We start from the raw sequence: 115343 nt of genomic DNA, 5'->3' as shown, positions 1-115343 counted from the left end.
GAGGCTTCCTTCTGCCGTACTTGTCACTTAACGGGCCAAAAAGTATCTGCCCCGCGGCCAGGCCGAGCATCGAAAACGTCAAACCGAGCTGTACCATAGACGCGCCAGCCGAAAAATAATCAGCCATCGCGGGCAAACTAGGCAAATACATATCCGTAACAAACGGACCGAATGCCGTCAGCATACCCAAAAATACAAATAAAAAAAGGCCGAATTGCGCCTTTTTACGGAGTTTCCCTGCCAGGTTTCTTTATTGCTTCCCATATTTATATTTTATCTTTTTCAAAAACAATCTCCAAAATAACGATAATACAAAACCGTCAATCAAAATGTTAATATATATGCCATGACCAATAATCTCTTTGATGCGCTCGGCCTTAAAAAAAGCGTAATAAAAGCCATAAGGAATTTGGGCTATTCCGCCCCTACCCCCGTACAGGCGGAATTTATTCCCGTCGTACTTCAAGGGCGGGACGCTTTGGCCTCGGCAAAGACGGGAAGCGGCAAAACAGCCGCTTATGCAATACCCGTATTAAATTTCCTTTTGGATTATGATTCCAAAACCGCCCTGTTCGTAGCGCCGACAAGAGAACTGGCCCAACAAATACAAAGCGTTTTCAGAAATTTGGCAAAAGACACCGACATAAACACCGCCCTCATCACGGGCGGCAAGAATATGCAGGGCCAGCTTAAGAAACTTAAAAGCAACCCTAGAGTAATAATCGGCACTCCGGGGCGCCTTAACGACCATCTTAAAAGGAAAAGCCTCAAACTGGACGATACCGCCATAGTCGTTTGGGACGAAACAGACAGAATGTTGGATTTGGGCTTCGCCGCACAAATTGAGGAGATTATATCTTTCCTCCCCAAACAAAAGCAAACTTTAATGCTCTCCGCCACCTTCCCGCCAAGAGTATTAAAATTAGCGGAGAAATATCTTAACAATCCGCAAAAAGTTATCATAGGGGAACTAAACAATCCCGCCGACAACGTAACTCAAAAGAACATAAAAATAGAGGGCAACGAGAAGTTAAAAAAACTTACTTCTCTTTTAAGAGAAGCTCAAGGGCAGATTTTGGTATTTGTCCAAACCCAGCGCGCCGCGGCCGAAATTACCCGATATCTAAAGAAAAACCTCTTCGACGCAGCCGCCTTGCACGGCGGCCTTAAGCAAAAGGACCGCGACGCCGCGGTAAAAGGCTTTAGGGATCAATCCTTTAAAATACTTATCGCTACGGACGTCGCCGCCAGAGGCCTGGATATTCCCGCTATTTCAACCGTAATCAATTATGAGCCCCCTCAAGTACCGGAAGAATATATACATCGCCTAGGCAGAACGGGGCGCTACGATAGAACGGGGCTTTGCCTAAACCTTATCGCGCGGGCGGATAGAGCTCAATGGAAACAGGTGCGCGCTTTCTTGGATAAAAAATATACCTCCCGGGAAAATGCCGAAACTTTGCCTGAAAAACCCGCAATAGAACCCCAACCCTCTTTAATCACGGAAAGTTCTTTTAAATCTCCGCAAGATACAAACCAAGCGGAAAAAACGGGGAAAAAGATAAAAACCGAAGCGGGCAAAAAACTTACCAACGCAGAGAAGAAAACATCCAACAAAGAAAACCAAAATAAAACACTTGCCTTAAATAAGAGCGAGAAAAAAGACCCCGCAGCGCAAATACGGGAAGAATACGTCTTCACGCCTTTTAAAAAAGTATATGTAGGAAAGCCCTCCAAAGAAAAACGCCCTCCACAAAAAGAAGCAAAAATAAACCCCCGTAGACCAAGAGGACGCAAGACAAGCAGGAAAAGATAAACCGATGCGCAGCGCAGGAAAAGAAATCCTCTTGTTGAAAAGTTTAACAATAATTTTTTAAAACTTCCGCCATTATCGCCTGACGGTACGAAAACTTAAAGTTAATCCCCCTAATTTGATATACTAAGGTATGCTTAATTTGATTTTTAGAGTGTTTATTGTGTTTACGGTTTTTATAGCGGGCGCTTTCGTGGGTAATATATATATGCCTCAGAAAACGTTGGAGCAGAGCTATATAGTAGCCTTGGACGAGCCTAAAACATCTTTTGACATAGACGACACCCCAGGCCTTCAAAACGCGCTGAACGCCTTAACGCAAATGAGCAATGCCTTGGAACAAACCGCAATGGACAAGGAAACTATATTCCGTCTTGAGGACGCTATAAAAAAACAGCTCTACGCAAAAACTTTCAAAGCGGCAAAAGCGGAATACGAAATTGAACTTTTGAAAGTACAAAAACATCCGGAAAATCATGACTCTTTCCTTAAAGCGAAGGATGTCTATTACTCCGTATCCGATATGATCGAACAGGCTTATCCGCCGCATCCCCAGCAGGAAATTCTCGTGTTGGATTCGCCCGCAACCGATCAGCTAAACATACAGATTTCAACCGCGGCCGCAAAAGGGGAAACCTTGCCTGCGTCCGCCAGCAGCGCTTTGGCTAAAGGCCAAACGCCCGATATTGAAGATAAAACAAAATAAGGAGGATTTATGGTTGTTGCAAAATTTGCCGGAAATAAAAAAATCAATGTGGAAGCCGAAGGCTTTACTATAAACGTCGATCTGCCTAAAAACAACGGCGGCGATGCTACGGCTCCCAATCCGTTCGTTTTGATGTTATCGTCTCTTTTGGCATGTTCGGCTTATCATTTGTTATTTTTTGTGGAGAAACTCGGCCTTAACAGAGAAGATTTCCATATGGAGCTGATACCGGAGCTTGACGCTAACGGCGATATGCAAAAAGCCTTGATAAAGATATTTGTACCGGACACCTTCCCCAAAGAGAGAGAAGCCTCTTTAATCGGCTCGGTATCGGCCTGCAAAGTAGGCAAACATTTAAAAGCCCAAAGAACTATTGAGATAGTAAGAAAATAGCTTTTTATTCGCCTTATCCGGCTATGTCTAAAAAGGCATAGCCGGATTTTGTTTTAATAAAATACTGCCCCAATTTCCTATATAATTATAGGCCTTTATACCCTTGTGCCATAAAAAAGGATTGATTATAATTTAAGTTGAGGGAGGCCGATTATGAAAAAAACATATTTCTTATCTTTATTGCCGTTAGTTTTTTCTTTGGCCTTGAATGCCGCCGATTTTAAGGAAAGTTTGGCCGACGCGCTTGCGCCTTCGGGCGACAAGTATCTGCTTTTTACGCAAGGTTTTATGCCTTCGTCGCAATTAAAAAAGGAACCCTCCTTTTGGGATGGTTTAATTTCCAGCTTCTCTTTCACAGATAAAGAAGAAAAACAAAAAGCCGTAGCACAATACATATACAATATGTATATAATAGACGCCGCCAAAGGTTTAAGCCTGCCTCAGCCTATGATTGACACATCCTATACCGGTGCGCTTGATCCCATATACCGTTCGGATTTCAAAAACGGCGCGGAAATAAAAAATTTCTATTACAAAAATCTGGCTGACATTAACGCTAAAATAGCTGTTTTCTTCTTTCAAAAAAGATTTTTAAACTACAATTCCAAAGACGCAAAAATATTAAAACAGCAGTCCGACTACATAAATATGCTCGTCAATACCTATAACAGAAATAAAGCCTTCTCCTATAATTACGGGCAAGCGGCGCTGAGCAGGCAGGAACTGACCTCGGCAAAAAAGTTTCTGTTAAAAAAATATATATCAGACAATAACAAAAACAACAAAGATTTGTCAGTAATATACGAGCATACCGACCCGGTAAAAATGCTCGATAACGCCACCAGGGTCGGGGGTTCGTACTCATCCGCAAAGAGTTACACTTATAGACCGCTCAGCCAAGAGTGTGCCGCTTGCTCGTATTCATTCTGCAAACATATTTGCAACGCAACGCAAAACAGATATTCCCTGTATAAATTGCTGAGAGTTTACGAAATTTATGCCAAGCCTTCAAACGGATTGTTGAAAAACTCAAAAGGAAAGACTGTGTTTTTCTCTCCGCAGGGCGAAAAATACCCCGCTTGGGATTATCATGCGGCGACATTATTGGTCTTTGAAGAGGAAAATGCCCTCAGCTTTACCGTTGTGGATACTCTTCTTAGCGAAGAACCCATTTCATACGAGAATTGGCTGGCCTTTTTCGACAAAAAGGAAACTTTCTTTACCATAACCCCTTTTATAAGAAGAGAAACGGTGGAAAAGACTTTTGTGCCTACGGATAAATTGCCATCTTCGTATAAACCGCACCCGGTACGAAAATAGTCAGTTAATCATTTTGAAAGCGGCAAAACCCGCGAAAACGGAAAGCAAACACAATCCCAAAGTCCCCGCTATATACATTAGGGCCTTTAATGTTTCGCCGTCTTTAAACAGAAGCAAAGCGTCCAGACTGAACGCCGAAAAAGTGGTGAATCCGCCCAAAAGGCCGGCTATCAGAAAATATTTCATCGGTTGTATATTCTTAAATTCAAACCCCGCCAAAAAACCTATGATAAGGCAGCCTATAATATTTACGGAAAAAGTGGCAAAAGCATTGTGCAGCCCCAGCCTTGATACAAAAACCGTCGATACGCCATAACGCAAAACCGCCCCCAAAAATCCGCCCGCGCCTACCGCCAATATATTTATCATTTCATCTTTCCTTCTTTAATATCGCCGTACAAAGCCCAAAATCCGCGCCCGTGCTGTTTTACATAGTATAAGGCCTCGTCTGCCCGTTTAATTAAATCGTTTTGATCGTCCGTGTCGTAGGGAAACACCGATATTCCTTGGCTTATCGAGAGTTTTATATCCGCGCCCCCGGTATATTTCGGGTTAAGCTCTATGGCGGAAACTTTTTCCGAAAGACGCTTGGCTATATTCTTGGCTTCTTCGCCCGTAGTTCTGGGCAGCATTATAACTATCTCGTCGCCGCCGTATCGGCACGGCAAATCCGTCTGCCTCAAACTGCTAGATATTACGCTGCTTACCGCTTTTAAAGCCTCATCGCCCAACAAATGGCCGTAAGTGTCGTTTATCGTTTTAAAATAATCTATGTCCATTATTATAAGCGAAAGCGTAAGATTAAAACGTTTGGAGCGGTATATCTCCTGCGCCAAGTTCTCGTTGAAAAAGCGTCTCAGAGCCAATTTTGTAAGTTCGTCGTAATTGGAAAGTTCCTGCACTTTCTCAAAAAGACGGGCATTGTCTATCGCCAAAGCTATCTGAGCGGAAAATTGCTTTAAACTTAAAATATCTTCCGTCGCTATCGGCATGCGCGAGAGCATATTATCAAACACCATCCACCCCAAATTCTTGCCCTGCAAAGTCAGGGGCAGAGTCAAAACTATATCGGAACTTCTTACCGCGGGGCAGATATTTGTCGTACCGTCGCTGCCTGAAGTAAAGTTTTTGGATAAAGCCTCGCTTATGTCAATTTGTTTAACCTCGCCAGACAAATCCGCGCTGTAAGCTTCCTGAAGTTGATTCGTTTTGGGGTCGACCAAATATAAGGAAGTCCTGTCGAAATAGAAGCTCTTTTGGATACTTTTTAAAATTTCTATTAAACTGTCGCTTAAGCGAATGGACGTCGCGAATACTTTTGCCAAATCGTTTAAGGCCTGCGCCCTTTGCAGCTGGGACGTATTGTAATGGTCAATCTCCGTCATATTTATCTTTGACGAGAGTTCCCGGCATAAAGCGATTAGAGATTCTATCTCGTTCTGCGTAAAAGGCTTGTTTTCCTTAAAACGCTCCACCCTTATTACGCCATACGCGCTTCTTGCTCTTTGGCCGCTGGCCAAAGCCTCAAAACTGCCCTGCGGGCTGCGCCATTGAACCAAGACGTATACCGCAGGATAATCCAAACTGGGCGACATCATATAACCGTCTTGCAGAAGTTTTATCACTTCGGGCGAATATCTGTCCACAAAGATGTCTTCCTGCAAGTCATAACATTTTCCTTTTTGGCACATCGTTCTTAAGGAAATGATAGATTTTTCTTCCTTCCAATCGAAGAATAATACCCTATCGGCGGACAAATAATCCGCCAAAACGGGCAAAGCGTGGCGCAAAAGCCTGTCTATATTGGTAAATCTGTCGGACAGGCCCTGATAAAAATTATATAAAAGCAAACTCCTTTTGTTCTGCATGGCTCTACTCGTTATAAAGATGAAGGATATTATTCACATCCTCGTCGCCTTTTTTTAATTCGCTTTTCAATATTTCCGGTGAATACTGATTCATCACTATCGCGCTGGCCGCCTTGGACATTATATTGCCCAAAACTTCCATTACCGTGCCGGAAGCTATGTGGTTTCGCATAGTGCGCGCACCCGCTATTATATGCGCGTAATTGCGTATACGCTGAGGCGAAGCCAGAAGAAAACTCTCAAAACTGCCCTCAAGCGCGGGGAATACCTCCGTCATGGAGGCATACTCTATCTGTTTTTCCGGCCTGGTCAGCCATTTTATCAGATCCAAAGCCGGCTGGATATTGACACTGCCCCTGACTATGCCTAAATTTACACCGCTCATATAATTTATATGCTCCGTGCCCGTTTTTGGTATTGGCAAAGTCCGCACTTTAAAATCCGTTTCCTTACCTTCAAACATCGTGATGCCTTGGCGCCTGGTAAGCATCATGCTGGATTTGCCGCACGATATAGCCCCGTTGGAACTGCGTTCCCTAAGTATAGGCATATATCCTTTTACCGCCAACTCTATAAAATCTTCAATACCCGCCAAAAATTGCGCCGTGCCCAAGCCCGACACTGAGCCGTCCTCATTATAAATATCGGCGCCGCGCCCCCATACACAAGGCAAGGCCGAACGGTAAGAAAGGGATCCGCGCCAATCGTTATTCTGCACGGGATAATAGTCTTCCTGCCCGCCAAAATACTCTTTAAGCCGCGCGCAAGCCTCCAAAAAGCCCGGCCACGTATTAAGAAGTTCCTCAGGTTTTGAAGTTATCAGTTTTAAATGGTCTTCCCTGTAATGAAGCGCCGTTATGTCCATCCACCACGGATAGGAATAAATGTCACCCGTATCTTTTTTATAGCAAAACGGTTTTAGCGGATCCAAACAATTGTCCACTCTGAGCAGTTTGTCCAATTCGGTAAGGTTTTGCAGTATATTGGCTTTGATAAGAAGATTTGTCCAATAATGCGGAAAAGCGATAATATCAGGGCAGCCGGCGCGGCCGATCTCGTGCTTCAAAGTGAACATCTTCGTCCACAAAGTACGCCTGTTTATTACCCTGATGTTTATGCTAAGGCCCGGATTATGTTTTTTAAAATCGGTTAAAAACTTCTCTATCATACGCTGGGTAAGCGTACTGTTGTCGGGCATCATCCAAAAGATCATTTCTTAGGCCAACTCCTCACAACCATATTGGGGTTTATTTTTATATTTCCCGTATCTTTGCCGTACTCAAGTTTCTTGGCCGCGCATAAAGCTATCATCGCGGCATTGTCGGAAGAAAGGCCTTTCATCACAAAGCGCGCCTTTATCCCTTGTTTTTCCGCCTCTTTAGTCAAAATCTCTCTAAGCAGGCCATTGGCCGCCACGCCGCCGCCTACCGCTATATTCTTTACTTTATAACGCTTGGCGGCATCTATGGCTTTCTTGACTAATGTTTCCGCCACCGCCTGCTCAAAAGAGGCACAAATATCGGGCACGCTTATATCTTTATGATCGCGCAAATAATAGCTTACCGCCGTCTTTATTCCGCTGAAGGAAAACTCGCATCCGCCGCCTATCATCGGGCGCGGAAACTTTACGGCGTTTCTATCGCCCTTTAAGGCTTGCTTTGACACTTCCGGCCCGCCGGGATATCCCAGCCCCAGCAACTTTGCGACTTTGTCGAAAGCCTCGCCCGCGGCATCGTCCCTGGTCTTGCCCAGAATTTTATATTCACCGTAATTCTTGACAAGCCACAATTCGCTGTGCCCTCCTGATACTATAAGGGAAATCAGCGGAAATTCAAGAGGAGCCAACTCCGGCCCGCCCGTAAACTCGCACGCCAAAAGATGTCCCTCCAGATGATTTACGCCTATTACAGGCTTTTCAAAAAGATTACCCAAAGTTTCCGCCGCGACGCGCCCAACCAAAAGCCCCCCCGGCAAACCGGGCCCGTTGGCAAAAGCTATGTAATCGGGCACGATATCGCCCAATGCCGCCTTGATTACGCTTGCTATTTTAGCGGCATGCGCGCGGCTTGCAAGTTCCGGCACTACGCCAGCATACTTCTTATGAATATCTATCTGCGTGTATATGACATTGCTTACAACTTCCCGCCCATTTTTAAGAAGAGCCGAAGAAGTTTCGTCGCAGGTACTTTCTATGCCAAGAATATAAGTGTCTTTCACCTTTTGTCCGCCTTATGCTATTTTTCGTTTTTCGACGCAGCGTTTAAGTTGGAGAAAATATCGCGCGCCTTTAATATTTCCACCGCTCTTTCCAATACCGGATCTTCCGCGTTTTCCTTTTCTGCTTTGACGGTCTTCTTTGATGGCGAATAGATTAAATTAGTTGTGTAGAAAGTCGCGGTGCGAGCCTTAGGCAAGTCAAAATCCACTACTATATCCGGCACTATTCCGCCCGTTTCGTCAGCGTTCTTGGCCTTAAAATTTTTATGTATCATACGGCCAAGCGGAGTATAATATTTGGCCACAGTTATTCTTAAGCCCGAGGTATCGGGAAGATTGATAACCTGCTGCACACTTCCCTTGCCGAAAGTGCGCGCCCCGATAAGCAAAGCCCTCTTATGATCCTGAAGCGCACCCGCTACAATCTCGCTGCCTGAAGCCGAAGCCTCATTTACCAGCAATACCATCGGGATATCGGGATATTTGGCCTGAGCATTGCTCTTATATTCTCTAAAGAACTCTTCTTTCCTGCCTTTGGTGTATACGATAAGTTTATTTTCACCGATAAAGAGTTTCGCCATATCTACGGCACTGTCCAAAAGACCTCCGGGGTTAAAGCGTAAATCGACTATCAGGGCTTTCATGCCCTCCTTTTGCAGCTTTTCCATCGCGTTTTCGAAGCCTTCTATCGTATGGCCCGAAAAATCTGTAACGTAAATATAGCCGATATCGCCGCCCAACATTTTGGAGAAAACCACTTCGGGCACGATTTTATCCCTCTTTAAGGTAAATTTCTTTTTAACGGTTTTACCGCTATTTTCGTCTTTGCGGTCAATCTCCACCTTAACTTTGGTGCCGACTTCCCCCCTTAACGCGGCAACCGCCTCGTTGTTTGTCATATCGGAAACGAGTTTGCCGTCTATTTTTATCACTTTGTCGCCAGGCTCCACGCCCGCTTTATACGCGGGACTCCCGGGTAACGGCGTAACTACCGTAAGCTCTCCCTCTTTGGACGAGTTCAGCCGCATACCCACACCTCCGAACTCTCCTTTCGTTTCCTCGCGCATGGCTTTCATATCTTCCACGCTGATGTATTCCGAAAATTCGTCCAACTGCGAAACCATACCGTAAAGAGCCCCAGTTACCAAATCTTTGGGTTGCTTTTCTTCCACATAGTTATCCTGTATCTTTCCCATGACTTCTACAAGTATTTTAAGTTGGTCCAACCCCGTATCTACGCCCGAATAGGCAAACGGAAACATCGTCCCCATAAAAAAAGCGGCTATCATAAAAATTACGTATATATTTATTTTCTTTTTCATAAGTTTTTCCTTTTTCATTTCTTTTCAAGCCAAAGTTCCGGATCCGAAGCAGAAGTGCCGGAGCGCACCTCAAAATACAAAGCGCTCTGCCCGCTGCCCATCGCCGAACCTTGAGTATCCGTCCCGCAAAGTCCTATTATTTGGCCCTTGTTTACCTGCTGGCCCAATCTGGCGCGGATCGCGCTTAAAAATCCGTATATCGTAAAGAACCCGCCGCCGTGATCCACTATCACCACATTGCCGTACGAGCGGAATTCGCCCGCGAATATCACGCTGCCTTCCGCCACGCTCACTATCGGCGTGCCTTTATTTGCGGCTATCTTTATGCCGTCGCGGAATATCCAGGTTTTTAGCTGGGCCTGATATTCCTTGCCGAACTTACTTATTATTTTACCACTTACCGGCCACGGAAGAGAATTGCGCCCGATGTTCAACGCCGCACCCGTCTGCTTTTGGCCGGCTCTCTTCTGTTCGGCTTTGCGCCGAGCCTCGGCCTCTTTAAGTATCTTCTGAAGCTGCGCCGCCGAGGCTTTTAACTCTTTCAAATCTTTACTTGCTTTTTCATACAAAGCGTGCGCCTGCTGCAAGTCCTCTTTCTTCTTATTGTAGTTGCCCTGTATCGCGGTTTTTTCTTCCTCCAGCTTATCGCGGCGCGCCAATAAATTTTCCTGTTTCTCTTTGTAGCCTTCTATCTCTTTTTGAGTATTTTCAATCTCGTCGGAAAGTTTCTGCATGAAAACCGCGTGCGTCTTTAAAGTGGAAGAAAGCGCCAAGGCGCGGGTAAGCTCGGAAGAATTATAATATTTCTCTCCGAGTATTCTTTCAATCGCATAATTGGAAAATTCTTGCTTCATTATATTCTGCCACAGCGGCAAATTGCTCTGCACCACTTCCCTATGCTGGCGCATTAAACTGCTTTTTGTCTGCATGCCTTCTATATCGTTGCTGATTTTTACGGCCAGCTGTTCGGTCTGTTTTTGCTTTTGGGTAAGCGCTTTGAGTTCTTTTGACAAAGCCGCTTCGCGGGCCTTATATTTTTTTAATTGCGCTTCCTTTTCCTTGGCTTGGCGCTCTATGGCGGCAAGCTCCTCCTTAGATGCCGCGTTTAAGGGCGCACCCATAAGCATAAACAAAGCAAAAAACGATATTAAAACTTTTTCCATTTAGCCAAAGTCCACCCAAGCATAAGAGTCAGCACCAAACAGCCCGCCTGACCCCAAATATCCCAAATAAAACCCTGCTCGCCCGCCAGTTTTAAAGGGGAGGCCAATATATAACTCAACGCCAAAGCCAAAGCATAGGCAAAAATCCCGCATATCACCCCGCCCATGCGCGTGGAAAGCGATGTTATTCTTATATAATAAGCCTCAACAAAAAAACAAAACGTCAAAAAGAAAAACGCGCTCAGCCCCAATACTATATTTATATATTTGACTATCCCGCCCAAATATATCGCCGCTTGGGCTTGGCTCTCTTTATAATAGGCTTGAGCGTCTTGCGCCATTGAAGAAAAATGCTCCGCTATCCACGCCTCCGGATTCATCATTACGGATTGGCTTGCCTTTATCTCAAAAAAAGCCGGCAGGAAATCCTCTTTGGGCAAAAAAACCTCAAAGCCGTTCTGCTCCGGCAATGCGCCGGGCAAAGCCAAAGCCTCTTTCGCGTTTAAATACCTGACTTCGCTTACGCCTTCAAGAGAGTTTAGCTTCTTCGTAAAATCTTCCGTCTCCGAAGAGCTGGCATTGTTAAGAACAACCGCTATTTTAAAATCGCTCATCAACATATCAAACGAATTATAAGCCTGGCTCCTCATAAACAATGCGCCCTGCGCCAAAAGCGCAAAAGCCAGCAATATAAACATTATCCTGCTTTGCCCAGTGAATACGGCTTTATTTTCCGTCATATAAAAATCCTTCTATTATCTTGTTTATCTCGGTATTGTGCAATACCCCGGGTTTCTCCGGCGCGCCCGATCCGTAAAAACTTACGAAAAGCGGGCTGCCCGTATGATTGCCCGTACTCCACACTACGCCCAATCTCTTGTTGACTTCTTTTAAACTATCCTCAAAATCGCCTTTATCCTCTATTACGTCTAAAGGCAGTTCATAACCCATATTCGCTTTAAGATAATCCTGTATAGCCTTCGGCGTTTGACGCTTTTCGCCCAAAGCCTCAAACTCAGCGCGCATATCGCGCTGCATTTTGGTTTGTTTGGCTATTATATCCAAATTGCTCTTGACCGAATAATCCTTCTTATCGTATAAGGGATAACCTTGTTCTTGCTTTAAATTCAATTCCTCTCCCTTAACTTTCCTGTATTGGAAGCCAAAGCCGCCCGTATCGTGGTCAGCAGTTACTATTACCATAGTATCGGGATTGTCGTCCGCCCATTGTTTTATGTAGCCCAAAGTTTCGTCCAATTCCAAAAGTTCGGCCAAAGCCGCGCCTTGGTCATTATCGTGCAGCATCCAGTCCAAAGCGCCCGCTTCCACCATAAGGAAGAACCCTTTTTCGTTTTTGGAAAGTATTTCTATCGCTTTTTCAGTCATTTCCTTAAGATTGGGGGCGTATTCCGCCGGATTTACGCTGTATTGTATCGCGCTGGCTCCAAATAAGCCTATTAGCTTTTTATTCTTTGCTTTTTTCAGGCCTTTCTTGTCAAATACCAAAGGATATCCGCTTGTTATCAGTTTCTGGAACAAACCGTTTTGTAACGCCGGTTCAAGATCTTTGCGGTATGGCACCTTTTTAAATATGCCGGAATATCTGTCGTCCTGCAAATCCTGATCGGAGATAAAATAGTTAAGCCCGCCGCCCAAGAGGACGTCCGCGCCGCTGTTAAGAAGAGAAAGCGAAATTTCCTCATATTTCCTGCGGCTGTCCGTACCCGCGGCATACGCCGCAGGCGTAGCGTCGCTTAAATAGACGTCGGTAACCAAGCCCGTCGCCATACCTAACTTCTGCGCCTTTTTCATCAGGCTTTCGCCGATTTGTCCGTCTGCGCCCATACCCAAATATTCCGGATACGTAAGCGTGCCTTTTGCCATATGCGTGCCCGCCGCGGCGGAATCGCTGACTATCGTTTCTTTAGTCGCGTTTAACACTATGCCCAGATTAGAGGCGGAAAACAGTTTCTCCATATTTGAGGTCCTGTCGGCATAAGGCGAGTTCTGCGCATAGCGCGCGTATTGCAATAAAAGCCCCATCGCCGCGGGCCCGCCGCCGTCGGCTACCACAAAAATTACGTTTTTCTTGCCCTGCGCGAAAGCGGGAGAAAACAAAAATAAAGCTATAAACAGAGAAAATATTTTCCGCATTTAAAATCTCCTCCTAAGTATCTCGTTAAAGCATTTCATATACTGCCTTGAGGAATTCTCCCAAGAGAAATCCTCCGCCATCGCGTTGACCAGCATTGCTTTCCATACTCTTTTCTTGCAGTATACGCTCAGTACGATATTTAAGGCGTTTATAAGACCGTTGACACTCATTTCGTTTATAAAGAAGCCGGTTTTAAGTTCCGCCGTCATATCGCCTTCATATCCTTTTACCGTATCGGCAAGGCCGCCTACCTTGGATACCACCGGCAAAGTCCCGTAACGCATGGAAATCATTTGGCTTAAACCGCAAGGCTCAAACCTTGAAGGCATCAAGAACATATCCCCGCCCGCATATATCTTATGCGCCAAAATTTCGTCTACCACAGCCCTAAAGGCGAAAGAGGACGGGTATCTGGCCGCGAGTTCGCCCAATATATGCTCCGCGTTGGGATCACCCTTGCCCTCTATTATAAATTGCATTTTCCCTTCCATAGCCCTTATCAAATCGGGCAAAAGGTCCACGCCTTTTTGATAAGCCAAACGGCTTACCATAACGCACAGCGGGATATCCGGGTTCTGCGGCAAGCCGCAAAGTTTTTGCAGCTCGGCTTTGCATAAGGCTTTGCCTTTTAAACTTTCGTCATCGTAACCCATCGGTATCATTGTATCCGTTTGCGGGTCCCACACTTCGCCGTCTATACCGTTGATTATGCCCAAAAAGTCCGCGCCTTTGTGCCTCAATACGCCTTCAAGCCCGAAACTGTTTTGTCCCCTCAAAAGTTCCTGCGCGTAAGTGGGGCTGACGGTGTTTACTTTATCGGCAAACACTATTCCCGTCTTTAGATAGCTTATCCCGCCCCAATACTCAAATTTGTCGGGCGTGAAATCAGGCTCGAAAAAGCCCGCCTTGACAAAACTGTCCCGCCCGAAATAACCCTGATACGCTATATTGTGTATCGTAAACATACAGCGCGTGCGGGTAAAGAAGGCGTCGGTTTTGTATACCGTCTTAAGATAAGCCGGCAAAAGGCCTGCCTGCCAGTCGTGCGCGTGGATTATATCGGGCCTGAAGCCTATAAATTTGCACGCCTCCAGCACCGCGCGCGAAAAGAACATAAACCTTTCGTCGTTATCGGCGTAATCGCCATGCTTGGTGAAATACAGTTCCGGCCTGTCGAAATATTTGTTCGACTCCACAAAAAACACCAAAGCGTTGCCCCATTTCAAATATGATATTTGCGCAGGCTCCAAACGCGAGCCGACCGGTATATAAAATACGCCCGGCACCGTCCTTAAAGAAGAGGCGTTCTTAATATTTCTGTAACGCGGCAAAAATAACAACACTTTGGTGCCTCTCGTTCTTGAAAAGTCCTGCGTCAGCGCGCCTACCACGTCGGCCAGTCCACCCGTTTTGCAAAAGGGAAACGCTTCGCTAGCGGCTAAAACTATATTCATAAATTTCTCCTCAAGTTTATACTTCTATTTTAATTCGTCAAATCCTTCTTTAAGCATATCTTCTTCAAGACCGCTTTCCTGCTTAAAACCCTCTTCTGGCAGAACGTCTTCTTCCTTCTCTTCCACGCCTTGCGAAGGCTGCCCAGATATCAAGCTGCCCGGTGCCGAGTCCGTTTGATCCTCCGATGCGATATCCAAATCCGTTTCGCTTTGCGCCGCATTTACGACGCTTTCGGCATTATCCGAAGAGCTATCCCCTCTCTCTTGCGCTTCGGCGTTTTGCTCTTGCGGATGCTCGGGCAAATTGTACTTAGGCTCGGTTATGTCTTGAGGCTCCGTATCCGCAAATCCCCCAAAACCTTGCACCGCGTCGGAACCTTCCGGCGTATTCCTGGTATAAATGTCTGCCTCCTCTTCAAGCGGGAGTATGGCCTCCTTGACTTGCGGCAAACTGGGGCCAAAAGGCAAATCGCTCTGTATTTCCCGCGGGCCTTTGCTTTCAAAAGTCTTAAGTTCGGGCAGCTGCGAAATATGGTTTAATCCAAATACTCTTAAAAATTCGTCCGTGGTGCCGTAGACCATCGGCTTGCCGGGCGCGTCCTTGCGCCCCACCACGCGCACCAGGCCGCGTTCCATAATCTTTTCCAACGGGCCGACGATGTCTACACCCCTTATAGCTTCTATCTCCGCTCTGGTAACGGGTTGTTTATAGGCGATTATGGCTAATGTTTCCAAGGCCGCGGGCGAAAGTTTGTCGGAGCTTTTCTCGTTAAATAAAGCACGCACCCACCGCCCGTATTCGGGTTTGGTCGACATCTGAAAGCCGCCCCCAAGCTCCACTATCTGTATAGCGCGTCCGCTTTGCGCGTATTCCTGCGCCAATGCATTTACTATGTCCTTAGTCAGCTGGATATTGTTTATCTGCGCCACTTGCGAAAGTTTCGCCGCGCTTAAAGGACGGTCCGTTATAAAAAGCAGATTTTCCACTATCCTTTTATAATCTTCCCTGCTGAAAACTTCCTCTTTGCCCTCTGCGGCAATATTGGCTTTCTCTTCCATTTGCTCTACCGCGCTCCTTGCTCAGGTTCTTTCTCGTCCGTCTGCATAAGTTTGTGATAATCTTCCCCGCGTTTCTCGGGGTTCATATAAAGGCGTATTTCCAGGCCTTCACCGTCTTGCCTGGCCAGTATCTTGCCTATTTTCAAAAGCTCCAAAACCGCCATAAAACACGTTATTACGCCGCGTTTCTTGGTTTCGCCCAAAAATATCTCGTCCACCAATATCCAGGGCTTTCGTTCAAGAAGATACAAGACTTTATCTATCTTCTTGTCTATCGGGAACTCCTCTATCTTCAATAAATCGGCGTGTTCCCGGCTTTCCAAATTCTCAAAAGCGCGCCGGACCGCCGCCAATAAATCGAAAAGCTGTACGTTTAACACTCTCTCGCCGCCGTCAAATACCGGAGTGCTTTTGTAAAAATTGTCTTTATACTTTTCGAAATTGCCCTGCAAATACGCCGCCGCCTGTTTGAACTTTTGATACTCCACTATCTTTTCTATAAGTTCTTTGGCGGGATCGGGCCCGTCTTCCTCCGAAGTCGGCACCTGCGAAGGCAAAAGCTGCCGCGCCTTTATCTGCATAAGCGTGCTGGCCATTACCAAAAATTCGCCGGCGAGCTCCAAATTAAGCTGTTTCATAATATCAAGATACTCAAGATACTGAGAGGTTATCTCCGATATGTTTATATCGTAAATATCCAGATTGTCTTTCTTGATAAGGTGTAAAAGAAGGTCCATAGGGCCTTCAAATACGTCCAAGTGTATCCTGATGCTTTCGTTTGTCATAACAGCTTCATCACTTTCTTGACTTCTTTTAAAGTCGCCTCCGCGCTCTCGCGCGCCTGCTGAGCGCCGCGCTCCAAAATTTTGTTTAACAAAGCCTTATCGCTTTCGTAGAAGGCTCTGCGTTTGTTAAATTCCGTTATTTCCTTCTCCATAAGTTCAAATAAATGTTTCTTGCACGCCACACAGCCCAAAGCGCCGGCCTTGCACTCCTCACATCGTTTCTGGTAGTCGGGATTGTAAATCTTATGGAAAGCGTATACCGTACAGCCTTCCGGATTGGCCGGGTCGTTGGCTCTTTGTTTGTTGGGATCGGTAAACATAGACATAACTTTCTTGCGTACCGCGGCGGGATCTTCGCCCAAATCTATCGTGTTGCCGTAGGATTTGGACATTTTCCGTCCGTCCAAACCCGGCACCTTCGGCACCGAAGTAAACAAGGGCTTGGGTTCAAACAGCGTATCGGTGGAATAAATATCGTTAAAACGCCTTGCTATGTCGCGTGCTATTTCCATATGCGCCGTCTGGTCCTGCCCTACGGGTACATACGCAGCCTTATGGATAAGTATATCCGTCGCCATAAGTACTGGATAGCCCAAAAATCCGAAAGAGGACATCTCCGAAAGTTCCGCCTCGCTGAGCATCGCCATTTTTTCCGCCGCCACTTTGTCTTCCTGCCCAGCATATTTCTTGCGGAAAAGCTCATTAAGCTGTTCCTTATAGGTAGGATTTCTTAAAAGCCAGCCCAGCGGAGTTATCATCCCCAAAAGCGTGGTCAGCTCGCTTACCTGCGGAACATGCGACTGAATGAATATCGCGCATTTCTCGGGATCTACGCCCGCCGCCAGCCAGTCTATTATCATCTGTTCGCTGTTGGCCGCCAAATCGTCGGTATTTTCCGCAGCCGTAGTCAAAGCGTGCAAATCCGCCACGAAAAAATAGCATTTGTATTTGTTTTGCAAATCCACAAAATTTCTTAAAGCACCGAAATAATTGCCCAAATGCAATCTGCCGGTGGGCCTCATCCCGGAAACTACAATCTTCTCTTTAGTATGATCCATAAGGAACTCCGATAAAACTTAATATTAAAGTTAAAGCCACATTGAAAATAGGCGTAATTACCTTACTGAATACGCCCGTAACTATCAAAACCGCCAATATGATAAAGCCGAAACGATCCCAATTTAAATAACGCGCCGCAGTTTGGGGCGACATAAAATACGATACTATTTTGCTGCCGTCCAAAGGCGGAATCGGTATCAAATTGAATATAGCCAGCACCATATTGATTATTACCGTATAAAGCAGCAGTTTAAGAGCTATCGCGGAAAAAGGCGCCGCCGCGGCCAGTAATTTAAACAGCAGTGCCGCCGCCAGCATCAGGGCGATATTCGTCATCGGGCCGGCCAAAGACACCAAGGCAATATCCTTCCGTCCCCCCCTAAGCCTGAAATAATTTACTGGCACCGGTTTGGCCCAGCCGAACATCGGCGCGTTTATCATAAACAGCGCCAAAGGCACTATTATAGTGCCCACCATATCTATATGTTTCAGTGGATTGAAATTAAGCCGCCCCAGCAAATAGGCGGTATCGTCGCCGCAGCGATAGGCGACGTAGCCATGCGCAAACTCGTGCGCTATTACGGAAAATATCAATACAGGTAAATATAAAATAAAGTCCATATAAGACCATTCTACTAATTTTGGAGCCGATATTGCCTATCATTCGCGTGAATGGTATATAAGAAACGGCCAAGCGTAAATATCCTGTACGACTTGAAGCGATTATTTAAGATTTTTCAGGAAAGAAACCGCCGCCCTTTTGTTTTTAATTTTGCCTCGGTATTGCGCTTTTGCCAGTTTTTTAAGCGCCGAGCCTATTTCCCCGCCCTTAAAGCCCAGGGCCAAAGCATCTTCGGCCTTGAGCAAAAGCGGTCTTAATTTAAATGGCTCTACGGCGGGTTTGTAAAGTTTGATTATTTTGACGGCTTTCGCACTTAGCGCTTTGGCCGGGGCCGCTTTAGCTTCCCGCCATTTAAGAACTTCAAAACAAAGAGCGGTTCCTTCCTTGGGAAGCAACAGTGAAGATACAAAATCCGCCCCCCTTTCGCCCTGCATAAGCGAAAGCAAGGCAATCTTTTCTTCAAAAGTACTAAGAGTATCAATTTTAGAGCCGTATTTTAAATTTCCGAACACAAAATCCAAAAGGCCGTATTTATCGGCCAACTTTAATGCTTTATAAGAGCATTTCTCCCTCAGTATTTTGACAAATTCGTTAACTATTCTCTGGCGGGATAATAAACTTGCCCGTTTTTCCCGCACCGCTTCTCTAAACAATCTTTCGGTATTTTTCCCCAAAGGCCAGCCGAAGCGCGCCGAAAACCTTACCGCGCGGAACAGGCGGGTGGGGTCATCTACAAAACTCTTATCGTGCAGGACTTCTATATAGCCTTTGGATATGGCCTCGCGGGAATTGAACAAATCGTATTCCTTAAGAAATTCGCCTGGCATTATGCTTAACGCCAAAGCGTTACAAGTAAAATCCCGGCGCATTAAATCGTCTTTCAACCCGCTGGGCCTAACCTTAGGCAAAGCGGCGGGCTTAGGGTAAAGCTCCGCGCGGCAGCGTACAAAATCCAGCTTAAGCCCGCAGGCCAAATTGACGCGCGCCGTGCCGAATGCCTTAAAACATTTCGCTTCCGCTCCGTACTTCTTTACACAGAAGTCTATAAGGGAGTGAGTGTCCCCCTCCACGCAAATATCTATGTCTTTGGTAGTTTTGCCTATAAACCTATCCCGCGCGAATCCGCCCACGGCCCAAGCCTTAACTTTTGCGCGTTCAGCTTCCAAGCCGATAGCCTTCAAGATAAGTTTATATTCCATTTTCATATTTTGGGCGGAAGCTCTTTGCCCTCCCGCAAATCCTTAAGCAGGGCCGCCAATAAAGTCAGAGCGGGGTTCTCAGCCAAGACCGCCTGGGCCGCTTCCTTGACGTTTTCGGCGTCGTATTTATCCCGCGCTACGGGAATATATAAGGGATATCCCTTCACCCTCGCGTGCGAAGGCGCCAATGCCGCCAGCTTAAAACCCTTTTGGGCAGAGAGCGCCGCGATAACTTCGCTTTGGCAGGCGCAGTGCTCATCATAATCCAATAGTGCTTTAAGCTCCTCCAAGCCGGCAAGGTAAAAAGGGCTGTAACTTATGTTCATTTCGGAAAGATTTTTGCGCAAAAACTCAAAATCCTTCTGCATTTTCTTTTTGACTTCGTCAAATTTATCTTTCTCCGCTTTAGGCGAGACGAAAACCAAAAGTTCTTTGGGTGGATCGAAGTAGACTATATCCCTGTCGTGGTAGAACATCTCCCCGCAGCTGGGGCAGGACACCAAATTAAGCTCCCCTCCGATCAGTGCTTCCTTAAGTTCGCCGTCTTTATCGCCGCGCACCAGCGTCCAATATTCCGCGTCGAACGCTTCGCATCCGTTGGGGCAGTTTACGCTGCCCTCGCCTTTGATAGATTTCATATACACCTTCCAGAGCGCAAAAATCAGATATGCCCCGTGCGGGACTTGAACCCACACCCTCGGTTCCGAAGACCGGTACTCTATCCAATTGAGCTAACGGGGCTTCGTCATATTTTACCATTTAAGAAAGTAAAATAAGCCGCCGTTTATTTTACCGCGCCAAATTTGCTAGAATTAGCTTATAAACTTTTCTAAAGAGGAGTATTTTTATGGGTGGACATTCACACTGGGCAGGTATCAAACACAAAAAGGCATTGGTAGACGCAAAAAAAGGCAAGGTCTTCACCAAGCTTATCCGCGAAATTACCATAGCCGCCAAAATCGGCGGAGCGGATTTGGGAAGCAATGCCAGGCTTAGAAAGGCCGTCGAAGACGCCAAAGCCGCAAATATGCCTGCAGATAACGTCAAAAGAGCTATTATGAAAGGTACGGGCCAGCTCCCGGGAACCGTATACGAAGAAATCACCTATGAAGGATATGGGCCGGGCTCGGTAGCCGTTATAGTGGAATGTACGACCGACAATAAAAATAGGACTTTCTCCGAAATAAGGAAAATCTTCTCCGATAAAGGCGGAAGCATCGGCACCAGCGGCTGCGTATCTTATATGTTCGCAAAAAAAGGCTTAATCTTGATAGGTAAAGAAGCCACAACGGAAGAAGAACTTATGAACATCGCCCTGGAAGCCGGCGCCGAAGACATTAAAACAGAAGCAGACGGTTTTGAAGTCATCACCGCGATGGAAGACTTGGACACCGTCAAAACCGCCCTTGAAGCCAAAGGCTTAAAATTGGAATCGGCCGAACTGACGATGATACCTTCCAACGAGGTTTCCATTACCGACTTGGAAACGGCTTCCAAAATCGAACGCATGATTGAAGCCCTGGACGATCACGACGATACCAAAAATGTTTATTCCAACTACAATATCGCCGATGATATCTTAGCCCAGCTTGACAAATAGAACATTGGGCATAGACCCCGGTTTGGACAGGACCGGCTGGGCCGTTGTGCAAGACAACGGAGCGGCCGGTCCCGCTTTAGTGGCCTGCGGGCTTATCCACACCGCGGCGGATACCCCTCTGCCCCAAAGGCTTTGCGAAATCTATGAAGAAATAAAAAAAGTGGCGCAAGAGTTCAAACCAGACCAAGCCGCCATGGAAGAAATGTTCTTCCTTAAAAGAGCTTTAACTATGTCGCATACCATACAGACCCGCGGCGTAATTATGCTGGCTCTTCATCAGGCGGGCTTAACCATTTCCGCCTATCCGCCAAAACGGGTTAAACTAACCATAAGCGGCAGCGGCTCCGCAGATAAAAAACAAATGCAGCGCATGGTCCAGCTGACGCTTAAATTGCAAAAACAGCTCTCGCCCGATGACGTCGCCGACGCCGCCGCCATAGCGCTGTGCCATATCAAATGCGCGCCCTTAATGGCGCAGATAGCGCAACAGCAAAAATTCCTGGAAAAAATAAAGCAGGCGAAGAAAGAACAGCTAAACGCTTTCAAAAAGAAACTCTCCAAATAATTTCCAAACCAGCCGCGCTTTTATAGGGTTTTGCGGATTTACCCGCTTTTAAAACCGAACATATAAAATAAACTTTAAATATATACCCCCGTGCCTTTTTAGCAAAGGCAAAATAAAGTAAAATGTAAATATGATAGCTTTCTTGAAAGGAGAAGTATTTGAAATAAGGGAAAATTCCGCGATAGTCTTGGCGGGCGGAGTGGGCTATGAAGTCAATATGCCGCAGGCATCGCTGAGCTCCTTGGAAGAAGGGCGGGAAGCTTCACTTTACATAACCGAATCGCTTTCACCTTACGACGGAACCAGCTTATACGGGTTTATAAGCAAAGACGATCAAACCCTGTTTCTCCTATTTAAAGAAAGCATACCCAATACCGGCCCCAAAAAGGCTTTGGAGTTTTTAAGCAAAGCCCTTAGAAGCCTGCCCGATTTCCACAGGGCGATAATAAATCAAGACGCCAAAATACTTACGGGCATATTCGGCTTTACGGCCAAAACGGCACAGAAAATAATAGACGCTTTGAAAGGCAAAATGGACACCCTTACCGTACAGGGCGAAACGAAAATTAAAACTTTGGATACGCCTTATATGTCGGAACTTTTGGCGGCCCTCAGCGCGCTGGGATACAGTATGGCGGAAGCCAGGCGCGCGATAGAAAAACTGCACAATGAGGGCGGGCTATCCAATAATATGGAAGAAAATATTAAATCGGCTTTGAGGATACTTCGCAAATGACGGCTCATAACGAATATTTAAATGTGGAAGCTAGCGTGGAGGAAAAGAACTCCTCGCTGGAGCACGCCCTCAGGCCCGCCACTTTGGCGGAATTTGTCGGACAGGATAAACTTAAAGAGAATTTGGAAATTTTTATATCCGCCGCCAAAGCCAGGGGCGAAGCGCTGGATCATTGCCTTTTCTATTCCCCGCCGGGTTTGGGCAAAACTACGCTGTCCAATATTTTGGCCAAGGAGATGGGCGTAAACATCAAAAGCACATCGGGCCCCGTTTTGGCGCGACCGGGAGATTTGGCCGCCATGCTCACCACCGAGCTTAATGAAGGCGACATACTTTTTATAGACGAAATACACCGCCTGAACCCCGCGGTGGAAGAAGCGCTCTACCCCGCCATGGAGGATTTTACTTTCTTTATAAATACGGGTAAAGGGGCGGGTTCTACCACGCTTAAACTGGCGGTTCCGAAGTTTACTTTGGTCGGCGCGACGACGCGTTCGGGCCTTTTGACCGGCCCGCTTAGAGACCGCTTCGGCATAGTGTTCAATCTGGGTTTTTACGAAATTAAAGAAATTACCGATATTTTGGAACGCTCGGCAAGACTGCTTAAAATAGACGCCGACAGGCCCGGCCTTACGGAAATAGCGCGCCGTTCGCGCGGTACGCCCCGTATAGCCAACCGCCTGCTTAGAAGGGCGCGCGACTTCGCGCAAGTTAAGGGCGATGGCGTCATTACCGAGGAAATTGCCGTTATGGCCATGGAAGCTTTGGACATAGACAAAGAAGGCTTGGACAGCGTAGACAAAAAAATACTCAGCGCCCTGATAGAGAAATTCGGCGGCGGGCCCGTAGGTATGGAAAACCTCGCCATAGCCGTATCGCAGGAAACCGATACCCTTACCGACGCCATTGAACCCTACCTGATAAAAGCGGGTTTTATTACCCGTACGCCCAGGGGGCGCGTCGCCACGCAAAAGGCATACGACCATTTAGGCCGCAAAAACCCCAACGGACTTTTTTGATGAAATATATATCGCGTTTTTTTATCTTGTTTGCATTTGCCGCTTTGCCGTTTCAAACTCTGTGCGCCAAAGAGGTAAAAATATTGATAGCGGAAAATAAGCCGTCCATATCGGTGGAGGCTTCTTCCTCTTTTAAAATAACGGATTTGTCGGGCGGCAAAAAATATTTGGTAAAAAAGGGCGGGAAGTTTACCGTATCGGGCGATAAAAAAGGCGTCAAGGCGGGCAGCGTCAAATCAGGCAAAGGCCTGCTTTTGGCTTTAACTTCCCCAAAAGAGAGTTTTACGCTCGGCGGCAATAAATACAACGGCAAATTGCTTATACAACCAGCGAAATCGGGCGTAAACATAATAGAACAAACCGATTTGGAAAATTATCTGCTCGGCGTTTTGCCCTACGAGATGAGCGCCTCCTGGCCGCTTGAAGCCCTAAAAGCGCAAGCCGTCGCCGCAAGAACTTATACCCTAAAAAGCATAGAGGATAAAAAAACGCAGGATTTCGACCTTTATTCCGACGTCCGAAGCCAAATGTATAAAGGTTCCGTAAAAGTATATGAAAGCGTAGAGAAAGCGGTAAATCAAACCAAAGGCGAAACGCTGACTTACAAAGGCAAACTTTTCTACACCTATTACCACGCCAACTGCGGCGGCCATACCGACCCTATCCCCTGGCTTAAAGACACGATAAAACCTCTAAGCGGCGCCAAATGCGGATACTGCAAAAACAGCAAAAGCGCGAATTGGCAGGCGACGATAAGTTTAAGCGCAATAAACAATTTCCTAAAACAAAACAAAATACCCGGCACCTTCAAGAGCGTATCCGTAGCCAAAAAGGAATCTTCAGGCAGAGCCAAAACTTTAACCATAAGGACGAGCAAAACCAAAAAAGAAGTAAACTGCAACAGCTTTAGGGTGGCGGTAGGCTCCACTAAAATGAAAAGCTGCTTTTTGACCAAAATCAAAGGCCGCACCTTTACCGGCAAAGGCTACGGCCACGGCGGCGGAATGTGCCAAGACGGCGCCAAAGGAATGGCGGAAGCCGGCAAAGATTACAAGGATATTTTGGACAGATATTATCCTTCTTCCAAAATAACAAGGATTTAATATGGCGTTTGAAAGATTCAAAAAGTTTAACGTAGACGACTTAATAGCGAAAAACCCCGCAGACCCGCGCGACTCCAGCAGATTGATGGTTTTAAACAGAAAAACGGGCGAGATAAAGCATCAAATCTTCAGGGATTTGCCGCAATTCATCAACGCGGGCGATACTATCGTCATAAACGATTCAAAAGTATTTCCCGCGAAACTCTTCGCGCATAAAGAGACGGGCGGCAAAATGGAAGTATTGCTGGTAAGACAGCTGCAAGACAAATATTCCTGGGCTGTTTTGTTAAGGCAATACAAACCGGGTACGAAATTAAACTTCGGCCATGATTTGCAGGGCGAGGTAATATCCAACACCGAAAACGGCGAGGCTGTAATAAAGTTCAATAAAGAAGACATTTTGCCCTATTGCCGCGAATACGGGCTTATGCCTCTGCCCCCTTATATAGAAAAGGCTCGCAAGCACGCGGGCATGCCCCTTTCGATAGGGAGCGACAAACAGCGTTACCAAACGGTATATGCGCATAATGAAGGCTCCATAGCCGCGCCGACGGCGGGCTTTCACTTTACGCCGCAGCTGCTTGATACTCTCAAACAAAAAGGCGTTAATATCGCTTATGTTACTTTACACGTAGGCTGGGGCACATTCAAACCGCTTCGCACCGAGCCCGAAGAACATACAATGCTGGCAGAATTCGCCGTAATGCCTAAAGAAACGGCCGATATAATCAATAAAACAAAACAGAACGGCGGCAGGCTCTTTTCCGTCGGAACGACCAGCACCCGCACGATTGAAAGCTTCGCCGACGATAAGGGTTTTGTAGCGCCCGGCGGCAAGTGGACGGATCTGTTCATCTATCAAGGCTATAAATTTAAAGCGGTTGACGCCTTGATAACCAATTTCCACTTCCCCGATTCCACGCCTTTATGTATGGTGTCGGCTTTCGCCACCGAGGATTTTATATATAAGGCTTACAGCCAGGCGGTGGAACTTAAATACCGTTTTTATTCTTTCGGAGATTCAATGCTGATATTATGAACGAACTTAAAGACATTAAAATAACATCACCATTTACCGTAGACGCGTGGGACGGCTCCTCAAAAGCCAGAACGGCGCGCCTTTATACCAAACACGGCCTGGTGCAAACGCCCGTATTTATGCCAGTGGCGACGCAGGCCTGCGTCAAAGCCTTGACGGAAGAAGACTTGCACCATGTAAAAGCGCAATGCATACTTTCAAACACCTATCACCTTTATTTAAGGCCCGGCACCGACCTGCTGGAAAAGATGGGCGGCCTGCATAAATTTATGCACTGGGATTCCAGTATACTCACCGATTCGGGCGGGTTTCAGGTACATAGCCTTTCGCATTTAAGGAAAATAACGGAAGAGGGCGTATGGTTCAAATCACACCACGACGGCAGCAAGCATTTCTTTTCGCCGGAAAACGTGATAGAGGCCGAAAGTAAAATCGGATCCGATATCTGGACTTGCCTTGACGTCCTTATCCCCGCCACCGCCAAAGAAAACGAAGCAAAAAAAGCGCTTGAAATTACCAAACGCTGGGCCAGGCGCGCGGCGGCCAAATATCACTCCATGGTGCCGCAGAATATAACAAGAAACGAAGACGGATCCTTTTCCGTCCCGCACTCTATTTTGTTTGGGATAATACAGGGCGCCATTTATCCACGCCTTAGGGAAGAAGCCGCCAAAGATATGGCAACTTTGCCGGTGCACGGCTTTTGCATAGGCGGGCTTTCCGTCGGCGAAACCAGGGAAGAAATGAACCTTGCCCTGCGCCATACCGTCCCGCATTTGCCCGACGGAAAACCGCGCTACCTTATGGGGCTTGGCACCCCGCAGGAAATTCTGGACTGCATAGAACAGGGCGTAGATATGTTTGACTGCGTCTGGCCGACCAGAGTAGCCAGAAACGGACAGGTAATGACCAGCGGCGGCAAGGTGAATATCAAAAATCTCGTCTACCGAACACAGGATAAACCGCTTGACGATAAATGCGATTGCTTCGTCTGCAAGAATTATTCCAGGGCTTATTTGTCGCATTTGTTTAGGGCCGGCGAACTTACCAGCCACAGACTGCTTTCCATTCACAATATACGCTTCCTTACCAGAATGATGGAACAGGTAAGATCTTCAATAAAAGAGGGTACCTTCCTCAAATTCAAAGCGGAAATGGAAGAAGCTTATAAATAAAATCAAGACATTTAAAAAGCCCCGATTTTATATCGGGGCTTTTTTATTAGGCAGATAAAATATCAAGTATAACTTTCCATATAGGTGTATAAGCCTTCTTTTTTGCAGCGCTTTAAAGCGGCGTCGTAAATACTTTCCGCCGCCTTGGCGTCGCCCAAAGCATAGATAAGCTGCGCCAAAGAGAACTCCGTAAGGAGCTGGCCGCGTATTTCGTCGGAAGAAGCAAAAAGTTCCTTAGCCTCTTTAAGTTCCGCCAGAGCCTCTTTAAGTTTATTTTTCCTTTTCAGCACGTCGGCCTTGCCCCATTTGACGAAACCCAAATCCACCGTATCGTTTATACTGGTGTATAAAGCGTCGGCGCGTTTATAGCGTTTTAAAGCCTCGTCATAACTGCCAAGCTGTCTAAGCCCATTGGCCATACCGCAGTTAGTGTAGGCTTTGCCGAATATGTCTTCGCTGTTTTTAAATATCGCTTCGGCCTTTTTATAATTATCCACGCAGCCTTTAATGTCGCCCGCTATCCTGCTGATACCCGCAAGCCCGCAATAGCCGTATGCCTCCGACATTTTATCCTTCGCGCGTTTGGCCAATTTTATCGCTAATTTAAAATATTCTATCCCCTCCTTAAACTGCCCTTTCAAACGGCATATTCCGCCCAAAGCCCAGTATATAAACGATATTCCGGCGGTGTCCTTTTCGCTTTCGTAATAGCTTAAAACTTCTTTTAATAACTGTACGGCTTCATCAAGGCGCCCAAGCGCTCTTAAAGACATTCCCATCTCCTGCAAAGCCGTCATAGCATAATCCAAAAACTGCTGTTTCTCGGCCATATCAAACGCCTGTGAGGCCACGTCATAAGCCGTCTGCGCTATGCCCAAAGTTCTGTAACATTTTGACATCGCCAAAGCTATATCCAGCTTGAATAAAAGGAATTCTTCCCCTTCTTCAGCGCCGGCTTTGGCTGGTATTTTATTGTAAGAATCGGCCTTTGAATACAATACTATCGCCTCTTCAAAATGGCCGAGCATACGCCGCGCTTCCGCCATTAAATAATAAATTTTCGCGTCGCGTCCTTTATAAGAAGCCAAATCTTCCAATACTTCCAAAGGCTTATTATCGTCTAAAAGATCCTCGTAGAAATTTGCGTCTCGCATAAAGCCCTCCGCTTTTTTATTTTTATATATTCTAACAAAAAAATAACTATCCCCTTTTAAGAGGATAGTTATCTTCTAAATCATTTTTGCCTAGCGTCTCATGCGCTGTTCCAAATACGCCTTCAAATCGTTGACGTCGTTGGAGTGGAACACTGCCTCTTGATACGTTATCTTGTTGGCCAGATACAAATCGCCAAGGCATTGGTTCATCGTCTGCATACCCTGCTGCTGGCTGGTCTGCATCACGTGGACAAGCTGCTCTATTTTCTTATCTCTTATCAAAGCCCTTACGGCAGGCGTCGCCAATAAAACTTCCGGCGCCAATATGCGGCCTTTTCCGTCGGCCGTCTGCAACAGTTGCTGAGAGATAATACCTTCCAACACAAAAGACAGCTGCGTCCTCGCCTGCTCCTGTTGATTCGGCGGGAACATATCCAATATGCGGTTTATCGTCTGCATAGCGTCACTAGTGTGCAAAGTGCCGAATACCAAGTGACCCGTTTCCGCCGCGTTTAAAGCCTGCTGCGTCGTTTCCAAATCGCGCATTTCGCCTATTAAAATGACGTCCGGATCCTGCCTTAACACATATCTTAACGCCGTGGCGAAATCTTTCGTATCCTGCCCTACTTCCCTCTGGTTCACGATACTTCTTTTATGCTCGTGAATAAATTCTATCGGGTCTTCCACCGTCATTATATGATAACCGTAATGTTCGTTTATAAAGTTTATAATGCTAGCTAAAGTCGTAGATTTTCCCGAACCGGTAGGCCCCGTCACCAATACCAAGCCTTTGGTCATATGCACCAAAGAATCTACCGCCGCGGGCAAACCCAACTGCCTGAAAGTTTTAAAGTCAAACGGAATAGCCCTTATCGCCACGCCCATGCTGCCGCGCTGTCTGTATAAATTGACCCTCATTCTGCCAAAATTCTTTAAGGAAATGGCAAAATCCAATTCGTTGGTGGATTCAAAACGGCCTTTTTGCTCCTCGCTCATTACCGCATATATCAAATTTTGTATCCGTTCCGAAGTTAGAACCTCATACGGAGTCTGAAACAACTTGCCGTCTATACGCAAAATGGGAGGAACCCCTACCGTCAAATGCAGATCCGACGCGTTCTTGCTCTTCATCAACTGAAATAATACGTCTAATGTTAACAAATCTTTACCGCTTCCGTTTCCCATAATTGCTCCTATAAATTTTATTTACCTACTAAATCTACCGCGGCATTGTTCATGCCGCCTATCTCTCCGTTGCTCGCATTCACAGAGAACATATATCTTATCGGCTCGGACCTAACTTTGGAAGCGAAAAATTCCACCACGTAAGTATTGCCATGCAGCAAATTGCTGCCCCATCTAGTTTGATAATCCGCGCCGTATATCTTACCAAATCGCTCATCTATCGTAGTACCGTCGGCAAGCCTATAATTCCGGACCAAATTCTCGCAATAGCGCGCCATGTCCTGCGTCGTGTCTTGCACACTGCCGTTGTTTTGCGTCAGATTGCCGTTCTTTATAGGAGCGGAGGCAAACGGAACTTCCGGCGAAGCCATACCCTCATCTATCCCCTGTATCACCGAGCGCGAAATTTGATCTTCCATATCCATAGCGCCCGCACTCGCCTGCTGAGTTTGCGCCCCTTTCGCGCTTGCGCCTTCTTTGCTCTGTTCCGAAGTGAACATCATCATCAAAGCCACTATCACCAAAACGACCATAAACATTACCATTATATATATCAGGTCGTTCCGTTTGTTCTTCGGCTCGCGCACCCTTCCGTCGCTTGAGCTTATTATCTTTCCGCTAGTAGTGGGGGCCGGCTTTACAAATTGGCTGTTTACCGAATCTTGGACCGATAATAAGCCGGTGTCAACCTCGTGATTTTCCTCAATAATGCCGTGGTTGGGAGAAGAATGCACGCCATACTCTTTTTCGTCGTCTATGGAAAGGATATCCCTTTTTTCGGAATCTTCAAAATAGTCCTCTTCCTCACGTTCTGCGCCGTCACCCTCATCTTCCGTTATCGTTGCGCGCGGCAAAACTTTATTTTTAAAAGACTGCTCGTCCTCCGGATCTATATGAACTACCGGCGCGGAAGAAGTAAAAGTTTCCAAAGAGTCGTCACTTTCTTCTCTTTCCGTTTCCGGCTCGTCCAGATCGTCGGCGTCTTCCTCATCTTTAATCGCGGCGGCTTTGGCTTGTTCTTCCCTTAATATCTTACGCCCGGGATTTTCGTTCGGGTTCGAGTTTTCCTCTTTAACAGAGGAAGCCCCCCCCTCCTCAGGCGCCACTACAACCGCTTCGCTATGAGAAGATTCTTCCTTAAAAATCTTATCCGGGGAAGATGACTCTTCCTTGGCCAAAGTTTCCTCTTCGTTGAAAACGACTTCCGCCTCTTCCCCCTTTATATCGTCGGAAGGTTCTTTTAAGGCCTGTTCTATATTCTCTTCCCTGTTGCCCAAAACGGCCGCGGCGGGTATTTCGTCAAGTAAATTATCGTCCATAGCCGCATTGAGGGGCGAGCGCGCGTGTATCGTTTCCTCCATAGAGGCCTCGCTCTCCGCAGGCAAATCATTAAGATTCACTCGTTCGGTATAGACATTATATTCGGTAGGGGCCTTTTCCTCGGGAAGAGGTGATTCCTCTTTCTCCTGTTCGGCATAAGCCTTAGGCAAATCTTCAATTATCGGCTTAGGCTCGAAGAGAGGCTCGCCCCCTTCAGGCAAAGCTTTCTCGCCTTCCGAAAATATCGGTTTGACTTCGGAAAGATTCTCCCCTTGGGGTAATTCATTTAAAGAATGCTCAGAGAAAGGGCGTTCTTCCGTTGATGTCTGAGAGGATTGCCCCAGAGGCGAGGAATCTTTAGAGGGAATATCTTCCTTTTCTTCGTTCGGCTCTTTTGGCGCAGGGGAACCCTCCGAAGGTTTTGCGTAATGAGAAGGATCCAAGAAATAACCGAAGTCCTGCATATACTGCTCGGCCGGTTTCCAAGCCTCGCTGTTTTCGCTTTCATGTTCCGGACAGACAAAAGTATCCGCCGAAAATTCCGCATCGTTTACTATTTCCCCCACCGGAAGCGGCCCCACTACGTCCGCCCCCTTCAGATACCAATATTTCATCCTTGCCCCTTTTCCTATATCTAGCAATATTGCAAAGCAGCCCTCATTCTCTTTAATACCATATCTTTACCCATATATTCAAGCATTTTGAATAATGTGGGGCCGTTGGTTCTGCCCGATACCGCCACTCTTACGGGGTGGAAAATCTGCCCCGCTTTCAAACCCGCTTCCTTTGCGGCTGCTCTGGCGGTTTGTTCCAACGTTTGCTCGGTGAAGTCCTGCAAGGCGCCGTATTTATCTATCATCAGTTCAAGCGCTTTCTTTGCGGTTTCCGTCTTGAAAACTTTATTTACGGCGGCTTCGTCGAATTTGACTTCATCGGTAAAGAAGAAACTTATCAGATCGGGTATTTCCCTCAAAGTTTTATATTTCTCCTGCTCCAACGCGACTATTTGCTCAAGCCGTTCTTCGTCTACGCCCTTGGCTATGCCGGCTTCCTCTATAAACGGTTTGGCCCTGTTTAAAAGCTCCTTGGAGCTAAGCTGCCTTATATAATCCCCGTTCATCCACATAAGTTTTACCGTATCAAATACGGCGGGGCTTTTTTGGCAGCCCTTAATATCAAATTTCTCTTCCAGTTCGCCGGGCGCGAAAAGCTGCTGCGAATCGGGCGTACTCCAGCCCAAAAGCGCCAAGTAGTTTATCATCGCCTCAGGCAAAAAGCCTTGGCGTTTGTATTCTATTACGCTGGTATCGCCGTGGCGTTTGGAAAGTTTCGTACCGTCGGGGCCGTGTATCATCGAGAGATGCGCAAAAATAGGTTCCTTCCACCCCAAAGCCCTATACATCTGTATTTGCGCCGGCGTATTGGAAATATGGTCATCGCCGCGGATAATATGAGTCATTTCCATAAGATGATCGTCTATCACACAGGCAAAGTTATAAGTCGGATATCCGCTGGTCTTTTGTATTACCAAGTCGTACAAATCCCTATTGGCAAAGCTAACTTCCCCGCGGATTAAATCGTTAAATACCGTTTCGCCTTCGCTCGGCATTTTGAAACGTATTACGTATTTGCGGCCCTGGGCCTCAAGCTCGGCCTGCTGTTCTTTGGTAAGATTGCGGCATTTGCCCGGATAACGGGGAGGCCTATGCTCCGCATGCGCTTTTTGGCGCATATCCTCAAGTTCCTCGGGCGTGCAATAGCATTTATATGCTTTACCTTCCGCCAAAAGCTGATCTATATATTTTTTGTATATCCCCATATCAGCGCGCTGCGCTTGATAATACGGCGGGAAATTTCCCTTGACGCTGCCGTCGGGCATCGGGCCTTCGTCCCAAGTCAAACCTGCCCACATCAAACCTTGATATATAGCGTCAACGGATTCTTGTGTTGATCTTTCTTCGTCGGTGTCCTCTATTCTTAAAATGAAAGTACCGCCTTCTTTTTTAGCAAAAAGATAGTTGAAAAGCGCCGTCCTTAATCCGCCGATATGAAGGTGCCCTGTCGGCGAGGGGGCAAATCTTACTCTTATAGTCATAATATAAAAACCTCTTGTCTATTCTATAAATATATTATACTTTTTATTTAGGAACTTTCTATCAATCCTCAAGGAGATTCTAGATGTCAGTAAGAATTATAGCGACTGGCGGTACTTTCGACAAAGAATATAATGAACTTACGGGCGAGCTGTTCTTTACCCGTACCCACCTTAAAGAAGTGCTTAAAATGGGGCGTTGCCGCCTGCCTGTGGCAATAACGCAGCTTATGCTTAAAGACAGTTTGTTTATGTCCGAAAAAGACAGAGCGGAAATAGCGAAAACCTGCAAAAACGCCAAAGAAAACAGTATCGTCATTACGCACGGTACCGATACCATGGAACAAACCGCCCGCTATTTGGGGGCAAAAGTAAAAAACAAAACCATAGTTCTTACCGGTGCAATGATCCCTTATAAATTCGGCACTTCCGACGGTATATTTAATTTGGCGACCGCCATGGCTTTTTCCCAGTCGCTGCCCAACGGGGTATATGTCGCGATGAACGGGAAATTGTTCTCCTTTGATAATGTCACAAAAAATAAAAAGAAAGGAATTTTCGTTTCCAAGGTGTAAATTTTATGTTTTTGATATTTTTGCTTATAACCGTACTCTTGATGAGCTATGTAAGTATAGCTTGGACTTGCCTTAACACCCCTTTTCTCTCTTTTAATCTTACGGCAAAAATAGCGCCCGCTTTACTGACGCTGTTTTTGCTTGCCGCGTTCATAATACCGCATCAGGTATATAATAATTTCTCATACGCATTACAGGTGGCTGGGCATATTCTTTTGGGACTTCTGTTCTTATATTTCCTAACGGTAATGGCGGCTATGGCACTGCAGCTGCTTTTCAAATTGACGGGGCACCCGCTCAAAATACCTTTGGGCGTATTTGTAATGATAATAGCTTTTATTATATCCGCAAAAGGCGCTTATAATGCTTTCAAGCAGCCTGCCATTGTTAATATTACCGTTAATACCGACGTGCCAGGCACAGACGGGATAAAAATAGTCCACTTATCCGATACTCATTTCGGCGGGACGGTAACCCCCTCCAGAGTGGCAAAGCTAACCAAACAGATAAACGAATTGGAGCCGGATTTTATTTTCTTCACGGGTGATATTTTTGAATATGCCGGAAGATATGCCCCTCTCTTTATAGAAAACGTCAAAAACATGCACGCCAAGTTAGGGAAATACGGGGTCCCCGGCAATCACGAATATTACAGCGGAGTTAACGCCAATATGGACATGTATAGAGCAGCGGGCATTATTCCGCTCCAAAATAAAACAGCTTATGTCGGCAAAATAAACATCGTGGGAGTAAACGACATTGTTACCTCTGGCATAAAACCACATTACTTTGAGCAAATTATAAGAAACGGCACCGTATTTAACAGCAACTATAATATTTTGCTCTCCCATACGCCTTTGTACTTGGAAGAAGCTGCAAACAATAAAATCGGTTTAATGCTTAGCGGACATACGCATAACGGCCAAATTTGGCCCTTTAAATATCTAACGGCTTTGAAGTTCCCATACATAAACGGCCTTTATACCAAGGACAAAACAAACCTGTACGTAAGTTCCGGCACATTTTATTGGGGCCCTCCTTTCAGGCTTGGCACCATTAACGAGCTGCCCGTGATAATCTTAAAAGAGGCCCAACAATGAAACGGCTGAGCTTGCTCTTGGCTTTGCTTTTTACACTTTCGGCTTATGCCAAAAATCCCGGCAATAATACCCCGCCGACGCAGAAGCCGAAAGCTATAAAAGTCCAATCCCAAAGCGAAGCGATAAAAGAGAATTTCCCGCCAAAGGCGGCAAACCCGGAAATTCCCAACGAACCGCAAACCCTATTTGATACTTTAACCATGCAGGAAAAACTGGCGCAGACAATTGTCATCGCCACGGATATAGACAATGCCGACAAATACAAAGACGCCATACAAAAAGGGCTTGTCGGCGGGGTGCTGATACAATGGGGCAATTATTCGCTGCCCCAAACAAAGAAACTCATTGATAAATTGCAAAGCTGGGCAAAAAAAAGCCCTCACAAAATACCGTTGTTGATTTCCATAGATTACGAAGGCGGAACGGTATACACCCCCGTAACTTTGGGCTTCCCCTATCTGCCTACCAATATGATGCTCGCCGCTTCGCAAAATACCGAAGATACAGCCACTTTATTTTATATAGTGGCAACCGAATTGAAAAACGTGGGTGTGCACATCAATTTCGCCCCTGTGGTAGACGTAAATATCAACCCCGCAAATCCGATTATAGGGGTGCGCTCGTTTGGCTCCGACACCAAAGTAGTGGGCGATATGGGCAGCGCGCTTATCGACGGGCTTCAAAAAGGCGGGATAATGGCGGTGGCAAAACATTTCCCCGGCCACGGCGAAACGGTAATAGATTCGCACCTGGATTTACCGCGCCTGAATATGACCAAGGAGGAGTTTTACACCACACACGTTCCTCCGTTTAAACAAGCGATAGACAACGGCGTTATGGGGATAATGACGGCACATATAGTTTACGACTTTATAGACCCACAAAATCCGGCAACTTTCTCCCCCAAAATCCTTAATGATTTGCTTAAGGACGAGCTGGGCTTTAAAGGCTTGGTAATATCTGACAGCTTAGATATGGCCGGCGCAACTAAGGGCAGCAGCCTTATAGAGGCGGCCACCAAAGCCTTAAACGCGGGCGTAGATATGATACTTACCAGTAAGAGAGATCCAAAACTTACGCATAAACAGCTTATGCAAAAAATCGGCGCTGAAATATCGGAGGATAGAATAAACGAAGCCGCCAAAAAGATTTTCGATCTAAAAGTCAAACTCGGCCTTTTTGACGAGGATGTCTACCACGGCGATGTCTTTGATACTATAAAAGCCTTTGATATTTATGCAGGCAAAATAGCGGAAGAAGCTGTAACCGTAGTCCGCTCGCAGCCGGGAGTATTGCCCTATACCAAAAATCTCACTGGGGAGGCCTCGCCCCAGCTTCAGCTTACGCAGGAAGCTACAAAATCAGTTGAAATCAAGAAAAAAGATAATCCCAAATTATGTTCCGTTTTCTTCTCGCCGTCCCGCTTTGCCGATCAGCTGCCGATAATAAACGCCCCGTTTTTAGAGAAGGGCTGGGAAGTGGAACATTATAACGCGCATCTGCGCCCCAAAGAAATTGACATCAGAAGGGCAAAAGAATGTATGAGCAACGCCGATTTGGTAATATTGGGCAGTCTCCAATGGGCCGATAAACCTATCCCCAGCCAAAAAAGAGCAATAGAACAACTGCTTAAAGAGGATAAAGATATTATTTTCCTGTCGCTTATGAGCCCTTACGACATAAAATTCTACCCGCAAGCCAAAAACGTAATAGCGATATACGGCGTAAACAAGTTAAGCGCACACGCCACGGCGGAAATTATCCTGGGCAACAAAGAGGCAAAAGGAAAACTGCCGATAAAACTGTAATAAACCAAACCTAATTGGGAAAATTATAAAAACCATTTGCCATAAAGCTAGTTTTTGTTTTCCTTATCTATCGCAGAAATCTTCAATACCGAGAAACAAACAGGCGGCATAACTTTAAGTTATGCCGCCTGTTCATTAAAGGAAAACTCTATTTATTTTTCTTTTTTGGCGTCCATTTTGGCTTTTATAAACTCATAAACCGCCGGCATTACGGAAATTATTATAATAGCCACTATCACGTAATGGAAATGATTTTGCACCAGCGGAGTCGCCGCAAAATAATATCCGCTTAAAGAAAACAAAAGCACCCATACAACCGCGCCGATTACGTTATAAACAGCAAAGTGCAAATACGTCATCTTGCCTATACCAGCCACGAACGGGGCGAATGTCCTTATAATCGGAATAAAGCGCGCCAAAATAATCGTCTTGCCGCCGTATTTCTCGTAGAAGTTATGCGCCGAAATCAAATGCTTCTTGTTAAGCCAAAAACCAGTATCTTTGCTGAATATCTTCGGCCCGATATATTTACCTATCTCAAAGTTCACACCGTCGCCCAATATCGCCGCGACAATCAAAATGATTATAGCGTAAGGCAACTCTATCACGGAACCTTCAACGCTCGCCAAAGCGCCAACCGCAAATATAAGCGAATCACCGGGCAAAAACGGTGTTACCACAAGGCCAGTCTCGCAAAATACCACAGCGAAAAGCAGTACGTAAAGCCATACCCCCATATATGCGGCCAAGGCGTTTAGATGTACGTCCAAATGAAGAAAAATATCTATTATCTGCCCTAACAGTTCCATCGTTTAAGCCTCTATCCTGGGGAACAGCGGCGGATATTTTTCTATTACGCCGGCTTTTAAGCGTCTTGCCATCTCTTCGGCCGTCTGCGGCATAAAAGGGCTTATCCATTTGCAGACATATCTTAAAGCGAAAACCAGCTCAAGCAATATGGCTTTAGCTTTTTCCGGCTCGCTCTTGGCTAAAGACCAAGGTTTTGTTTCATCGATATATTTGTTCATTCCGCCGATTATAAGCCAAGCGGTATCCAAGGCTTTGTCAAATTCCAGATTATTCATATGGACGTCATATTCCGTATCGGCGCTGGCGCATTTTTCAAGCATACTGCCGCTTACGGCGCAATCTTGCGGGATTTCTTTTAAATTCTTCGCCGCCATATTAAGTGTACGGGAAAGCAAATTGCCCAAATCGTTGGCAAGATCGGCGTTAAAACGTCTTTTGAAAGCCTCCATACTAAAATCGCCGTCCCCGCCAAAAGGCACTTCCCTGAATATGAAATATCTAAGCGGATCGACGCCGTATTTATCGGTAATGTCGCGCGGGTCTATAAAATTGCCCAAAGATTTGGACATCTTTTCCCCCTCCACCGTCCACCAGCCGTGCGCGAAGACTTTCTTGGGCAAAGGCAGCCCCAAAGCCATCAACACGGCAGGCCATATAACAGCGTGGAAGCGGAAAATTTCCTTCCCAATAAGATGCGTATCCGCGGGCCAATACTGTTCAAAATCACATTTATAATCGGCCAGTTCATTTATTCCCAAAACCTTGCCGTATCCTACGGCCGATATATAGTTGATTAAAGCGTCAAACCAAACATATATCGTGTGGGCTGGGTCGGACTTTACGGGTATGCCCCATTTGACTTTCGTTCTGGTAACGGATAAATCCCTAAGGCCGTTTTTGACGAAGTTCACTATTTCCGCCGCGCGGAAATGCGGGCTTAAGAAATCTTTGTTCTGCTCGTAAAATTTCAGTAAAGGCTCCTGATAGGCCGATAGTTTAAAGAAATAAGTTTCTTCCTCTATGAGCTGCGGCTCCTTTTTATGAATGGGGCATTTACCGTCGACAAGTTCGCTTTCGTCTATATAAGCCTCGCAGGAAAGGCAATATTTCCCGCTGTATTTGCCCTTATATATATCGCCTTTTTTAAGCAGAATTTCAAATATTTCCTGTACGGTAAGTTCGTGGCGTTTTTGCGTGGTGCGGATAAAATCGTCATAGCTTATGTTCAGCACTTTCCACAAATCAATAAATTTTTCTGCCATATTATCCACCCATTTCTGGGGGGTAATCCCGGCATTGTTGGCGGCTTTTTCAATATTGGCTCCGTGTTCGTCAGTACCCGTGAGGAAGTAAACATCTTCCCCTTTCGATTTTTTGTATCTGGCCAAAATATCGGCCGCCAAAGTGGTGTACGCGTGCCCGATATGCGGCGCCGAATTCAAATAGTATATGGGTGTTGTTACGTAAAACTTCTTTGTCATATAAAGACTCCTTAATATATAAAATCTTCAATCTTTAAGGCTTATGCCCAAATCAAGCGCGCTTATCAGAGCGGCCTCCGCCACCATTGATGGCGAAACGTTGCGCGCTATCGCTTTCTTATAGAATACCAATTTTGAAAGCAAATTTTTAAGTTCTTGGGCCTTATCTTCCCTTCCGCTCTTAATCCAGCTTTCGTGTGCCGAGACCGCAAGCATATCCAAAGCGAAGGAAACCTGCGCGCGGCTTTGCGCCAAAGTTCTGGGCAGATTTAACGCAAAAGCAGTGGGGAAAGCCGCGCCGCCGGGCAGGGCGGATATCTCGCCCAAAATCTCGGCCGCGCGAAAGGCGTTCGCGCCAGAGCCCTGCGCGTATTTTACAGCGCGCCGCGCAAGATTTTCTTCGACGAAATTATCCTTTAATATGTTTATCAGGACGTCTTCCACCAACGGGGAAAACGCTATCGCCTGGCAGCGCGATTTTATCGTATTCAACATAGCCTCTTTCTTTGAGGAAATCAATATCCACACCGTATTTTCCGGCGGTTCTTCTATAAATTTAAGCAAAGCGTTTGCCGCTTCCGTCTGCAGAGTTTCCGCACTGTCTATTATAAAAACCTTCCATCTGCCCGCAACCGCCTTCTGCTGGGAGGCAGCCGTAAGCGCGCGAACGGTATCCACTTTTATACTCTGCTGTTTTTCTGGCTCTTCCTTCTTCAGCATAGCCTGATAGGCGAAATCGGCAAAAATGACATCGGGGTGGGTTCCCGCCTCTATATGTTTACAGTTGGAACAGAGCGAACAGTTGTCGCCTTTGGCGGAGCAATCTTGGTCAAGGCAGTTAAGCGTTTTGGCAAATTCCAAAGCGGCGGTAGCCTTGCCCACGCCAGCAGGTCCGTAAAATATCATCGCGCCGGGTATCCGCTTGGAAGCTATAAAGCCTTTAAGTGTTTCAAGCGCTTTATCTTGGCCCGAAATTTTTCTAAAACTCATTAAGCGTCCTTGCTCCCTTCCAAAATGTTATGGCGCTTGATTTCCTTAAGGACTTCTTGTTCTATTTCCGCTATCGGCCTGTCGGCATTGATTATTACGGCGTTTTCCGTCTTGGCGGCAAGTTCTTTATAACCGCGGCGCATTTTATGGCGGAAGGCTTCGTCTTCCAGTTCTAGCCTGTCGGAGAACAAATATTCCCCCCGTTCGGTAAAGTATTTGTCCGACATTAAAAAAACCAAGGTCAAATCCGGTTTGACGCCGCGGGTGGCGATTTCGTTAAGTTTGTTTATTATATCCATATCTATCCCCCTGCCGTACCCCTGATACGCACAGGAAGACATCGTATACCTTTCGCAAATCACAACCTGCCCCGCTTCAAGCGCGGGAATAATCTTTTGTTCGGTGTGCTGCGCGCGGGAAGCTTCATACAAAAGAAGCTCGGCCATCGGGCTGACGGTATTGGTGGGATCGAGCAAAATCCTGCGGATCTCCTCGGAAACGCTGTCGCCGCCGGGCTCGCGCGTTATAACCACGTCCAAACCGCGCGCGCTTAGATATTTGTTAAGCATATTGGCCTGGGTGGATTTGCCGCATCTGTCCGGCCCTTCAAAAACTATAAATTTTCCCTTATATTTCATTTTATCCTCCGCAGGCTGTATTTCCTTAATTTTATCAATTTTGCACCCTTTTTGCCATTTTGCCCGCCTTACGCTACACACCGACGAAAAAGGAAAAAAGACCGCTTAATTATATATAATAAAGGAAATATCTTTTCGGAAGGGGTAATATGCCTTTACGTTTCAGCGCGGGCGCGCAAAAAGTGGTGCTTATCGCACAAGAAGAAGCAAAAAAATTTAATCACGATTATATAGGGACCGAGCATCTTTTGCTGGGCCTTGCCTATGCGGAGGGCGAATTTTCCGCCAAAATATTGGCGGCTATGGGGGCTACTCCCGCAAAAATAAGAATGGAGATAGAACAGCTTGTCGGAATAGGGGACAATCTGGTAATGCTCTCCGAAGCGCCGCTGACGCCAAGAGTCAAAAAAGTCTTGGAACACGCCTCGGAAGAGGCTCAAGCCGCCGGCAGCGAATTTATAAATACAGAACATATCCTCCTGGGAATAACCGCGGAGGAAGAAGGCGTAGCGGCAAAAATACTTTCCAATTTAGGCCTTAACGGGGAAGTAATAAAAGCCGTAGTATTCAAAGCCTTGAAAGAACACGGCGCTCAGCAGGGGAAAGGACAAAGCAACGGCCAGTTCCCGCAGAGCAAGACCGATTTCAGCCAAAAGAGCAAAACCCCAACGCTTGACGAACATTCCCGCGATTTGACCGAACTTGCCCTTCAAGGCAAGCTTGACCCGGTAATCGGCCGCGACGACGAAATAGAGCGCCTTACCCAAATACTCGCCAGAAGAACAAAAAACAATCCTGTTTTGATTGGCGAGCCCGGCGTGGGCAAAACGGCCATAGTAGAGGGTTTGGCCCAGCGTATGGCCAGCGGGGAAATATCCGATATTCTGCATAATAAAAGACTGGTAACCCTAGACTTGGGTTCTTTGGTCGCGGGTACCAAATACCGCGGCGAATTTGAACAGCGCCTTAAAGATATTATAGAGGAAGTGGAAAAAGCGGGCGATATTATACTCTTTATAGACGAGTTCCACACCATAGTCGGCGCTGGCGCGGCGGAAGGATCGATGGATGCTTCCAATATGCTAAAACCCGCTCTTGCCAGAGGGCAGCTGCAGGTAATCGGTGCAACTACATTTGACGAATACAGAAAATATGTTGAGGCCGACCCGGCCTTGGAACGCCGCTTCCAGCCCGTAACGGCCGAGCCCAACAGTGTTGAGGAAACCGTAGAAATACTTAAAGGCCTCAAAAGCAATTACGAAAAGCACCATAACGTCATCTTTACGCAGCAAGCTCTGGAGGCGGCCGCCAATATAGCCGACCGCTATATAACTGACAGAGCCATGCCCGATAAAGCCATAGACCTGGTGGACGAGGCCGGTTCCAGAGCGCGCCTTAAAGCGGCCATGCTCCCGCCCGATATTAAGGAAAAGGAAAAACAATTAAAAGCATTGGCTTCCCAAAAAGAAGAAGCCATAAATAAACAGGAATACGAACAGGCGTCAGCCTTAAAAGAAGAGGAAGAAAAACTTAAAAACGAACTTTCGCACCTGCGCGGCGACTGGGAAAAGAAACGTTCCGAAAACAAAACCACCGTCACAGAAGAAGACATAGCGGTGGTGGCCTCTAAATGGACGGGCATACCCGTAACGAAACTCACCCAAAGCGAAACGGACAAGATTCTGAAGATGGAAGAATATCTCCATGAACGCATAGTCGGGCAAGACGAAGGCGTAAAAGCCATATCGCAAGCCATAAGAAGAAGCCGCACCGGCCTTGGCAACCCCAAACGCCCGATAGGAGGTTTCCTGTTCCTGGGCCCCACCGGCGTGGGTAAAACCGCTTTGGCAAAAACTTTGGCCACTTTCCTATTCGGCGACGAAAACGCGATGATACGTATAGATATGTCGGAATATATGGAAAAATTCGCCGTTTCAAGGTTGATAGGCGCGCCGCCGGGATATGTCGGCTACGAAGAAGGCGGACAACTGACCGAAGCCGTAAGAAGACGCCCTTACAGCGTAGTCGTCTTAGACGAAATAGAAAAGGCGCACCCCGACATTTACAATATTCTTCTGCAAGTGTTGGACGAGGGCCAGCTTACCGATAATTTGGGGCATAAGGTAAATTTTAAAAATACCGTTATAATAATGACCTCAAACGTAGGCGCGAGAGAAATCACCAATAAGGGCAGCCGCCTGGGTTTCACTCCGCAGGAATCGGAAGAAGAACAATACGGCGAGATAAAAACAAATGTGATGGAAGAAGTCAAAAAGACTTTCAATCCCGAGTTTATCAACAGAATAGACGAGCTGATAGTATTCCACCCGCTCAACAAAGATCATATGCTTAAGATACTTGAGCTTAATCTTGCCGACATACAAGCCAAATTGGCTGAACAGCAACTTAAGATAAAGTTTACGGTAAACGCAAAACAACATCTTTTGGACAGCGGGTTTGACCCTAAATACGGCGCCAGACCGCTGCTTAGGACTTTACAGCGCGAATTGGAAGACCCGCTCGCCGAGTTTATTTTGAAAAACCAATACCCGCCCAAGACGGAGATAACGGCCGATTTCGACAAAGAAAAGAACAGAATTTCCTTTAAGGCGGCCAAGGCCCGCGCGCCTAGACAAACGGCGGCGGCACATTAGGATTTTTAGATTTCAAGGAGGAGTAGATGAGCGAAACGAATTTAGACAAAGCCAAAGCCTTGCAGCTGGCTTTAAGCCAGATTGAAAAATCTTTCGGCAAAGAGGCTATCTGCAAACTTGGCGACAATACCATAAAGAAAGTGGAGGCCATACCCACCGGCGCCTTATCGTTGGATTTAGCTTTGGGTATAGGCGGTATACCGCGCGGAAGAGTTATAGAAATTTTCGGGCCGGAGGCGGGCGGTAAAACCACTTTAAGTTTACATATCGCCGCGCAAGCCCAAAAATCGGGCGGTACAGTAGCTTTTATAGACGCGGAACACGCTCTTGACCCCGTCTACGCCGCCGCGATAGGCGTAAATATCGATGAGCTTTTAATATCCCAGCCCGACAGCGGAGAACAAGCCTTGGAAATTGCGGAAAAATTGGTACGCTCCGGCGCTTTGGATTTAATTATAATAGACTCCGTAGCGGCCTTGGTGCCGAAAGCCGAAATAGAAGGCGATATGGGCGACGCGCACGTCGGCCTGCAAGCCAGATTGATGAGCCAGGCTTTAAGGAAACTTACCAGCCTGCTTTCAAAAACCAAGACAAGCATCATTTTCATCAATCAGCTAAGACAGAAAATAGGCGTTATGTTCGGCAATCCCGAAACTACCCCCGGCGGCTTGGCGCTTAAGTTTTATTCCTCCGTACGCTTGGACGTTCGCAAAATAGAGAACCTTAAAGCGGGCGAACATATTATCGGCACGAGAGTAAGGGTAAAAGTCGTGAAGAATAAAGTCGCTCCGCCTTATAGACAAGCCGAATTTACTATGCTTCACGGCGAAGGTATTTCCAGGGAAGCATGCCTTATCTCCATGGGCGTGGAAAGCAATGTCGTGGAAAAGAGCGGCAGCTGGTTTATATATAACGGAGAGAAGCTCGGCCAAGGCGCGGAAAACGCCAGGCAATACCTTAAGGATAATCCTGAAGTCGCTTCCCAAATAGAAGAGAAACTAAAGGAAATATATTTAGGAGTAGGGCCTGTTCCGAAAAAAGAAGAAAAGAAGAAAAAATAAACATTTAAACCCCCGTTAATTCGGGGGTTTTTTATGGGTATATATTTTATCTGTATAAGGTTCTTATTCGCTTTCCGAAGCCACAAAAAAACGTAAAAAAAGCAAATGCTTAAATAAAAACAAATTTTTATAAAATGTTTTTATGCCGATAGAAGAGTTTAAAAATCACCTCACCTTTGAAAGGCAGCTCTCGCCCAATACCATCGCTGCTTATATGCGCGATTTAAAACAGTATCTGGACTTCTGCAACCTTAACCGTGTCGACGCGCCAAACGCTTCGCCCGAATTGCTGGATACTTATATCTATCACTTAAAATCGGAAGCCAATTTGGCGCCTTCAAGCGTATTCAGGAAAACCGAAGCGGTTAAAAGCTTCTATAAATTCTTGATGGTTGAGGGGATAATAAAAGAGGACCCGACGAGATTTCTCCTTTCGCCAAGGCTTATACGCAAAATTCCGCAGCAGCTTTCCATCGAAGAGGTACATAAAATACTTGCTTTTAAGCCAGAGAACTTCGCTCAATGGCGCACTTTATGCATAATAACCCTCTTTTACGCCAGCGGAATACGCGTGTCGGAGTTGACACACCTTCATACCGAAAACGTAAACACCAAAGAAGGCTGGGTTCTGGCCTTCGGCAAAGGACGCAAACAGCGTTTTGTCCCTATTCACGAACACGCCTGCAAAGTGGTGGAAGACTATCTATCCCAAAGGCAAGCGCACTTCGCCGGCAAAGATACCGACAGCGAACTGTTCCTAAACAAAAACGGCAAGAAAATAAGCAGAATTTCCGTTTGGAAAGACCTCTCCGCTTTAGCAAAAGCGGCCGGCATAACAAGGCGGGTATATCCGCATCTTTTTAGACATACTTTCGCCTCGCACCTGCTAAAAGGCGGAGCCGATTTAAGAAGCCTGCAGGAAATGCTAGGACACGAAAGTCTTAACACCACCCAAATCTATACGCACGTAAACGTTAGAGATATAAAAGAAAAGCACCGCAAGCTGCATCCGCGCGGCTAAAAGCCGAAATCGAAAGTTGCCGGCAGCTGGAAATCCGAAGAACTTACCACAATATCCGATATCATATCAGATTCTTTGCAAGCGTTTTCGCTAATGAATTTTAACGCCTCGGACTGTTTCGTCAACAGAGGTATATATTCCTGATTTTCGTAAATGACGTCCGCGACAAGTTCGCCGCCGTACATATCCTGCAATGCTACCGTATTTGCAAGCATCAGCTCCGGCGTTTCTTTGAAAGAATAATCCAAAGCTCTGGCTGCCAATACCCTTCTGTTGGATACCTCTGAGGCCTGTGCGCTTTGCGCAGAAAGCATAAACACCACCACGCCCCCCGCGGCTATCATAGGAATGGAAGATTTGAAGCTTAAGCGTTTTGATAAATTCTTAAAAAATCTATTCAAATTTTCTTTATAAAATTTTATTTCCCTGCTGCCAAACCCCACGGACATACCGCCGAATTTCTCCAAAGACTGCTTTAGCGTGCGGCGCGCAAAGGCGATATCTTCCGCGCTTGCGGCCCGCTCGAAACGGAGCAAATCCGTATCCATTCTTCTGACAAATTTCTCCAGCTCCTCGGGCAGGAACAAGCCTGCCTTTTCCCGCAATCTGATCATAAGAGAGGTATATTCTTCCTTAAACACTTGATACTGCGCGGCGGCAAACAGATCTCTCTTGGAGGTCAAACTCCTTTTCAAAGAGGTTATTTCCTTCTTCAAAGCAGCTTCATCCGCGGGCAGGACAGCCTTCAAAAGCGTATTGCGGGCGGAATTCCATTGGCGTTCCAAACCCTTAAATTTTTTCTCTACCGCGGCAAATTCTTTTTCCGCCGATTTCCATCTGGCTTGTATCTCGGGCGATTTGTAATATTCCAAATAGGCCAAACGGTGCTTTTTTACTTCTTCAAAAGCAGGCTCGTATACATTTGCTTTTTGCCATTTGTAGTGATCGTCAAGCGCGGGGAAATTTAAAGAAAAGCCCTTCTCAATCTCTATCATCATATTCTTCCCGGCTTTTATTATTCTTGCGTTTTGTTTATCGGCAAGCAAAGCTTCTTTCGTCGCTATTTCCTCTTCCAAGGCAATAAATTCCTTTATTATCCTGTCATACTGCGGCATGCCCGCCAATACCGACATCGCGAGAAGGGCCTCCGGCTCTTTAACGTAAGTCTTCGGCTTGGAGAGCATTATCTTTATATCATCTAAAGACATATTACCGCCGGCATTGAGGAAGCTCCCTCCCGCCAAGAGAAAAGCTAGTATTAATGATAAAAATTTTTTAAACATTCGCTCATCCGCTAGTTTAAGATAATTAAATTTTAATAAATACCCCCCTTCGCCGCAAGGGAACTTGGGCCTAATCTCAAATAGGCCTTTTATCCCATTTAATCAGATTTTTCTCTTTATTACAAAAGAAAAATCTATAATATATTATGCCTTCAATAACAAAGCTTAAAGGTATCGGAACGGCAAAAGCGAAACTCTTCGCCCAGCTTGACTTAAGCTCGGTAAGCGATTTGCTGCATTATTATCCGCGAACCTACCAAGACAGACGCCCGGACGCGAAGCTGTCGCAATTTAAACGGGTGGAAAATGTCGCGGGAATATATACCGTCATAAGAACGCAAACTATCCCGGCCAGGGCTTTGCTTATATTCAAAGCCTTCATGCGCGACGACATAGGCAATATGATAGAAGCCGTCTGGTTTAAAAAGAAAATGCGCCGCTTTGACCCTTTTATGCAAATGCGCAGGGATTTTAAAGTCGATGCGAAACTCTGGATTATAGGCAAAAGAGATGATAAGAATTCTTTCTTCTCCAATAAAATAACAGTAGACGAATATTATCCCCTCAACTCGCCGGAAGCCAAAATAAACGCGGGCGCAATTACTCCCATTTACGCACTTACCCAGGGGCTGAGCAATAAATTCTTCCGTGCGGCCGTGTTTGACGCTTTAAGCAAATATCTTGAAGACGAACATGAGGCTCTTCCGTCGCAGCTGATACAAAAACGCAATTTGCTAAATATTCGCCAAGCGCTATACGCAATACATTTCCCCAAATCTTTTGCGGAGCTAGAAAATGCCAGAAGGCGTATGGTGTATGAAGAATTTTTGCTGATGACGATGGCTTGGTCCATAAAGAAGCGCCAAAGCGCACGCAAAAAAAAGGAACATTCCTATCAAATAAAAAGGACTTTGCTTACCCCGTTCAAGAACAATTTGGATTATACTTTTACAAAAGCCCAGTCGCGGGTGATAAACGAGATCTTCGCGGATATGCAAAACCCTTTCCCGATGACCCGCCTGGTGCAAGGCGACGTAGGTTCGGGCAAAACGGTCGTGGCGCTTTGCGCAATGCTTTTGGCTGTGGAAAACAAATATCAATGCGCTTTTATGGCCCCAACGGAAATTTTGGCTACTCAGCACTTTATAACTCTAAAGCGATACCTTAAAGGCTTGGACGTAAAAATAGAATTGCTGACTTCCAAAACCCCCAAAAAAGAAAAGGATAAAATACTACAATCACTGGCCAAAGGCGAAACGGACATAATTATCGGCACACATTCGCTGATAGAAGACAATGTAAAATTCAAGGATTTAAAACTTATAGTTATAGACGAACAGCACCGTTTCGGAGTAAAACAGCGCGCCAAACTCAGGGCTAAAGCGCGCGATATAGATATGCTTTCAATGACGGCAACACCAATTCCCAGAACTTTCGCCTTGGCTTTTTACGGCGATTTGGACGTTTCCACCATAGATCAGCTCCCGCCAGGCCGACAGCCGGTGGATACCGCCCATCTGAGTGAAGGGCGGGCCTTTGATATGCTAAAGGAAGAAGTATCTAAAGGCAGACAGGCTTACATAGTATATCCGTTGATAGACGAAAGCGATAAACTCCAGCTTAAAGCGGCGACGCAGGAATTTGAAAGAATAAAAACTCTTATGCCGCAATACAAAGTCGCCATGATACACGGCGCAATGAAAAGCACGGAAAAACAAAAAATAATGGAAGATTTCCTTAACAGAAAAACCGATATTTTGGTCGCCACGCCCGTAATAGAAGTCGGCATCGACGTAAAAAACGCTACGGTAATGGTAATACAAAACGCGGAACGCTTCGGTCTGGCCAGCCTCCACCAGTTAAGGGGACGCGTAGGCAGAGGGAGCGATAAATCTTACTGTATACTGGTAACCCAAAATACCTCTTCCGTTTCTTCCGAAAGAATAAACGCCATCTGCCAAACCAATGACGGTTTTAAAATAGGGGAAAAAGACTTGGAACTGAGAGGACCTGGCGAAATACTAGGCACCAGACAATCGGGCGAACTGGAGTTTAAAGCGGGCGACATAATAAAAGATAAAGACGTCTTGCGCTGGGCCGTGGAAGACAGGGATTTTTTAATTAACTGCGACCCTTTGCTGCAAAAACCGGAAAACGCCGCATTCAAACAACGCCTTATAGATTTATATCAGAAATACTGGGATATTATAGATTTGGGTTGAATTGCGTCTTAAAACATTATAATATTAGTTATTGCCAATTTATTAAAGGATTTCTTCTTATGTTAAAAAAAATACTCTGCAATTATGAATTTATTTACAATGGACACAGCTTTAAATCGTTTGGGGCTTATTTGGGCGATACATCAAACCCGAAAGTGGCCAAACAAAAAGATTACAGCGCCGACGTTATCTGTCAGGCCTTAAAAATAGGCAAAGAAGAGCTTGCCCAAATGATAAACACTAAATACTGGGATATAACAAGGGCTAAAATCGAAGCGGCGGGTATAACCTTCAGAACTTTGGAAATTTATTTCTATCCCGATAAGTAACTTTCCTCATTCAAAATAAACCCCTATTAAAATCGGGGTTTATTTTTTATATTATCAACAAGGGGTTTTGGCAGCCTTTAATAAAATAATATTGCCATATTGCTTATTTATAGATATATACAATCTTCATAGCCACAAAAAAGAAGGAAGCCAAAGGGCTTCCTTCTTTAAATTCCGGCTTCCGCCTATTATGCGGCTTTAGTTTTTTCGACAGCTTGCGCGTCCTCGGAGCAATAGGCGCGGTAATCTATATTCGGGAAGATATTGTCCTTCTGTTCCAAATCCCAAATAAAACCCTCGTCTATGCGGTTGCCCATAATCATATCGTAAATAGCTATAAAGCGTTTTACATGATCTTTGGTGCGTTTTGTGGAATATTCCTTCGCCGTGCCGACAGTCATCAAGAAAGCCCAATCTGAAGACTGCATAAGCACCAACTCGCGCGCCGCCTGATTTAAAGCTCTTCTCAAAACTCCGTCGGCGTTGGGGAACCTGTTGGCAAGCTCCACCATGCGTTCGGCCGCCTTGATAAGATGCCTGTATATCCAATCGTTGCCGCTGTTGAGCCATACATCGTGATAGCCCTTATCGCCCCAAGAAGACATCGAAGGCTGCACAACCTGATTGACGGGATACTTCTCTAGATACTCAAGCGGAGTGATGAGTTTGATTTCTTTTTGGTCGTAATGGATTTTCTTAAACAGGAAATATAAGAAATCTATACCCTCATACCACCAATGTCCGTAAAGTTCGGCGTCGTACATGGAAACTATCAAAGGTTTTCTATCGGTAATCACCGAAGCGAGATATTCCAGCTGTTTTTGGCGGTTAAACATAAAGTTGCCCGCGTGCGTCGCGGCGACTTCCTTGGCGTCATTAGGGTAATACGGCTGTTTCTGATTTAAAGAAACTTTACCGGTAATTTTGTGGTACTTCATACCGATATTGCGTCTTACGCCGTCGGAATGCAGATACGGCTTTATATAGTCATAATCCAAATCGTATCCCAAATCGCGGTAGAACTCCCTGTAATTTGGGTCGCCGGGATAACCGCTTTCCGCGCTCCATACCTGCTGGGCCGATTCCATATCTCTGGAGAAAGCCGCCACGCCGTTGGGTGTATATACAGGCGCGTATATGCCGTATTTCGGCCTGGGCGTGCCGTGCATTATGCCGTGCGATTCCATAAAGAAGAAGCGTATCCCCTGCTCTTTAAGGAAGATGTCATCGCCCGGATTATAGGCACATTCCGCCAGCCAAATGCCGCGCGGGTTTCTGTCAAATCTCCTTCTGTAATCTTCCGCCGCTATCTTAATTTGAGCACGTACGCTTTCCCTGTGCACCTGCAAGGGCAAATAACCGTGCGTGGCGCAGCAGGTAATAATTTCCAGCTTGCCCATATCCTGGAATTTTTTAAAGCCCTGTAATATTTGGCCGTGATAATAATCTTCAAAAAGCTCGCGGTAGCGCTTGAATTTCTGATTGTACATCAGCGCCACATGGTAAAATTCCGTATTAGCCGTACGGTTGAGTTCCTTTTCCGAAAGTTCAATCCTCTGATTTAAATAATGTCTAAATCTGCTTATCAGAAGCTCGTCTGACATCATAGCGCACAAAGGCGGAGTAAGTGACATAGTTACCCTAAAGTCCACGCCCTCGGCTATCAATCTTTCGTAAACGTCCAAAAGCGGCAAATAGGTTTCCACCATCGCTTCATAGAACCAATCTTCCTCAAGAAAGTCCGGATATTCCGGATGCCTTATAAAAGGCAAATGGGCGTGTAATACTAAAGAAAGGTATCCTTTTTCCTGCTGCATTATTAGGCCTCCTTTTGTCTTTCGGCTTTAATGGTTATCGATCTTCTCTTTTCCGTCTTGGTGTGATGATGCGCTTTTATCGGTATTACTACCTGCCCGTCTTGGAGGGAATATCTCAAAGAGAATGTCCCGTCGGGGCCGAGCTGTATTTCCTTGTCGCCTATCAAAACTTTCGCGTTCTTGCTGGCCTGGCCGTAGACGATAAGTTCGCAATCGGCTTTAAGCCAAATGTCCTCGTCGGTTTCCTGCGTCGGCGCGGGTACGGCCAAACGCGCAGAACCCCAAGAAGACATATTGGAAGTCGGCATAGTGTTGACGTCCAGGCCGAACATCTTCCAACGCTGCTGCAATATATTCTGCAGTTTTTCGCTCGCGCCGGTTAAAGAGCCAAACATCTCCACGCCAGACATCTTTACCAATTTTTCGTATTCGCCTTCGACCATCATCCACTTATCGTCTATCACATCGGACATCTTGCCCGGAGGCGTCGTCGTGCTGTTGCTTCTTGTAAGCAGCACAAATTCCCCTTCCGGCGTTATGATACCGATATCGCAAATATATTTACGCGCGCCGGCGGGTATATTGATATACCAGCTTCTCGCGTCTAAAACTACCGGTATGTCGAAATAAGAATTTGAATTGCTGCCGTTAAAGCCTGCCACCCCGGTAATGTCGTATACACGGATTACGCTTCTGGATTTGTCAAAGATATCGCGTCCGCGCTCACCCATAATATATTCGTAAGTATCCTTTATTATATCCCAAAAAAGGAATATCCAGCCCGGATCCTTGGGCAAAAGGAATGATTCCGTCTTTCCGTAACTCTGCGGCAAATCGTATTGCGCCTCTTTTACGGAGTTATGATCTATTTTTATTGCTGCCGTTGATGAAAGTTTCTCTTCCATACTTCTCTCCCCTTAATTTTCCGGTTTTAAAATCCCTAGTTTTATCACTTCTTCCAATGACGGCTTAACAAATTCGTGAGAAATCTCTATCGATTTGGCCGCCGTACTTATGTCTTTAAGCCCGTTACCGCCTATCACTATGGCGACTGATTCGTCTTTTTGTATCATACCTTGCGCCACCATTTTCTTTAAGCCGGCATATGTCGCCGCGCCGCCAGGCTCGGCAAATACACCCGTTTCTCGGGCTAACTCCGGTATCGCCGTAAGTATTTCCGCGTCGCTCACCGTTATGGCCATACCGTTTGATTCTTTTAAAGCCTGCAAAGCCAAATAGCCGTCCCTGGGGTAATTTACCGATATGCTGTCGGCTATAGTATTGGCTTGCACCGCCGTTAAATCCGTCGCGTTCTTCCAAGCGTTTGTAATTGCCGCACTGCCTTCCGCCTGAACCGCTATCATCTGGGGCATCTTTTCTATTATGCCCAGCTTGTTGAAATCCTTAAAACCGCGCCACATTCCCGCGACTATCGTCCCGTCGCCCGCGGCTACTATTACCTTATCCGGCGCTTCCCACTGGAGTTGCTCGCAAATTTCAAAGGCGCAAGTTTTTTTCCCTTCACGGGCGTACGGGTTATAGCCCGCCGCGCGATTATACCAACCGAACTTCTCGCTCGCGCTGCGGCACAACTCAAAAGCCTCGTCATAAGTACCATCTACCCTGATTACTTCCGCACCGTAAATATAAAGCTGTACAAGTTTCGGTTCGGGCGTATTCTTGGGCGCAAATATTACCGTCTTTATTTTTAGGTTTGAAGTCAAACAGGCCAAAGAGTCGCTCGCGTTCCCGCTTGAAGCGTCCGTAATTACCTTTGCCCCAACTTCCAGAGCTCTGGCTACGGCTACGGCACTGCCCCTGTCCTTTATCGAGCCCGTAGGGTTACGCCCTTCGTCCTTGATAAAAAGCTGTGATATCCCCAAACGCTCGGCAAGTTCGTCTGCCTTATAAAGCGGAGTCCAGCCAAGCTGTACGGGCGGAATATCGTCGTGATCGTCTATCGGCAGAAGATCTATATAACGCCACATATTGTACGAAGTATTATTTTCCAAAACCTCGTAATCCAAACGTTTGTTAATTAACTTATAATCGTAATTGACTTCCAGCGTGCCGCCGCAGGAATTGCAAACATAATCCGAATCCCTCGTCTTATATTCTTTTCCGCAGTTGACGCACTGTAAGTTTAATATCTTTTTCATATCTATAAAATGATAGCATTTTTGGAGACTTTTTTATATTAAAACCCCCGTTTTTTTAGGAGTTTTCTTTAAAGTTCAGCACTCCAGCCCATTTCCAACCACGCCGCCCAAACATTTGGGCCGCTCTTTTACAAATTCAAAAGTAAAAAGCCCCCGTTTTCACGGGGGCCAAAAGCGTTAAAAATAAACTTTTATTTCCCCAGCATCGCCAGCAATATGCCTGCCACTACCGCAGATCCTATTACACCCGCTACGTTGGGGCCCATCGCGTGCATCAACAGATAGTTGCTGGGATTATATTCCTGCCCGACTTTGTTGGATACGCGCGCCGCCATAGGCACAGCCGATACGCCGGCCGAACCGATAAGCGGATTGATTTTGTTCTTGGAGAACAAATTCATTATCTTGGCCAAAATTACGCCCGAAGCCGTACCCACGCAGAAAGCTATCAAGCCCAAAATCACTATGGCTATCGTCTTGAACTGAAGGAACTTCTCCGAAGCCAATTTGGAACCTACCGCCAAACCCAAAAGTATCGTAACGATATTGATAAGCTCGTTCTGGGCCGTCTTGCTCAGTCTTTCCGTTACGCCGCATTCCTTTATCAGGTTGCCGAACATCAACATACCGATAAGCGGGGTCGCGTCGGGTATAAAACAGACGCAAAGCAAAAGCACCACCAACGGGAAAAGTATCTTTTCCCTCTTAGATACGTGGCGGAGCTGCTTCATCTCAATCATTCTTTCCTTTTCCGTGGTAAGAAGCTTCATTATCGGCGGCTGGATTATAGGCACCAAAGCCATATAGGAATAGGCCGCCACCGCTATCGCGCCCAAAAGCTCAGGCGCCAATTTGGAGGTAAGGAATATGGCCGTAGGGCCGTCGGCTCCGCCGATTATGCCGATTGAGGCCGCCTCTTTTACCGAGAAGGTCAAATCCGGTATAAAGTTGCCCAGCATCAAAGCGCCGAATATCGTAAAGAATATGCCGAACTGCGCCGCCGCGCCCAATAAAGCCGTCCTCGGGTTGGCGATAAGCGGCCCAAAGTCCGTCATAGCGCCCACCCCCATAAATATCAGCAGCGGGAAAAGGCCGGATTCTATGCCGAACCCGTATACCTGCCCCAAAAAGCCGCCGAAGGCCGTGGTCACTACGCCGCTCGGGTCAACCGTGCTTACCGATAAAGCCGCTATGCCCGCTACCGGTATATTGGACAAAACTCCGCCAAAACCGATAGGTATCAAAAGCAAAGGCTCAAACTGCTTTACGATGCCAAGCCAAAGTATGAACAGACATATCGCTATCATTATGCCTTGGCCTAATGTTATATTGTAAAGGCCCGTCGTCAGCCATAAGTTCGAAAAAGACTGTAATATCTCTGCCATTGTCTTCTCCTTAACCTAACACCGCCAACAAAGTGCCCGTTTGCACTTGGTCGCCCGTTTTTACCTTATAGGATATTTTACCGTCAGCGGGTGCTTTGATTTCCGTTTCCATCTTCATGGCTTCCATAACCAATATGGTCTGGCCTTTCTTTACGGCTGTGCCTTCTTGGGCGGAAAATCTCATTACCGCGCCCGGAAGCGGAGCTTTTATCTCTACGCTAGCGCCGGAAGAAGCCGCCGCTTTGTTTTCGCTCTTGGCGGAAGCGTCAATGCCTTCCTTAATATCTATATCATAGGAGGTACCGTTGACTATCGCTTTGCCGCCGGAAAGCTCGACCGCGAATTTCTCCCCGGCTACGCTTACCGTATAAGCGCCGGCGGAAGAACCTTCTTTCTTAGGGGCAACTTTCCTGATGCCGAGTTTAGCCTCGCCTTTAAGGAAGGTTATACCCTTCTGTCCGCAGGCCGCCGCGATAAAGATATTCTCGTCGGTAATGGGCAAATTGTTCTGCTCAAGCAAAGCCTTAGCGGGGGCAACACCCTTCTTGGGATTGGCGTCATTGATTTCAAGGACGGTTTTAGTCGTGGGTTCAAGACCGAGCTGCTCGCTGGCCAATTTTACCACTTCCGGATCCGCCGGTTCCGGAGTCTTGCCGAAATAGCCAAGCACCATCTTGCCGTAACCTTCGGCAAATTTCTTCCAAGGGCCAAACATTACATTGTTAAAAGCTTGCTGGAAGTAAAATTGGCTTACCGGCGTTACCGAGGTGCCGAATCCGCCTTTCCTGACGGCCTCGCCCATAGCTTGGAAAATCTCGTCATATTTATCCATTATGCCGTTGTCCCTAAGCATTTGCGTATTGGCCGTAAGCGCGCCGCCCGGTAAAGGAGAGAACGGTATCGTCGGTTCCACTTTCATGGCCTCTGGCGGTAAGAAATAGTCTTTCATGCAATCTTTAAAGACGTCTTCGACTTTCTTAATCTTTTCAATATCGATATCCAAAGTGTAGTCCGATCCTCTAAGCGCGTGCCACATCGTTATAATATCGGTTTGGCAGGTACCGCCGGATACCGGCGCCATGGAAAGATCCAATCTGTCCGCGCCGCCGTCCAAGGCCGCCAAACAGCAGGTAGCGCCGTTGCCGCCCGTTTCGTGCGTGTGGAAACAGACTTCAACTTCGGGCGGTAAAATCTTCTTGGCCAATTTGATGGTTTCCCTTACCGTGGAAGGAGTGGCGGTGCCGGAAGCGTCTTTGAAAGCCACGCTGTCAAAGGGAATACCGGAATCGATAATTTTCTGTAAAGTTTTGGCGTAAAATTCGGGAGTATGGACATTGCCGTGTTTGTCCCAGCCCGGCGCCAAGGACATCATCGTTACCGTAACTTCGTGTTTAAGGCCGGCCTCTTTTATGCATTTTCCGCTGTATATAAGGTTGTTGACGTCGTTTAAAGCGTCAAAGTTTCTTATCGTGGTAACACCGTGTTTTTTAAAGGTTTCCGCGTGCAGCTTGATTATGTCGCTGGGTTGGGAGTCCAAACCAACTACGTTTACGCCGCGCGCTAAAGTCTGAAGATTGGCTTCCGGGCCCGCCGCCTTGCGGAAGGCGTCCATTACGTCGTAAGCGTTCTCGTTATTGTAGAAAAAAGCGGATTGGAACGTCGCCCCGCCGCCCGATTCTATATGCCTGATTCCTGCTTCCCTCGCGGCTTCAACCGCGGGCAAAAAATCTTTCGAGAGAACTCTCGCCCCGTATACCGACTGAAAACCGTCCCTAAAGGCGGTAATCATAAACTTAATCTTCTTCATACTTTATTTATTCTCCTTTGTTTTTTAAATCTTGCTATTTCATCATGCTCTTGGCGGCGGCCAAAGCTATCGCTATCTTCACCTTATCGTCCGATGCGCTTGCGGCCGCAGGTGCAGAACTTGCCGCTTCCTTAACCGGAAACCATTTGTTCAAACAGCCTTCCACAGCAAATTCCAACACCTTCATTATAAATACCTGTATTATCAGGAACGCGAATGTCATTCCCATTCCCACTACCATTAGCTCTATGCTTTTGGCAAACACGCTTCCTTCCATAAATATTCTCCTTTACTCCTAAAAATCCATATCGCCGATTTCTATCAAACGGCGCTTGCCACCTTCGTTTAATACCAATCGGCCGGCTTCGTCTATGTCTTCGGCGATGCCGTGCAGTTCCTCGTCAAACACCCTCATGGTTACCGGCTTGCCTAAATATAAAAAATACTCTTTGTACAACGCTCTTAAAGGCTCAAATCCCGCCCTGTTTAAAAGAGAAAAATCCGCCGTAAAATTCGCGATAATATCTTCCAGCAATTTTTCGGCGTCTTTCTTCACGCCGAGGCTCCTAAGCGTTATCGAAGGCTTTTCGGAATTTATCTTATCCTGGCTTACGTTTACGCCCGTGCCTATAATTACAGCCTTCAGTTTTTCGCCGTCGAAGATAGCCTCGCTCAATATCCCGCAGAACTTGCGCCCCTGCGACAAAACGTCATTAGGCCATTTTATATAAGCCTCTACGCCTTGCCGCCGTGCCGTTTTACATACCGCCAAGGCCATAATCTGCGTCAAAAGGCCGAGCGTTTTTATGCCGCCCAAACCCTCTTTCAATACTAAAGAGAAATAAAGTCCGCCTTCTTCAGACGACCATATCCGCTGTTTGCGGCCGCGCCCCTCGCTTTGGCGGCGCGCGCGAACTATATCGGCGTGCTTAAGATTGTCAATATTGCGCCCGCAATATGTGTTTGTGGACGTAACGCTGTCCAAAAAAATTATCGCCATCTTTTAAATATTTTATCAAATTGCGCGCCTTTTGCACACTCGGCGCCTGATAGAAAGCCAAAGCCCTTATTTTATATAATTGTTTATATGGATATACATTTTATAATGTGGATTATTTTCTGGGTGGTAATCGCTATCGCCCTGTTCGTAGATCTTGTAGTGGTAAAACATCATCACGGCAAGGTTAGTATCAAAGAGGCTTCTCTTATGGTTGCGGCTTGGATTGCCCTCGCGGCTTTATTCGGCGCGGCCGTTTGGCTTACTTTAGGGCAGACTAAAGCCTTGGAGTTCTTTACAGGCTATGTGATAGAATATTCGCTATCCATTGACAATATGTTCGTTTTTATCATGATCTTTGCCTACTTCGCCGTCCCGCCGGAAAACCAGCCGAAAGTATTGATTTGGGGTATTTTGGGCGCAGTCCTTATGAGGTTTATCTTCATCTTTATAGGCGTGCAGCTTATCACACAGTTTAAGTTCATGATTTATATCTTCGGCGCACTACTTATATATACCGCTATTAAAATGTTAGCGCATAAAGAAGAAGAGTTCGACCCTTCCAAAATGCCGGTGCTTAAAGCCTTAAAGAAAATTATGCCCCTAAAAGACAATTACCACGGGGAAAACTTCTTTGTGAAAGACGCGGGCAAACTGTTTGCCACACCGCTTTTCGCCACTGTGTTGGTTATTGAAACTTCCGACTTGATCTTCGCGATAGATTCCATTCCCGCGGTGCTTTCCATAACCCACGATACTTTTATCGTTTACACTTCCAATATCTTCGCCATAATAGGATTAAGATCGCTTTACTTCCTGCTGGCGGGCATGGCGGGCAAATTTGAATATCTTAAATACGGCATAGCCGCAGTGCTGGTATTCGTAGGAGTAAAAATGCTGATTTCGCATTTCTACCATTTCCCCACCGCTTTATCGCTTTTGGTAATAGTGGTTATATTGACCATAGCCATAGCCGCTTCCGTAATACGTAAGAAGCGAGTTGAAGCGAAACAGAATTAATATTATTAAAGCCCCGTAAAAACGGGGCTTTTTAATTTAACCGATAAAAATAACCCCGCCGCGATAAAACTCTCCGCTGTCCCTAAAGACGACTATCTAAAATACATAACCCTCATACGCGCGGATATATTTTTAAGCATATTGCAAGCGGGTAAGCAAATTTGCTATCCTTGTTAAACAATCGGCTTTAGGGGGCGACCAGTTTCGACAGATATCTCTGAGGTTCGGTTGCAGGTACCGGTTGGCCAGGCCGGTTAAAATAGGGCCAAAATAATTAGTTGGCAACAACTACAACAACAACGTTTGGGCTACTGCCTAAACCCGTTTGCTCTTCTTCGCCGGCGGGCGGAGTATAACGGTCAAATCAGCCGGATGCGGGCGGAAAGGTTCGTTTAGCCTAATCCGTCTTAAGACAAACTAAACAAGCGCGCAAGCAGCAGCTTCGGGCAAGCGGGCGCGTTCTTATGCCGAAGCTAAACCTGTAGGAACCGTGCTGTATGGATGTTTGGACGCGGGTGCGAATCCCGCCGCCTCCACTTGATATGGAAAACCGCTTTTGCGGAGTTTTAACCGATTGCTCAATACCGTTTCGTTACAGGAGCATTGTATGGCGATATCAGACATAAAATTCGGGACCGACGGCTGGCGCGGAATTATTGCGTGGGATTTCACTTTTGAAAACGTGAGGAGAATGGCGCAGGCCTTGGCCGATTTTATCAATCTAAACGCACCTTCCGATTTGGGCGAAAAAACAAATATTGCCGCTGTCGGCTACGACAGAAGATTTTTATCCGATAAATTCGCCGCAGACATCGCAAGCATACTCAAATTGAACAAAGTAGATGTAACCCTCTTGGACAAACCGGTAACGACGCCGGTAATGAGCGCCCTTTCCTATACCAAATTTTGGATTACCATAATGGTAACCGCCAGCCACAATCCACCGCAATACAACGGAATAAAAATAAAGGTGGACGGCGGTTCGATCTCGGGCAGACTGACGAAAGAAATCGAGGAAATGCTGGATCAAAAATCTATTTTGTATATACCCGGCCATCAGGTGGAAGCTACCTCGGGGCTGGAAAAACTTTATTTTAAATATATTGCCTCAAAAGTAAACACAAAAAAGGCAGCCTCTTTAAAAGGTAAAGTGGCGGTTGATTATATGCACGGCAGTGCTGCCGGCTATATGCAGCAGCTGTTGGGCGAAAAACGAGTTGTAGCCTTAAACGACAGCCACGATCCTTGCTTCGGAGGGGTTAAACCCGAACCCAAAGAAAGCAGTTTGACCGAACTTAAAAAGACGGTTGTCAAAGACAAATGCATACTCGGTGCGGCTTTTGACGGCGACGGGGACCGAACCGCCCTCATTGACGAAAAAGGCAAGTATCTAAGCCCCTGTATGGTATCGGCCATAGTATTAAATCACTTGATCAAGACGAAAAAAGCTGCCGGAAAGGTACTTCAATGTCTTTCAATGGGCTATTTAAACAAGCGTATAGCCAGAGCGGGCGGCTTGGAATTTGAAGAGGTGCCCGTAGGATTTAAACATATAGCCGAACGCACTGCCCTTGAAAAAATAGCTTTCGGCGCGGAAGAGTCCGGCGGTTATTGCTGGAACGGACTTATGCCTGAACGCGACGGCCTTACCTTGATAATGTTCATTATGGAGATTATGGCTTCAGAGAAAATGGCTTTAAGCGAATTGGTAAAAGAAATAGAAAAGGAATACGGCGCAAGCCATTACCAAAGAAGAGATTTTAAACTTTCAAAACATATAGATAAAACCGCAATGGCCGAAAAGCTTAAAAAGAAACTGCCAAAAAAGATATTGGGCCATCACGTCGCGGAGACATACACCTTTGACGGCCTTAAAATAATTCTGGATAATGACGAGTGGCTGCTTATCCGCCCGTCCGGAACGGAGCCCGTCCTCAGGCTATACAGCGAAACGGGTGACAAGAAACAGACTGAAGCTTTTTTGGATTTCGGAGAAAAACTAGCCTCCGCTTTTAAATAATCGTTTATGAATCGCATACAAAAAATAATAATAGTTGACGATTCCGCCGTACTAAGGACTACCATACAGAACGCTCTAAACAGCGAAGGCTATGACGTTATGGCTACGGCGCAGGGCTCGCAGGAGTTGTTTAACGCCTTAAATAACGGTTTTATCCCCGATTTAATACTGCTGGATATGTTCTTCCCGGAGGAATCCGGTATGGATATACTTAAAAGCTTAAAGGAAACTTATCCCAATATTAAAGTTTTGGTAATAACAGCCATGCATAGGGAAAGCTTAAATAAAGAAGTCAAAGCCGCCGGCGCAGACGATATTCTATACAAACCCTTTGATATGGACGATTTGACCTTGGCCATACAAAAGCTGGCGATATAGCCCCCTTAATAATGCCAAGCGCGCCCAATGACGGCTTTATTTCGCTACGAAGATCCCTTTCTAAGGAATAACAATCTAATAGACATAAAACAAAAATCCCCCGTTTTTACGGGGGATTTTATAAATATGAATAAGCAAAAACTTATTTATCGCCGTCTTCCTTTTTAAGGGTTTCCCTTAAAAATTCCGCCACAATATCGCGCGCGCCCAAGCCGAACGCTATCGCAAGACCAAGGCCCATCGACGCAAGCAATATCAATATAACATCGTTAATCAAAGCAAAGTTGATATTTACCTGCTCCAACGCCAAAAGTATCGCGAAGATAACAACCACTACATTTATTATCTTGGAGAAGAACACCCCCCCTTTTATATTGTTGGCTTTAGCAGAGTTATGTACCACATTCTCCACAAAACGGCCGAAAATCAATCCGGCAAAAAGTATCACTATGCAGGCAAACAATTTCGGGATGAAAGCAAGCAAATTATAAAGCAAAGTCTTTATCGTGCCCAAACCCAAAGAGTCGGCCGCTATCATAATGAAGGTTATCATCACCGCCCATGAAAGCACAAACGCTATAACATAGGTTGGGCTTTTGCCGAATCCGATTCTGGTTAGTATCTCGTTTACGCCGATTTTGGAAGTCCAAGTGTCCAGTTTTATCGCGTTTAAGAGTCTGCGTACTATCGCGCTTGTCCATCTGGACAAAAACAAACCCAAAAACAGCATCACAAGAGCCACTATTATACCCGGTATCAATTCCACAGACTTGTTGAAAAGAACGACAAACGGCTCTATGGTGCGGTTGGCTATAGTTTCCAATTCAGAACTCATCTTAAATCTCCTTATTTATACTCTAATTTCACCAATTTGTATTTGCGTTTGCTCTTAGGCAGAGAAACTTCAAAAGTATCGCCCTCTTTGCAGCCCAATAAGCCAGACGCCAGCGGCGTCTTGACGGAAAGACGGCCCTCATCGGGGTTGGACTCCATCGATCCTACCAAAGTATACGTTGTTTGCTCACCGTCGGATAAATCCTCTATCGTAACTGTGGCGCCAATTCTGGCTTCCGTACGGTCTACGTCCAAATCATCGGTAATCTGAGTATTGCGCAGCCGTATTTCCAAATCGTTTATTTTTGACAAGGTCTCGGCTTGCTTTTCCTTCGCGGCAACGTATTCCGCGTTTTCTTTAAGATCGCCTTGTCTTGCCGCCTCGCCTATTTCCTCGGAGAGCTGTGCTTTTATTTTCTTTAACTCGTCAAGTTCCGCTCTCATCTTCTCATAGTTTTTGCGGCTTAGATAAAAAATTTCACTCACTGTCTGTCCTCCCACGCTTTAGGCCATAAGCTCTAAAGCTACTTTTTATTATAACATTATTATCGCTTTGGCAACATAACCAACAATAATCAGGATAAATGATATAATTGGATAAAGTATTTTTAAAAGGGGATTGTTATGAAAAGATTATTGACGATTTTTTTCTCGTTGTTTTTAGTCTCAAACCTCTTTGCGGCAGATGATGCTAAGGCTCTCGGCAAAGACCCTATAATAAAAGCTATGGATGCGGAGCTAAAACGCTCTATGAAGAAATTATCCAAGTTGGATCCTCCCATCTATTTTCTCTCCTATCAGATCAACTTGGAAAAAAATGTATCAATAGCATCCACCTTGGGCGAAAATGCCTATTCCTATAAAAATAACCGCTATACCGCCGACATCGACGCAAGAGCCGGCAGCAGGGAACTTGATAATACCCGCAAACTTAAATCCTTAGACTATGGGCAACGCAATCCAAATATTCTTGTAAACGGTTATATGCCATCGCCAAAACAAATAAGGAATATGCTTTGGATTTTAACCGAGGACGCGGTAACCTCGGCTCAAGAAGATTATCTTAAGGTAAAGACAAATGCTCTGACATCCTCCCAGCGGGAAGATAATTCCAATGATTTCTCCGACAAAGGCAAAGCTGCTTCTTATTATGCTCCGATAGCGGATTCCCCCTTAATATCACAGCAAATGCTCGACGAGATGATAAAGCGCACGGACGAGTATTCAGCCATATTCAAAAATCAGGATTTTATATTGTCCTCGGCAGTATCTTATTCCGCCACTCTGAACAATAAATATTTCGTCAATTCGGAAGGAACAAAAATAGTACAGGGGCAAATATTGGCCAGGCTGTCATATAATATAACATCCCGCAACAAAGACGGTATGATTTTGGAAAGGAACAATTATTACGATTTTACCACCCCCGAAGAAATCCCCTCTTCCGAAAAGGTAATCAGCGACATAGAACAGTCCATAGCCGAACTCAAAACCTTGCAAAATGCGCCAGCGGCAGAACCTTTTCACGGGCCTGTAATATTAAGAAACAGGGCTACAGGCGTATTCTTCCACGAGATTTTGGGACACAGGGTTGAAGGACACCGCCAAAAAGACGACGACTTCGGACAGACTTTCACCAATAAAATCAACGAACAGGTAATATCACCGTTAATAAGCGTATACGATAATCCCACAATGAAATACTTTAACAATATCCCGCTGCGCGGATATTATGCTTATGATGATGAAGGCGTCGCCTCCCAAAATGTAATGATAATCGAAAAGGGCGTTTTAAGTAATTTTCTTATGAGCCGCTCACCCATAAAAGGCTTCGACGTTTCCAACGGACACGGCAGAAAACAAGCCGGGTATCGTCCGGTATCCAGAATGGGGGTGACAATAGTTGAAGCCGAACAAACAGTACCGTTTGACACTCTAAAGCAGATGCTCAAAGAGGAAATAAAGAAACAAAACAAGCCCTACGGTTTGATAATAGACGATATTTCGGGCGGATTTACGATGATAGACACTTCCAATCCTCAGGCGTTTAAAGTCAACCCGCTGTTGGTATACAAAGTCTATCCCGACGACAGACCCGACGAAATAATCCGCGGTGCCGATATAGTGGGAACGCCTTTAACCAGCTTTAACAAAATAATAGCCGCTGCAAACGATTATGACGTTTTCAACGGGTCTTGCGGGGCGGAATCGGGCTGGGTGCCGGTATCGGCCATAGCGCCCAGCGTATTGATATCGGAACTTGAGGTGGAAAGGGTACAACGCTCTTATGACAATCTGCCGATACTTACTCCGCCGCCGGCTGAAGAAAACAAGAAGGGAGGCAAATAAAATGAAGAAATTTCTGATTTTAATATTTACGCTGTTTTTTATCGGCCCTTTAAACGCGTCTGACTTTAAAACTACGCAAGAGACAGTCTTTAAAGCGATGCGTGACGAGATGGCCCGCACGATGAAAAGCCTTAAAACAAAAGGAATGCCAAGGCCTTACTACGCAACTTATAAGGTTAAAATACAGGATTTTTTTGCGGTCAACTCTTTTATGGGGGAAGAGTTTTTTGACGCTTTATCTAAAGGCGACGTAAGCGTAAGCGTAACGATGCGCGTCGGGAACGAAAAAACGGACAGCAGTTTCTTTGAAAACACCGTAATAACCACGGCCGGCAGCCAACTGCCCAGCCTCTCTTACGGCAGTTTAAGACAGGCCCTATGGCTTAAAAGCGACCAAGCCTACAAACAAGCATTGGACCAGTATACAAAGAAATTGGCTTATTTAAAGAAAAAAGAAGTCAAGGAGGAAAACCCGGACTTCTCAAAAGCGGAAATCTCGTCCGACAAACCACAGCTGGAGTTTAAGCCTTTTGATAAAGACTACATAATTTCCCTGGCCGAAGAAATGTCCGCCCAAGGCAATGTCAAAGAGCTCAAAAGGTTCTATACCCGCATATTCGTTTCCCATGAGCCGACATTCTACTTATCAAGCGAAGGCGCGGAATACATAAAAGACGAGTCCAATATAACCATTTATTTAAGCGCGCAGGCCGATACGCCGGAAGGCTTTCCCCTGAATGCCTATAGAGTAATGGTCTATAAAGACATGTCTGAACTCCCATCCAAAGAAGAGCTGATAAAAACGGCGAAAGATTTATCTTTGGAAATGCAAAAAGCGGTTAACTCGCCAAAAGGCGAGGCTTATATAGGCCCAGTATTATTGGAAGAGGAAGCTGCAGCGACTTTATTTGACAGGGTTTTCGCCAAAAATGCTCAAAAAACAAAGAAGGTGCTTTCCCTTAACCGTGATACAGACTATGATATGGGGGACTTCGCCAGGAAAAAGGGCCTCAGAATTATGCCATCAGACTTCAATGTAACCGACGATCCGCAAATAGAGTCTTTCAACGGCCGGAAACTTATGGGGGCCTATAAAGTGGACGATGAAGGCGTCGCGCCAAAGAAGTTGCAAATAGTCAAAAACGGAAAACTGACTGACCTCCCCGCCACAAGAAGTTCTGGCGAAACAAACGGACATGCCAGGCTAGGTTTTTTTGAAGAAAAACTTTTTGCCCAAGCATCGGTCAGCAATTTATTCTTTCTTCCGCAAAGGACATTTTCAAAGAAGGAACTAAAAGAGGAACTGATGAAAACCTGCCGTAAGGAGAATTTGGATTATTGCTATATAATCCGCCGTTTTGACGGGTCCAATATAATGGCTTATAAAGTGGACGCCAAAACCGGCGAAGAAACTTTGACTTACGGTTTGGAAATGCCCAGCCTTTCGACAAGAACTCTAAGAGACATTATCGCCGCGGGAGACGATTTAAACGTTTTCAACTTTGCCTCCAACACAGAGCCCTATTATTCCATAATATCGCCTTCGGTAATCTTAAGCGAAATGGAACTTAAAGAAAGCCAGGTGGAAAACAAGAAGCCGCCAAAGTTGAAAAAACCTCCCCTGAACTGATCAATTTAGATAAGGCCGCCTGTTTAAAGGCGGCCTTTATTACGGCAAAAACTTTTTACGCGGATAAAGCAAAAGCGGATTGACACCCCTTGCCGCCTTGACTATAAGATATCCTTTTGTTACCATATATTTCTAAGTATGGATAATCAAAATAACAATATCCCTTTGATACTTAATGAGAATAGAATATTTATCATAAGGGAAAATATAACTAAGGCGGATTTGGTTTCCAAGTTGGTGCATTCGATTTGTGTGGATCTGCCTAATTTAAACGAAGAGGAAGTGCTTTCTTCCGTATTAAAGAGAGAGCAAGGTATCAGCACTACGCTGGATACCGGATTGAGTATTCCCCACGCCAGGGTGGAAGATTTGGACGCGTTCCAAGCGGCTTTGGCAGTACTGCCTGCACCGATAAAGGACGATTACGGCCTAGACGTAAAGGCGATGTTTTTGTTCTTTTCGCCGGCGGGGCAGCCTTATTTTTCCAGCCATTTGAAACTTCTGGCCGCCTTGGCCGAGAAGTTTAACTCCGATTTTATAAAAGAGCTGTCGGAAACGGCCGATAAGGGCCGCCTTTTAAAGAAAGTTTCACTCTAACCCACTATGAATGCAGACCCCTCCGCGGAAAAAACAAGCAGATTTAAACTGAAAGGCGTAGTCGTAATGACTACCGCCATGCTGACTTTTATAACCTTTTGGAAAGCCGCGGCGATAGTGCTATGCGACTTCGGATCGAGCGCATTCTATGCCGGCAGCATAGCGATGAAGGCTATCGGGCCGGCTTTCCCTTGGTACATATTGGCGATAATGATATTCGCCGGGCCGATTTTGCTTATGTATATGGAAGCCTGTTCCATGTTCACCCGCGGCGGGATATTCCCGGTAGTCAAAGCGGGGCTGGGCGAAAACGCCGCGAAATTAGCCACCGCCGCGATATTGTTCGATTTCCTCCTCACTGGCCCTATCAGCGGTATATCCGCGGGGCAATATATAGTGGGTTTTATAAACTCGATATTGGAATTTATAAACGTAGATACCGCTTTGACCGGCGACGGCTTTTCCATTTTATTTGCCATAGCTGTAACCATATATTTTTGGTATCAGAATATAAAAGGGATTGAAGACTCCAGCGAGAAAAGTTCTCACATAATAAAATTTTCCGTAATGGTATGCGCGATAGTGGTGGTATGGGCAATTATTACTTTATTTATAAAAGACGGCATATCCCTCCCGCCCATAAAACCACACTTTAACGAGCATTCTCTGGGCTGGGCGGCGGATATACCGTTTTTACAGCATATAGGGATATTCGGCATACTGATGGCGCTTGGGCACTCAGTATTGGCTTTGAGCGGTATAGAAACATTGGCGCAAGTGTTTAGGGAAATAGAGTATCCCAAAATAGAAAATTTGAAGAAAGCCGCTTTAATCATCTTTGTGTTCGCCTTGGTATTTACCGGCGGTTTGACTTTTCTGGCCGCACTGATTATCCCCCCAGACCTTATAGTTACTAAATATCAAGACAATCTTTTGGCCGGATTGGCGATGAACTTAAGCGGGCCAACGGTATTTAAATTGATATTGCAGGCTTGTATAGTGGCGGCGGGCGCAGTAATGCTTTCTGGCGCGGTAAACACCTCCATAATCGGTGCCAACGGAATTATGAACAGAATGGCCGAAACGGGCATATTAACCGATTGGTTCCGTAAAATACACCCCAAATACGGAACTACTTATCACATGATAAATATGATCTGCGTAATGCAGATTATAGTGATACTGTTTTCCAGAGGCAATTTGTATTTAATAGGCCAGGCTTATGCCTTCGGCGTTCTGTGGAGCTTTGTGTTTGAACTGGCGTCAATAGTTGTTCTGCGTTTTAAAGAACGGGAGAGGAGGCGCCTTTTCCTTATGCCTTTCAACATAAAATTTGACCATTATTTGATACCCGCAGGCGGTATTTTAGTGGTAATAGTAGTTGTATTGCTGGCGCTTACCAATTTAATTACCAAGCAAGTCGCGGCCGTTACTGGCATATCTTTTGCGGCGTTTTTCTTTTTGATATTCAGTGTATCGGAAAGATTAAACGCGCAGAAAGCCAACGACATTTTTGAGGAAGGACACCGCGAGAAATTAAATCATATTGAAACAGACACTTTGGAAAAGGCCCTATCGGCGCTAAGCAAGGAAAAAAGAATCCTTGTCGCGATGCGCGATCCTGACAATATGTATCCGCTTGATGCGGTGCTTAAGGATTTAAAAGACGACGAAACCGACGTAATAGTACTCTATGTCAAACCCGTGGGACATTGGCGCATAGGAAAGCGTGAAATGGCAAAAACCGTTGACGAAAATGAACTTTTTACCAATATTATTTTAACGGCGGAGAAATACGGACACGAGGTTTTCCCCATAGAAATCAACAGCAATGAAGTCTTCTACGCCATAAGCCAAGTGGCGATTGCGGCCAAAGCCAAGGAAATTATTATGGGCGTTTCCGGTTCATACGGCGCGCATGACCAAATGGAACGCTTGGTAATGGCCTGGGGCGTCCTGCAAAACGGACAGCCGCATATTCCTATGACGGCCAGAATACTTTGGGAGGGAAGGGAAGTTTCCTATAAATTTTAACTATGGCTATACTGAAAATATATAAATACGGCGAAGATATTTTAAGCAAAAAGACGCGGCGCGTAAACTTCAACCTTATGGAAAAGAAGCTGCCCAAAATAATAAACGATATGACGCAAACCTGCCTTGCGATGAACGGCGTAGGGCTTGCCGCACCGCAAGTGGGGCTTGATTTGTCGATAGCGGTAGTAATGTATCCGCTTGATGACGAAGGCGAAAAATACAAAAGATACGTTTTAATCAATCCGGAAATATCACGCCAGGAAGGCAGCGTAATAAGCAATGAGGGCTGTTTATCGTTCCCGGGTTTGGACATAAAAGTAAACAGGGCACAGAGAATAAACGTAAAATATATTAACGAAAAAGGTATGCCCGTCGAGATAAGAGCCGACGGTTTCTTGGCTATAATCATGCAGCACGAAATAGACCATTTAAACGGACGGGTATTTATAGATTTGCTCCCGCCCGCGGAAAAGGCCGAAGCCAAGAAAAAGCTGGAGCTTTTGGCGGAAAAGTGGTAATATAAATTCGCATATCCGCACCAATATTTTTAAAGAAAAAAGAAGCGCTTAAAAAAGCGCTTCTTTTATTTTTATAAAACTTTATTTATTCGGATTTGGGGCGCGGAATATTTTCAAGTTCGTTAATAAGGCTATGCAAAGTAGGCTGGAGCTTGTTTACGTATTCATTCTCAAAAGTGTTTATACGCTGCTCAATTTTGGCAAGCGCTTTTGAAAACTCCAAATTGCGTTTTTCTTCCACCAGTTTGATTTCTTCTATCCGATAGTGCAATTCTTTAAGTTTTTCCTTAATTTCCGCCGCTTCGCGCGCGTTTAGCGCACCGCTTTTGGCAAAAAGACGCCTTGCATCCAAAGCTGCGGTCGTCGCCGCAGACGGTGCGTCTTCTAAAAGGTCAAAATCATTTTCCTGTTCTTTCGGGCCGCAAGCTCTGTATTTGGCTATAAAATAAAACAAAAACACCAAACAAAGAAGGAAACCCGCTAAGCTAATAATTATTGTAGGCATATAGATATATTACCATATTCGCAAATATTTTGACTTTACTTTTTTTCGTCCATGGAGGATTTTTCTTCTTCGGGGCGGAATTCTTTATCCAGCACTTTTAAAGCTCTGTCTATTTCGTCCACCACCAAATATATCCTGCTGGGCGAACCGGCGAAAGAACTGCCAAATATCGTAGTGATATTTATACTGTTTCCGCTTAACACTCTGCCTAATTTCGCCATTATGCCGGGGCGGCTGTCTACTTCTACGCAGATGGCTTCCGTCCTTACCGCGGTATAGCCGCCGCGCGTCATCAGGTTAAGAACTTCGTGTTTATCGCGTTCGCTGTCGCTTAAGACGAATTTAACCACAGCGGCTTCATAACGGACTTCAGAAGACAGCCCAGATATATCCAATCCCGCCGAGTATAGCAAATTGGCAAATTTTTCCAAAGCGCCAGGTTCGTTTATCAAAAATACGCTGTATTGATTTACTTTAGATACTTTCATAAACACCCCAAAGTCTTATTTATTATTTTTAGCATTTCTTTATGGATTTTGCCGTTACTGCCCAAAAATTCCGCTCCGTACCGCTCCAATTCGGAAAGTTCCCGTCCCTTAAAATCGGTAACTTTCCCGCCGGCCTCTTTTATTATCAAAGTGCCGGCGCAGCAGTCCCAAGGATTTATCGAAAATTCCCAATATCCGTCTGCGCGGCCGCAAGCTATCCAACAGCAGTCCAAAGCGGCAGAACCGCTGCGGCGGACGTCATGGCTTTCAAAAAGAAAATCGGCAAATATCGGGATATGCACTTTCCTTATCGGAGCGCGATCATAAGGGAAACCCGTTATCAAAAGGCTGTCTTTCAGCTTGGCAACGGAAGACACTTTTATTTTCTTGCCGTTAAGTTTTGCGCCTTTGCCTTTAACCGCGGTAAAGAGCTCCCCTTTAAAAATGTCCATAACCGCGCCCATAATCGGCTCGCCGTTATCGGTAAGCGCCACCGATACCGCACTGTGCGCGAAAGTATGCGCGTAATTTGTTGTACCGTCTATCGGATCTATTACCCAGACATAGCGTCCTTCCTTCTTTAGGCCGGATTGTTTTTCCTCCGCCAAAAAAGCGTGATCTGGGAAGGCTTTTGATATTATTTTTACTATTTCTTTTTGGCAGGCTATATCCGCGGCCGTAACCAAATTGCTTCTGCCTTTAAGCTCATATCCAACTTTCCCTATATGCCGCTTGGCCAAAGCCGCCGCGCGCTTTACGGCTTTTATCATTATTTCGTATTTCTTTTTCATAATGAAAGGGCCTCTTTATCGTTTAAATAGTTCTCGACAAAAAGCATAGCTTTGCAATCGTCTTCATTGTACATAAGCACTTTATCAAGCTGTTCCTTATTGCCGGTTTTAAGCCAATTGGTGAAGTATACCATACTGTCCATGGCGCCGCAGTCGTCCTGGCGCCAGCGGAACCCGAAAGCGGGCGCGGCCGCTTTTAAAGACAAGCTGGGCGCGGGCAAATAAAAGGCCTTTTCCACCGCTATCTTCAAATCTACGCAGAGCGACACCAATTTTTCCAAATCGGTTTTTATGTCGGGATATTTTTCGCATAAAGAACGCATTTTCTTTACTTCATACTCCGTCCAATGATACAACACCGCATCGTCTTGGCCGACATAATCGGCAAACTGCTTGAATATAATTTTCTCCTCGCTCTCGTCTTTTGCCACGAAGTAGACAAATTTGTCCGCTTCCTTATCCCATATCCCTATAAGATACACAAACGATATGCTGTGCGCGGTAAAAGTTTCCGTAGCCTCAAAGTCGAAATACAAATTCCGTTTTTTTGGCGACGGCGGCCAATGGGAGACATCCCTCTTTACAGGCATATTCTCGTGATAGGCCAAAGCGTGCGCGTAAGTTTCCACGGCCAGGGCCTCATCGGCGACGGGCTCTTTTAAAATCTCTTTTATTTTCTCCAAACCCGCTTTATATACGTCTTCGTAAGTAGCGAGGCCGTTATCTCTCAAAACTTTGCGCATTTGCGCGCTTAAATGCGGAAAGAGAACCAAATCTTTGTTCTTGAAAACATATTCGTTAGCGTATACCCGCCAAGGCGAGAGAGCGGCCTTTGGGGGCTTCTTCGCTTCGGGCAAAAGTTTTTTCTCCCTAATGTCGTGCCATTGCGCGACATATTCCAAGGCGCGGGGCAAAACTCTAACGCAATCTAAAATTTGTTCTTTCTCTTTAAGAATAAAAAGGGCAGATCCGTGATTGTAATTTTGTATCTCGGCAAGAATATTGTTCATTAAAGCGGTTTGCATGGAATAATGCTCTTTAAGTTCGCCCGCGCGCTTAAGCTGGACTATCTTGTAATGATAATCGCCGAAAACGCTTTTGCCCTCGTTTACCTTAAAAAGCAAATTTACGCTGCCGTATACGCCACGGGGCTGTCTTAAATCCCAAAGCACTCCGCCGATGATACCGTCATCGCCCCTGGCCATAGCCTCAAGCGTTTTTTTGAATTTTTCGCCTTCGCTTGAGCCGCATATAACCGTAACTTTTTGGCAATGAGCATATATCCACGCGTCGCGGTTGCTCTTATCGGTTTTACCGCGCAGATGTTCATATAAATTAGGCTCTTCTACCGCCGCCTCTTTTGGTGCATGGAAATTGCACCATAAACCGAAAGGGTCCTGCAAAAGAATAAACATTTTACCCGCGGGAAAATCTTGCGGGCAGGGCGTTCTGGAAGCGGAAAATTTAGCAAACAATTCCTCTGTCATTTAATATATTTTATATTTTTAATATTGTTTAGCCAAATGCCGTCCGCTCTATAACGGTGGGGCTCGGCGGGTAATAATACGAAAAACGAATATTTTTTGGAAGGAGCTCTTTTTTTCGTTTAAAATAAAAACGAACAAAAAAAACAAATCGGGCAAGCAGGAAACTTGCCCGATATTTTTGGGTTTAAATAATTCTTTTCTTACTGCTGCGCAGCCTGCTGCCGAGCCTGTTGAGCCTGCTGGGTTACCACGTCTTCCAGCATTTTCTGGTATTTGGCGACCTCATTTAACAGTTCCTGATTACCCTGCTCTGCTGCCAAGGCATTGGCATTGGCGAAGTCCTCCCGAGCCTTATCGAAGTTACCCTGCTGGGCATAACTCAAAGCTCTGGAAAAATAACTTGCCCCATCTTTATTGTCCAGCTCTATCGCCTTGGACAAATCTTCCACAGCCTTTTGCGCGTCGCCGTTTTGAAGAGTCTGCATACCCCTCATCTTGTAGGCAGATGCTATATTGGGATTGATTTCAAGCGCGGCGTTTATTTCCTTAATGGCTTCCTCGCCTTTGCCCTGCTCCATAAGTATAGAAGCGGCGCCAATGCGCGCGTCCGGCAAATTGGGATTCATCGCCGAGGCCTGGCGGTAGTCTTTCAAAGCGGCCTCTTTATTGCCCGCCGCCGCATTGACTATCGCCCTGTTATAATAGACCTCAGGCACATCGGGTTGGCGCTGGGCCAGCTCGTTGAATTTATTTAAAGATTCTTGGTAGTTCCCGCTGGCGTATGCGTTGGAAGCGTCTTTGAAAAGAGCCTCCGATATCCCGTCCCTTACGCTCCTTTTCTGCGTGCTTACGCCGCGCGCCAAATTAGAAATGTTTTCCGCCTGTATGGCGCCTTCCTTATTGCCTTGCTGCTCGTATAGAGCTTTTGCCGCGTCCGCGTCCGCCGCGGCGGCTTTGCTGTTGCCCATGGACGAAAGCAGCTTGGCCCTGTTTAACAAAGCAGAAGCGTTATTTTTATCGGCCTCTATCGCTTTGGAATAATCTTCATACGCGGCTTTATAATTCTTATTTTGCATATTGAGCGCCGCGCGCTGGGCGTATAAATCCGAAGGCTTGGAAGATAATTCTATCGCTTTATCCAAATCCGCCACCGCACCCTGATAATCGCCCTTCGCCATTTTTTCTTTGGCGTCGGATGTATAATCCAAAAGGTTTTTCTTAGCGGAGCCTTGTTCTTGCGCCATTTTCTCGGAGGCGGAATTAAGGAAGGAATTAAAATCGCCCAGGTCGACTTCGCCGGAATTGAGCCCCGCCGATACCTGCTTAAATTTCTCCAGCATATTCTTATTGTCGCCGTTTTTCAGGCTCTCCGACATTCCGCTCAAACTGCGGGTAAGTTCGCTTTTTAGTTTAGCCGCCGTATTTCGGTCTGCCGCGGGAGAAGAAGAAACCCTCAGTTCCTTCGCCGTTTTAGCCATATCCGCCTTTGCCGCGGCCGAATTTTTATTTAAAGCCGCACTTTGACTTTTGATTAAGTTCAACGCTTGGGCGGCCTGCATATAATTTGCTCTGTCGCCCGCGGAGGCAAACAGTTTTTGGGCCTGCGCAAAATCTGCCATCGCTGGCCTTATTCTGGCTAAATTGATATTGCTCACGCCCCTGTTATAATAGGCCTGCGCCAAGCTGGGGTTTAAATTCAAAGCCGTACTCAAGTCCATATTGGCGCGTTCATAATCGCCGTTCATCATTAAAGCGGTGGCTCTGCCCAAATATAAATCGGCCGAATTGGGATTCAAAGACAAAGCCTTGTTATAGTTGTAAAGCGCGCCTTGATAATCGCCTTGGTTCATCAGCAGGGCCGCTTTGGCCGCATAGGCTTGCGGCTCGTCGGGGCGGAGGCTTATTATCCTATCCAATCCCGCAATCATATCCCGCGGATCGGAAGCGGCGTTGAAAGATTCCAAAGCCTGCCTAAGCGCCTCCTGCGCAGGATCCGCCGCCACGGTATTCTGCGCATAAGTAGCCTTCTGCGTCTGCCCCATATTCTTCAATTCGCCAAGCAGATAATATCCGCCAAAACCCGCCAACGCGGCGCAAAGCAATACCCCGATAACAAGACCCGCGAAAAATTTCATTTTTTATCCTCCCCTTTTTCCGTGCTGTAAGGGCAACGGTTGTTCATAAGACAATACTTGCAATGGCGGGTATCGGGCTCAAATTCGCCCGCTTCTATGCTTTGCCCCGCCAAAATAAAAGTATCAAGTATAAACTTCTCGTCGAAAATTGAAAAATCGGCCGATATTTTCTTGTCCAAAGCGACAAAATACATCGTCGCTTTCCCCTTTTGCATATTCCACGCGCGCCGCGCGCCGATGCTGTATATCCCCAGCTGAAGAGAATCTTTTATGTCGAAATTTTCATCCATCGCCGCGTCGGTTTTATAATCTATCACTTCCCAACTGCCGTCGGGCAAACGATCCACCCGGTCTATCTTGCCGCGGAAGCTCCATCCCTCGTACTCAAAAATAAATTCCCGCTCCGTACTGTCTACCGTAGTGTCGCGCGAATATTCTTTCTGCTCATACACCTCAAGCATTCGCTTGCCCTTAAGATAATATTCCATCTGCTCGCCCGCACTGCCATAGCCCGCGCCAAGCCAAAAACGGTTATAGTATCTAAGCAGTTCGCTCGGGTCGTTGCTTTGCGCGTGGTACGCCTCCAAGGTGCGGTGTATCGAAACGCCAAGCGACGTCGCAGGGATAAGGCCCTCCCTTTTACCGTCTATATATTTCAGCTTGAAAAGGTACGGGCAATCCCTGTATGTCTTTACTTTGGAATAATTTAATTCCTTAGGATTGTTGGGTATCATTTTTATTTCTCAAAAAGTGCACCAAAGTATCGCCGTATTTCTCTTCCCTGTAAATTTCCAGAGAGGGCGGCACGGCAAACTCTTCCGTCTTGTGATGCTGCAAAATTATTATACCGTTATCGGCCAAAAGTTTGGCCTGCGCCACTTTTTCCAGAACCGGAGCGGAAAATTTAAGCGGCTTGTTGTTTATGTCCCTGTACGGCGGACCCATAAAAATAATGTCGTAGCCTTCGCCCTCGCTGTAAGCGTAGAGCCAAGCCAAATCTTTGGCGAGCAAATCGCCCTTTAGGGATTTACCCCTGTCTTCAAAGCCCAAATGCTCCAAATTACGCCTTTGCGCTTTAAGGCAGGCCGGCTCCTTATCCACCATAACCGCCTTAAGCGCGCCGCGCGACAAAGCCTCCAAAGATACGTTCCCCGTTCCCGCGAACAAGTCAAGCATAATTGCGCCCGTTATGCGCGGGCGGATTATATCAAAAACCGATTGCTTTATCCTGTCCGATATCGGTTTGACAGGTAAGTTTTTGGATACAGAAAATATTTTGCGGCCCCTGGCCGTACCGGCTATTATCCTCATACTATATGTGCGCTATGCCCTCTTTTATGGCGTATCTTATAAGATCGGCCTGCTTGTGTATATTTAGCTTCCTCATTATATTATTGCGGTGCACGTGTATTGTGTTTACAGAAAGGCCGTATTCTTCGGCCATGCGTTTGCTGCTGTATCCTTCCGCGATAAGCTGTAAAATCTCTTTTTCCTTGGGGGTAAGCTGTTTTCTGCGGCGCGCCCTGCTTATCTTGCCGCCGGGGAGGCCGTTCTCAAAATAGCCTTTTACAGAAGGTGAAAGAAAAACTTTATCCTCCGTTACGGCTTTTACCGCCTCCAAAATTTCGTCGGCTTCGCTCACCTTAACCACAAAGCCTTTGGCTCCCGCTTTTAACGATTTTTCCACCGTAATTCTGTCATCGTACATGCTAAGCATTATAACCTTGGACGAAGGCTGCGCCTTCTGAAGTTTGTAAGCAGTTTCTATACCGTTTAAAACGGGCATTGAAACATCTACCAAATATACGTCCGCGCCTTCCTTCTTGGCAAATTCAAGCAGGTCCTTCCCGTTTGAAAAATCCGCTACAAGGCGCATATCCTTTCCTTTGCGCTCCACTACGGCTTTTATGCCATCGCGTACTATTACGTGATCATCAGCCATCGCTATTTTTATCATAGAAACCTCTTATATGAAATTATCGGGCAAACAACCTTTATTTTTGTTCCCTTTCCGCGTTTGCCTTCTATAGCCATACTGCCGCCGATATAGGATATATTTTCTTTCATTCCCAGTATCCCCAGTTTGTCGGCGGATTTGCTACCCTCTTCCTCGTAGCCGATACCGTTGTCTTCCACCAAAAGCAGAATTTTGTCCGCATCCTGCTTAAGGCTTATTTTCACCTTATCGGCTTTGGAGTGTTTAACTACATTGTTTAAAGCCTCTTGAACCGTTCTGAACAGGACGGTTTTTACGTCTTCGGAAAGTTTTACTTCCTCCTCTATTTTATATTTATAGTCTATTTCAAGAGAAGAACTTTCCGCAACGCCGTCGACCAAATGCCGAAGGGCGGCGTCCAGCCCGACATCGTCGAGCTGAGGCGGCCTCAAATTGATTATGGCCTTCTTCATTCTCTCCATGGAACTGGCCACCGCTTTTTGTAATTTGTCCGCGTCTTTAAGAGCTTGAGCCTTTTTGCCGTCTTTTATGTCTTCCTTAAGGATAGACAAGAGAGAATTTATCGCTACCGCGGCCGAACCGATTTCGTCATGCAGAAGAGAAGCTATTTTCTTTTTTTCCGCCTCTCGGTTATTCATCAAAAGGCGAACCATGCTGGGCGCCTCGCCTTCCGCAACGCTATAGGACAAATTTTGCGTTTCCGGCTTATCGTTAACCTTTCTGACTATGCCCAAAACCTTATCTACTTCCCCGTTTTCTTCGCCAAGAGGCACAAGCATAGTCCGGTACAATTCCGGCTTTTTCTTGGAGCCGTCCAAAAACCATTCATAAGATATTTTCTGATTTTCGAAAGCCTTTTTGTGGGAATTTACGTGCAGGGCGCTTTTCTTTACCTGATCTTTGAAGTTCTTCGGAAATTCGTTCCCGCAGCCGTAAATAAAGGCGCATTTATGGCTTCTGTCCAAAAGATACAGACAGGTATATTTGGAAGCGGAGGTTTGGCTAGCCTCCGGCAATTCCTTTTGCGGCGCGCAGGAAAAATCCAGCTCCTTCTTGCCCACGCGGCAACAGAGCGAATTTTTTTTCTTACAAATATCCATAATTTTATTGTACTAATTTTCAATTATGTTTTATAGTTACATAAATTGATATAATTAAATAATGAATATATTTAAGTCTAAGTTTTTTATACTTTCCTTTATCTGCGCGGCGCTGTTCGTCATATTTGTTTCCGCGGCGGTTACATACTATATCGTATCGGGTATCCCCCCCGTTTATGAGCTTGAGGAATACTCCCCTTCTTTAACCACTAAAGTTTTTGACAGGAACAATAACCTTATATACGAATTTTCCGTGGAAAAACGACAACTCGTCCCGCTTGACGAAATACCCGTAGACATCCAAAACGCCGTAATTGCGATGGAAGACAGAAATTTTTTTAAGCATGCCGGGTTCTCGCTCAAAGGCATTTTGAGGGCTTTGATAAACGACCTCTTAATAGGAAAAGCCGCTCAAGGCGGTTCTACGGTGACACAACAGCTTTCCAGGGGCGTATTCCTTACAAAGGAAAAGAAAATCATTAGAAAAATAAGGGAAATTTTCCTTTCCGTACAAATAGAACACGCTTTCAGCAAGCAGGAAATCCTGCAAATGTACCTTAACGAAATTTATTTGGGTGAAGGCGCTTACGGCGTTAAAGCGGCCGCGAAGAAATACTTCAACAAGGACTTAAGCGAACTGACTTTAGGCGAAAGCGCCATGATGGTTGGAGTAATTCCCCTGCCCAGCAGGTACAATCCTTTCGCGCATCCTGAAATGGCAAAACAAAGAAGGGCTTTGGTATTAAACTCCATGTTGGAAATGGGCTTTATAACCGAAGATGAAGCCAAAGCCGCAAAAGAGGAACCTTTGCCGGAAAAGAAACAAGCCGACGAAAAGCCCGGCCTTTACTTTATTGAATACGTAAGACGCATACTCGAACCCAAGTACGGTATGGATACCTTTTGGAAAGGCGGTCTTAACATTTATACCACGATAGATATAGAAAAACAGGCCCTTGCCGAGCAGATAATGAATGAACGCCTGCACGAATACGATTTAAAAATAGCCAAGAATTTGGGTATAGAAATTATAGACGAAGATATCCCCTCGGAAGAAAACCTCGAAAACGAGGACGAGCAAACCTCCGAAGAAAAACCCGAACAGGAAGAATATCCCCAACTGCAAGGGGCGTTTTTCGCCAGGGACGTCAAAACGGGTGCCATACGGGTAATGGTGGGAGGAAGGAACTATGAAGAATCCCGTTTTAACAGGGCAACTCAGGCCAAAAGGCAGCCCGGATCCGCTTTCAAACCATTTGTTTGGATGGCCGCTTTGGAAAAGGGCTACACACCCTCTTCAATGGTAAAAGATTTGGAAATGGTGTTTTATTACGACGGTTCCAACTGGCGCGTATTTGACGAAGCAAAAGACCAATATTCACTGCAGCTGGCGGCGCAGCCTTTTATGTACAGCAAAGATTTTGACGTCTGGGCGCCGAGGAACTTTGGCGGCGGATCTTCCGGTTTTTCCACTTTAAGAAGAGCTTTGGAGCTTTCCAAAAACCTCGTGGCGGTAAACCTGATTGACGCCGTAGGCGTAAGGAACACGATAAACGTGGCAAGAAGGGCAGGCGTAAAATCGGCACTGCCAAATGCACCGGCTTTGGCTTTGGGCGTATCCGTGATGAGCCTTGACGAACTTGTCAGCGCGCTCAGCACCTTTGCCAATAACGGTATTTACGTTGAGGAATACGCCATAGAACGCGTGGAAGACCAAAACGGACGCGTGCTGGAACAGCATATCCCCAACGAACGCGAAGCGTTTTCCCCGCAGGATTCTTTTATTCTCATAAATATGATGAAAGGCGTAGTACAGCGCGGCACAGGCGGAGTAGCCAGAGCATTAAAAAAGCCTTTAGCCGGTAAAACGGGAACTTCGCAAAGCCACAGAGATACCTGGTTTATAGGAATGACGCCCAATATAGCAGCGGGCGCGTGGATGGGATACGACGATGATACATCACAGGAAAGCGGACGCTGGACCGGCGGCGGAGCGGTAGCCCCGTGGTGGACGGCAATAATGCAGGAAGTATTAAAAGACGAACCGGCCGACGACTTCCCCGTACCGGACGGCATATCCTTTGCTTTTATCAATCCCGATACGGGCAAGCTGGCTTTGCCGGGCGATAAAAACAAATTCCTGGAAGCGTTCAAGAAAGGGACGGAGCCGAGCTCTTTCTAAAGTTAAATTTCAGAAAATGCCCTTATCCTGAGATAAAGGGCGTTTTTTATCTTTATAATATATGTCGATAAAGAACATATTGCTGCCTAATATTTCGGCCGCGGCTTTTTTGATAGCCGACAAACTCAAAAAAGAGGGCGTCGCGAATACCCTTTTTGTCTGCCGGGACGAACAGGAAATGGAAGATTTCATCTTCGCTTTAAAAACCTTCGCCCCGCAAAAAGATTTCATTTCCCCATTGATAGGGGAAGACAAATACTCCCTAAGCGCCGGGCTTTACGATATTTATTCTTCTGACAAACCCGTCGCCGCGGCGGCTTTATATTCCGCCTGCGCCAAAGAATTGCCCGGCAAAAAGGATTTCTCGGACGGGATAATCAATTTAAATATAGCCCAAACCATAACCAGGGGGGACTTGCTCTTTAAACTGGAAAAATACGGCTACGAACGCGCGGACTTTACAGAAAAATCCGGCCAATACGCCGTAAGGGGTTCCGTGGTCGATATTTTCAGCCCCAATTACGAAAGCCCGTGCAGAATATACTTCAGCGGTAATATGGTAAGCACGCTATCTTTGTTTGATATAGAAACGCAAAACACCAAGGAGAATTTGGAAAGCTATGCCGTTTCCCCGCTCGCCTTTGAAAAAACACCCTCCAATTTGGCTAACTGGACAAAAGATTTTGAGGTTTTTCTCTACAATCCGCCAGAACAGGCCGCGGCCCTATTGCCGCAGGCGCAAACCGCTTTTTATAATTTGCCCGTAGAGGGCTTTGAAGACGGCGGGCTAAAGCAGAACACCTCCCTTAACGCAGATTTTAAACTTTTCGATTCATTGGCGGGCGAGCGACTGAGAGAGGGTTACTCCCTAAAACTATACTGCCTTAATATGGGCGAGCTGAGAAGACTGCAGGACGTCTTCGCCGATTATGAAAATCTGCGTAAAATTCCCCTTCTGATAGCCCCGTTAAGAGAAGGCTTTTACAGCCCCAAAGGAAAATTCGTAATCTATACTTCCACTCAAGTTTTGAACAGGACTTACAGGGGCTCCTCGCTGATAAAGAAATTCGACAGCAATCAAGCCAAGCATATCCGTTTTAAGGAGCTGGAAACTGGTGATTATATCGTGCATCAGGAACACGGCATAGGCCGCTACCAGGGAATGAAAACCCTCATGAATGACGGTCTTCCCGTAGACTGTCTTATTATCGAATACAAACGCGGCGAGAAACTTTACATTCCCGTAAGCGATTTCAGGAAAATACAAAAATACATAGGTTTGAAAGGCAAAGCTCCCAGGATTTCATCTCTCAGCGGAAATGCTTGGCGCGAGGTTAAGAAAAGAGTAAAAGAAGACGCACAGAAAACCGCCAAGGAAATTTTACGCCTTGAAGCGCTGCGCAGAGCCAATAAAGCCCAAGAACTGTTTGGCGACGATAGACTCGAGCGGGAATTCGCCGATTCCTTCCCCTACGAACAAACGCCGGACCAAACCAAAGCCATAGAGGAGATTATGGCCGATTTGATACAGTCCCGCCCGATGGACAGGGTTCTTATAGGCGACGTAGGCTTCGGCAAGACGGAAGTGGCGATGCGCGCGGCTTTGCGCGCGGCCTTAAGCGGAACGCAGGTGCTTGTACTGGTGCCGACCACCGTCTTGGCCGCCCAGCATTATAAAACCTTCACGCAGAGAATGGCCGCCTTCCCCGTAACGATAGAAATGCTATGCCGCTTCCAGACGAAAAAGGAACAAAAAGACATCGTCGGAAGGATAAAGAAGGGAGTTGTAGACATAGCCATAGGCACACACAGGCTTCTTTCAAAAGACGTTGATTTCAAAAATCTCGGCCTTTGCATCATAGACGAGGAACATCGCTTCGGCGTAAAACAGAAAGAGAAAATAAAAGCCAAGTCCCTGGGGGTGCACACCTTAATGCTTTCGGCCACCCCGATACCCAGAACTTTAAACCAATCGCTTTCCAGCTTGAGGGAAATGTCGATAATCCAAACGCCGCCGCAGGGCAGAATGTCGATAAAAACCAGAGTATTGCCTTACAGCGACGAACTGGTAACCACTGCCATACGGGAGGAAATCGCCCGCGGCGGACAAGTGTTTTATCTTTACAACAAGGTCGAAACCATGCAGGAAAAACTGTCTTATCTGCAAAGACTGCTGCCCGAAGTCCGCATTTGCGCCGCACACGGACAAATGGACGAACGCTCCCTGGAAAATACCCTTTGGGATTTTTATAACAAACGCTACGACGTGCTTTTGGCTTCTACGATAATAGAATCGGGACTGGACGTCACCAACGCCAATACTCTTATAATAGAAAACGCACAGAATTTCGGGCTGGCGCAGTTATATCAGCTGCGCGGCAGAATAGGGCGCTCTTCAAACAAAGCGTTCTGCTACCTACTGCACCCGCAATGGCTTTTAAAGCGAAAAGAGGAAGAAGTGGAATACTCGGTGGATAGTTTCTTCGGGAAAATAGCCAAGAAGAAAAAAGTCGTCAACGACGAAGCCCGCAAACGCCTCAGCGCGATAATGGAATTTAGCGAGCTGGGCAGCGGCTTTAAACTAGCCCTGCGCGATTTGGAAATAAGGGGCGGCGGCGAATTGCTTGGCGTACGCCAACACGGATACGTAAACGAGGTCGGCCTTTCCTTATACTGCGATTTGGTGGCCAACGAAGTCAAAAAACTCAAAGGTATACCTGTAGCAAGAACCTTATACGCCACCACCAACTTCAAAGTGCCGGCCTATATCCCGCCCGATTATATGCCTAATGATAACGAACGTCTTAGATATTATAAAGAGTTTATGGTATCGGATTACGAAGGCAAAAAACTGCTGTTGGCCAAATTGGAAAATATGGCGGGCAAAGCCCCTAAGGAACTGCTTAACCTGATAGAGATTATGCAGCTGTCCATGGACGCGGGCAAAATAAATATCCGACATATAGAAAGCGGGGAGAATTTTACGGAATTTTTCTTTACACGAACCTTTAAAATACCGGAACACTCAATCGGCAAACTGCTGGAAGTTTTCCGCCAAAATTTGAAGTTCCTTCCCGCACCCAACGGCGACGGCCTTAGAATATACCATAAAAACGGCGAGCCTATCGCGCAAGCCAAAAAACTTATGGCCATGTTAAACGCCGTAATGCTCTTCGAGCAAAACGCAAATGACGCCGCCCAAATAAAATAAAACATAATTTATACGGACTCCTTTCTGCCGCCGCCTGTACGAACATAACGCTTTTATCCGCCTTTATTGTCTTATCTGCCTTAAAACTGCTAAACTGTATGTATGAGGAAATTAACTCTTTTGGCAGCGGCTCTGCTTATACTGTGCGCCTGCGAGAAAATGCCGCTAAACAATAATACGCAAAGTGGGGACGTCCTGGCGACAGTGGCGGGCGAACCTATAACTAAAACCGATTTTGAAACGGAAGCGTCTTCTTTGGACGATTCGTTCCAAAAATATTTGGGCACGGATATCGGAAGGGAAAACTTCCTTAATTATTTGATCAACGAGAAACTTATCATAAAAGCCGCAAAGGACAGCGGCTTGGAAAAAGACCCAAAATATATTAAGGAAATAAAAGATATCGAAGATCAACAAAAAAGAAGCCTGGCCAAAGCAAAAGAGTATTCGCTTTCCAGATTGATGGCGCAAAAACTCTATGACGACGGTACAATAGCCGTAAGCGAAGAGGAAATAAAAGCCTACCACGATAAATATCCCTATCAGATCTATCTTATGGAAATAGTGCTGCAAGACGCCAAAGAAGCGGCCGACGTTACCCGCGCCATACGCAACGCGAAAACCAAACAAACGTTCCAGGACGCGGTAAAAAGATTTTCAAAAGATCCAGTTTCCAAGAAAAATAAAGGCGAATTGCCCCCCTTCATTCCTGGCGAATATCTGCCCCAGATAGAGGTGGCCGCGGCCAATACGCCCGCCTATCAGGTGCAAGGATTCATAAAAACGCCGCGCGGATTTCATATAATAATGAAAACGGGCGAAGAAAAACTTAGCTACAATAAAGCTAAGGACCGTATAAAAGAAATTTTGGAAAGACAAAAAATGGACGCCTACTTAAATTCCCTAAAAGGCAAGTACGGCGTGGAGGTAACAAATAATGAAAGCAAATAAAATAACCGTAATTATGGCGGCCTTATTTTTAGGTACGGCTCTGCTTAATGCGAAAGTGGTGGATTCCACCGTGGCGACGGTAAACGGAACTCCCATAATGAATTCCGAATATCAAAAAATAATAGACACCACAATGGAAGTCTACAAAAAGCAAAATCCGGCCCTGCTGGAAAATCAGGACAATGTAACGGCCATAAAAGAAGAAGTTTTAAACCAAATGATAATAGAGCAGCTCCTTTTACAAGCGGCAAAAGAACAGAATATAAAAGTAAAAGACAGCGAAGTCAACGAAAATGTAATAGAAATCAAAAAACGTTTTGAAAAGGACGAGAACGGCAAAACTCTCTCCGAAAAAGAAGCCCAAAAAGCCTTTAACGCGGAACTCAAAAAAGAAGGGCTTACCTATAAGCAATTTGAACAACGCATAAAAGATCAGCTTGCGGTAAAGAAGATGATAGACGCCGTCGCGAGAGAAAAGGCAAAGGCTCCCACCAAGGAGCAGACCGAACAGCTCTACGACGATATACGCGTATTGATGAAAGGCAACGAAACGGAAATAAAGAAGCTTTCCAGAGAAAGACTCACCTTGGCCGCCCCCTTAGCCGCGAAACTTACCCAGCTTACTGCGGAGCAAATAAAACTCTCCCCCATATTCATAAAGGTGGATAAAAACGCCACGCAGGCCAACTGGAAACTTAAAGAGAAGGAGGCCAAAGACATTAAAAAACAAATAACCTCCGGCAAGATTACTTTTGTCGAGGCGATAGAGAAATACTCCAACGACAAAGCCGCTTTGGCTACCGGCGGCGAAATGATTTTGATTAAAGGCCTTATGCCCAAAGATTTTGACGAAAAAGTATTCAATATCAAAGTAGGCGCGATTAGCGACCCCATCAAGACGGACGACGGCTACTATATAATAAAAGTTAACGAGAAAAAAGCGCAGAAAGACTTTACCTATAAAGATATAGAACCCGAATTGGCCCAGTTCCTGACAGCTACGGAAATGCAAAAAGCCAATTTGGATTATTTGGCCTCGCTTAAAGATAAAGCGGAAATTAAGGTAATGGTCAAATTTGAATATTCGCAGCCGGCAAATGCCTCTGCGGACGGAAAAGCGCAATCGGCAAAAGACGGCGCTAAAGCGGAGTCCGACAAGGCAAAAGCCGAGCCCGCCAAAACCGAAAATAAAAAATAGCTTTAGGCTTATTTCAAAGGGCGGGGCGGTCCCGCCCTTTTTTAATTTATGAAAAAAATAATAATAACTTTGGGCGACCCCTACGGCATAGGGCCCGAAACAACTTTCAAGGCTTTAAAAAAAATCAAACCAGGCGCGGCGGAATTTACGCTGATCGGAGATATTGAAAACTTTAAAAAATTCGGCCCGCTTAAGGGCGATATAAAATATATCGACATAAAATCCCCCTTTCGTGCCCCCAAAGAGGCAAAACTATCAAAACGGGGCGGAGATGTTTCTTTTAAAGCTCTTAAAAAGGCGGTGGATTTAATGCTCGCCAAACAAGCCGACGCTCTTGTTACCGCACCAATATCAAAAGAGGCCTGGCAAAAAGCGGGCGTAAAATATATGGGGCATACAGAATTTCTAAGAGATAAAGCCGCGCGGGAAGGTGCCCTTATGACGTTTAAAAGCGGCAAATTGATTTGCGCCCTGATAACCGAACATTACGCCGTAAAAGATTTAAGCAAAGCCATAGATAAAAAACGCATTAAAGACGCCGCCAGAATATTGGCAAACATCGCGGGGAGAAATACTCCCATTGAAGTTTCCGCCCTCAATCCTCATTGCGGCGACGGCGGCAAGATAGGAAAAGAGGAAATCCAAACGATAATGCCGGCAGTAAAAGAGCTTAAAAAAGAAGGCCTCAACATATCAGGCCCATATCCGATAGACGCTCTGTGGCTTCGGCATAAGAAAGGGCTTAGCGGAGCGATTTTAATAACTTACCACGACGCGGCGCTGCTCGGCCTCAAATTGGCCGCCAAAGAGCCTGTAATACACATAACCGCGGGCCTTAAATTTTTAAGAGTATCGCCGACGCACGGCACCGCTTTTGACATCGCGGGCAAAAACAAAGCCGACGAATCTTCAATGCTCGCGGCAGTTAAATACGCTTTATCCAAATAGGATCAAACAACAAGGGAAAATCGGCCTACTCTCTAAGAGCGGTTAAAGCCAAAACTTCCCGCGCGCCGTTTTCCTTTAGAATGCGGGCGCATTCTTCCAAAGTGGCGCCGGTAGTGCAAACGTCGTCAATCAAAATAAAAGCCTTGCCTTTGACATCGGCCCCGGCTTTTAAGGCGAAAGCGTCTTTTATATTCTCTTTGCGTTCGGCGCGCCCGAGCGAAGTTTGGCTTTTTGTCTTGCGCGTTCTTATCAATATATCGTTTACTTCCACACCGTTTAATTTGGAAAGTTCTTTTGCCAGGAGAAAAGCCTGATTAAAACCCCTTTCCCTCAAGCGGCGGGTGTGTATGGGTACGGGCGTCATAAACTCCGCCTCAAAATAAGGCGGATTTTCCTTATATGTTTTATACATTAAAGCGGCGAAGAATTTGGATATGTCGGTATATTTTTCGTATTTAAACGAATGGATTAAAGAACGTGAAGGCTCATTGAAAACCAAGGAAGAGCGTATAAACGAACATTTATATTTTGAGGCTTTGCCGCCGCGGCAGTTAAAACAATAGGCCCCGCCGTTTTTTAAAGGCAGTCCGCAGCGGCGGCAGATAAGCCCTTCGCAGCGCTCAAGTTTAAGCAAACATTCCCTGCACAGCAAAGCGGGATTTGACTTCGGGATATCCCGCCCGCAGCAAAAACAGGTCCGCGGGAAAAATAAATGCAAAAACAAATCGCGCGCTTTTATAAAAATTTTCCGATTCATAAACAATGCCGCTAGAACTGTATCGTAAGGACGGTGCCGATATTGTAAGCGGTATAAGAATCCTCCGCTATATAAAGATGTTTGAAATTCTGGAAAGCGCCGGAAAGCGTTATGCGCATATTTTTGGAAATTTCATAATCCAAACTAGTTGTAATATCCAAGAGATCGCGGTTTTCTTCCACGGTAAAAGAACGCCTGCGCGAATAGCTGGCGGTTGTATTCCATATCACGCGGTTTGTCATAAGATACTGCGCGCCCAAAATCGGCAGGCGGAAGCTGAAAGGCAAATTGAAGTCCACCCGGATATTAAGGCTGGGTACGATTTCCTCCACGCTGTCGACCAAGACGTCGCCCACTTCCTCGCTGCGGTCATAGATATAGGTTATCTTGGGAGTAAAACGGAAGGCGCGATGCGAGAAAGAAGTCTGAGCGGAAAAATCTTTCCTCAAATAGCTCGCCAAAGGCTGATTGACCAACAAGTCCGTTTGGTCCTGCGTCTGTTGCGTATAGCTTAAAGTTGTGTCAAAATAATTAAAAAGCACAAAGCGCAAATCGCCGCCGTAGGCGATATCTTCCTTATAGCTGGTGCCGAGGGTTTCGTTAGTAGATAAGGCATATTTGAGTTTCAAATTTGTGCCGGAAAGTATATTATCAGAAGCGCCAAACAGTTTTTCCAGCTCGTCTATATAGAAAACCACGTCCGGCAAAGTGGAAGTTACCGTTTCGTACTGCGAGCCCAAATCCTCACTGGTCTGATAGCTTTGCGAGAAGTTGTTTATTATGGAAATCGTTTTTATCGGTGCGGCCATCCCGCTAAAGCCGTACTCCTTAAAAGGCGACCACCTCATAGCCGCGCTATAAGTGTCGCGCAAAGTCATGCTGCTCCTGTAACTATAAGGCGAATTTAAGCCCATGGAACTCCTAAGCCAAAGTTTGTCCAAAGTCTCGAAGGAATCAGGTACATTTTCCCATGCGTCGCCGTCTTGCATTCTGTAAGAGCCAGATATCGTAAGCGCGGAAAATAATTTTGATTTGGGCAGCATATCGCGCCCGTTTAAAGAGAGCGACACATTTCCCTCAGAACTTCTGTTAATACTTTTTACGTCGCCAATGTCAAAAGTATAGGTGTTATCGTTCACTTTATAGGAAGTGGGCGTAAGGTTATTGTTCTCGTTAATGCTGACGCTGTAACTGGCGGTAGGGGTAAGCCAGGGTGCTATCCTGAACGCAGTACTGATTGAGGCCGTCTCCGCGGCCGATTTGCTGTACTTTTTGTTTCTGAATTCCTCTATCCCGACGGAAGCATCGTAATATTTTCTCTTTTCGTCGGCGGTGCTTAGAGTGTAGCTTGGTACGATGGAAGTACCCTGCCAAGGAGAAAGCGTCATCTTAAAATTATAGTTTTGCGTGGTGGTGTCGCTGTTATAGCTGGTGCCCTGCGCGGCGATAAGCTGCGAATCGCTGTAATCTATCTTGCTCTTTACCAGAGAAGTGCCCGCCGAAAGGCTTTTTATTATATTGTCCTTGCTCTTGGCGGTATGGTTAAGGGTAAGGCTGTAAGTGTCGCTGTCGTCGTTTCTTTCCAACATTTGATAGTCGGCGTTTTCAAAAGAATAATTCACGCCTATCTGAGGGAAGTTGGAATTTATATATTCCGCGTTTATGCTGCCGCTGTCGCGGTTTACCTCGCCTTTATCCAAGAGGCTGACCGTATTGCTGCTGTTATAACCCAAAACGTCCGGCGTTACGGTATTGGAACGGTTATATTTGGCGTTGATGGGCAAATTTTTAAATCTCTTAAATTTGAAGTAATAATCTTCCTGAGTATTCTTCTGATTGGCCGCCACCGCCACCGGCGTTTGGAAGTTCTCATCGACATAAGTTACCTTGCCGCCCGCGTCAAACCAATTATCCACGCTTACCTGCGCCTGCGCCATATAGGCGTTGCCGACGGTTACGATTGATTCCGCCAGGAAAATATCGTCCAGCCATACCTCACCCTGCGGAGTTGTCCCGCCGCTTTTCATAATACCGGAAGTTATTATACCAACCCTCTTGTAATTTAACATCCCCTCATTGGTGATGGTTGCATCGTATTTGGAAACATTTTCCCACCTGTCGGGGATATTGTCGCCGTTGGTATCTATAAGTTCCAAACTGTACAGATGCCAGGCGTCTTTAAAATTGAGAGGGACTCGCACCTCGCTGTAATTGTTTTCATCGGCCGCTATACGCAGGAAGAAATATGTATCCTCGTCTATTTCGCCGTTATTGTAAAGTAAAAATCTAAATTGTTTGTGCTTGGAAAAATCCATCGCGCTGAAGTTCCTCTGCACCGAAACCTTATCAAGCAGCGGATTCTTGCTGAAGTCGTACTGCAAAGCAAGTGACTGCTCTTCTATATTGTTTGTACCGTCGTCTTTCTTTAAATCGTTTACAGAACCGTATAAAGTTCGGAAGACTTCCCCTCCGTCGCCGTTATCGCTGAAAATAGGCTTATAGTTCATATTGTCGACATTGTTTATGCCGTAGCTTAAAAGGACTTCCTCATCTGTATCAAGCGGCTGCCACACGCTGCCAGATACACCCAAAGACGCTATTTTGATTTGGCCTTTAAGTTTACCGCCGTTGGGGTTTCTCTTTAAGGTAATGCGCATTTGCTGTATGGAAGTCCAGTCAGTACCCCAAACATTTGTGGCGGAGCCGAAATCCACCTCCTGATTAAAAGTCTTCCAGCCGCTGAAGTTTATCTCCCCGCCCGGTAGGCCGTTAATCTCCTGCCCCGCAAAACCGAAATTGCCGCCCGAAGTCAAATCTTCAGAATCCAATAAACCGTTGCCGTTTAAGTCCTGCGTTTCTATCACGCCCGTAGGCTGAGGCCAAGGATTATAAACGTTATTGGCAAAAGGATTGTATCTCTGATACGAGCCGTCCGGGTTGATGTAAAGCCAGCCCATATCTTCGGAATTGGTCAATTTCCCGGTACATCTTAAATCTTCCGTCTTGGGGACGGTGTTCATTCCCGCTACATAGTATTTACTGCATACCGGGAAAATCTGATCCAGCGAAAATCCGTCCGCCAACAATGCGCTGTAATCGGTGTAATTGTCAGACATTTCGTTTATCGTACCAAACGAAATATTGATAAGCGGGCCGTTTTCTTCGCCTTGCATAGTCAGTTCGAACAATGTCTTGTTGGAGAAGTCGACCCCCGAACTGCTTATCGGGTAGACTATGGATACCTCGTCCCTGTCGCCAAAGCCCTTATCCTGCGCTATGCTGAAATCGTAATCTATCAACAGTACGTTTTGCTTGTCGTCGCCGTTGGCTATCGCGGAAGGGTTTATCTGAAGCATCGGAATATCCTGTGAATCCCATTTAATGGCATCAAAGAAGTTTGTGCCCGCAGTGGGGTTTGAAGCTATTTTCCAATCGCTGTATATAGTGGAGGCTTTTACGTATTCTTTGGTTTCTTCCATACTGTCCACCATTGCGTAACCGAAAAGGTTTTCGTCTTTTCTGCTTTGCGCCGCCTCCGCGCCCAAAGTTACGTGCACGCCGTCAACCACTTCCACATTGTCCACCTTAAAATCCGCTTCCATAGCCATCAAGCTGCTTGTCGTCGCCCCGACATTGGGCACACGTTTTGGCTCGCTGCCCGATTCGTTCAATAAACTGGCGCCGACGGATATTTTATCGGTAAAATCATAATTGAACCGCCCGCCCATAAGCGCCGTATCCTCACTGCCGCCGGCAACATCGTAGGTAACATCAACAACGCTGTTTGAGCCTATCAAATCGGAATTGTAGAAAGTTATAAAGCCCGAAGCATAATCGACGTAATAGTCTTTATTGCGCTCCATAGTCGCCCCGTTTACTTTTACAGTTTCGGATTGGACGACTAAATCAGGCTCCAAAAAGTAGGTCTTTACCGTAGAGGTATATTGCACGAAAAAATATCTGTTTGTGGAAGACGCCGGCGTAGCGTTATACAAGCTGACGTCGCTGAATCTGCCGCCTATCTTAAATATACCCTTATCGTAATCGACGGTAAATTGGCAAAAGGGGCGGCTGTCATTGGCGGCGCAAACTTCCGTGCCGTCGGATTCAAGCAATTTCAAAATAAAATTGCCGCTGCCGTCGTCGCGCGTGATTTGCGTGGTGCCTATACTGTAATAGCGCTTCATCTCCAGCTGATAATCCAGTTCGTCGTTTGAAACAAGCGGGCGTTCGTTATTTGTCTTTATTAGTATCGGATAACCGTCCGGCTGGGCGGAACTGGCCCAAACCCCCTGCGAGTTTTGATAATCTATCGCTACGACATCCGTCGCGCTGAGGCCGTTGTTGAATATTAGGATATTTTGGTTATAGTCTATCGTGTAATCCACGCCGCGCGTCAGCAATTTGAAGGCCGCCGTCCCGCCGTTGGTGGGATATACGGCGCCGGTTTTTATATCCACCGCCTTGCTCGCCACCTGATAACCGCCGTTGGTATGATCGTCAATATAAACCTTTTCCGTACCCTGTTTTATGGCGTAGGTCCACTGCGTGCTGGTGCTGGCGCCGGTTTGATAGCCGAAGGTCAAATCGTAATACTTGCGTCTGATATATTGCAAGTCTTTTATGTTTACCGTTTCAAAGACGCTATCGCCTTTGAACTGCTTACTTTTGTTCTCGCCTTTGTTTTGGCTGCCGATAAGCCTTAAATGCGCGTCACCGTATTGAAGGTGCATTTTCGCGCCGAAAACCTGTTTGCTGTAAGATATAAACTCCGTTCCCGGCAGGGATAATTCTATATCGCCGAAGTCCGCACTTTGGACAATCTCGCCCGGCTTGCCACGATAGGATACTCCTATATTTTGGGCGTCTTCGCGCTGATCGTCATAATCGATGTCTACAAAGATTCTGTCGCTTATCTTGCCCTGCACCTTAAGCTGCATTTCCTGCTCAAACTCCATACTGCTTGTATCTCGGTCGGTTACGGTGCTTTTATTCTCTTTATATTTTTTTGCGTCATACTTGATGCCGAAAGTCTTTCGCCCCGTCATCGATATTGTGGTACCGTATATCGGCAAGAGGAGAGAGGGGTTTAATATTTCGATATACTCCGTAGCCTGCTCCCTAAGCTGGACTCCGCCGTCCATATCCTTTATCACTTTTTCCAGATAGGCGCGGTTATATTTGTAATATTCGTCCTCATCTTCGGAAGAATCTTCCTCATAAGGCAAAAGGAGCGGTTTATCCTCGGCCAAAAAGCCGTATTTGGAAGGCTCAAAAAGTTTTATCCCGTCGCCGAAGCGATTGGGATCTTTAAAGACCGAATTTTCAAAACCCTGTTCGCGCTCCTGCGCGGCGGAAGGCGCCGCAACCTCCGCGCCGTATGCGCTGAGGCCCAGACCTTCCGTCATCAAACAAAAGCTTAAAACCAGTCTTAATATCTTTTTAAGCACAAAGTCCTCCATTTTAGATTTTATAAAAAATAATAAGCAAGCGTATCATTTATATGCTTGCTTATTAAATATGTAAAATATTATGTTTAATATTAAATAGTTATATTCTTAGGATTTCAAACTCCACATAAGCCACTATCGCAAAAAGGCCAACAGGCAGCCAGCCGGCCACTATCGGGTTTATCATTCCGCTTTGGCCGGCGGAAGTGAGCATGGAAACTATCCACCAAAAAGTAAAGCCTATCGCTATCGCCGCGACTATGTTAAGCAGTTTGCTCGAACGCTTTAAAGCTATCGCGAAGGGCATACCCAAAAGGCACATTATCACCGTGGCGAAAGGCGCGGCCAGTTTCGCGTTTAGGAAAGTTTCCTCCTGATAGCTGGTAAGCCCGCTCGCCTTTAAAAATTTTATGCGTCTTAGCAAATCGCTTATACTGAGATAAGAAGCCTTCGCGCTGCCCACCGCTATTTGATCGGGCGGCACGGAAAAATCGGAATCCATAATATCAAAACTTTCCTCTTTTATACTGGCATTCTTGCCGAAGTTTCTGGTAAAACCGTCTTCAAACACCCATACGCCTTTGCCTTCGTTCCAAACAAAGCGCCGCGCGCTTATTTGAGAGCTTATCGCCCAGTTATCATCGTAAACGTCTATAAACATACCTTCCATAAGGCCTTCATCGGCCTTGACCGTTTTCGCGAAAAGCACGCGCTTGCCGTCCAGCCTCAGAGTAACGTCGTTTTGAACGTTAAAATACCAATCCTTTTCACCCCTTATTTTGCGCTGGCGGGTAAGTTCTGCTTTCTTGCTCATATCCGGCACGAAAAATTCCTGCACGCAAAAGCCTGCCGCCGCTATTATGAAAATACATAAAATCAAAGGTTTGAATATCTGCCTTACCGAATATCCACCCGCCAAGCACGCAGTCCATTCCCCACCGGAAATCATATCCGATATCACAAACAGCGCGCTGAGCAGACACGCTACGGGCAATACTTGTATCAGCCAGGAAGGCATAGTCAAAAAGCTGTACTTAAGAACCAAGGCCAAAGTAGTGCCGTAGGTGTTTATCCAGCGCATTTTTTCCAAGCTGTCGCCCAAGAATATCAACACGGCAAATATGCTGATAATAAATACAAAGGGGCCCCAAAATTTCTTGGCTATGTATCTGTCTATAATCTTCATCAGTCTGAAAGCCTCTTCTTCCACAAATAAACGCCCGCCGCCAAACCGGCTATTACCGGCAAAAACGGCGCGCTATATACCAAAAATGTAATATCGGTCTTTTCCGCTACGCTGTTGCCTATGGTTATCAGCCCGAAATAAGCAAAGATAAACGCCAAGCTGTATATCATCGCGCCGGCGCGGCCTGCTTTTTTGGTGGTGATAAAAGCTACCGGGCAGCTTAAAAGAAAAAATATCAAAGGGCATAAAGCCATAGACATACGATAGCTAATCGCGGGGCGATACTCCCGCCACTCCTTTTCCCCCATTGAATCCTTGCCTTGCCTTACCGCTTTAATAAGCGCCGGCGTTGTAAGCTCGGCCGCTTTTAAACGACGGTCGTCAGTACTCTTTTGGCTTAGAGGGATATAAACTTCGTACTTATTAAATTCGGAGGTGATTATCTTCCTGCTTTCCAAAGAATATACCCTCTGCATCTGCCCCTTAAATAAAGTGAGCCTTATTCCCTGCGAACCTATATCAACCTTGCCTCTGGAAGCATTCACCTTAGTGCTTAGGGCGCTGTCGTCGTTTTTGCGAGAGAGATGGACCTGATAGATAATATTATTGTCCTTATCGACGTCTTCGGCGAATAAATCCCAATCGCCCAAATCGATGAAAGTGCGCGGTTCTATGTTTACTTTCGATATTTTGGAGACTATATCTTCCTTGCTTTGCTCCACATGGTGGCGGCCCAAAGGGCTGAGCCAGCCGTTAAGGCCCGTCATTACGGCCACAAGCAACAGCGCGAAAATAAGGACAGGGCGCGCTATTTCCGTAAAAGAAAAACCCGCCGCGCGCAGCGCCATAATCTCGCCCGTCTGGCCCATGGAGGTAAGCGTCATCAAAATGGCGATCTGCAAAGCCATAGGCACACTAAGCACCAATATATCGGGCACCATATACAGCATAGTGGAAAACACCCAAAACACGTCGGCGCCGTAGTTCATGGCATATGTAAATATTTGGGAGAACTGCCCCATAAAAACGACAAAAACGAATACGAACAATATTCCAAAAAAGAATATCGTCAAATTTTTTGATATATATCTAAATATTATTCCCGGCACAGAATTATTTTAGCAAATATATACAAGCCCCGTTGCGCGGGCGCGCAAAAGGCGGAAAGCGAAATATCTTGCCAAGCATATTTGCGGCGCGTCTTTCCTTTTGGCTTAAATTTTTGTATATTGCTTTAACAGATTTATATATTTATGAGGTATTTATGGCCAATGATATCAAGTTTTCTACCGCCGGGTTCAGAGGCACCATCGCGGAAAATGTTACCGCCCAAACCATTTACAGACTCTCCGTTGGCATAGCCGAGCATATCTTTACGGACGAATATTACGGATTTGAAGGCGAAGGATACCAAAAGCATATACACGAAAGAGGTTTTAAATTCAAAAGGCCGCTTGTGATAGTGGGCACCGATACCAGATTTATGTCGGATAAATTCGCCGATATAGTCTGCGACGTTTTGGCCTCAAAAGGCATAAGCGTCAAGAGAGCGTTTTATCCTTTGCCTACGCCGGTAGCTGAATGGGCGGTGCTTAAGGAAGGCGCCGTAGGCGCGGTGGTAATCACCGCCAGCGAAGCCGATTATACCCAAAACGGCCTTAAATGGATTTCCTATTACGGCGGTATAGCCAATAACGAGGTTATCGCCGACATAGAAGCCAATACCCCTGCCGCCAGTTCCGTAAAAGAACTGCCGGAGTTCGGCTACAAAAATTCGGCGGTAAGCGAATTTAACTTTAGAGACGAATATATCAAACATTTGGCCTCTTTGATAAACGTAAAAGCGATAAAGAAAGCAAAACTCAAAGTGGGCATAGATCCTCTTTTTGGCACGGCTGACAATTATTTTAGGGAATTTTTGAAACTCTGCGGCTGCGAAGTGGAGGGCCTGCACGAAGGCACGGACGTGCTTTTCGGGGGCAAGGTCCCCAATGCCGGGCCGATAGCCCTCGCGGAGTTAAGCAAATTGGTGGTTAAAAAGAAACTTGACGTCGGTATCGCCTGCAACAGCGACTGCGATAAATTCGGCATAATCGGGCCCGACGGTTATTGGATATCCCCCAACCAAATCGCGCCTATACTGCTGGAACATATAATAGAATACCGCGGCCAAAAAGGCAGGGTATGCAGAAGTTTAATCACCACAAATTTGATAGACGAAGTGGCAAAAGCGCACGGTTTGGCGGTAAGGGAAACGCCTGTCGGATTTAAATACATAAACGAACTTATGATGACAGGCCAATACATCTTCGGTGCGGAAGAATCGGGCGGCATAGCCATATCAAACCACATGCCAGACAAAGACGGTTTGGCGGCTTGTATGCTCACGTTGGAAATGCTGGCGGTAAGCGGCAAAACGCTAAAACAGTTGTTTAAGGATTTCTACAAGAAATACAATATGTATTACGACAAAAAGGTCAGCATACCCAAGCGCGAACTTGAAATCAACCAAATTATGGAGAAGTTGAACCTCCGTCCGCCGCTGTCCATCAACAAAACTTCCGTTTGGAGAATAGACCAAACAGACGGATTTAAATTTATTTTAAGGAACGGCAGCTGGCTGGCTTTAAGGCCTTCCGGCACGGAACATCTGATAAGGATCTACGCCGAGGCTAAGGAAGAAGCGGCACCCGCGAAATTGATAGCCGAAGCCCAAAAGATAATACAGTCTTTATCGGAAGATTAAAGCCGTCCTTAACAGGGGGTATAAGTATGAAGATAAAGGCGGTAAAAGCGAGAGAAATTCTGGATTCGCGCGGTTTTCCCACCGTGCAGGCCGACATCGTCTTGCAAGACGGCGCGGCAGGTTCCGCAGCCGTACCAAGCGGTGCTTCAACAGGCAGCCACGAGGCCTTGGAACTGCGCGACAATGACTCTCGCTACAACGGCAAAGGCGTACTCAAGGCCGTAAAGAACATATCGAAAATAGAGAAAATCCTTAAAGGCAAAGACGTTAACGATATACGTGCGCTTGACCAAGCAATGCTGGATTTGGACGGAACAAAAAACAAATCCCGCTTGGGCGCAAACGCGATATTGGCGGTATCGATGGCCGCCTTGAGGGCGGGCGCCGCGTCGGCGAAAAAGCCGCTCTATCGCCACATAAGGGAAGTGTACGGCCTTAAAGAAAAGAAATGGCTGATGCCTACGCCGATGCTCAACATAATCAACGGCGGCAAACACGCCGACAGCGGCCTGGACGTACAGGAATTTATGATAGTGCCCGCTTTCGCGCCGTCTTTCAAAGAAGCGCTGCGCGCTGCGGCGGAAACGTATCACGTTCTAAAAAAGGATTTGGCTAAAAAGGGTATGGTGACCGCGGTAGGCGACGAGGGTGGTTTCGCCCCCAAAATAAGCAAACACTCCGATGTGTTAAAAACAATTATCGAAGCGGCTAAAAAGGCGGGATACCCAAAAATGAGCCTCGCGCTGGACGCGGCGGCGAGCGAATTTTATCATAACGGCTTTTACAAATTTGAAGGCAAAAACAAGACTTCCGCCCAAATGACGGCAATTTACGGCGATTGGATTAAACGCTATCCGCTGCTTTCGATAGAGGACCCTCTTCACGAAGACGATTGGGACGGCTGGCGCCATTTGACGGCCAAGCTGGGCAAGAAGATAAATATAGTGGGCGACGATTTGTTCGTAACCAATAAAATCCGTCTGGAGCGGGGCATAGCGGAAAAGGCGGCCAATTCAATTTTGATAAAATTAAATCAGATAGGCAGCGTAAGCGAAACGATAGACGTGATATATTTGGCCAAGGCGGCGGGCTATTCCTGCATAATTTCGCATCGTTCTGGCGAAACGGAAGACAGTTTTATAGCGGATTTGGCACTAGCCGTAAACGCGGGCGCCATAAAAACGGGCGCACCCGCCAGAAGCGAACGTTTGGCTAAATACAACCGCCTTTTGCTGATAGAAGAGGAACTGGGCAAAAAGGCGCTTTACGCTAAAGATACGGTGTTTGCGAAATGAGTTTTATAAAGAAAGCGAAAACTTTTTTGATAATAGCGGCAGCGATGGCGGCGATACTTCTGTTCAACGGAAATTTCTTCAGTTTGATGCACAATATCTTTGAGCTGAAAAAACTCAACGCCCATTCCGCCGCTCTTGACGAAGAATATAAAGAACTTACCGAGGAATACCAAAAAATATTGGACGGCGATACCTCCTATCTGCAAAGGACGGCGCGCGTCAAATACCATATGGTAAAGCCGGGCGAAATTGAATTTAGGATAGAAAAATGAAAGTATACATTCTCCAACTTGGCGAAATGGCCAACTGCACCTATGTAGTGGAACACAAAGGCAAGGCTTTGATAATAGACCCCACTTGGGATATGAAAGCCATCTATAAACTTATAGAAGAAGAAAAACTGACGCCCGAAGCCGTACTGTTTACGCACGGCCACTATGACCACGTCACCGGCTCGCACGAATTGATGACAAAATATAAAATCAAAGGATACATCAACGCGGCCGACGCCTATAACAGCAATCTGCCGGAAGAGGACCTTATCACTTATCAAGGCGATTATAAGGCAAAAATAGCGGGCTTGAACGTGGAGTTTTTAAGCACGCCCGGGCATACTAAAGGCTCCGTATGCATTAAAATAGGCGATATACTTTTTACGGGCGACACGCTATTCCCCAATGCCTGCGGCAGAACCGATTTGCCGGGATCCAACCCGAGGGAGATGTCAAAAAGCCTCCAACGTTTGGCAAAACTGCCCGGCAAAACCATAGTCTACGCGGGCCATTCCTACGGGGCGGACGGCACTGGCAATACCACAATAGAGAAGGAAGTAAAAAATAATCCCTTTATCAAAATGGCCTTGAGGGAGCCGGATAACTTTGAAGACATTATATGACGAAATACGCCCTTATTACCGATTTTGACGGAACCATCACTACCGAGGACATAGGCAATGCCTTGTGCCTTCATTACGGGCTTACGACCCCGCAAAAAATAGAACACGCCTATAACAGTAAAGCCGACGCGCGCGAATGGATGAAAAGCCATTTCGGCTCGGTAAAAACCACGAAAGAGGATTTTGAGGCGATAATATTACAAAAGGCTTTGGTGCGCCCAGGCTTTAAGGAGCTGTGCCGCTACGCCAAAGAAAATAATATTCCATTTGAAATAGCATCGGGCGGGCTTGACATTTACATCAAGCCCGTACTCAGGGCTTTTGACTGCGGCCCGATAGACATCGGCAGCGTTACGGGCGTAATAAAGCCCGAAGGCATAGAAGTATCTTTCCCCAATTATAACGGGCTTAGTATGGAAGAATTTAAAGAATCCAGAGTAAGGCATTATAAGGAACTGGGGTATAAAGTAATATTCTTCGGCGACGGGCCGGGCGATTTCAACGCGGCAAAAGCGGCGGATATGATATTTGCGACTTCCAGGCTTGCCGCCCTGCTCCAAAAGAACGCTATTCCGTATAACCATTTTGAAGATTATACCGCCGCTTTGGCCTTGTTACGGAGGGAAAATGTATCCTTATCTGCTGCCTGAGATCTTCGGCAAAGCCATACCGATGTACGGCGTAATGACGGCGCTGGGTTATTTGGCGGCGATATTTTATTGCCTTCAATACAGAGAGCGGCTGGGCTTAAACAAAGATAAGCTGCTCGATATTATTTTCTATCTTATTTTGGGCGCGCTGATAGGCGGTAAATTATTTTTTATATTGTTTAATTACGACGCTTTTTCCGCTTCGACTTTAATTGAAAAACTGCGCTACGGCTTTGTGTTTTTCGGCGGGCTTATCGGCGCGGGAGCGGCGGGATTATGGGCCGTAAGAAAAAATAAAATTCCGTTTTTTAAAGCGGCGGATTTCTTTGCGCCGGCAGTCGCCCTTGGCCACGCCATAGGCAGAGTGGGCTGTTTTCTGGCTGGCTGCTGCTACGGCAAAGAAGCCCCGCAATATTTGGGCGTTCATTTTACAGATTCCGATTCGCTGGTGCCGGACCATTTGCACGGCCACGCGCTTTACCCCGTGCAAATTATAGAAGCGGGTTTGGTATTCATACTTTTTCTGACGCTTAACAAAATGGCGAAAAAACCCCAAAAAGAAGGCAATGTAACCGCGGCATACGTATTGGGTTATTCGCTGATAAGATTTTTTACGGAATTTATGCGCGCCGACGACAGAGGCGGATTTTTCCTTGGGCTTTCGCCCTCGCAGATAATCGCGCTGATTTTGGCGGCGGCGACCGCGGCCTTTTTGGCTAAGAGGAATTATGCAAAAAAAGCAAACGATAATATTTGAGGGCAAAAGCAAACGTTTGGATATTTTCGTTACGGAATATTGCGAAAATTATCCCAGGAATTTTATACAGAACCTGATAAAAGGCGGGGCGGTATCGGTGAACGGGAAAGAGAGGAAACCCTCCTGGCCGCTTGAAGACGGCGACATAGTGGAAATAAACTGGCCGCAAAGTTCCGTCAGTTTGAATATAAAAGACATAACCGTAGCGGAAACCAAAGACTTTTTGGTAATCAACAAACCCGCCGGACTTTTAGTGCACCCGCAAAGCTCCTCCTGGGAGGAAAATCCAGAAGTATTGGACAATATGGAGGAAACTTTGGTAAGCGCCCTGCTGAAAAGCAAAATAAAAAACTTTGAAAATCCGCCCAGAGCGGGGCTCGTGCACCGCTTGGACAGGGAAACAAGCGGCATTATGCTAATCGCGAAAAACGAGGACTTCCAACAGGCGGCAAGCGCGATGTTTGCCGAGAGGGAAATGTCAAAGACCTACAACGCCATTTGCTGCGGGAATCTGCCGCAGGACGAGGGGATAATAAACGTCCCTATCGGCAGGGTGAGCGGCGGGAAAATAAAAGCCTCCCCCCTCGGACGAGAGGCTATAACCGAATACAAAGTTAAAGAACGGGCCAACGGCTTCTGCTTTATGGAACTGCGCCCTAAAACGGGGCGGACAAATCAGCTGCGCGTGCATATGAGCTGGCTGGGATACCCCGTATTGGGCGACTGGCTTTACAAAGGCGCGCAGGCGCCCAGGTTGATGCTTCACGCAAGAAAGCTGGAATTTGCGCACCCTTTTACCGGGAAAAGACTTTCTTTTCAAGCGGAACCGCCAAAAGATTTCGCGGGCTGTTGGGAAAAGATAAAAGAAGGAAAAATCTAAAAAACACCTTTTTAATATCGGCAAAACAAACGGGGCGGCAATATCGCCCCGTTTTTGTTTTTAAAAATAACGGTAAAACTAACGGAAACAGATTATAAAGAGATATATCGGAATATCCCTTAAAACTTTCAATATTATTCCATAAATGGTAATATGTATATACAAGGAGATTTTATGGATACGAAAACCCTTTCGGATTTTATAGCGTGGTCCAAAACCACCGATTTACAGGAAGTAGTGTTTAAAAAAGACGGCGTCAGCGTGGAAATATCCACCGCGGCGAAAAACCCCAAAGCGTCCGATTTTTCTTGCAAACTTACGGCGGTAAAAGCGCCTGCGGTAGGCATATACGGCTTGGGCAAAAAAGGCAAAGCCGTAACCGTTAAAGAAAATATGGCCGTAAAACAGGGCGATATTTTGGGTTATGTCGAAATGAACAAAACCGTAAAAGAGGTTTCCTCACCCGTAAAAGGGACTTTAAAAATCATTTTAGCCTCGGAAGGCGCGGCAGTGGAATACGGCCAGCCTCTTTTCTTTATAGAGCCATAGACTATGACTAAAGAAACTATAAAACCTTTTACTAAAGTTCTAATCGCCAACAGGGGCGAAATAGCGCTGCGCATTATACGCACTTTAAAGGAGATGGGCATAAAGTCCGTAGCTATATATTCCGAGGCGGATAAATATTCCGCGCACGTAAGCCAGGCCGACGAAGCCGTTTGTATAGGCGCGGGGCCGTCCTCCTCCAGCTATTTGGATATAGACGCGGTAATAGCCGCGTGCAAAATCAGCGGGGCGCAAGCGGTACACCCCGGTTACGGCTTTTTATCGGAAAACGCACGCTTTGCACAAGCCGTCATAGACAACGGCATGACTTTTATCGGCCCCACTCCCCAAGCCATTTTAAAACTTGGAGAGAAAGCACACGCCAGAGCTTTGGCTATTTCCGCCAAGGTGCCGGTAATACCCGGTTCGGACGGCGTTGTAGAAAAGGATTTTCTTAAAGCGGCAAAGAAAGTCGGTTTCCCGATAATGATAAAAGCGACTATGGGCGGCGGCGGAAGAGGCATGCGCCCTGCTTTCGGGGAAGAAGATTTCCAAAAAGCGCTTGATACCGCGCAGGGCGAGGCAAAGGCTGCGTTCGGCGACGGCAGAGTATATTTTGAAAGGCTGGTTTTAAACCCGCGCCATATAGAAGTGCAAATGGCGGCCGACAATTACGGCAATGTAGTGGCATTCCCGGAAAGGGATTGTTCCATGCAGCGCAAGAACCAAAAACTTATCGAGGAATCGCCCTCTCCTTTCGTTACCGACAAAGTCAGGCAAGAGCTTTGCTCCGCCGCCATACGCTTGGCAAAAGCGGCTAATTACAGCGGCGTGGGTACGGTAGAATTTTTGATGGACGAGAACCATAACTTCTATTTTATGGAAGTAAACACCCGTCTGCAGGTGGAACATCCGGTAACGGAACTCGTCAGCGGGACGGACTTGGTAAAACTGCAAATAGACATAGCGCAAGGCAAAAAGCTCGACATCAGCGCCCAGCGCGCGCTTGAAGTGCGCTGTCACGCGATAGAGCACCGCATCAACGCCGAAGACTATAAAAGTAATTTTATCCCCTGCCCCGGCACGATAGAGGAATGGATACCCGCGGGCGGGCTGGGAGTAAGACTCGACACTCACGTACACGCCGGCTATACTATACCTTCTTTTTATGACAGTTTGATAGCGAAGCTTATAGTCTTCGCGCCGGATAGAGAAACAGCTTTAAAACGCAGCAGAAGAGCTTTGAACGAATTTTATGTCAAAGGCGTAACGACTACCTTGGACTTCCATAAAATAATGGTAAACGACGAGGACTTCGCAAGCGGCAATATGAATACCGGCTTGGTGGAAAGGATTATAAAGAAAAATGAAAGCAAGAAATAAAATCCTTACCTGGCCCCAGCTTGAGGATTATCTTAAAGAACAAAGAGCGCAAGGCAAAAGCATCGCTTTTACCAACGGTTGCTTTGACATATTGCATGCGGGGCACGTCAGCATATTGGAATTTTCAAAAGAGCAGGCGGATATTCTTGTTTTGGGTATCAACAGCGATGCTTCTGTAAAACGTTTAAAAGGCCCTTCCCGCCCGATTAACAATGAGCAGGACAGAGCTTTGGTATGCGCCTCCTTGCAGGCGGTGGACGCCGTAGCTATTTTTGATCAGGATACGCCTTATGAGCTTATCAAACTGATAAAGCCCGACGTACTTATAAAAGGGGCCGATTACAAAGAAGATCAAGTCGTCGGCCGGGAATTTGCCAAAAAAGTGGCGCTTTTCCCGCTGCTTGAAGGCCGCTCCACGACAAATACCATAAAGAAAGCGGCGCAAAAATAGATTTAAGTTTATCTTTAAAACGATAAAACTATATTAAATAAATTGAAGGTAAAAGACTATGGCAGATATTTTTGAGAAATGCAGGAACTTTAAAGACGCTAAAGCTTTAATGCGTTTGGGGATTTACGGCTACTTCCAGCCGATATCTTCGGCGCAGGCGCCTGAAATAGAATTAAACGGGAAGAAATACATTATGGCGGGCTCGAACAATTATTTGGGCTTGGCAAATGATCCCGAAATGAAGAAAGCCGCCGCGGAAGCCGCTTTATCCAGGGGTACTGGTTCCGCCGGATCCAGATTTTTAAACGGAAACACGCAATACGCCGACGAGCTTGAAGCCAAATTGGCAAAGTTTAAAGGAAAAGAGGCGGGATTGATATTTTCTGCGGGTTACCAGATGAATTTGGGCGTAATATCCAGCTTGCTGAGAAAAGGTGACGTCGCCATAGTAGATAAACTTGATCACGCCAGCATACTGGACGGAGTAAAACTCTCCGAAGCGGAAATGGTGCGCTTTAAACACAATGATATGGAAGATTTGGAGCGCATACTCTCAAAAATAGACGACAGTAAAGGCAAGCTCATCATAGTCGACGGCGTATTCAGCATGGAAGGCGATATTTGCAATCTGCCGGAGATAGTCAAACTGGCAAAGAAATACGGCGCAAGGATTATTGTCGACGACGCCCACGCTACCGGCATACTCGGCAAAAAAGGACGCGGAACCTGCGAGCACTTCGGACTTGAAAACGGTGAAGTGGATTTGGTCGTAGGTACTTGCTCAAAGACCTTCGCGACGGTAGGCGGATTCGTGGTGGGCGACGAAGATGTTATCCACTATATAAGGCATAATGCCAGGAGCCAGATATTCTCCGCGGCTTTGCCGCCCGCGTCGATAGCCTCCATAAGCAAGGCTTTGGATTTGATTTGGGACGATATGTCCCGCAAAGACAAACTTTGGGCCAATACCAAACGCTTAAAAGAAGGCTTTAAGAAACTCGGTTTTAACATCGGCGCCACGCAGACACCGATAGTGCCGGTATTTATCGGTACCATGGAAAACTGCTTTAAAATGTGGCGTGCCACTTTCGACGGCGGCATATTTACCACGCCGGTTATTCCGCCGGCCGTACCGCCAAACAAATGCATGATGAGGGTTACGCTCATGGCTACCCATACCGACGAACAAATCGATAGGATTATAGAAGTATTCGCCAATGCGGGCAGGGCTTTGGGCATAATAAAATAAAATGTGCAAAGTAGAAAAAGCCGACATTAAGGAGTTTATAGCTTTCCCTTTCGATTTATACAAGGGAAACGAGTTTTATGTGCCCGAACTTAAAACCGAAACTAAACACCTTTTGACCAAAGATCCCTTTTGGCTTCACGCCGAAAGAGAACTTTTTTTGGCCAAGCGCAATGGTAAAGCCGTAGGCAGAATAGCGGCCATAGTCAATGAAAACCACAATAAACATGCGGGCGATAATATAGGGTTTTTCGGTTTTTTTGAGTGCGAAAACAACCCCGAAACGGCAAGAGCCTTAATACAAGCCGCAGCTGATTGGCTTAAAGCAAAAGGCAAAGACGCCATACGCGGCCCGGTAAACCCAAGCACCAACCATACCTGCGGTGTACTGAGCGACAACTTCGACTCCATGCCTTGTATAATGATGCCTTACAATTTCCCATACTACGACGAACTTCTGAAAAGTACAGGGCTTGAAAAAGCCAAAGATCTACTCGCTTTTGAAAGGACTGATAAGGACAGCTTTTCGCCGCGTATGGAAAAAATTATCCTCCGCATATTGAGAAATCCCGAACTTACCATACGCTCCATCAATATGAACGATTTTGACAATGAAGTCAAATACGTACGCGAAATATACAATGCTGCCTGGAGCCAAAACTACGGTTTTGTACCCATAACGGAAGCCGAAATAAACGATACGGCAAAACAATTAAAGATGATAGTCAAGCCGGAACTTACGTGTATGATAGAAATTAAAGGAGAGGCAGCGGGCTTTGCCATTTCAATACCCAATATGAACCACGTATTAAAAATACTTAACGGCAATTTAAATCCTTTTAAACTGCCAAAGGCACTGCTGGCTTGGCGGAAAATACGCGATTGCCGTATGATAATGCTGGGCGTACATCCTGAACACCGTGGACGAGGGTTGGAACTTCTCTTGGTAAAACATGTCGTAGACAACGGCATAGCAAAAGGCTGGAACAAGGCTGAACTTTCCTGGATGCTTGAGGATAATAAAGCGATAATATCGGTAATAGAGGAAGCGGGCTGTAAAAAAACCAAGACTTACCGCCTTTACCAAAAAAACATATAAGAATAAATCGCCTAAAATATCTAAGCCCGCAGAAATGCGGGCTTTTTTATTGGGCATATACTTATACGAAATAAAACGGCACTGCCTTTAAAATTAAAAATACAAGCAGACTTTAGGAGAAATAAAAATGATTTTTTACCGGATTTTTTCTCCCGCAAAGCTCTTAAAAGCGAAGACAATTCCCAAATACATAAAAAAGCCCCGGCTTTTGCGCGCGGGGCTTTTAGAGCGCCAAAAATCTTAGAACTTAACGGATGGAGCCTTCTGTGCCTGCGCGGCTTCGTCCTCATCAAGTTTAAAAAGCTCTGCTTTTTCGAATTTAAATTGCTTGGCGATTATATTTGACGGGAAAGATTCTATCTCTATATTAAGTTGATTTACATTGGTATTATAGAATTTGCGCGCCGCTTGCAGTCTGTCTTCCGTTTCCGTAAGTTCCTGCTGAAGCTTCAAAAAATTCTGATTAGCCTTTAAATCGGGATAGTTTTCCGATACGGCAAACAAACTTTTAAGCGTGGAAGTAAGCATATTTTCCGCCTGGGCCTGCTGCGCCATATCACTTTGGGAGTTTATAGCCATATTGCGCGCTTCTATCACTTTTTGCAAGGTGGAACTCTCGTGCGCGGCATAGCCCTTTACCACTTCAACCAGGTTCGGTATAAGATCGTATCGCCTTTTAAGCTGTACCTGTATGTCGCTCCAGGCCTCTTTTACCCTGTTCTTTAAAGTGATAAGCCCGTTATATATGCTTATAACGTAAAAACCAACGGCAAGCGCCGCGATAATCAAAATTAAAATTATTCCCGTTAACATAAAACCCTCCCGTAAAATACCTATATATTATACAAAAACGGGAAAAGACAGACTAATGCTCTATTTTAAGAACATCTTTCTTCTTTACGGGCAGACATTCCTGCAGTTTGAATTTGCTTTGATCCGGCACCATCGCCTTAATGGCCTCGATGTCAGCATCGTTAAGCACTTCTTTATAGTAGGTGGTTCTAAATTGGTAGTCTATACCGGAAGATATAATCATGGCCATACTTTCCTTTACCGCGTCAAGATTAGTCTTGCCGCAGATGGCCTCATACTTTTCAAACGGGGCCTTTATGTCCATGGCTATAAAATCCAGCAGTTTTTTATCGATAAGTCTTCTTAATACGGCAGGATTGGTGCCATTGGTATCCAGCTTGATCAGGTAACCCATAGCCTTGACTTTCTCGGCAAATTGCTCCAAATCAGGCTGAAGAGTTGGCTCTCCCCCTGTTATTACAAGCCCGTCAAGCGCCTTCCTGCGCATATTAAGATAGTCTAAAATATCTTCTTCCGCTATGGCGTTATTTTTATCCTGGGCAGGCGGTATAAGTTCCGGATTATGACAATATGCACAATGCAGATTACAACCTTGCGTAAATACTATGGCAGAAATACTGCCCGGAAAATCTATCATTGAAAACTTCAAAAGTCCGCTAATCTTCACTACTACACACCTGCCTTAGGATAAAAATATCAATTTAAAAAACTAGCACCCGCACGAAAGTTTTATATTCTTGCGAAGCGCAAACTCTTCCTTTTTGCCTTTGTTCCAGTTCTGTACCGGCCTTAAATAACCTACTACTCTGGAATATACTTCGCAGTTCGTACCTTTTACCGCTTCCTTCGCGGCTTTAAGTTCGGAAATTTTTGCTTCTATATTGTGTCTTTCTTGTGCTGTCATAAACCTTCCTCCTACGCGGCTTTTTTGGCCGCCTTTATTATTTTTGCAAATTATTTTTTTACTAACAAGACCCATTTTTTTGTAGGTCCTTTGCTCTATTTACAAAGCAAATCTTTTACTTGCTGTACAGCTGCTCCTCGAGGAGCGCTATCTGCTTTTCTATGTTTTCTATCTTCTCGGCTTTACATTTGGGGCATTCAAAATGTTCACCCTCTATATATCCGCATTTGGGACATACGCTGAAAGTCGGCGTTATCGAGAAATACGGCAGCTGATAACCTTCGCATACTTTCCTGATAAACCTCTTTAACGCTTCCGTATCTTTTATCCTCTCGCCCATAAAGATATGAAGCACCGTCCCGCCGGTATATTTCGCCTGTATCTCGTCCTGCAAGTCCAACAGTTCGAAAATGTCGTCGGTATAGTTAACCGGCAGCTGGCTCGAGTTGGTATAGAAAGGAGGCCTGCCCTGCGCGGCCTGTTCATTATCGGCCACGATAATATCGGGAAATCTCTCCCTGTCCAATTTGGCCAATCTGTAAGAGGTTCCTTCCGCCGGCGTCGCTTCCAAATTATAATTGTTGCCGGTTTCCTTTTGATACTCTATGAGTTTGGCGCGCATAAAGTCCATAACCTTTACGCCGAACTTCCTGCCTTTCTCGCTGCCGACACTTTCGCCCAAAAGATTTAAGCAAGCCTCGTTCAAACCCACAAGTCCGATTGTGGAGAAATGGTTCTTCCAATACTCGTTAAAACGCTGCTTTACGCTCCTTAAATAGAAGCTCATATAAGGGTATAAGTTGGCGCTGGTAAAGCGCTCTATTACCTTTCTTTTGATCTCAAGGCTCAGTTTGGCGACGTCCATTCTATCTTCCAAAAGTTTAAAGAACTCCTCTTCCGTAGAGGCCAAATAGCCTATCCTGGGCATATTTATCGTTACCACTCCGATTGAACCGGTAAGCGGAGCCGATCCAAAAAGCCCGCCGCCGCGGCGGTTAAGTTCGCGGTTATCTATTCTCAAACGGCAGCACATGGAACGCGCGTCTTCCGGATTCATATCGGAATTTACGAAGTTCGCGAAATACGGTATGCCGTACTTAGCCGTTATGTCCCACAAAGGTTTATAGGCCGGATTATCCCAATCGAAATCCTTTGTTATGTTATAGGTAGGGATAGGGAAGGTAAATACGCGTCCCTTCGCGTCGCCTTCTAACATAAGTTCCAAAAACGCTTTATTGAACATATCCATTTCCTTTTGGAACTCCCCGTATTTCTTATCCTGTATCTGTCCGCCGATTATAACGCCCTGATTCTTATAATAAGAAGGCACCACAAAATCCATAGTTACGTTGGTAAACGGCGTTTGGAATCCTACCCTGGTAGGTACGTTCACGTTGAACAGAAACTCCTGCAAGGCCTGTTTTACCTCTTTATAGCTTAAATTGTCATAATAAATGAACGGCGCCAACAAGGTGTCGAAGTTCGAAAACGCCTGGGCACCGGCACTCTCTCCCTGCAAAGTGTAAAAGAAGTTTACAACCTGCCCCAAAGCCGTTCTCAGGTGTTTTGCCGGCCTGGATTCCGCCTTGCCGGCCACACCTTTAAAACCGCTTATCAAAAGATCCTGCAAGTCCCAGCCTACGCAATATGCGCCTAAAAGGCCCAAATCGTGTAAGTGAAAATCGCCGGAAGTGTGCATCTTCTTTACATTCTCGGGGTATATTTTATTAAGCCAGTAGATCTTCGTTATTTCCGAAGATACATAATTGTTAAGCCCTTGCAGGGAATAGCCCATATTGCTGTTTTCGTTTACCTGCCAGTCCAGCTTCTGCAAATATTGGTCAACCAACTCAACGTTAAATTTGGAAGAAATTTCCCTTACCTTAGCGCGCTGGTCCCTGTACAATATATAGGCCTTCGCCGTTTTATGGAAATTGGAGGTCAAAAGCACATCTTCCACAACATCCTGCACATTTTCCACGCTCGGGGTAATTTCCGAATAAAGCTGCTGAAGAATATTCACCACTCTGATGGTAAGTTTCTTGGCCGTATCCAAGTCAAATTCATTGGTCGACTGTCCGGCTTTATATATGGCATCGGTTATTTTCTTGGAATCAAAAACCTGGGTCGTTCCGTCTCTCTTGATGATTTTCAGCAGAATATCGTTATTGGGCATGGCATTATCCTCTTTAAAAGTTTTAACAACGGCTTATGTTGTGGATAAAAGTTGATAAATACACCTTTAAAAACATAAAAAACAGGCCGTTTTCAGCTTATCGCCTTTAAAATTCTACATAAGTTGGCCAAAGATTTCAAATCACGTCTAAGAAAAGATTTTTAGGGACTTATCAACAAGTTTTTTTACGTCGGAGAAATAAACATTTGTCCACAGTGTTTACCACTGTGGACAAATAGCGTTTTTTTACTGTTTTTAGATTATTTTTTGAGGCTATTTTTTCTCAATCAGACCAAAAAACGGCCATTTTCATAAATAGTCAAATGTTTCCCGTTTTTTAGTATTGCGCTGACCAATTTATTTTGCGTATTCACCAAATCCCAATGCAACGCGGATTCGTTAAAACCGAGCTCTTTTTTAAGTTTCTTGTCGAGCTTGGCGATATTCCCGCTGAAAGTATCGCTGTAACTGGAGCCCAAAGCTATATGGCTGTTGCCATATTTGCCGCCGAAGTTCTCGTCATATAGGGTATCGGCCATAAAGCGGTCTATTTTGGAGAATCTGGTATCTGTCAAAGAGTATTCCCCGATTTGACAGGCGCCTCTGTCCAAAGAGAGCATCTTTTTTAGGAAGTCTTCCCCCTGTCCCGCGCTGGCCTTTACCACGCGCCCCGCCTTAAATTCCAGATGGATATCTTTTACGTAGTTTCCGTTTCTAAAGCTCATCAAATCGCTGTAATAGACGCCGCGGGTACCACGCCAATCGGGCGAGGTAAAAATCTCAAAAGAAGGGACATTGCAGCCGCCGCCGCTTATAAAGCGGCGCTTCTCGCCTAAAAGTATCTCCAGGTCCATACTTTCCGACTGGGTGCGCAGTTTGGCTATCGGCAAAGAGGAAAGCCTTTTGCTAACTTCGTTTATGGCTTGGGTAACCTCGGCGAATTTTTTGGCGGGATTTTTCTCGTTTAAGAAACAGGCTTTTTTTATTTGCGCTTCATATTCTTTTATGCTAAGACCGGCTTGTTTGGCAAGGCCCTCGGTAGGGAAATTGGCCAGGGTCCAAGAGAACAACCCTCTCTCCTCCCTATCGTCCATAATTTCCCGCACGGGTTTCCTGGCGATAGTGGCGAGTGCTATTTTCTTGGGGTCAACATCTTTTAAGTTCGCCAAATCCTGCGGCGCTCTTAAAGCGATTAACCCGTTAAGATTTTCGGTAAAGAGCTTTTCCCACGGAGGCATAAACTTTATTTGTTTGTCGCTGCCTTTGGTATATAAGATTTTAGACATTTTCTCCGTAGCGTAGGGTCTTAAAACGACATTGAATCTTTCTTCTATCAGTTTGGCATAAATTTCTTCGGCCAGCGGCAGGGCGGGCATATCATAGCTTACGAGAATATTTTCGCCCTGTTTGAACTTCCCGCCTTTTCTTGCGGACTTTAAAGCAAAAATCATTATATCGGCGTATTTTTTAAGGTCCATTTTTCTCTCCTTTTATATATAATATTTATGATACAAAAAATATGAGGCGGCTAATATGAGAAAACTTCTTTTTACCCTTATTGCTTTTATGGCCATGTCTTTATCTGCCCATGCCGATATCGCCCCGGCCGAACAAATAAGCTATACTTTCCATTTCGACGGAATTGCCCCCGTAAAAATAGCGGCAAATCAAAGCGAACAGCTGCAATGTCAAGATAATCAGTGCCTTGATCCCAAACCTTTGGGAAAGTTCGGCATACAAGCGTTAAACTGCGACGAGATTTCCTGCTATGCGGTATCTTACGATTTTAGCCCCTACCAAAAACTTATAGTTAAATTTGAAGACGGCACCCTACGCGAATCGGAAGTATTCCCAAAACCCGCCGGCAGAAAAAATGCCATGCGCGTAACCGTAACGCCCGACGCTTTGAAGGTGGAACGGGAAGAAGTCCCCCTTGCGCCGGATCACCTTACAAAAGGTTACATAATCAGCGCGATAATTTTCGTCTTTCTGGCGGAAGCGCTCGCTGCGGCAGTCTTTGTATACATGAACAAATTGCCCGCGGGGGTATTTCTAGCATTCCTCGTTTTAAACTTAATTACCATACCGTTGAATTGGCTGATGTTTGCAAATTATGTACAAAGCGATGGCATATTATGGACGGCGGCATTTTTGGTGGAGTTTGTACTTCTTTGCCTATTCTTTGCAAAAAGAAGGCTGTGTAAAGAAATTTTCGGTCTCACGCTTTTTGCCAATGTAGCAGGCTATTCTTCTGGAATGATACTTTCCTTTTTGATAACTTTCTTTTAAGTTTCTCTTTCAATATTAGGCGGAGCCTCTTCTTAAGAAGAGGCTCTGCTTTGTATATTTTTCCTATTTGTTGAATCTCTCCAAATAGGGTTTATAATCGGGGAGGACGTTTTCGTACTCGCTGTCAAACAGGGGCGAGGAAATTAAAAAATCGGCAGTAGCCCTGTTGCACGCTACCGGTATATTCCAAACGGCGGCAAGCCTCAAAAGCGCTTTGACGTCAGGGTCGTGCGGCAGCTGGTTCAGGGGATCCCAAAAGAAGATAAGTATATCTATTTTACCTTCCGCTATCGCCGCGCCGATCTGCTGATCTCCGCCAAAAGGACCGCTGTTATATCGCAGCACCTCACAGCCCAAAGCATCCTTAAGCAAAGCGCCGGTGGTACCCGTAGCGCAGAGTTTATGTTTAAGAAGCGATCCTTTATTGTAAACAGCCCATTCAAGTAAATCTTTCTTTTTGTTGTCATGCGCCACCAAGGCGATATTTTTGCATTTTTTCATTAAAGGCATATTTTCCCCCTTTGATATTATTCTATATAATTTACCCCAAAGCGCAACCCTAGACGATACCTTGATAAGTTGAACAAGTACGGATATAATATAACTGGAGTTTAAACAAATAAGGGGGATGTATGTGGGAAAAAGACATTGACATAAATGAAGTTAAAGAAATACGCGTACGCACTACTGTATATTTCGGAGTGGGCGCGATAAAAAAGATAGAAGATATAGCAAAAGATCTAAAAGCGAAGGGCTTGGACAAATTGGTAGTAGTCACCGGTAAAGGGGCCTACAAAAAGACCGGCGCCTGGGATTATGTTCAGGCGGCTTTAAAAAACCATAATATAACCTATGTTCATTATGACGGCGTAACGCCCAACCCCAATACCCATCAGGTAAACGAAGCGGCGAAAATGGCCAAAGAATTTGGCGCCAAAGCAATGCTCGCGATAGGCGGAGGTTCCGCCATAGACGCTGGCAAGAGCGTGGCTATACTGATGGAAAACCCTGGCAAAACGGCGGAAGAATTGTACGAATTTAAATTCACGCCGGAAAAAGCCGCCCCGATCATTGCCATCAACCTGACACATGGCACCGGCAGCGAAGCCAACCGTTTTGCGGTAGTAACGATACTTGAGAAGAATTTCAAGCCCGCCATCGCTTACGACTGCATATATCCTATGTACTCCATAGACGACCCGGCCTTAATGGCGAATCTTTCGGAAAACCAGACCAGATACGTATCTATCGACGCGGTAAACCACGTAGTGGAGGCCTCTACGACAAAGGCTGCTTCGCCGTTCTCGATAGATTTGGCGGTGTCGGTGGTGCAGCTTGTCGGCAAATATCTGCCTATAGCGCTGAAAGATCCCCACAATTTGGAAGCGCGCTACTTCTTGGCTTATGCCGCATTGATAGCGGGCGTAAGTTTTGATAACGGGCTTTTGCACTATACCCACGCCCTAGAACACCCGCTCAGCGCCGTAAAACCGGAACTTACCCATGGGCTCGGCCTGGCGATACTGCTTCCGGCGGTGGTCAAGCAAATATATGCCGAGAAGTCCCACACTTTAGCCGCGGTGCTCGCGCCGATAGCTCCGGGCCTCAGCGGCTGCCCGAGCCAAGCCGAAGACGCGGCAAAGGCAGTGGAAAAATGGCTGTTCTCGGTAGGTTCTACGGCAAAGCTCAAAGACGAAGGCTTCCACGAAGAGGACGTGGACAAAATGACGGAGCTTGCCTTCACGACTCCGTCTTTGGGGCTACTGCTCAGCATGGCACCCAATGAAAGCACCAAAGAAAGAGTCAAAGCCATATATCAGGAATCTTTGACTCCTTACAATAAATAACTTGCCATAAACAATTAAAAGGCTCTCCTTAGGGAGAGCCTTTTTTTGATAAAATAGCCTTAAGGGGGATACTATGCAGGAAGAAATTTTTAAAACCAGATACCACGAAATGAACCCAAAGGGCCAAATACCCGTTTGGGTATTGCAAAATTACTTTCAGGAAGCCGCGGGCATAGACGCCCATAACCTTTCCTATGGTTGGGAAGAGCTCTCGATAAACGGCGTAGCGTGGATACTGACCAAGCTGCAAATGCAAATATTAAAGCCTATAGTCGGCGGATCCCAAAAAATAAAAGTAAAGACTTGGCACTGCTATTCCGACAAAATACAAAGCCGAAGGGATTTCATTATGTTTAACGAAGCGGGCGAACATATCGCCAAAGGCGTAAGCTGGTGGCTGATTATGGATTTGAATAAACGCAAAATAACCCGCTCGCCGCAAAGCTTAATAGACTTAAACGACAAAAACCCCGCCCCGATTATGGAGCCATCTATGGAGAAACCCCCGCGCGAAACGGAACTGGGCGAACTTCTAAATACCGTTAAATTGACCGCCCGTCTTGAAGATCTGGATAGCAACAACCACGTAAACAACAGCCATTTCTCGGCTTGGGCGCTGGAAAGCCTGAGCGCGGAAAGAACGGAAGGCAAAACCCTCGCTGAGATTATCATATACTTCAAAGCGGAAGTTCGCCACGGCGATGAAGTGCTAGCAAAGCTGTATACTGCGGGCCAAGATTGTTATTGGCATATATTAAAACGCCCCTTAGACGATAAGGAAATCGCGGCGGTTTACACAAAATGGGAGTAAAGTTTCGCACCGCTTAAAAGGCGGGGCTTTTTAATTTTGGGATTATGAAAATAGAACATGTCGCCATATACGTAAAAGATTTGGAGAAAACAAAAGAGTTTTACGTTAAATATTTTAACGCCGAAGCGGGGGCGTTATATCATAACAAAGCTACGGGTTTTAAAAGTTATTTTCTCTCTTTTCAAAGCGGCGCCAGACTGGAGATTATGCATAAAACCGATTTAGAGCCAAACATCTTAACAGGGCATTTGGGATACGCGCATTTGGCTTTTTCGCTGGGAAGCGAAGAAGCCGTAAACACTTTGACCGCCAAGCTGGAAAAAGACGGACATAAAATCCTAAGCGCACCAAGAATAACGGGCGACGGATATTACGAAAGCGTCATTGCGGATCCGGACGACAACCTTATAGAACTTACAAAGTAATATAACCGATAAAAAACGCGGCTAAAATCCGCCTTTTAATTTAATCCGCATAACGAAATAAGCCCAATAAAAAAGCACGGCCCCAAAAGCCGCGCCCAAAACAATTTACCGAACTATTAAATAAAAAACGGAGTGTGTAGTGTGGGCAGCAATATGCTGATGTTTTTTGCCTTAAATTCCCTGTTAAACAGGGTAAATACAGGGAAAATGTTAATTTTTGGTTTTTTTTCGTCTGTTTTGGCTATGTTTTCCCTATACAATCAATCTAAATTCCCTAAAAACAAAACAGGGAATTAATAGAAAATTTAGCCAAAAATTCTTAATTTCAAATCTGTTTTCAGGGATTTATAATTGTTGTAATTTAAGCGCCTTGAAGAATAGGTAAAATTTTTCAATTTTACTTTGGAAGAATTAAAGCCAATGTGGGCTAGAAAAATGCCAAGACTCCTTGTGAGGTTTGCTAGTGCATCCGCTTGCTGTAGGCAATAGTAAAAGGGGTTAGATTAATTTCTAGCCCCTATTTGTAATGGTAAGAGTAAACACAGAAGTATTAAATGAAGTAAAAGAATTAATCAACACGGACGAGTTACGCACAAAACTTAAACGAGTTGTAGTTGCAGGTTCGGAGACTACTTGGCTGGACTTAACCGGAGAGGTATTGCCCTTGGTGGTATCTGCAGTGGAAAATGGCAAGGTGGAACTGACCTCGGCCCAAAAATCCACTCTCGCATCCGATATCATCTTGCCTCTGATTAAGGACAAATTGCCTTGGTACATTAAGCCGTTTGCCAGTTCGCTTGTAAAGTGGCTTATTGCGGTGGCTGTTTCAACCTTAAACAAACTGCTCACAAAGGACTGGAATGCCCAAATTAAGGCCCTTTTCGGCCCGAAGAAAGCCCAAGAGGACTAGTATGCAACATTGCCCCTACAAAGAGTACGACCATTACTTTTGGGAGTGTATCTGCCGCAAGACAGGTAAGCCCTGCCATATCCGCTATTGTGGGGGCAAAAATAAAATGGAATAATTCCTAAAAAAATATTATATTAACCCTAGTTTGCGTTAACAGGAGGAAAATATAGTATGACAGCGCAAGAAAGACAAGTTATTGAGAACAAGATTTCCGATATTAAAAAAGAGCTGCAAGAAGTACATGGCACTAAATGCGAAGTGTATAGCCGCGTGGTGGGCTATTTGCGGCCCGTACAGGGTTGGAATAAGGGCAAGAAAGAGGAATACACTCTTCGGCGCACCTATAACGTGGAAAACGCTAAACGCCCGTGTGAGGTTTGCTAGTACATCCGCTTTCTTTAGGCAGGAAGGACAAGGGGTTAGATTAATTTCTAACCCCTATTTTTATAGGCATCTAGTGCTTCCAGTAATCCGCACGTGCTACAGATTTCCGTCTTGTTATCCTTTCGGCTGATTGCCGGATAACCTACCATGTATCGGCCACAATTAGGGCATTTCTTTCTTTGTTTAGTAATATAGGTGTTTAATCAATGGAATTTCCAAATCAGCGCAATAGCAACATAGTTTAGTCTTATTATCTAATTGGCTAATTGCGGGTTTGCCTTCAATGATTTCGCCACATTTGGGGCATCGGATTTTTTTCATAAACACTCCTTATTTCCCCTGGTGTAGGTAGGTCATTACTGCATAAACGTTTCTAATCCGCTCTGCTGTGCAATCCAAACCATACAAACTACCCATTATTAGGTTTTGGTCCGAGGTGGCAATGCCTTCTTGGGCATCCTTTACTCTTTCCGTAAGGTCTTTCACAAGACCCTGCAACACTTCGTAAGAATGTTTAATTACTTCCAATTTCTCTTTTTCGGTCATATTATGCTCCTTTCTTTTTATTGCCCCACATATTCAACAGAGACTCTCGTGCGGTGGTATTTGTCTCACAGGTTTCAAAGTTGCTAAAGAACTCCCACGCACCATCATTTTTCCGGATGTAGGTGCTTGCCTTGGTGGGAGTATCAAAACGGCCTACATGTCTAAGATCCATGCTATTCCCAATCTTATCTTCTGCGTGTACTGTATACGTCCAACTAACGCATTTTAATCCGTTTATTTTTACTAATGTGCGATAAAGAAGCAATAGAAGTGTAAAAAATTTTGCCGTTCCTATCCGGCA

General features: G+C 45.8%; 104 protein-coding genes, 1 tRNA gene, 1 other RNA gene and 1 pseudogene (1 of these 107 running past the window's edge). 51 read left to right on the top strand and 56 right to left on the bottom strand.

Annotated features, from left to right (window positions below; genetic code table 11):
• Positions 1 to 244, bottom strand: partial view of a multidrug effflux MFS transporter gene (locus ACQY3M_RS05975; protein WP_428066753.1) — the 5' portion only. It extends 968 nt beyond the left edge of the window; 244 of the gene's 1212 nt are visible here — the first part of the coding sequence; its start codon is at positions 242 to 244; its stop codon lies beyond the left edge, outside the window.
• Between the two features lie 102 nt (positions 245 to 346).
• Here ACQY3M_RS05975 and ACQY3M_RS05970 point away from each other — a divergent pair, with 102 nt between their 5' ends.
• The 4 genes from ACQY3M_RS05970 to ACQY3M_RS05955 all read left to right on the top strand — a co-directional run bounded on the left by ACQY3M_RS05970 (position 347) and on the right by ACQY3M_RS05955 (position 4232).
• On the top strand, positions 347 to 1816 hold the full coding sequence (locus ACQY3M_RS05970; protein ID WP_428066739.1) for a DEAD/DEAH box helicase: 1470 nt from the start codon (positions 347 to 349) through the stop codon (positions 1814 to 1816).
• A 130-nt stretch (positions 1817 to 1946) separates the two neighbouring features.
• A complete protein-coding gene (locus ACQY3M_RS05965; RefSeq protein WP_428066738.1) occupies positions 1947 to 2519 on the top strand; it encodes a hypothetical protein in 573 nt (190 codons plus the stop codon).
• Positions 2520 to 2528: 9 nt separating this feature from the next.
• Entirely contained in the window at positions 2529 to 2912 is a 384-nt protein-coding gene (locus tag ACQY3M_RS05960) for an OsmC family protein (RefSeq protein WP_428066736.1), read from the top strand.
• A gap of 153 nt (positions 2913 to 3065) precedes the next feature.
• The gene (locus ACQY3M_RS05955) at positions 3066 to 4232 is read left to right on the top strand and encodes a protein-glutamine glutaminase family protein (protein ID WP_428066734.1); all 1167 of its coding nucleotides are present in this window, start codon (positions 3066 to 3068) and stop codon (positions 4230 to 4232) included.
• Here the strand turns inward: ACQY3M_RS05955 and crcB are convergent, their stop codons facing one another.
• From crcB to ACQY3M_RS05875, 16 genes are all read right to left on the bottom strand, one after another.
• Positions 4233 to 4601, bottom strand: a complete 369-nt coding sequence (gene crcB, locus ACQY3M_RS05950) for a fluoride efflux transporter CrcB (RefSeq protein ID WP_428066733.1) — start codon at positions 4599 to 4601, stop codon at positions 4233 to 4235.
• A complete protein-coding gene (locus tag ACQY3M_RS05945) occupies positions 4598 to 6100 on the bottom strand; it encodes a sensor domain-containing diguanylate cyclase (protein ID WP_428066732.1) in 1503 nt (500 codons plus the stop codon). Before ACQY3M_RS05945 ends, crcB begins: the two co-directional genes overlap by 4 nt.
• 4 nt (positions 6101 to 6104) lie before the next feature.
• Positions 6105 to 7313 carry an extracellular solute-binding protein gene (locus ACQY3M_RS05940; RefSeq protein ID WP_428066731.1) on the bottom strand — a complete coding sequence of 403 codons (1209 nt, stop codon included), beginning with the start codon at positions 7311 to 7313 and terminating at the stop codon, positions 6105 to 6107.
• Positions 7310 to 8317, bottom strand: coding sequence for a tRNA (adenosine(37)-N6)-threonylcarbamoyltransferase complex transferase subunit TsaD (gene tsaD, locus ACQY3M_RS05935; protein ID WP_428066729.1), 1008 nt, complete (start codon positions 8315 to 8317; stop codon positions 7310 to 7312). Before tsaD ends, ACQY3M_RS05940 begins: the two co-directional genes overlap by 4 nt.
• A gap of 17 nt (positions 8318 to 8334) precedes the next feature.
• Positions 8335 to 9639, bottom strand: coding sequence for a S41 family peptidase (locus tag ACQY3M_RS05930; RefSeq protein WP_428066728.1), 1305 nt, complete (start codon positions 9637 to 9639; stop codon positions 8335 to 8337).
• Positions 9640 to 9653: 14 nt separating this feature from the next.
• A complete protein-coding gene (locus ACQY3M_RS05925; protein WP_428066727.1) occupies positions 9654 to 10802 on the bottom strand; it encodes a murein hydrolase activator EnvC family protein in 1149 nt (382 codons plus the stop codon).
• The gene (locus ACQY3M_RS05920; RefSeq protein WP_428066725.1) at positions 10787 to 11542 is read right to left on the bottom strand and encodes a permease-like cell division protein FtsX; all 756 of its coding nucleotides are present in this window, start codon (positions 11540 to 11542) and stop codon (positions 10787 to 10789) included. Before ACQY3M_RS05920 ends, ACQY3M_RS05925 begins: the two co-directional genes overlap by 16 nt.
• The gene (locus ACQY3M_RS05915) at positions 11529 to 12956 is read right to left on the bottom strand and encodes an alkaline phosphatase (protein WP_428066723.1); all 1428 of its coding nucleotides are present in this window, start codon (positions 12954 to 12956) and stop codon (positions 11529 to 11531) included. Before ACQY3M_RS05915 ends, ACQY3M_RS05920 begins: the two co-directional genes overlap by 14 nt.
• The gene (locus tag ACQY3M_RS05910; RefSeq protein WP_428066722.1) at positions 12957 to 14411 is read right to left on the bottom strand and encodes a glycogen synthase; all 1455 of its coding nucleotides are present in this window, start codon (positions 14409 to 14411) and stop codon (positions 12957 to 12959) included.
• Positions 14412 to 14435: 24 nt separating this feature from the next.
• Positions 14436 to 15470, bottom strand: coding sequence for an SMC-Scp complex subunit ScpB (scpB, locus tag ACQY3M_RS05905; protein ID WP_428066720.1), 1035 nt, complete (start codon positions 15468 to 15470; stop codon positions 14436 to 14438).
• A 5-nt stretch (positions 15471 to 15475) separates the two neighbouring features.
• Complete coding sequence (locus ACQY3M_RS05900) at positions 15476 to 16255, bottom strand: segregation and condensation protein A (RefSeq protein WP_428066718.1); 780 nt, start codon at positions 16253 to 16255, stop codon at positions 15476 to 15478.
• Positions 16252 to 17313, bottom strand: a complete 1062-nt coding sequence (gene trpS / locus ACQY3M_RS05895; protein WP_428066717.1) for a tryptophan--tRNA ligase — start codon at positions 17311 to 17313, stop codon at positions 16252 to 16254. Before trpS ends, ACQY3M_RS05900 begins: the two co-directional genes overlap by 4 nt.
• On the bottom strand, positions 17300 to 17935 hold the full coding sequence (locus ACQY3M_RS05890) for a site-2 protease family protein (protein ID WP_428066716.1): 636 nt from the start codon (positions 17933 to 17935) through the stop codon (positions 17300 to 17302). The genes trpS and ACQY3M_RS05890 overlap by 14 nt, the downstream gene beginning before the upstream one ends.
• 102 nt (positions 17936 to 18037) lie before the next feature.
• On the bottom strand, positions 18038 to 19135 hold the full coding sequence (locus tag ACQY3M_RS05885; RefSeq protein WP_428066715.1) for a hypothetical protein: 1098 nt from the start codon (positions 19133 to 19135) through the stop codon (positions 18038 to 18040).
• 2 nt (positions 19136 to 19137) lie between these two features.
• Positions 19138 to 19773, bottom strand: coding sequence for a CpXC domain-containing protein (locus ACQY3M_RS05880; RefSeq protein ID WP_428066713.1), 636 nt, complete (start codon positions 19771 to 19773; stop codon positions 19138 to 19140).
• Between the two features lie 30 nt (positions 19774 to 19803).
• Positions 19804 to 19876: transfer RNA gene (locus tag ACQY3M_RS05875), tRNA-Arg, on the bottom strand.
• A 106-nt stretch (positions 19877 to 19982) separates the two neighbouring features.
• Between ACQY3M_RS05875 and ACQY3M_RS05870 the strand changes: the two genes are divergently transcribed.
• The 7 genes from ACQY3M_RS05870 to tgt all read left to right on the top strand — a co-directional run bounded on the left by ACQY3M_RS05870 (position 19983) and on the right by tgt (position 26372).
• Entirely contained in the window at positions 19983 to 20735 is a 753-nt protein-coding gene (locus ACQY3M_RS05870) for a YebC/PmpR family DNA-binding transcriptional regulator (RefSeq protein ID WP_428066712.1), read from the top strand.
• Positions 20725 to 21300 (top strand): crossover junction endodeoxyribonuclease RuvC, encoded by a 576-nt coding sequence (gene ruvC / locus ACQY3M_RS05865; RefSeq protein ID WP_428066710.1) that lies wholly within the window; start codon positions 20725 to 20727, stop codon positions 21298 to 21300. Before ACQY3M_RS05870 ends, ruvC begins: the two co-directional genes overlap by 11 nt.
• A 130-nt stretch (positions 21301 to 21430) precedes the next feature.
• Positions 21431 to 22036: a Holliday junction branch migration protein RuvA gene (gene ruvA, locus ACQY3M_RS05860; RefSeq protein WP_428066709.1), complete on the top strand. Its 606-nt coding sequence runs from the start codon at positions 21431 to 21433 to the stop codon at positions 22034 to 22036.
• Positions 22033 to 23055 carry a Holliday junction branch migration DNA helicase RuvB gene (gene ruvB, locus ACQY3M_RS05855; RefSeq protein ID WP_428066707.1) on the top strand — a complete coding sequence of 341 codons (1023 nt, stop codon included), beginning with the start codon at positions 22033 to 22035 and terminating at the stop codon, positions 23053 to 23055. The genes ruvA and ruvB overlap by 4 nt, the downstream gene beginning before the upstream one ends.
• A complete protein-coding gene (locus ACQY3M_RS05850) occupies positions 23055 to 24158 on the top strand; it encodes a SpoIID/LytB domain-containing protein (RefSeq protein ID WP_428066705.1) in 1104 nt (367 codons plus the stop codon). The genes ruvB and ACQY3M_RS05850 overlap by 1 nt, the downstream gene beginning before the upstream one ends.
• A 1-nt stretch (position 24159) precedes the next feature.
• Positions 24160 to 25197 (top strand): tRNA preQ1(34) S-adenosylmethionine ribosyltransferase-isomerase QueA, encoded by a 1038-nt coding sequence (gene queA, locus ACQY3M_RS05845; protein ID WP_428066703.1) that lies wholly within the window; start codon positions 24160 to 24162, stop codon positions 25195 to 25197.
• Entirely contained in the window at positions 25194 to 26372 is a 1179-nt protein-coding gene (gene tgt, locus ACQY3M_RS05840; RefSeq protein WP_428066702.1) for a tRNA guanosine(34) transglycosylase Tgt, read from the top strand. Before queA ends, tgt begins: the two co-directional genes overlap by 4 nt.
• Before the next feature lie 62 nt (positions 26373 to 26434).
• Here tgt and ACQY3M_RS05835 read toward each other — a convergent pair whose 3' ends face one another.
• The 4 genes from ACQY3M_RS05835 to gltX all read right to left on the bottom strand — a co-directional run bounded on the left by ACQY3M_RS05835 (position 26435) and on the right by gltX (position 32126).
• On the bottom strand, positions 26435 to 27526 hold the full coding sequence (locus ACQY3M_RS05835) for a tetratricopeptide repeat protein (RefSeq protein WP_428066700.1): 1092 nt from the start codon (positions 27524 to 27526) through the stop codon (positions 26435 to 26437).
• A 90-nt stretch (positions 27527 to 27616) separates the two neighbouring features.
• A complete protein-coding gene (locus tag ACQY3M_RS05830; protein ID WP_428066699.1) occupies positions 27617 to 28711 on the bottom strand; it encodes a type IV pilus twitching motility protein PilT in 1095 nt (364 codons plus the stop codon).
• A 17-nt stretch (positions 28712 to 28728) separates the two neighbouring features.
• Positions 28729 to 30645: a hypothetical protein gene (locus ACQY3M_RS05825; RefSeq protein WP_428066697.1), complete on the bottom strand. Its 1917-nt coding sequence runs from the start codon at positions 30643 to 30645 to the stop codon at positions 28729 to 28731.
• Positions 30646 to 30665: 20 nt separating this feature from the next.
• Complete coding sequence (gene gltX, locus ACQY3M_RS05820; RefSeq protein WP_428066695.1) at positions 30666 to 32126, bottom strand: glutamate--tRNA ligase; 1461 nt, start codon at positions 32124 to 32126, stop codon at positions 30666 to 30668.
• Positions 32127 to 32209: 83 nt separating this feature from the next.
• On the opposite strand from gltX, the gene ACQY3M_RS05815 reads away from it, so the two are divergent.
• From ACQY3M_RS05815 to ACQY3M_RS05805, 3 genes are read left to right on the top strand one after another with little or no spacing between them, the layout of a single operon-like run.
• Entirely contained in the window at positions 32210 to 32698 is a 489-nt protein-coding gene (locus tag ACQY3M_RS05815; RefSeq protein ID WP_428066693.1) for an asparaginase domain-containing protein, read from the top strand.
• Positions 32699 to 32703: 5 nt separating this feature from the next.
• A complete protein-coding gene (locus tag ACQY3M_RS05810) occupies positions 32704 to 33798 on the top strand; it encodes a metallophosphoesterase (protein ID WP_428066692.1) in 1095 nt (364 codons plus the stop codon).
• Complete coding sequence (locus ACQY3M_RS05805; protein ID WP_428066690.1) at positions 33795 to 35606, top strand: glycoside hydrolase family 3 protein; 1812 nt, start codon at positions 33795 to 33797, stop codon at positions 35604 to 35606. The genes ACQY3M_RS05810 and ACQY3M_RS05805 overlap by 4 nt, the downstream gene beginning before the upstream one ends.
• Positions 35607 to 35758: 152 nt before the next feature.
• On the opposite strand, the gene ACQY3M_RS05800 is transcribed toward ACQY3M_RS05805, so the two are convergent.
• The 4 genes from ACQY3M_RS05800 to tmk are packed head-to-tail and all read right to left on the bottom strand — an operon-like array spanning position 35759 to position 39525.
• Positions 35759 to 36415 (bottom strand): DedA family protein, encoded by a 657-nt coding sequence (locus ACQY3M_RS05800; RefSeq protein WP_428066689.1) that lies wholly within the window; start codon positions 36413 to 36415, stop codon positions 35759 to 35761.
• Between the two features lie 3 nt (positions 36416 to 36418).
• Positions 36419 to 37897, bottom strand: coding sequence for a methionine--tRNA ligase (gene metG / locus ACQY3M_RS05795; RefSeq protein WP_428066687.1), 1479 nt, complete (start codon positions 37895 to 37897; stop codon positions 36419 to 36421).
• 27 nt (positions 37898 to 37924) lie between these two features.
• Complete coding sequence (holB, locus tag ACQY3M_RS05790; protein WP_428066685.1) at positions 37925 to 38887, bottom strand: DNA polymerase III subunit delta'; 963 nt, start codon at positions 38885 to 38887, stop codon at positions 37925 to 37927.
• On the bottom strand, positions 38887 to 39525 hold the full coding sequence (gene tmk, locus ACQY3M_RS05785) for a dTMP kinase (RefSeq protein ID WP_428066683.1): 639 nt from the start codon (positions 39523 to 39525) through the stop codon (positions 38887 to 38889). The genes holB and tmk overlap by 1 nt, the downstream gene beginning before the upstream one ends.
• A gap of 149 nt (positions 39526 to 39674) precedes the next feature.
• Here tmk and ACQY3M_RS05780 point away from each other — a divergent pair, with 149 nt between their 5' ends.
• The 3 genes from ACQY3M_RS05780 (at position 39675) to ACQY3M_RS05770 (ending at position 44261) form a co-directional block, all read left to right on the top strand.
• Positions 39675 to 42179, top strand: a complete 2505-nt coding sequence (locus ACQY3M_RS05780) for an ATP-dependent Clp protease ATP-binding subunit (protein ID WP_428066682.1) — start codon at positions 39675 to 39677, stop codon at positions 42177 to 42179.
• Positions 42180 to 42205: 26 nt separating this feature from the next.
• A complete protein-coding gene (recA, locus tag ACQY3M_RS05775) occupies positions 42206 to 43240 on the top strand; it encodes a recombinase RecA (protein ID WP_428066680.1) in 1035 nt (344 codons plus the stop codon).
• 142 nt (positions 43241 to 43382) lie between these two features.
• Complete coding sequence (locus ACQY3M_RS05770; protein WP_428066679.1) at positions 43383 to 44261, top strand: tyrosine recombinase; 879 nt, start codon at positions 43383 to 43385, stop codon at positions 44259 to 44261.
• Here the strand turns inward: ACQY3M_RS05770 and ACQY3M_RS05765 are convergent.
• Positions 44258 to 45469 (bottom strand): hypothetical protein, encoded by a 1212-nt coding sequence (locus tag ACQY3M_RS05765; protein WP_428066677.1) that lies wholly within the window; start codon positions 45467 to 45469, stop codon positions 44258 to 44260. The genes ACQY3M_RS05770 and ACQY3M_RS05765 overlap by 4 nt on opposite strands.
• Positions 45470 to 45690: 221 nt before the next feature.
• Here ACQY3M_RS05765 and recG point away from each other — a divergent pair, with 221 nt between their 5' ends.
• A complete protein-coding gene (gene recG, locus ACQY3M_RS05760) occupies positions 45691 to 47766 on the top strand; it encodes an ATP-dependent DNA helicase RecG (RefSeq protein WP_428066675.1) in 2076 nt (691 codons plus the stop codon).
• Positions 47767 to 47825: 59 nt separating this feature from the next.
• Positions 47826 to 48095, top strand: a complete 270-nt coding sequence (locus tag ACQY3M_RS05755) for a hypothetical protein (protein WP_428066673.1) — start codon at positions 47826 to 47828, stop codon at positions 48093 to 48095.
• Between the two features lie 188 nt (positions 48096 to 48283).
• Here ACQY3M_RS05755 and ACQY3M_RS05750 read toward each other — a convergent pair whose 3' ends face one another.
• The 7 genes from ACQY3M_RS05750 to ACQY3M_RS05720 all read right to left on the bottom strand — a co-directional run bounded on the left by ACQY3M_RS05750 (position 48284) and on the right by ACQY3M_RS05720 (position 56263).
• Entirely contained in the window at positions 48284 to 49912 is a 1629-nt protein-coding gene (locus ACQY3M_RS05750; RefSeq protein ID WP_428066671.1) for a glycoside hydrolase family 57 protein, read from the bottom strand.
• A gap of 2 nt (positions 49913 to 49914) precedes the next feature.
• Positions 49915 to 50817, bottom strand: a complete 903-nt coding sequence (locus ACQY3M_RS05745) for a DUF4912 domain-containing protein (RefSeq protein WP_428066669.1) — start codon at positions 50815 to 50817, stop codon at positions 49915 to 49917.
• Between the two features lie 12 nt (positions 50818 to 50829).
• The gene (locus ACQY3M_RS05740; RefSeq protein ID WP_428066667.1) at positions 50830 to 52071 is read right to left on the bottom strand and encodes a threonine synthase; all 1242 of its coding nucleotides are present in this window, start codon (positions 52069 to 52071) and stop codon (positions 50830 to 50832) included.
• 191 nt (positions 52072 to 52262) lie between these two features.
• Positions 52263 to 53456, bottom strand: coding sequence for a sodium ion-translocating decarboxylase subunit beta (locus ACQY3M_RS05735; RefSeq protein WP_428066666.1), 1194 nt, complete (start codon positions 53454 to 53456; stop codon positions 52263 to 52265).
• 10 nt (positions 53457 to 53466) lie between these two features.
• On the bottom strand, positions 53467 to 55263 hold the full coding sequence (locus tag ACQY3M_RS05730; RefSeq protein ID WP_428066664.1) for a biotin/lipoyl-containing protein: 1797 nt from the start codon (positions 55261 to 55263) through the stop codon (positions 53467 to 53469).
• A 34-nt stretch (positions 55264 to 55297) separates the two neighbouring features.
• Positions 55298 to 55540, bottom strand: coding sequence for an OadG family transporter subunit (locus ACQY3M_RS05725; protein WP_428066662.1), 243 nt, complete (start codon positions 55538 to 55540; stop codon positions 55298 to 55300).
• An 18-nt stretch (positions 55541 to 55558) separates the two neighbouring features.
• The gene (locus ACQY3M_RS05720; protein WP_428066661.1) at positions 55559 to 56263 is read right to left on the bottom strand and encodes a biotin--[acetyl-CoA-carboxylase] ligase; all 705 of its coding nucleotides are present in this window, start codon (positions 56261 to 56263) and stop codon (positions 55559 to 55561) included.
• An 87-nt stretch (positions 56264 to 56350) separates the two neighbouring features.
• Here ACQY3M_RS05720 and ACQY3M_RS05715 point away from each other — a divergent pair, with 87 nt between their 5' ends.
• The 4 genes from ACQY3M_RS05715 to ACQY3M_RS05700 all read left to right on the top strand — a co-directional run bounded on the left by ACQY3M_RS05715 (position 56351) and on the right by ACQY3M_RS05700 (position 59678).
• Positions 56351 to 57280, top strand: a complete 930-nt coding sequence (locus tag ACQY3M_RS05715; protein WP_428066659.1) for a TerC family protein — start codon at positions 56351 to 56353, stop codon at positions 57278 to 57280.
• Between the two features lie 190 nt (positions 57281 to 57470).
• Positions 57471 to 57819, top strand: a transfer-messenger RNA (tmRNA) gene (ssrA, locus tag ACQY3M_RS05710).
• A 68-nt stretch (positions 57820 to 57887) separates the two neighbouring features.
• Entirely contained in the window at positions 57888 to 59300 is a 1413-nt protein-coding gene (locus tag ACQY3M_RS05705; protein WP_428066657.1) for a phosphoglucomutase/phosphomannomutase family protein, read from the top strand.
• Between the two features lie 6 nt (positions 59301 to 59306).
• Positions 59307 to 59678 (top strand): response regulator, encoded by a 372-nt coding sequence (locus ACQY3M_RS05700; RefSeq protein ID WP_428066656.1) that lies wholly within the window; start codon positions 59307 to 59309, stop codon positions 59676 to 59678.
• 142 nt (positions 59679 to 59820) lie between these two features.
• On the opposite strand, the gene ACQY3M_RS05695 is transcribed toward ACQY3M_RS05700, so the two are convergent.
• Positions 59821 to 60513: a mechanosensitive ion channel family protein gene (locus tag ACQY3M_RS05695; protein WP_428066655.1), complete on the bottom strand. Its 693-nt coding sequence runs from the start codon at positions 60511 to 60513 to the stop codon at positions 59821 to 59823.
• Positions 60514 to 60524: 11 nt separating this feature from the next.
• Positions 60525 to 60998 (bottom strand): GreA/GreB family elongation factor, encoded by a 474-nt coding sequence (locus tag ACQY3M_RS05690; protein WP_428066654.1) that lies wholly within the window; start codon positions 60996 to 60998, stop codon positions 60525 to 60527.
• A gap of 138 nt (positions 60999 to 61136) precedes the next feature.
• Here ACQY3M_RS05690 and ACQY3M_RS05685 point away from each other — a divergent pair, with 138 nt between their 5' ends.
• The 5 genes from ACQY3M_RS05685 to def all read left to right on the top strand — a co-directional run bounded on the left by ACQY3M_RS05685 (position 61137) and on the right by def (position 67643).
• A complete protein-coding gene (locus tag ACQY3M_RS05685) occupies positions 61137 to 62861 on the top strand; it encodes a TldD/PmbA family protein (RefSeq protein WP_428066652.1) in 1725 nt (574 codons plus the stop codon).
• A gap of 1 nt (position 62862) precedes the next feature.
• A complete protein-coding gene (locus tag ACQY3M_RS05680; RefSeq protein ID WP_428066651.1) occupies positions 62863 to 64491 on the top strand; it encodes a metallopeptidase TldD-related protein in 1629 nt (542 codons plus the stop codon).
• Positions 64492 to 64629: 138 nt separating this feature from the next.
• Positions 64630 to 65088, top strand: coding sequence for a PTS sugar transporter subunit IIA (locus ACQY3M_RS05675; RefSeq protein ID WP_428066649.1), 459 nt, complete (start codon positions 64630 to 64632; stop codon positions 65086 to 65088).
• A 6-nt stretch (positions 65089 to 65094) separates the two neighbouring features.
• Positions 65095 to 67122 carry an APC family permease gene (locus ACQY3M_RS05670; protein ID WP_428066648.1) on the top strand — a complete coding sequence of 676 codons (2028 nt, stop codon included), beginning with the start codon at positions 65095 to 65097 and terminating at the stop codon, positions 67120 to 67122.
• 2 nt (positions 67123 to 67124) lie between these two features.
• Positions 67125 to 67643 (top strand): peptide deformylase, encoded by a 519-nt coding sequence (gene def, locus ACQY3M_RS05665; protein WP_428066647.1) that lies wholly within the window; start codon positions 67125 to 67127, stop codon positions 67641 to 67643.
• 85 nt (positions 67644 to 67728) lie between these two features.
• Here the strand turns inward: def and ACQY3M_RS05660 are convergent, their stop codons facing one another.
• The 9 genes from ACQY3M_RS05660 to ACQY3M_RS05620 all read right to left on the bottom strand — a co-directional run bounded on the left by ACQY3M_RS05660 (position 67729) and on the right by ACQY3M_RS05620 (position 76106).
• The gene (locus ACQY3M_RS05660) at positions 67729 to 68148 is read right to left on the bottom strand and encodes a hypothetical protein (RefSeq protein ID WP_428066645.1); all 420 of its coding nucleotides are present in this window, start codon (positions 68146 to 68148) and stop codon (positions 67729 to 67731) included.
• Positions 68149 to 68183: 35 nt separating this feature from the next.
• A complete protein-coding gene (locus tag ACQY3M_RS05655; protein ID WP_428066644.1) occupies positions 68184 to 68636 on the bottom strand; it encodes a hypothetical protein in 453 nt (150 codons plus the stop codon).
• Positions 68633 to 69427, bottom strand: coding sequence for an inositol monophosphatase family protein (locus ACQY3M_RS05650; RefSeq protein WP_428066642.1), 795 nt, complete (start codon positions 69425 to 69427; stop codon positions 68633 to 68635). The genes ACQY3M_RS05655 and ACQY3M_RS05650 overlap by 4 nt, the downstream gene beginning before the upstream one ends.
• Entirely contained in the window at positions 69424 to 70914 is a 1491-nt protein-coding gene (locus ACQY3M_RS05645; protein ID WP_428066641.1) for a TM0106 family RecB-like putative nuclease, read from the bottom strand. Before ACQY3M_RS05645 ends, ACQY3M_RS05650 begins: the two co-directional genes overlap by 4 nt.
• 200 nt (positions 70915 to 71114) lie before the next feature.
• The gene (locus ACQY3M_RS05640; protein WP_428066640.1) at positions 71115 to 73049 is read right to left on the bottom strand and encodes a tetratricopeptide repeat protein; all 1935 of its coding nucleotides are present in this window, start codon (positions 73047 to 73049) and stop codon (positions 71115 to 71117) included.
• Entirely contained in the window at positions 73046 to 73783 is a 738-nt protein-coding gene (locus ACQY3M_RS05635) for a RecB family exonuclease (RefSeq protein WP_428066638.1), read from the bottom strand. The genes ACQY3M_RS05640 and ACQY3M_RS05635 overlap by 4 nt, the downstream gene beginning before the upstream one ends.
• Positions 73764 to 74360, bottom strand: coding sequence for a 16S rRNA (guanine(966)-N(2))-methyltransferase RsmD (gene rsmD, locus ACQY3M_RS05630; protein WP_428066636.1), 597 nt, complete (start codon positions 74358 to 74360; stop codon positions 73764 to 73766). The genes ACQY3M_RS05635 and rsmD overlap by 20 nt, the downstream gene beginning before the upstream one ends.
• Position 74361: 1 nt before the next feature.
• Positions 74362 to 75006 (bottom strand): response regulator, encoded by a 645-nt coding sequence (locus tag ACQY3M_RS05625; RefSeq protein ID WP_428066634.1) that lies wholly within the window; start codon positions 75004 to 75006, stop codon positions 74362 to 74364.
• On the bottom strand, positions 75003 to 76106 hold the full coding sequence (locus ACQY3M_RS05620; RefSeq protein ID WP_428066633.1) for a sensor histidine kinase: 1104 nt from the start codon (positions 76104 to 76106) through the stop codon (positions 75003 to 75005). Before ACQY3M_RS05620 ends, ACQY3M_RS05625 begins: the two co-directional genes overlap by 4 nt.
• Positions 76107 to 76167: 61 nt before the next feature.
• Between ACQY3M_RS05620 and ACQY3M_RS05615 the strand changes: the two genes are divergently transcribed.
• The 5 genes from ACQY3M_RS05615 to ACQY3M_RS05595 all read left to right on the top strand — a co-directional run bounded on the left by ACQY3M_RS05615 (position 76168) and on the right by ACQY3M_RS05595 (position 84596).
• Positions 76168 to 78288: a penicillin-binding protein 1A gene (locus tag ACQY3M_RS05615; RefSeq protein ID WP_428066629.1), complete on the top strand. Its 2121-nt coding sequence runs from the start codon at positions 76168 to 76170 to the stop codon at positions 78286 to 78288.
• 61 nt (positions 78289 to 78349) lie between these two features.
• Positions 78350 to 81499 (top strand): DEAD/DEAH box helicase, encoded by a 3150-nt coding sequence (locus ACQY3M_RS05610; protein ID WP_428066628.1) that lies wholly within the window; start codon positions 78350 to 78352, stop codon positions 81497 to 81499.
• A gap of 102 nt (positions 81500 to 81601) precedes the next feature.
• Complete coding sequence (locus ACQY3M_RS05605) at positions 81602 to 82450, top strand: peptidylprolyl isomerase (RefSeq protein WP_428066627.1); 849 nt, start codon at positions 81602 to 81604, stop codon at positions 82448 to 82450.
• The gene (locus tag ACQY3M_RS05600) at positions 82437 to 83648 is read left to right on the top strand and encodes a peptidylprolyl isomerase (RefSeq protein WP_428066626.1); all 1212 of its coding nucleotides are present in this window, start codon (positions 82437 to 82439) and stop codon (positions 83646 to 83648) included. Before ACQY3M_RS05605 ends, ACQY3M_RS05600 begins: the two co-directional genes overlap by 14 nt.
• A 48-nt stretch (positions 83649 to 83696) precedes the next feature.
• Entirely contained in the window at positions 83697 to 84596 is a 900-nt protein-coding gene (locus tag ACQY3M_RS05595) for a PdxA family dehydrogenase (protein WP_428066624.1), read from the top strand.
• 25 nt (positions 84597 to 84621) lie between these two features.
• On the opposite strand, the gene ACQY3M_RS05590 is transcribed toward ACQY3M_RS05595, so the two are convergent.
• From ACQY3M_RS05590 to ACQY3M_RS05575, 4 genes are all read right to left on the bottom strand, one after another.
• A complete protein-coding gene (locus ACQY3M_RS05590; RefSeq protein ID WP_428066622.1) occupies positions 84622 to 85353 on the bottom strand; it encodes a ComF family protein in 732 nt (243 codons plus the stop codon).
• A gap of 11 nt (positions 85354 to 85364) precedes the next feature.
• A complete protein-coding gene (locus ACQY3M_RS05585; protein ID WP_428066620.1) occupies positions 85365 to 90803 on the bottom strand; it encodes a hypothetical protein in 5439 nt (1812 codons plus the stop codon).
• A 100-nt stretch (positions 90804 to 90903) separates the two neighbouring features.
• The gene (locus ACQY3M_RS05580; protein ID WP_428066618.1) at positions 90904 to 92013 is read right to left on the bottom strand and encodes an LptF/LptG family permease; all 1110 of its coding nucleotides are present in this window, start codon (positions 92011 to 92013) and stop codon (positions 90904 to 90906) included.
• The gene (locus ACQY3M_RS05575) at positions 91989 to 93098 is read right to left on the bottom strand and encodes an LptF/LptG family permease (protein WP_428066617.1); all 1110 of its coding nucleotides are present in this window, start codon (positions 93096 to 93098) and stop codon (positions 91989 to 91991) included. The genes ACQY3M_RS05580 and ACQY3M_RS05575 overlap by 25 nt, the downstream gene beginning before the upstream one ends.
• 155 nt (positions 93099 to 93253) lie before the next feature.
• On the opposite strand from ACQY3M_RS05575, the gene ACQY3M_RS05570 reads away from it, so the two are divergent.
• From ACQY3M_RS05570 to ACQY3M_RS05515, 12 genes are all read left to right on the top strand, one after another.
• Positions 93254 to 94735, top strand: a complete 1482-nt coding sequence (locus tag ACQY3M_RS05570) for a hypothetical protein (protein WP_428066615.1) — start codon at positions 93254 to 93256, stop codon at positions 94733 to 94735.
• A 26-nt stretch (positions 94736 to 94761) separates the two neighbouring features.
• Positions 94762 to 96030 (top strand): phosphopyruvate hydratase, encoded by a 1269-nt coding sequence (gene eno / locus ACQY3M_RS05565; RefSeq protein ID WP_428066614.1) that lies wholly within the window; start codon positions 94762 to 94764, stop codon positions 96028 to 96030.
• Complete coding sequence (locus tag ACQY3M_RS05560; protein ID WP_428066612.1) at positions 96027 to 96302, top strand: FtsB family cell division protein; 276 nt, start codon at positions 96027 to 96029, stop codon at positions 96300 to 96302. Before eno ends, ACQY3M_RS05560 begins: the two co-directional genes overlap by 4 nt.
• Positions 96299 to 96925 (top strand): MBL fold metallo-hydrolase, encoded by a 627-nt coding sequence (locus ACQY3M_RS05555; protein ID WP_428066610.1) that lies wholly within the window; start codon positions 96299 to 96301, stop codon positions 96923 to 96925. The genes ACQY3M_RS05560 and ACQY3M_RS05555 overlap by 4 nt, the downstream gene beginning before the upstream one ends.
• The gene (locus ACQY3M_RS05550; RefSeq protein ID WP_428066609.1) at positions 96922 to 97575 is read left to right on the top strand and encodes an HAD-IB family phosphatase; all 654 of its coding nucleotides are present in this window, start codon (positions 96922 to 96924) and stop codon (positions 97573 to 97575) included. The genes ACQY3M_RS05555 and ACQY3M_RS05550 overlap by 4 nt, the downstream gene beginning before the upstream one ends.
• Positions 97553 to 98332 (top strand): prolipoprotein diacylglyceryl transferase, encoded by a 780-nt coding sequence (lgt, locus tag ACQY3M_RS05545; RefSeq protein WP_428066607.1) that lies wholly within the window; start codon positions 97553 to 97555, stop codon positions 98330 to 98332. The genes ACQY3M_RS05550 and lgt overlap by 23 nt, the downstream gene beginning before the upstream one ends.
• On the top strand, positions 98304 to 99212 hold the full coding sequence (locus tag ACQY3M_RS05540) for an RluA family pseudouridine synthase (RefSeq protein ID WP_428066606.1): 909 nt from the start codon (positions 98304 to 98306) through the stop codon (positions 99210 to 99212). Before lgt ends, ACQY3M_RS05540 begins: the two co-directional genes overlap by 29 nt.
• Positions 99213 to 99386: 174 nt before the next feature.
• Positions 99387 to 99761, top strand: a complete 375-nt coding sequence (locus ACQY3M_RS05535) for an acetyl-CoA carboxylase biotin carboxyl carrier protein (protein WP_428066604.1) — start codon at positions 99387 to 99389, stop codon at positions 99759 to 99761.
• A gap of 3 nt (positions 99762 to 99764) precedes the next feature.
• Positions 99765 to 101141 carry an acetyl-CoA carboxylase biotin carboxylase subunit gene (accC, locus tag ACQY3M_RS05530; protein ID WP_428066603.1) on the top strand — a complete coding sequence of 459 codons (1377 nt, stop codon included), beginning with the start codon at positions 99765 to 99767 and terminating at the stop codon, positions 101139 to 101141.
• Complete coding sequence (locus ACQY3M_RS05525; protein WP_428066602.1) at positions 101125 to 101592, top strand: adenylyltransferase/cytidyltransferase family protein; 468 nt, start codon at positions 101125 to 101127, stop codon at positions 101590 to 101592. The genes accC and ACQY3M_RS05525 overlap by 17 nt, the downstream gene beginning before the upstream one ends.
• 58 nt (positions 101593 to 101650) lie before the next feature.
• Positions 101651 to 102841 (top strand): aminotransferase class I/II-fold pyridoxal phosphate-dependent enzyme, encoded by a 1191-nt coding sequence (locus ACQY3M_RS05520; RefSeq protein WP_428066600.1) that lies wholly within the window; start codon positions 101651 to 101653, stop codon positions 102839 to 102841.
• Between the two features lies 1 nt (position 102842).
• The gene (locus tag ACQY3M_RS05515) at positions 102843 to 103937 is read left to right on the top strand and encodes a GNAT family N-acetyltransferase (RefSeq protein WP_428066598.1); all 1095 of its coding nucleotides are present in this window, start codon (positions 102843 to 102845) and stop codon (positions 103935 to 103937) included.
• 240 nt (positions 103938 to 104177) lie between these two features.
• On the opposite strand, the gene ACQY3M_RS05510 is transcribed toward ACQY3M_RS05515, so the two are convergent.
• The 5 genes from ACQY3M_RS05510 to ACQY3M_RS05490 all read right to left on the bottom strand — a co-directional run bounded on the left by ACQY3M_RS05510 (position 104178) and on the right by ACQY3M_RS05490 (position 109308).
• Complete coding sequence (locus ACQY3M_RS05510) at positions 104178 to 104750, bottom strand: LemA family protein (protein ID WP_428066597.1); 573 nt, start codon at positions 104748 to 104750, stop codon at positions 104178 to 104180.
• Positions 104751 to 104802: 52 nt separating this feature from the next.
• A complete protein-coding gene (locus ACQY3M_RS05505; RefSeq protein WP_428066595.1) occupies positions 104803 to 105417 on the bottom strand; it encodes an anaerobic ribonucleoside-triphosphate reductase activating protein in 615 nt (204 codons plus the stop codon).
• A 42-nt stretch (positions 105418 to 105459) separates the two neighbouring features.
• Complete coding sequence (gene nrdD / locus ACQY3M_RS05500; protein ID WP_428066593.1) at positions 105460 to 105654, bottom strand: anaerobic ribonucleoside-triphosphate reductase; 195 nt, start codon at positions 105652 to 105654, stop codon at positions 105460 to 105462.
• 115 nt (positions 105655 to 105769) lie between these two features.
• Positions 105770 to 107815 (bottom strand): ribonucleoside triphosphate reductase, encoded by a 2046-nt coding sequence (locus ACQY3M_RS05495; protein WP_428066751.1) that lies wholly within the window; start codon positions 107813 to 107815, stop codon positions 105770 to 105772.
• Between the two features lie 302 nt (positions 107816 to 108117).
• A complete protein-coding gene (locus ACQY3M_RS05490) occupies positions 108118 to 109308 on the bottom strand; it encodes an aminopeptidase (RefSeq protein ID WP_428066592.1) in 1191 nt (396 codons plus the stop codon).
• A 55-nt stretch (positions 109309 to 109363) separates the two neighbouring features.
• Here ACQY3M_RS05490 and ACQY3M_RS05485 point away from each other — a divergent pair, with 55 nt between their 5' ends.
• Positions 109364 to 110119 (top strand): hypothetical protein, encoded by a 756-nt coding sequence (locus ACQY3M_RS05485; protein WP_428066591.1) that lies wholly within the window; start codon positions 109364 to 109366, stop codon positions 110117 to 110119.
• A gap of 63 nt (positions 110120 to 110182) precedes the next feature.
• Here ACQY3M_RS05485 and ACQY3M_RS05480 read toward each other — a convergent pair whose 3' ends face one another.
• Positions 110183 to 110629: a methylglyoxal synthase gene (locus tag ACQY3M_RS05480; protein WP_428066589.1), complete on the bottom strand. Its 447-nt coding sequence runs from the start codon at positions 110627 to 110629 to the stop codon at positions 110183 to 110185.
• Positions 110630 to 110751: 122 nt separating this feature from the next.
• On the opposite strand from ACQY3M_RS05480, the gene ACQY3M_RS05475 reads away from it, so the two are divergent.
• From ACQY3M_RS05475 to nrdD (ACQY3M_RS05455), 5 genes are all read left to right on the top strand, one after another.
• The gene (locus ACQY3M_RS05475; RefSeq protein ID WP_428066587.1) at positions 110752 to 111966 is read left to right on the top strand and encodes an iron-containing alcohol dehydrogenase; all 1215 of its coding nucleotides are present in this window, start codon (positions 110752 to 110754) and stop codon (positions 111964 to 111966) included.
• 73 nt (positions 111967 to 112039) lie between these two features.
• Complete coding sequence (locus ACQY3M_RS05470; RefSeq protein ID WP_428066586.1) at positions 112040 to 112777, top strand: acyl-[acyl-carrier-protein] thioesterase; 738 nt, start codon at positions 112040 to 112042, stop codon at positions 112775 to 112777.
• 44 nt (positions 112778 to 112821) lie between these two features.
• Positions 112822 to 113202 (top strand): VOC family protein, encoded by a 381-nt coding sequence (locus tag ACQY3M_RS05465; RefSeq protein ID WP_428066584.1) that lies wholly within the window; start codon positions 112822 to 112824, stop codon positions 113200 to 113202.
• Between the two features lie 526 nt (positions 113203 to 113728).
• The gene (locus tag ACQY3M_RS05460; RefSeq protein WP_428066582.1) at positions 113729 to 114112 is read left to right on the top strand and encodes a hypothetical protein; all 384 of its coding nucleotides are present in this window, start codon (positions 113729 to 113731) and stop codon (positions 114110 to 114112) included.
• Positions 114113 to 114283: 171 nt separating this feature from the next.
• Positions 114284 to 114496: an anaerobic ribonucleoside-triphosphate reductase gene (gene nrdD, locus ACQY3M_RS05455; protein WP_428066580.1), complete on the top strand. Its 213-nt coding sequence runs from the start codon at positions 114284 to 114286 to the stop codon at positions 114494 to 114496.
• A 330-nt stretch (positions 114497 to 114826) separates the two neighbouring features.
• Here the strand turns inward: nrdD (ACQY3M_RS05455) and ACQY3M_RS05450 are convergent, their stop codons facing one another.
• Both ACQY3M_RS05450 and ACQY3M_RS05445 read right to left on the bottom strand, forming a co-directional pair.
• Positions 114827 to 115042 carry a hypothetical protein gene (locus ACQY3M_RS05450; RefSeq protein ID WP_428066579.1) on the bottom strand — a complete coding sequence of 72 codons (216 nt, stop codon included), beginning with the start codon at positions 115040 to 115042 and terminating at the stop codon, positions 114827 to 114829.
• Between the two features lies 1 nt (position 115043).
• Positions 115044 to 115343 (bottom strand): annotated as a pseudogene (locus ACQY3M_RS05445) (hypothetical protein); the annotation flags it as partial.

Source organism: Candidatus Proelusimicrobium volucris (assembly GCF_959605025.1).
GTDB lineage: Bacteria > Elusimicrobiota > Elusimicrobia > Elusimicrobiales > Elusimicrobiaceae > Proelusimicrobium > Proelusimicrobium volucris.
Note: the sequence above shows the minus strand (reverse complement) of the source record. Positions and strands in the feature narration are given on the sequence as shown.

Bases quoted from the DNA above. Each gene is read 5' to 3' on its own strand.
- ACQY3M_RS05800 (WP_428066689.1), bottom strand. From the start codon at position 36,415: ATGGAACTGTTAGGGCAGATAATAGATATTTTTCTTCATTTGGACGTA.
- ACQY3M_RS05660 (WP_428066645.1), bottom strand. From the start codon at position 68,148: ATGCCTACAATAATTATTAGCTTAGCGGGTTTCCTTCTTTGTTTGGTG.
- ACQY3M_RS05765 (WP_428066677.1), bottom strand. From the start codon at position 45,469: ATGTCTTTAGATGATATAAAGATAATGCTCTCCAAGCCGAAGACTTAC.
- ACQY3M_RS05465 (WP_428066584.1), top strand. From the start codon at position 112,822: ATGAAAATAGAACATGTCGCCATATACGTAAAAGATTTGGAGAAAACA.
- ACQY3M_RS05885 (WP_428066715.1), bottom strand. From the start codon at position 19,135: ATGGAATATAAACTTATCTTGAAGGCTATCGGCTTGGAAGCTGAACGC.
- ACQY3M_RS05560 (WP_428066612.1), top strand. From the start codon at position 96,027: ATGAGTTTTATAAAGAAAGCGAAAACTTTTTTGATAATAGCGGCAGCG.
- metG (WP_428066687.1), bottom strand. From the start codon at position 37,897: ATGACAAAGAAGTTTTACGTAACAACACCCATATACTATTTGAATTCG.
- ACQY3M_RS05510 (WP_428066597.1), bottom strand. From the start codon at position 104,750: ATGTTAACGGGAATAATTTTAATTTTGATTATCGCGGCGCTTGCCGTT.
- ACQY3M_RS05745 (WP_428066669.1), bottom strand. From the start codon at position 50,817: ATGGAAGAGAAACTTTCATCAACGGCAGCAATAAAAATAGATCATAAC.
- queA (WP_428066703.1), top strand. From the start codon at position 24,160: ATGGCGTTTGAAAGATTCAAAAAGTTTAACGTAGACGACTTAATAGCG.
- ACQY3M_RS05715 (WP_428066659.1), top strand. From the start codon at position 56,351: ATGGATATACATTTTATAATGTGGATTATTTTCTGGGTGGTAATCGCT.
- nrdD (WP_428066580.1), top strand. From the start codon at position 114,284: ATGACAGCGCAAGAAAGACAAGTTATTGAGAACAAGATTTCCGATATT.
- recG (WP_428066675.1), top strand. From the start codon at position 45,691: ATGCCTTCAATAACAAAGCTTAAAGGTATCGGAACGGCAAAAGCGAAA.
- ACQY3M_RS05965 (WP_428066738.1), top strand. From the start codon at position 1,947: ATGCTTAATTTGATTTTTAGAGTGTTTATTGTGTTTACGGTTTTTATA.
- ACQY3M_RS05945 (WP_428066732.1), bottom strand. From the start codon at position 6,100: ATGCAGAACAAAAGGAGTTTGCTTTTATATAATTTTTATCAGGGCCTG.
- trpS (WP_428066717.1), bottom strand. From the start codon at position 17,313: ATGGATCATACTAAAGAGAAGATTGTAGTTTCCGGGATGAGGCCCACC.
- ACQY3M_RS05700 (WP_428066656.1), top strand. From the start codon at position 59,307: ATGAATCGCATACAAAAAATAATAATAGTTGACGATTCCGCCGTACTA.
- ACQY3M_RS05645 (WP_428066641.1), bottom strand. From the start codon at position 70,914: ATGACAGAGGAATTGTTTGCTAAATTTTCCGCTTCCAGAACGCCCTGC.
- lgt (WP_428066607.1), top strand. From the start codon at position 97,553: ATGTATCCTTATCTGCTGCCTGAGATCTTCGGCAAAGCCATACCGATG.
- ACQY3M_RS05615 (WP_428066629.1), top strand. From the start codon at position 76,168: ATGAATATATTTAAGTCTAAGTTTTTTATACTTTCCTTTATCTGCGCG.
- ACQY3M_RS05620 (WP_428066633.1), bottom strand. From the start codon at position 76,106: ATGGATATTTGTAAGAAAAAAAATTCGCTCTGTTGCCGCGTGGGCAAG.
- ACQY3M_RS05640 (WP_428066640.1), bottom strand. From the start codon at position 73,049: ATGAAATTTTTCGCGGGTCTTGTTATCGGGGTATTGCTTTGCGCCGCG.
- holB (WP_428066685.1), bottom strand. From the start codon at position 38,887: ATGAGTTTTAGAAAAATTTCGGGCCAAGATAAAGCGCTTGAAACACTT.
- ACQY3M_RS05605 (WP_428066627.1), top strand. From the start codon at position 81,602: ATGAGGAAATTAACTCTTTTGGCAGCGGCTCTGCTTATACTGTGCGCC.
- ACQY3M_RS05750 (WP_428066671.1), bottom strand. From the start codon at position 49,912: ATGCAGCAGGAAAAAGGATACCTTTCTTTAGTATTACACGCCCATTTG.
- ACQY3M_RS05850 (WP_428066705.1), top strand. From the start codon at position 23,055: ATGAAATATATATCGCGTTTTTTTATCTTGTTTGCATTTGCCGCTTTG.
- ACQY3M_RS05810 (WP_428066692.1), top strand. From the start codon at position 32,704: ATGTTTTTGATATTTTTGCTTATAACCGTACTCTTGATGAGCTATGTA.
- ACQY3M_RS05805 (WP_428066690.1), top strand. From the start codon at position 33,795: ATGAAACGGCTGAGCTTGCTCTTGGCTTTGCTTTTTACACTTTCGGCT.
- ACQY3M_RS05685 (WP_428066652.1), top strand. From the start codon at position 61,137: ATGAAAAGATTATTGACGATTTTTTTCTCGTTGTTTTTAGTCTCAAAC.
- ACQY3M_RS05870 (WP_428066712.1), top strand. From the start codon at position 19,983: ATGGGTGGACATTCACACTGGGCAGGTATCAAACACAAAAAGGCATTG.
- ACQY3M_RS05900 (WP_428066718.1), bottom strand. From the start codon at position 16,255: ATGACAAACGAAAGCATCAGGATACACTTGGACGTATTTGAAGGCCCT.
- ACQY3M_RS05520 (WP_428066600.1), top strand. From the start codon at position 101,651: ATGGCAGATATTTTTGAGAAATGCAGGAACTTTAAAGACGCTAAAGCT.
- nrdD (WP_428066593.1), bottom strand. From the start codon at position 105,654: ATGACAGCACAAGAAAGACACAATATAGAAGCAAAAATTTCCGAACTT.
- crcB (WP_428066733.1), bottom strand. From the start codon at position 4,601: ATGATAAATATATTGGCGGTAGGCGCGGGCGGATTTTTGGGGGCGGTT.
- ACQY3M_RS05450 (WP_428066579.1), bottom strand. From the start codon at position 115,042: ATGACCGAAAAAGAGAAATTGGAAGTAATTAAACATTCTTACGAAGTG.
- recA (WP_428066680.1), top strand. From the start codon at position 42,206: ATGAGCGAAACGAATTTAGACAAAGCCAAAGCCTTGCAGCTGGCTTTA.
- eno (WP_428066614.1), top strand. From the start codon at position 94,762: ATGAAGATAAAGGCGGTAAAAGCGAGAGAAATTCTGGATTCGCGCGGT.
- ACQY3M_RS05770 (WP_428066679.1), top strand. From the start codon at position 43,383: ATGCCGATAGAAGAGTTTAAAAATCACCTCACCTTTGAAAGGCAGCTC.
- ACQY3M_RS05755 (WP_428066673.1), top strand. From the start codon at position 47,826: ATGTTAAAAAAAATACTCTGCAATTATGAATTTATTTACAATGGACAC.
- ACQY3M_RS05955 (WP_428066734.1), top strand. From the start codon at position 3,066: ATGAAAAAAACATATTTCTTATCTTTATTGCCGTTAGTTTTTTCTTTG.
- ACQY3M_RS05920 (WP_428066725.1), bottom strand. From the start codon at position 11,542: ATGACGGAAAATAAAGCCGTATTCACTGGGCAAAGCAGGATAATGTTT.
- ACQY3M_RS05475 (WP_428066587.1), top strand. From the start codon at position 110,752: ATGTGGGAAAAAGACATTGACATAAATGAAGTTAAAGAAATACGCGTA.
- ACQY3M_RS05695 (WP_428066655.1), bottom strand. From the start codon at position 60,513: ATGAGTTCTGAATTGGAAACTATAGCCAACCGCACCATAGAGCCGTTT.
- ACQY3M_RS05740 (WP_428066667.1), bottom strand. From the start codon at position 52,071: ATGAAAAAGATATTAAACTTACAGTGCGTCAACTGCGGAAAAGAATAT.
- ruvB (WP_428066707.1), top strand. From the start codon at position 22,033: ATGACGGCTCATAACGAATATTTAAATGTGGAAGCTAGCGTGGAGGAA.
- ACQY3M_RS05825 (WP_428066697.1), bottom strand. From the start codon at position 30,645: ATGAAATATTGGTATCTGAAGGGGGCGGACGTAGTGGGGCCGCTTCCG.
- ACQY3M_RS05925 (WP_428066727.1), bottom strand. From the start codon at position 10,802: ATGGAAAAAGTTTTAATATCGTTTTTTGCTTTGTTTATGCTTATGGGT.
- ACQY3M_RS05930 (WP_428066728.1), bottom strand. From the start codon at position 9,639: ATGAAAAAGAAAATAAATATATACGTAATTTTTATGATAGCCGCTTTT.
- ACQY3M_RS05910 (WP_428066722.1), bottom strand. From the start codon at position 14,411: ATGAATATAGTTTTAGCCGCTAGCGAAGCGTTTCCCTTTTGCAAAACG.
- ACQY3M_RS05675 (WP_428066649.1), top strand. From the start codon at position 64,630: ATGGATAATCAAAATAACAATATCCCTTTGATACTTAATGAGAATAGA.
- ACQY3M_RS05655 (WP_428066644.1), bottom strand. From the start codon at position 68,636: ATGAAAGTATCTAAAGTAAATCAATACAGCGTATTTTTGATAAACGAA.
- def (WP_428066647.1), top strand. From the start codon at position 67,125: ATGGCTATACTGAAAATATATAAATACGGCGAAGATATTTTAAGCAAA.
- ACQY3M_RS05960 (WP_428066736.1), top strand. From the start codon at position 2,529: ATGGTTGTTGCAAAATTTGCCGGAAATAAAAAAATCAATGTGGAAGCC.
- ACQY3M_RS05635 (WP_428066638.1), bottom strand. From the start codon at position 73,783: ATGATACCCAACAATCCTAAGGAATTAAATTATTCCAAAGTAAAGACA.
- ACQY3M_RS05735 (WP_428066666.1), bottom strand. From the start codon at position 53,456: ATGGCAGAGATATTACAGTCTTTTTCGAACTTATGGCTGACGACGGGC.
- ACQY3M_RS05940 (WP_428066731.1), bottom strand. From the start codon at position 7,313: ATGATCTTTTGGATGATGCCCGACAACAGTACGCTTACCCAGCGTATG.
- ACQY3M_RS05625 (WP_428066634.1), bottom strand. From the start codon at position 75,006: ATGATAAAAATAGCGATGGCTGATGATCACGTAATAGTACGCGATGGC.
- ACQY3M_RS05600 (WP_428066626.1), top strand. From the start codon at position 82,437: ATGAAAGCAAATAAAATAACCGTAATTATGGCGGCCTTATTTTTAGGT.
- gltX (WP_428066695.1), bottom strand. From the start codon at position 32,126: ATGACTATAAGAGTAAGATTTGCCCCCTCGCCGACAGGGCACCTTCAT.
- ACQY3M_RS05490 (WP_428066592.1), bottom strand. From the start codon at position 109,308: ATGGACCTTAAAAAATACGCCGATATAATGATTTTTGCTTTAAAGTCC.
- ACQY3M_RS05680 (WP_428066651.1), top strand. From the start codon at position 62,863: ATGAAGAAATTTCTGATTTTAATATTTACGCTGTTTTTTATCGGCCCT.
- scpB (WP_428066720.1), bottom strand. From the start codon at position 15,470: ATGGAAGAGAAAGCCAATATTGCCGCAGAGGGCAAAGAGGAAGTTTTC.
- tgt (WP_428066702.1), top strand. From the start codon at position 25,194: ATGAACGAACTTAAAGACATTAAAATAACATCACCATTTACCGTAGAC.
- rsmD (WP_428066636.1), bottom strand. From the start codon at position 74,360: ATGAGGATAATAGCCGGTACGGCCAGGGGCCGCAAAATATTTTCTGTA.
- ACQY3M_RS05670 (WP_428066648.1), top strand. From the start codon at position 65,095: ATGAATGCAGACCCCTCCGCGGAAAAAACAAGCAGATTTAAACTGAAA.
- ACQY3M_RS05540 (WP_428066606.1), top strand. From the start codon at position 98,304: ATGCAAAAAAAGCAAACGATAATATTTGAGGGCAAAAGCAAACGTTTG.
- tmk (WP_428066683.1), bottom strand. From the start codon at position 39,525: ATGAAATATAAGGGAAAATTTATAGTTTTTGAAGGGCCGGACAGATGC.
- ACQY3M_RS05705 (WP_428066657.1), top strand. From the start codon at position 57,888: ATGGCGATATCAGACATAAAATTCGGGACCGACGGCTGGCGCGGAATT.
- ruvA (WP_428066709.1), top strand. From the start codon at position 21,431: ATGATAGCTTTCTTGAAAGGAGAAGTATTTGAAATAAGGGAAAATTCC.
- ACQY3M_RS05815 (WP_428066693.1), top strand. From the start codon at position 32,210: ATGTCAGTAAGAATTATAGCGACTGGCGGTACTTTCGACAAAGAATAT.
- ACQY3M_RS05730 (WP_428066664.1), bottom strand. From the start codon at position 55,263: ATGAAGAAGATTAAGTTTATGATTACCGCCTTTAGGGACGGTTTTCAG.
- ACQY3M_RS05460 (WP_428066582.1), top strand. From the start codon at position 113,729: ATGGTAAGAGTAAACACAGAAGTATTAAATGAAGTAAAAGAATTAATC.
- ACQY3M_RS05890 (WP_428066716.1), bottom strand. From the start codon at position 17,935: ATGGACTTTATTTTATATTTACCTGTATTGATATTTTCCGTAATAGCG.
- ACQY3M_RS05915 (WP_428066723.1), bottom strand. From the start codon at position 12,956: ATGCGGAAAATATTTTCTCTGTTTATAGCTTTATTTTTGTTTTCTCCC.
- ACQY3M_RS05550 (WP_428066609.1), top strand. From the start codon at position 96,922: ATGACGAAATACGCCCTTATTACCGATTTTGACGGAACCATCACTACC.
- ACQY3M_RS05525 (WP_428066602.1), top strand. From the start codon at position 101,125: ATGAAAGCAAGAAATAAAATCCTTACCTGGCCCCAGCTTGAGGATTAT.
- ACQY3M_RS05970 (WP_428066739.1), top strand. From the start codon at position 347: ATGACCAATAATCTCTTTGATGCGCTCGGCCTTAAAAAAAGCGTAATA.
- ACQY3M_RS05720 (WP_428066661.1), bottom strand. From the start codon at position 56,263: ATGGCGATAATTTTTTTGGACAGCGTTACGTCCACAAACACATATTGC.
- ACQY3M_RS05555 (WP_428066610.1), top strand. From the start codon at position 96,299: ATGAAAGTATACATTCTCCAACTTGGCGAAATGGCCAACTGCACCTAT.
- ACQY3M_RS05650 (WP_428066642.1), bottom strand. From the start codon at position 69,427: ATGAAAAAGAAATACGAAATAATGATAAAAGCCGTAAAGCGCGCGGCG.
- ACQY3M_RS05880 (WP_428066713.1), bottom strand. From the start codon at position 19,773: ATGAAATCTATCAAAGGCGAGGGCAGCGTAAACTGCCCCAACGGATGC.
- ACQY3M_RS05515 (WP_428066598.1), top strand. From the start codon at position 102,843: ATGTGCAAAGTAGAAAAAGCCGACATTAAGGAGTTTATAGCTTTCCCT.
- ACQY3M_RS05470 (WP_428066586.1), top strand. From the start codon at position 112,040: ATGCAGGAAGAAATTTTTAAAACCAGATACCACGAAATGAACCCAAAG.
- ACQY3M_RS05610 (WP_428066628.1), top strand. From the start codon at position 78,350: ATGTCGATAAAGAACATATTGCTGCCTAATATTTCGGCCGCGGCTTTT.
- ACQY3M_RS05780 (WP_428066682.1), top strand. From the start codon at position 39,675: ATGCCTTTACGTTTCAGCGCGGGCGCGCAAAAAGTGGTGCTTATCGCA.
- ACQY3M_RS05480 (WP_428066589.1), bottom strand. From the start codon at position 110,629: ATGCCTTTAATGAAAAAATGCAAAAATATCGCCTTGGTGGCGCATGAC.
- ACQY3M_RS05830 (WP_428066699.1), bottom strand. From the start codon at position 28,711: ATGGGAAACGGAAGCGGTAAAGATTTGTTAACATTAGACGTATTATTT.
- ACQY3M_RS05535 (WP_428066604.1), top strand. From the start codon at position 99,387: ATGGATACGAAAACCCTTTCGGATTTTATAGCGTGGTCCAAAACCACC.
- ACQY3M_RS05595 (WP_428066624.1), top strand. From the start codon at position 83,697: ATGAAAAAAATAATAATAACTTTGGGCGACCCCTACGGCATAGGGCCC.
- ACQY3M_RS05725 (WP_428066662.1), bottom strand. From the start codon at position 55,540: ATGGAAGGAAGCGTGTTTGCCAAAAGCATAGAGCTAATGGTAGTGGGA.
- ACQY3M_RS05835 (WP_428066700.1), bottom strand. From the start codon at position 27,526: ATGCGAGACGCAAATTTCTACGAGGATCTTTTAGACGATAATAAGCCT.
- ACQY3M_RS05590 (WP_428066622.1), bottom strand. From the start codon at position 85,353: ATGAATCGGAAAATTTTTATAAAAGCGCGCGATTTGTTTTTGCATTTA.
- ACQY3M_RS05485 (WP_428066591.1), top strand. From the start codon at position 109,364: ATGAGAAAACTTCTTTTTACCCTTATTGCTTTTATGGCCATGTCTTTA.
- ACQY3M_RS05570 (WP_428066615.1), top strand. From the start codon at position 93,254: ATGGCCAATGATATCAAGTTTTCTACCGCCGGGTTCAGAGGCACCATC.
- accC (WP_428066603.1), top strand. From the start codon at position 99,765: ATGACTAAAGAAACTATAAAACCTTTTACTAAAGTTCTAATCGCCAAC.